Raw genomic sequence first — 112,678 nt, forward strand, 5'->3', positions numbered from 1 at the left:
CACACTCGCGATCCCCGCATCCCGGCAGGCACGGGCAACGCGGACAGCAATTTCACCGCGGTTCGCGATGAGCACCTTGCGCACGATGGCTCCCTTGGCTCATTTGGCTGGTTCGGCTTCCCCGACTCCGGCGGCTTCCCGGCTCCGACGCCCCGCGGCGGTCAGGGGCCGCGGGTCGGTCGGCCGCGCTCACGGCATCCAGCCGCCGCTCCGGCCGCCGCGCCGCCACTGGCCGGGGCCGCGGTCCGGGGCGGGGACTGTGCCCCGCCGCCACGATCGCCGCGAAGGCGACCGTCGCGCAGCGGGCTCGTCACCGATCGCGGCGCCCGCGCCCGCCCACACCGCGAGCAGCGCGGCCAGCTCCTCGGCGGTGGGCTCGCCCCGCACCACCCGGATGTCGGGGTCGCGCGCGCCGCTCACAGCGGGATGTTCCCGTGCTTGCGCGGCAGCCGCGTCACCCGTTTGTCGGCGAGCGCACGCAGCGCCTGGGCCACTTGCCCGCGGGTCTCGTGCGGCATGATCACCGCGTCCACGTAGCCGCGCTCGGCGGCGACGTACGGGTTGCACAGCGCCTGTTCGTACTCGGCGCGCAGCCGGTCGCGCTCGGCGGCCGGGTCCTCGGCCTGCTCGACGGCGCGGCGGTGCAGGACGGTGACCGCGCTCTCGCCGCCCATGACGGCGATCTCGGCGGTGGGCCAGGCGAGGTTGACGTCGGTGCCGAGGTGCTTGGAGCCCATGACGCCGTACCCGCCGCCGTACGCCTTGCGGGTGACGACCGTGACCATGGGGATGGTGGCCTCGGCGTAGGCGTAGATCAGCTTGGCGCCGCGCCGGATGATGCCGCCGCGTTCCTGTTCCAGGCCCGGCAGGAAGCCGGGGACGTCCACGAAGGTGAGGACGGGGATGTGGAAGGCGTCGCAGGTGCGGATGAAGCGGGCGGCCTTCTCGCTGGCGTCGATGTCGAGCGCCCCGGCCATGTGCGAGGGCTGGTTGGCGACCACGCCGACGCTGCGGCCCTCCACGCGGCCGAAGCCGCAGATGATGTTGCGCGCGAACAGTTCCTGCGTTTCGAGGAGCTCGCCGTCGTCGAGGACGGTGTGGATCACCTGGTGCATGTCGTAGGGCCGGTTGGCCTCGTCGGGGATCAGCTCGTCGAGCGCGAGGTCGGCGGCGGTGAACTCCTCCGCGCCGCGCACCTCGTAGTCGGGCGCGTCGTCCATGTTGTTCGACGGGAGGTAGCCGAGGAGCAGGCGGACGTACTCGAACGCCTCCTTCTCGTCGCGCGCGAGGTGGTGGGCGTTGCCCGAGACGGCGTTGTGGCTGTAGCCGCCGCCCAGTTCCTCGCGGTCGATCTGGTGGCCGGTCACCGTCTTCAGCACTTCGGGCCCGGTGACGAACATGTGGGAGATGCCCTCGACCATGACGATGAAGTCGGTGATCGCCGGGGCGTAGACGGCGCCGCCCGCGCAGGGGCCGGTCATCAGGGAGATCTGCGGGATGACACCGGACGCCTGGACGTGCCGCTTGACCAGTTCGGCGTAGAGCGCGAGGGAGACCACGCCCTCCTGGATGCGGGCGCCACCCGAGTCGTTGATGCCGATGATGGGGCAGCCGGTGCGCAGCGCCAGGTCCATCACCTTGAGGATCTTCTCGCCGTAGACCTCGCCGAGGCTGCCGCCGAAGACCGTGAAGTCCTGGGCGAACAGGCAGACCCGGCGGCCGTCGATCGTGGCGTATCCGGTGATCACGCCGTCGCCGAGCGGACGCTGGCGGTCCATGCCGAAGTCGTGGCAGCGGTGCCTGGCCATGGCGTCCAGCTCGACGAAGCTGCCCGGGTCGACCAGGGCGTCGATGCGTTCGCGGGCGGTGAGCTTGCCCTTGTCGTGCTGGCGCGCGACGGCCGGTGCGTCGGTCGCCAGCCGCGCCGACTCGGCCCGCCTGCGGGTGAGTTCGGACAGCCGCTCGGCGGTGGTTCCTCTTCCTGGGCTTGCGGACACGGTGTCTCCTCGGTGCGTCATGACCTGGCCGTGCGGGCGTCGCGGGGCCCGGACGTCAGCCGCTTCGTACGACGGCGTCGGCCAGCGATCCGTCCGTGTAGAGCTGTCGGCAGGCGCGGCGTCGCACCTTGCCGCTGGAGGTCTTGGGCAGAGTGCCGCGCCGCACCAGCAGTACGTCGTCCGCCTCCAGCCGATGATTGTCCCAGACCGCCTCGCGTACAAGCCTGTGCAGCCGTTCCGTACCGGTCTCGCGCAGGGTCCGCCCGTCGGCCTCCACGACGACGACCAGTTTCTCGGTGCTGCCGTCGTCCACGGAGAAGGCCGCCGCGCAGTTGGGGCGCAGGCCGGGGGCCGCGGTCTCGGCGGACAGTTCGATGTCCTGCGGGTAGTGGTTGCGGCCCGCGCGGATGACAAGGTCCTTGAGCCGCCCGTTGATGTACAGGGTGCCGTCGTGGAGGAAGCCGAGGTCGCCGGTGCGCAGGTATTCGTGGCTGTCGTCGGCGGCGGGGGCGGTGCGGGCCCAGAAGGTCTCCTTGCTCGCCTCCGGGCGGCCCCAGTAGCCGGCCGCCACGCAGGGCCCGTTGATCCAGATCTCGCCGACGCGGCCGTCGGGCAGCGGGTTCAGGGTCGCGGGGTCGACGATCCTGATCCGGGTCCCGGGCTCCGGCGCGCCGCAACCGACGATCGGCACGGCGCCGGGCGCGTCCGCGTCGAGCTGCCGGACCGCCCCGTCCCGCAGGGCGTCGTCGGAGACCCACAGGGCGGCGGGTTCCCGGTCGACGCGGTCGCCGGTGGCCTTCAGGGTGTTCTCGGCGAGGCCGTAGCCGGGGCACATCGCGCGCGGGTCGAAGCGCGCGGGGGCGAAGGCGGCGGCGAAGTTCTCGATGGTCCGCCAGCGCACCGGTTCCGCGCCGTTGCCCGCGACCTGCCAACTCGACAGGTCGAGGCCGGGGCCGATCCGGCCCTCCGCGGCGGCTGACACGCACAGGTCGTACGCGAAGCCGGGCGCGGCGGCGTGCGTGCCGCGGAACCGCGAGATCGCCTCCAGCCAGCGGGCCGGGCGGCGGATGAACGCCTCGGGTGTCATCAGATACGAGGTCGGGCCCGCCCACAGCGGCAGCACGATGCCGAACAGCATGCCCATGTCGTGGAAGAGCGGCAGCCAGGACACCACGGTGGCGCCGGGGCCGCAGGGCCACAGGTCGTCGGTCTCCCGCGCGTTGGCCATGAAGTTGGCGTGGGTGACCATCACGCCCTTGGGGTCGCCGGTCGACCCCGAGGTGTACTGGAGCAGCGCGGTGTCGCCAGGTCCCGGCAGGGTGCCACGCCACTGCTCCGGGTCCGCGCCCCCGGCGGCGTCCTCGGGCAGTTCGTCGGTGTGGATCAGCGTCAGGCCGGTCAGCTCCGGGCGGTCGGCGAACCGCTCCCGCAGCTCGCGTGCCACGGCGGCGGTGGTGAGGACGGCGTGGGTGTCCGCGTCGTCGGCGATGCCGCGCAGCCGCTGGAGTCCGCTGACCCGGCTGGGCACCTGGACGGGCGCCGCGGCGATGCCCGCGTACATGCAGCCGAGCAGGGCGCGGACGAAATCGAATCCTGAGGGGTAGAGCAGTACGGCGTTGCGGCCGGCGAGTCCCGCCGCGGTGAGCGCGGCGGCGTGCCGCCGCGCGTCGGCGTCGAGGGCGCCGTAGGTCAGCGGGTCCTCCGGCTCCTCGCCGTCGTGCAGGAAGACGAAGGCGGTGTCGTCCGGCCGCGTCGCGGCGCGCAGCCGCAGCGCGTCCACCAGGGTGCGCACCTCGGGCAGGGTGCGCAGGTCGAGCGGCGCGGAGGGGTGGGGGTACGGGGGCACGGCCTCGGCGACGGGCTGTCGCGTCAGGTCGATGCTCATGGTCAGCGCTCCTTGTCGAGCTGGGCGAGCCGTCCGCGGTAGAAGGTGAGCGGGCCGTCGTCCTCCAGCGTGCCGAGCGAGGTGACGGCGCCGACCACGATCCGGTGGTCACCGCCGTGGTACTCGTCGGCGACCTTGCACTCCAGGTAGCCGATGGCGTCGCGCAGGATGGGCGCGCCGGCGCTGCCGCTGAGGCAGTCCAGCCCGTCGAAGCGGGTCGGTCCCGGTGCGGCGAAGCCCATGGCGACCGGGCCCTGTGCCGCGCCGAGGATGCTCACGGCGAAGGTCCCGGTGGCGCGGACGGCGGCCAGCAGCCGGGAGTCGTGCCGCAGGCAGAACAGCACCAGGGGCGGTTCCAGCGAGACGGAGGTGAAGGAGTTGACGGTGGCGCCGACCCATTGCCCGTCGATCACGCTGGTGACGACGGTGATGCCGGTGGTGAAGTGCCCGCACACCTGGCGCATGGCGGACGGCTCCGGCGGCAGGGCCTGGGCGGGGAACCTCTTGGTTCCGGTGTCTGCTTCCATGTCCACGATCCCCAGGTGGGCGAGTCTGCGTCGAATGTCCTGTTCCTGGTCAGTCGTCATGGCCGAGGTCTTTTCCGCCGCCGCGCGCGCCGTAGGGCCGCACCAGGCGCAGCACTCCCGGTGGTGCTTCCTTGCGCGCCCACAGCAGGGTCCGCACCCGTTGCGGGGTGGTGAGGACGTACTCGCGGTCGGTGGGGTCGCCGAAGCCGTAGATGGGCGGCACCATCGGCTCGTTCCGCAGGCGGACGAAGATCCGGTCGGCGCTCTGGCGGGCGGTGGCGCGGCCTTCGGCGGTGTCGCGGCAGGCGGCGAGGGTGAAGTCGAGCAGCTCGCGGTATTCCGGCAGCGTCTCGTGGCAGACACCGGTGGCGGGGTCGGCGCGCAGCGAGGTGAGGGCGGCCTCGGCGGCGCCGGACGCCATCGTCTTGGCGCTCCGCTTGAGGGAGAGCGCATCGAACATGGTGCCCAGCAGCCAGACCCTGGCCGTCGCGCTCCACAGCGCGGGGTGCGAGCTGGCGGTCAACGCGGCGTCCACGAGGCGGTCCTGACGGTCCGCCATGCCGTGCTGCAATCGCTCCAGATAGCGGAAGCGGCCCGCCGACCAGTCGTCGTCCCTGGCCGCGGCGAGGATGTCGGAGGCCGCGGAGTAGACGAGTTGGGCGGAGGTGTAGAGGTCGCGACCCAGGACCGGGTCGCCGCCGAGCGCGGAGCCGTCGAGCAGCAGCATGCGGTCGCCCACGGTGCGCGAGGCGTGCCACTGGCCGGAGTCGGCCGTCCAGCAGAACATCGGCTGGGCGTCGGCGAGTTGGGCGGCGACGGCCGGGTGTCGGGCGGCGCGGGCGAGGATCTCCTCCCAGCCGTCGGTCCCCTGCCGGGGGAAGCGGGCGGCGTCCAGCGACAGGGTGACGGTGGCGAGCGCGGAGCCGGCCGGCGTACCCGAGCCGTTGCGGAAGTGGCCGACCTGTATCCAGCCGCCGTCGAAGACGTGGTGCAAGGTGCCCTGCGACCAGGGGTGCGAGCCCTTGAGGACCGGCGCGACCCGCTCGTACGGCCGTACGCCGACGGCGTGCGCGCCGATCACCCGCGTGCCGGTGCCCCCGGAGACCCGCTCGGCGCCGAGCGCGCGGGCCACGGCCGAGTCGGGGCCGCCGGTGTCGACCACGAAGCGGGTGCGTATCTCCTCGCCGGAGGTCAGGGTCAGGCGTACCCGGTCGTCCTCGGCGACGGCCTTGTCGACCCCGACCCGCTGCCGTACCCGGGCGCCGTATCCGACGGCGGCGGCGAGCATCCAGGCGTCCAGGTCGGGCCGGTAGAACCGGCTCTCGCCGTGCTCCGAGGGGATGTTGAACTGGAGGGAGTCGGCCCGCCGGTGCCCGGCGCCCTCGTGGTGGTGCACGAAGCCGAGGGTGCGCTGCACGCCGCAGTTGTACGACAGTTCGCGTCCGACCCGTCCCGCGTCGGCGAGCAGCGCGATCTCCGGCACCCGGAAGCGCTCGGCGATCACCTCGTAGAGGAACGAGGTGCACGGCAGCGTCATCTCACCCGGCTCGCTGCCGGACGTGTCGTGCTCGCCGAGCAGCAGGACGCGCAGGCCGTGCCGGGCGAGGATCACGGCCAGCGAGGTGGCCGTGATCCCGGTGCCCAGGACGGTGACGTCCGGGTCACGCCGGTCGTCTCCGATGTGGTCGGGGTCGGTTCTCATGGTGCCCATCACCTGTTCGGGTCGGATACGGATGGGTCAGCCGCCGTGCGCGACGCGTTCCATGGCGAAGCCGCGCATGGCGTGGGTCACCGTGCCCGCGATGTCGGCGGGTGCCTTGGTCCGGGCCCAGGCGACGGTGCGCGCCATGCGCGCGGGGGTCGCGTGGAAGAAATGGTTGCCCGGCTTGTCGAGGTTGAGCGGCGGCGGGATGAAGTCGGCGGCGGAGAGCTGCGCGAACAGCCGCCGGGTCGCCTCCTGCGGTGTGATGGTGCCGTTCTCCACCTGCTCGCTGACGGCGGTGGTGTGGCGCAGCAGTTCGTTGCAGCCGTCGTGGGTGGGGAAGGGCGAGCCGAGGTACTTGGAGTGCTCCATCTCGCGCAGCGGGCCGGTGTCGCCGCCGCGGCGCAGCCGGTCGTAGACGCCTTCGAGGTGGAAGGTGCCGAGCACGGTGGAGATCGCCCAGGTCCTGAAGACCGCGTTCCACATCTCGTAGTCGCGGAAGGCGATGAAGGAGCTGTTGACCAGGTCGTCGTTGGCGCTGAGCAGGCCCTGCTCCAACTGCTCGACGAAGGCGAAGCGTTCGCGGGAGAAGTCGTCGTCGCGGATCGCGTCGAGCAGCCGGTAGCCCAGGACGTTGACGACTTCGAGGGTGTTGGTCAGACCGCGGGAGTAGAGCGCGTCGATGAATCCGGCAGCGTGCGCGGTGATGCAGAAGCGGTCGCCGACGGTGCTGGTGGTCGAGTACTGCAACCGGCCGGTGGAGACCCACTCGCGGACCGGGCGGGCGTTCTTGAACTGCGGTGCGATGTCGGGGAACCTGCTGAGGAATTCGTCGAATTCCTGCTGCGGCGGGCCGTCGGGCCGCGGGTGGCGGCGCGGGTCAAGGGTGAGGCCGACGCTGCACAGCCGGTTGGTGCCGCCCTTGTTGTTGTCGAAGGGGATCACCCACAGCCAGCCGCCGTCGAAGACGTGGTGCAAGGTGCCCTGGTGCCACGGACTGGGGTTGCCGTACTGCGACGGGTTGCGCATGACGTCGTCGTACGGGGTGACGCCCACCATGTGCGTGAACAGCGAGCGCGAGTGGTGCTTGAAGCGGGTGGGCTGTTCGCGCAGGCCGAAGTGCTCGGCGACCGGCGAGCGGTGGCCGCTGGCGTCGACCACGTAGCGGGCCTGGAAGGTCTCGCCGCGGTCGGTGGTCAAGGTGACGCCCGAGCCGTCGATGTCGACGTCCTGGATCCGGGTCTGCTGCCGCAGGACCGCGCCGTAGGAGGCGGCGGTGTACGCCATGTAGGCGTCGATGTCCTGCCGGTAGAAGTGGTTCTCGGTGTGCAGCATCTTCGGGATGACGAACTGGTTGACCTCGTCGGGCCGTTGGGCCTGGCCCTCGCGCTGGTAGACGAAGCCGAAGTTGCGCTTGACGCCGCAGGCCCCGGTCACGTGCTTGCGTACGCTCTGGAAGCTGGCGAGGTGGGCGATCTCCGGCACGTCGTAGCGGGCGCTGACGACCTTCATCAGCACCGAGGTGTAGGGGATGGTGGACTCCCCGATGGCGAACCGCGGGTGGGTGCCGGCGTCCAGCAGCAGCACCTTGGCGCCGTTGCGGGCGAGTACGGCGCCCAGGATCGAACCGGCGATGCCTGCGCCGAGAATGGCTACGTCGTGGCGGGTGTTCATCTGCGACCTCCTGGGATACGGCGGTGTGTCCTGGGGCTTCGGCCGGTGCAGCCGGATCGGTGGGTCAGTGCTGACGGGCGACCTCGGCGGCGAGCAGCCGTGCCCAGTGGACGGCCGGTTCCTCGAAGAAGGGACGGGGTTCCAGGCGCAGGGCCAGGTCGGCGCGGTAGCGGGCGATGACCTGCGTCACCCCCAGCGAGTCCAGTCCCAGGTCGAGCAGGCTGATGTCGTCGGTGATCTCGGTGAGCGCGACGCCGAGGTGGTCGGCGAGGACCGTTCTGACGTAGCTGTCGAGCAGCGGTTCGCGCTGGTCGGCGGGCGCGTCCAGGACGGCCCGCAGATGTTCGGAGGGGCCCTGGTCCTGGCCGGGACCGGCGCTGTCGGCGCGGACCTCGGTCAGCAGCGGGCGGGCGCGGCGCGATTCCAGCAGCGGGCCGAGCGTCGTCCAGTCGGCGCCGGAGACCACGGCGTGCGCGGCGTCGGACGCGAGCAGCGGGCCCAGGTGCCGCAGCCCGGTCTCCGGGTCGATCGCCCGGAGCCCCAGGGCCTCCAGACGGGCCATCAGCTCGTCGCCGCCCAGGCCGCTCGCCACCCGCCAGGGGCCCCAGCTCACGCTGAGCGCGGTGGCGCCGGTGCCGCGCCGGTAGGCGGCGAGCGCGTCGAGGAAGCGGTTGGCCGAGGCGTACGCGCCCAGGTGCGCCGAACCCCACACGGAGGCGATGGACGACATCAGCAGGAAGAAGTCCAGTGGTGTGCCGTCCAGCAGCCGGTGCAGCGTCCAGGCTCCCTCGACCTTGGGCAGCAGCACGGCGTGCAGCGACTCGGGGTCGGCCTCCGCGATGTTCTGCGCCCCGGCCAGGCCCGCGGCGTGGATGACGCCGCGCAGCGGCTGCCCGCTGTCGGCGATGTCCGCGAGGACCGCCGCCATGCCCGCCTCGTCGCCCACATCGGCGGCGGCGACGGTCACCCGCGCGCCGTGGGTCTCCAGGGCGCGGATGGCGGCGACCCGCTCGGCGACGGGCGCGGGGAGCGCCGGGTCGTCCCAGCTCTCGCGCGGGGGCAGGCCCGCACGGCCGGTGAGGACCAGGTGCCGGACGCCGAGGCCGACCAGCCACTCAGCCAGCGTCAGCCCGAGGCCGCCGAGTCCGCCGGTGATCAAGTAGCTTCCGTCGCCGGTCACTTGGAGGCGCGGGGCGTCGCCGGGCGGGGGGCCGGAGCGGATCAGACGGGGGACGAGACGGGCGCCGCCGCGGTAGGCGACCTCGTCGTCCTCGTCCCCGAGGAGCAGTTCCTCGGCCAGTTCCGCGGCGCCGCTGTCGGCCGCGCCGCCTTGCGGGTCCAGGTCGACGGCCCCGCCCCACAGGTCGGCGTGTTCCAGGGAGACGACCTTGGCGAGGCCGGTCAGCAGCGATCCCGCCAGGCCCTCGGGGGCCTCCTCCTCGCCGGTGGCCTGCGCGCCGCGCGTGACCAGCCACAGCCGGGGCGGCCGGGCCCCGGCGGTGGCGGCTTCGGGGGCGGAGCCGGCGGGCGCCTGGGCGGCACCTTCGGCGAGCGCCTGGATCAGGTGCACCACGGTCTCGGGCCCCGTCACACGGGCCCGCGCCAGGTCCTCGACGGTGGTCTTGTCGCCGCCGGGCGCGTCGAGGGCCGCCAGGTGCACGATCCGGTCGACCGGGCCGATGTCGGCCAGCAGCGCCCGCAGCGCGGCGGGATCGCCCGCGGGGACGCTCCGGGCGCCCGGCAGCCCGGCCGGGCCGTCACCGATCCTGGCCAGCACGCACTCCCCGCCGAGCGAGGACAGCTCCGCCGCCAGCCGCTCACCGACCCCCGTGGTGTCGGTGAACAGCAGGGTGCGCCCGGCAGGATCCGCGGCGCGGCCCGCGCGCGGCGAGCGGCGCCACTCCACCGCGTACTGCGGGTAGTCCCCGGCTTCCGGGTCCGCGACCGCCCCGCCGGGTCCGGGCAGTACGGGAGAGGTGTCGTCGGCCAGCGGGAAGTTCAGCCGCAGCCGCTGGAAGGCGTACGTGGGCAGCGGCACGTGCCGGTCGGCGGTGGCCGCGTGCACCCGCGACCAGTCGACGGGTACGCCCCAGGCGTGCAGCGCGCCCAGGCTTCCCAGGACCTGCTCGGCCTCGGGCCGGCCGCGCCGCAGGGACGGCAGCCACAGCAGGTCGGGGTCGGGCAGGGCGCGGGCGGCCAGGCCGAGCAGGGTCCGGCCGGGGCCGATCTCCACGAAGGCGCCGACGCCGGTCTCGCGCAGTGCCAGCACGCCGTCGTGGAAGCGGACGGGCTGCCGGGCGTGCCGGGCCCAGTAGCCGGGGTCCGCGAGGGTGGCGCGGTCCAGCGGCCGGCCGGTGAGGTTGGAGATCAGCGGGACGCGCGGCTCACGGAAGGTGATCTTCGCCGCCGCCTCCTCCAGCGGGGCGAGGACCGGGTCGAGCAGCGGCGAGTGGAAGGCGTGCGAGACGGTCAGCGGTTTGGCGGTCACACCCTCGCGGGCCAGCTCCGCCCGGATCTCCGCGATGGCGTCGGCGGCGCCGGAAAGGACCGTGTCCTGGGGCCCGTTGACGGCGGCGACGGCGACCAGGTCGGCGCGGGAGCCGATGGCCCGCTCGGCGGCCTGGGCGTCCAGTTGCACGGCGAGCATCGCGCCGGGCGCGGTCACCGACTCCATCAGCCGGGCCCGCAGGGCGATCAGCCCAAGCGCGTCCTCCAGGTCCACCGCTCCGGCGACGCACGCCGCCGCGTATTCGCCGACGCTGTGGCCGATCACGGCGGCGGGGCGGACGCCCCAGGACGCCCACAGTTCGGCGAGCGCGAATTCGACGGCGAACAGCGCGGGTTGGGTGTAGCCGGTCCTGTCGAGCGAGCCGTCGGGCTCGACGGGGTGGACGACCTCCAGCAGCGGTCGGTCCAGGACCGGGTCGACGATCTCGGCGCAGCGCTCCAGAGCCCGCCGGAACACCGGCTCGGCCTCGTACAACTCCCGTCCCATGCCTGCGAACTGGGCGCCCTGGCCGGTGAACATGAAGGCGGTCTTCACGCGGTGCGCGGCCTGGGCGCGGCGGGGGGCGGGGCCGCCGTCGCCGGTCCCGAAGTCGTGCAGCCGGTCGGCGAGCGAGGCGGTGTCGCGGGCGGTGAAGGCGGCGCGGACCTGCTGCGGTGAGCGGCCGGCGGCGATGGTGCGGGCCACGGAGTCCAGCGGGGTCGCCGGGTTGGCGCGCAGGAAGTCGGCCCAGCGCAGGGAGAGTTCACGCAGCGCCGGTTCGCTGCGGGCCGACGCGACGAACACTTCCGCCTGCCGCCCCGGCTGCGGGTTCGGCTCGGGCTGCTCGGTGGTCATGGCGGGCGGTTCCTCGATGACGAGGTGGACATTGGTGCCGCTGGCGCCGAACGAACTGAGGCCCGCGGTGCGCGGCTGCCCGTCGGACGGCCACGGGGTGTGCTCGGCGGCGACCCGCAGGTGCAGCGCGTCCCAGTCGACGTTGGGGTTGGGCGTGCGGAAGTGCAGGCTCGCCGGGATCTCGCCGTGGCCGACGGCGAGCACGCTCTTGATCAGCCCGGCGATGCCCGCCGCCGCCTCCAGATGGCCGACGTTGGTCTTCACCGACCCGACGTAGACGGGGTGATCCGCCGAACGGCCGGCGCCGAGGACGGTCTCCAGGCTGCGCAGTTCGATGGGGTCACCGAGGGCGGTGCCGGTGCCGTGCGCCTCGACGTAGCCGATCCGGTCGGCGGTGACTCCCGCGTCGGCGAGGGCCGCGCGGATGACCTCCTGCTGCGCCTTGCCGCTGGGTACGGAGATGCCGCTGGCGTGGCCGTCGTGGTTGACGGCGCTGCCCCGGATGACGGCGAGCACGCGGTCGCCGTCGGCCACCGCGTCGCTGAGCCGCTTGAGCACCACCAGACCGCAGCCCTCGCCGCGTGCGTAGCCGTCGGCGGAGGCGTCGAACGCCTTGCAGCGGGCGTCGGGCGAGACCGCCCCGGCCTTGCTGACCAGCACGAAGCCGTACGGGGACAGGATCACGTTGACCCCGCCCGCCAGTGCCAGATCGGTCTCGCCCAGGCGAAGGGCCTGGCACGCCTGGTGGACGGCGACCAGTGAGGAGGAGCAGGCGGTGTCGACGACCTGCGCGGGTCCGCGCAGCCCGAAGGTGTGCGCGATGCGTCCGGCGATGAAGCTGTTCTCGCCGAGGAGTTGGTAGCCGTCGATCGCGGCCGGGTCGCCGTACTGCTGCCGCAGCCGTACGTAGTCGCTGGTGCTCGCGCCGATGTAGACGCCGGTGCGGGAGCCGTCCAGCGAGTCGTGCGGGATGCCGGCCCGCTCCAGCGCCTCCCACGCGACTTCGAGCGCGATTCGCTGCTGGGGGTCCATTCCGAGTGCTTCGCCCGGCGCGATCCCGAAGAGCTGTGCGTCGAAGGTGTCGGCGCTGTCCAGGAAGCCGCCTTCCACGACGTACGCCTTCGCGGGCGCCTCGGGGTCGGGGTCGTAGTACGGGTCGGTGTCCCAACGGTCGCGCGGGAAGGGGCCGATGGCGTCCACGCCGTCGCGCAGCAGGTCCCACATGCGCTCGGGCGAGTCGGCGCCGCCGGGGAAGCGGCAGCCGACGCCGATGACGGCCACCGGGCTGTGCAGCGCGGCCCGTTGGTCCTCGACCATCGTGCGCAGCCGCCCGATGGTCTCCAATGCCTGGGCGAGGCGGGACCGTTGGTCCGGTGCGCGCTCCGGCGTACGGTCCGATGCGCGGGGTCCGGCACCGTCGGTGGGCTGGTTCATCGCTTGTCTCCCTCGATGAGGGCGTTCACGGCGGCGACTTCGGCGTCCAGACGGGCGAAGAGGTCCGCGTCGTCGGGGTCGTCGTAGTCGTCTTCGTCGGTGAGGTCGCCGGTGACGGTGGCCTTGTCCGCGGCGCCTTCGGTGCTTTCGGCGCGTCCGGTGGTCGCGGCGTTTTCGGCGGGTCCGGTGTCTGCGGTACGGGTGACGCTGTCGGCCGCGGGCTGCGGCGCGTGAGACCGCTCGTCGCCCGATCCGCCAACCACCTCGGCGGCGAGGAATCCGGCCACGGCGTCGCCCGTCGGGTATTCGAAGGCGAGGGTCGCGGGGAGCGCGCTGCCGAAGCGGCGCTCCAGCCGTACCTTCATCTCCAGCGCCGTGATGGAGTTCAGGCCCAGCTCGAAGAAGCCCTGCCGGGGCTCCAGTTCGCCGGGTCCGTCCAGGCCGAGCACCACCGCCACCTCCTCCAGGACGCACTCCAGCAGCAGATCGCCGCGCGCCGCGTCGGGCAGTGAGCGCAGTTTGTCCAGCAGCGCGCCGGAGTCACCGGGCGCAGCCGCCGCCTCGGCGGCCAGGGCGTCGAAGAGCGGCCAGGGGCGGGCCTGTTGGTAGAGCGGCAGCAGCAGGCCCCAGTCGGCGTCGGCCGCGGCGGCGCCCGTCAGGCCCGCCGCGGTGATCCGGTCGAGCAGTTCCACGGCGATGCCGGGCGGGAGCGGGCGCATGCCGCTGCGCGTGAGCCGGTTGGCGCTGTCGCGGTCCAGCAGATCCACGTCGAGCCAGGGCGCCCAGGCGATCCCGCAGACCGGCAGGCCCAGGGCGCGCCGGTGCCCGGCGAGGGCGGTGAGCAGCGCGTCCACCGGGGCCTGCACGCCCGCCCCGATCGCCGCCCAGGCCGACGCCACGGTGCCCCACACCTGGAAGAGGTCCAGGTCGGTACGCGTGTCGAGCGCTGCTTGGTGCAGCAGCCACGCGCCGCGGGCGCGGTCCTCGACCGCCTCGGCGATCGCGGCGGCGGTCGGCTCCTGGTCGATCGGCAGATTCCAGCCGACGCCGAGCCAGACCACGCCCGCGACGGGGTGTCCGGCCGCGGCCTCGTCCTCGATCAGCCGGGTCGCCTGCTTGGCGTCCTCGACGCGGGGCACGACCAGCGTGCGGCCCGCGCCGCGCGCGGTCAGCCAGGCGGCCACCCGGTCGGGCAGCGGTCCTTCCGCGCCCGCCACCAGATAGCTGCGGTCGGCGGCCAGTTCGACCGGCTCGAACAGCGGCGGCGGGGCCGGGGCACGCAGCACCCGGGCGGTGAGCCTGCGTCCTGCGCGCAGCGCGATCTGGTCCTCGACGTCCTCGCCTCCGGCGCGGTCGGCGCCGTGGGCGAGCAGTTCGGCCGTGACGGCCGCCGCGTCCTCCTCCACGCCCGAGGTCAGCGGGTCCAGGTCGAGCGCGGCGCCCCAGGCGGTCGGGCGTTCCACGCCGGAGACGATCGCGGACTGCCGCAGCGGTGCCTGTGCGGCGGCGGGCAGCTCCAGCTCGTCCACCGCGACCGCGCCCCGCGTCACGTACAGCACGCGTGCGCCGCTGCCGACCGCCGCCGTCACGGAGGCGACCGCCGTCACCCCCGCGCACGCGTCGGCCACGGCGAGGGGGTCGGGCTCGTCCCGCTCCGGCAGGTCCAGCGCCCCGAGGTGCACGACGTCCCGGCAGCCGGGCCCGGTGCGCAACTCCCGCAGCGCGTCGGCGAGTCGCTGCCGTACGGCGTCGGGCTCGCCGTCGGCCGCCAGCAGGGTCGTGGGCCGCCCTTGTGCGGCCAGTGCCCGTGCCAGTTCTTCGGCGACGCCGCCGCGGTCGGCGAGGACGACGGTGACGGGCCCGGTCAGGGGCGCCCCCGCTCCGCCGGCCGTTGTGGACGGGTCGTCGTCGGTCCGCGAGCCGCCGAGGCCGTCCCGCTGGGCCGGGACATGGGCGCTCAAGCTGCGCTGCGGAGTTCCGGCGTCGAGCCGAGCCGGGGTCTCGGCCGGCCGCTGTTCGGACTGACGGACCGTCAGCGGGCGCTCCTGCCAGCCGAGTACGTACAGGCTGGTGGTGAGGCGCGCGGTCTCCTCCTGGTTGAGGACGCGGCCTCGCGGCGGGGCGAGGCGCAGGCCGGTGATCTCGGCGAGCGGCCGGCCCTCGGCGCTGGTGAGGCGGATGTCGGCGGTCGGGTCGCCCGCGGTCTTGGGGCGCAGGGCGGCGGTGACGAGGACCCGGTCGTCGGGGGCCGCGTACAGGGTGAGGCTGTCGAGGGAGGCGGGGAGCGGCGCCGGGTCGGCGGGGTCGGCGGACAGCAGGAACGTGGGCAGCCGCAGGGCGAGTTCGAGGAGGTCGGGGGCGAGGTGCCAGCGCATGGTGGCCGGGCGCAGCCGCAGTTCGAGTTCGATGCGGCCGTCGGCGGTCCGTGCCGATTCCGGGGTCGGCGCGCAGTCTCCGGTGGCGTGCCGTGCCACCCAGGCGCGCAGGGCCTCGTCGACCGGGCCGCGCGGGTGCGGCGGGGCCTCCGTGGCGGTGTCGGACGGCGCGCGTCCTGGCAGGGCGCGGCCCGAGGCGAGGCGGCGGGGGCGCGGCGCGGTGTCGGTGGCGGGCTCCCACAAGGTGAGCGCCAGGCCCGGCCGGTCGCCCGACGCGGCGCGTTCCAGGGTGAGTTGGGTGGTGACGGAGCCGTCGACCGGGACCAGTAGGGGGCGGTCGAGGGTGATGTCCTCAAGGCGGACGGGGCGGCCGGGGCCGAAGGCGGTCCGGGCCGCGGCGACGGCCAGCTCCAGCCAGGTGGCGCCGGGCACCCGCAGTGCGGCGCCCACAGCTTCGGCGCCGAGCCGGGTGGCGGTACGGGCGTCGAGGTCCGTCTCCACGACGCGGCCCGACGGGGTGCGGACGTCGCGGGTCAGCAGCGGGTGGGCGCCCTTGTTCGCGGGGGCGGCGTCGCGCTGGTCGACCCAGTACCGCTTGTGCTCCCACGGGTAGGTCGGCATCTCGGCGAGCGGGCCGTTCCCCGGGTGCAGCCGCGGCCAGTCCACGGCCTGGCCGCCGACGTGCAGGGCGCCGAGCCCGGTGAGCAGCGACTCCGGGCCGTCCTGGTCGCGCAGCAGCGACGGCACGAACAGTCCGTCGGTGCCCGCGGCCCGCAACTCCTGCTCGATGGGCACGAGTTGGATGGGGTGGGCGGACAGCTCCACGAAGGTGTCGTGTCCGTCCGCCGCCGCTGCCCGTACGGCGTCGGCGAACCGTACGGTCTGCCGCAGGTTCCGGCCCCAGTAGGCGGCGTCCAGGGGGGTATCGGCGGCGAGCGGGGCGCCGTCCACCGAGGAGTACATCGGCAGGCGCGGGGCGGCCGGGGCCAGGCCGGTCAGGGCGTGTACAAGCTGTTCGCGCAGCGGCTCGGCCCAGGGGCTGTGGGCCGGGCCGCCGGCGTTGACCGCACGGAAGAACACGTTGCGCGCGCGCATTCGGGCGCCCAGTTCCTCCAGTGCGGTCGTCTCTCCCGACACCACGGTCGACTGTCGGCTGTTGACCACGGCGACGCACAACCGGTCGCCGTACGGTGCCAGTTCGTCCTCGGTGCGGTCGGCGTCGAGGCCGACCACGGCCATGCCGCCCTGGCCGACCAGGGCCCGCAGCAGGTGCGTGCGGCGCACCATGATCTCCGCGGCCTGCGCAAGGTCGAGCGCGCCCGCGCACAGGGCGGCCGACACCTCGCCCATGCTGTGGCCGAGCACGGCGGCGGGCTCGACGCCCAGGGCGCGCCAGCTCGCCGTCAGGCCGTACTGGGTGGCGAACAGCATGATCTGCTGGTCGAGTTCGTTCGAAGGCTCGCGCGCGGATTCCAGCGCTTCGCGCACCGACCAGTCCAGGTGGCGGGCGAGCGCGGCGTCGCAGTCCGCGATCGCGTCCCGGAACACCGGGTCGGCGGCCAGCAGGGAGCGGCCCATGGCGGGCCAGTAGGAGCCGTGGCCGGAGAAGACGAAGACGGGGCCGCGTGCGCGTGCGGCGGCCTTGCCGAGGACGGTGCCGGGGACGCTGTCACCGTCGGCGACGGCGGTCAGTCGTTCGGCGAGCGCGGCGCGGTCGCGGCCCACGACGACCAGCCGGTGGTCGAGGTGGGAGCGGTGCACGGCCAGGGTCCGTGCCACGGCGGCCGGTTCCGCGCCGCGCTCGTCACGTATCGCGTCGCCGTCCGGCTCGGCGGTGAGCAGTGAGGGCAGGGCGGCGGCCCGGTCGCGCAGTGCGGCGGGGGACGCGGCGGACAGCGGCAGGACGTGGAGGCGGGCGGTCAGGGCCGCGCCGTCGTCGGCGTCGGAGGTGCCGGGGGCATCAGAGGCGTCGGAGGCGTCGGTCGCGGGGGCCTCGGCGAGCACGATGTGCGCGTTGGTGCCGCTGAAGCCGAAGGCGCTGACCCCGGCGACCCTGCGGCGCTCGCCGCGGGCCCACGGGCGGGCCTCCGTCGGGACGTCCAGGGGCAGTTCGTCCCAGGGGATGTCGGGGCTCGGCCGCGTGAAGTGCAGGTGCGCGGGCACCGTCTCGTGCCGCAGGGCCAGGACGGTCTTGATGAGTCCCGCGATGCCGGACGCGGCTTCCAGATGGCCGATGTTGGTCTTCACCGAGCCGACCAGGCAGGGCTGCTGGGCCGTCCGGCCGGCCAACGCGGCGCCGAGCGCCCGCAGTTCGATCGGGTCGCCGAGCGGGGTGCCGGTGCCGTGCGCCTCGACGTAGTCCATGTCGTCGGCGCCGACGCGGGCGTCGGCGAGTGCGGCGCGCAGCAGTGTCTCCTGCGCGGGACCGTTGGGGGCGGTGAAGCCGCTGCTGGCGCCGTCCTGGTTGACGGCGGAGCCGAGGATCAGCGCAAGGACCCGGTCGCCGTCGCGCCGGGCGGCGGACAGCGGCTTGAGGATGACGGCTCCGCAGCCCTCGCCCCGCGTGTAACCGTCGGCGGTGGCGTCGAAGGTCTTGCACCGGCCGTCGGCCGCGAGGGCCCCGGCGGCGTCGCTGGCCCGGTGGATGGTGGGGCCGAGGATGAGATTGACGCCCGCCGCGACCGCGAGGTCGCTCTCGCCCGAGCGCAGACTGGCCACCGCGAGGTGCACCGCGACCAGCGAGGACGAGCAGGCGGTGTCGACGGCCAGGCTCGGGCCGCGCATGCCGAGCAGGTACGACAGACGGCCGGCGGCGGCGCTGAAGGAGGTGCCGGTGCCGTAGAAGGCGTCCACGTTGTCGGGGTGGCTGCCCACGATCTGGGCGTAGTCGGTGGAGTTCATGCCGAGGAAGACCCCGGTGCGGGACTCGGCGAGGGAGGTCGGCGGGACGCCCGCGTGTTCCAGCGCCTCCCAGGCCACTTCGAGGAACATCCGCTGCTGCGGGTCCATCACCTTGGCCTCGCGCGGCGGGATCCGGAAGAACGGTGCGTCGAAGCCCGCCGGGTCGTCGTCCAGGAAGCCGCCCCACCACACGCGCGGGTCGTCGAAGCGGCCGTCGGGGGCGCGGCGTACGGCGTCGCGGCCCGCGGTCAGCAGCCGCCAGTAGGCGTCCGGGCCCTCGGCGCCGCCGGGGAAGCGGCAGCCGACGCCGATGACGGCGATCGGCTCGGGCGCGCCGGGTGTGCCGGTCGGCGCGGCCGGCGCGGCGGGCGTGTCGGTCGTACGGGACACGGCCGCCGTGTCGGTCGTACGGGATACGGCGGGCGCGGGCGCCGGGGCGTCGCCGAGCAGTCCGTCCAGGTAGTCGGCGAACCGCCGCACGGTGGGGTGGTCGAAGGCCGCGGTCTTCGGCAGCCGCAGCGGCACGGACCGTTCCAGCACCTTGCACAGCTCGACGGCGCCGAGGCTGTCCATGCCGAGGTCGGTGAAGCCGCGACCGCGCGCCACGGTGGTGCCGGAGGCCAGCCCCAGCACCTCCGCGGCGGCGTCCGCGACCAGGTCGGCGAGCTGGTCGCGGCTGGGGCGCGCCGGGGTCGCCGGAGCGGCGTCCGCCGGCGCGGGCAGGGCGGGCGGCGCCGTCTCGGACAGCGGCGCACCCGGAGTGCTCAGGCGCAGCCCCACGGTCTCGGCGACGAGCCGCCCGGCCTCGTCGTACAGCTTCAACTCACCGTGCAGTGCGCTCAGTTGCGGCAGCGTCTCGGCGTCGGAGTGCGCGTCGGGCGCGGGGATGTCGAACCACAGCTTGTCGCCCTGCCACGGGTAGCCGGGCAGGTCCGTGACGGACGTGGGTCCCGGATTGACCTCGGGCCAGCGGATGTCGACCCCGGCGGCGTAGAGCCTGGCCAGCGAGGTGCGCGCGGTGGCGACATCGTCGGTGTCGCGGCGCAGAGTGGGGACGACGAGCCCGTCGACGCCCCGGTCCTCCAGGCTCTGGACCACGGGCTGGGCGAGCACCGGGTGCGGGCCCAGCTCCACGAAGAGGCGGTGACCGGCGTCGAGGGCGCGGCCGAGCGCGGCGGAGAAGCGGACCGGCTGGCGGAGGTTGCGTCCCCAGTAGTCGGCCCCGAAGGGGCCATCGGCGCCCGGCTCGCAGGTGAGGTGGACCGGCACGCGCGGCTTCGCCGGTGTGATCTCGTCGAGCAGTGCGACGAGTTCGTCCCGGTAGGGCGCCATCTGCGCGCTGTGGAAAGCGTATTCGCCGGGCATCGCGCGGTAGCCGTGGCCGAGCTCGGCCAGTTCGGCGCCCAGGGCCTCGACGGCCTCGGTGCGTCCGGAGACGACGGTACTCGCGGGACCGTTGACGGCGGCCACGGTCACGTCGTCGCCGTATGCGGCGAGCAGCGGCAGCAGGTCGGCTTCGGGGAGGGCCACGGAGGCCATCCGGCCGCCGCCCTCGGCCCGTTGAAGGAGGCGTCCGCGGTGCACGATGACGCGTACGGCGTCGGTGAGGGTGAGGGCGCCCGCCACGTGGGCGGCGGCGATCTCGCCCATGCTGTGCCCGATGACGGCGGCGGGCTCCACGCCCCAGGAGCGCCAGAGTGCGGCGGCGGCCACCTGCACGGCGAAGACCACGGGCTGGGCGAATTCGGTCCGGGTCAGCCGGGAGTGCTCGGCGTCCGCGGTCAGTTCGCCGATCACCGACCAGCCCGCCTCCGCGGCGATCAGCTCGTCCACGCGGGTCAGTTCGGTCCGGAAGGCGTCCTCGTGGGCCAGCAGTTCGCGGCCCATGCCCGTCCACTGGCCGCCCTGCCCGGAGAAGACGAAGCAGACCTGCGGCAGGTCGTCGCCCGGGTCGCCCGGGTCGCCGAAGTCCCCGGCGTCCGTGCCGCCCCACTGCGCGCCGCCTCGCTCTTCCGCTGCCAGGTCCGGCACGGCGGAGTCGAGAGACGTCTCCAGCAACGCGCCGAGTTCCTGGGCGAGTTCGGCGGCGGTCCTGCCGGTGACGGCGATGCGGTGCTCGCGGTGTTGGGTGCGCCGGGTGCCCGCCGCCGTGACATACGCGGCCAGTTCGGCCTCCGGCTGGTCGAGCAGCCGGTCGCGGTGCGCACGGGCCAGCTCGCGCAGCGCGGCGCCGGAGCGCGCGGAGACCGGCAGGAGCAGCCGGGACGGCCGGTCCTGTACCGCCTCGGCGGGCGGGGCGACCGCGGGCGGCGCCTCGACGATCACATGGGCGTTGGTGCCGCTGAGCCCGAAGGCGCTGACGCCGGCCAGCCGCCGCCCGCCGCCGTCCGGCCACGCGGTGAGGTCCGTCGGCACCCGCACCGGCCAACGGTCCCAGCGGATACCGGGGTTGAGCCGGTCCAGGTGCAGATGCGGGGGGATCTCGCCGTGCTGTGCGGCCAGTGCCGCCTTGAGGAGACCGGCCGCGCCCGCCGCGCCGTCGGTGTGCCCGAAGTTGGTCTTCAACGAGCCGACCAGCAGCGGGTGTTCCGCGTCGCGTCCTTCGCCGAGAATCCGCGCGAGCGCGCTCATCTCGATGGGGTCGCCGAGCGGGGTGCCGGTGCCGTGCGCCTCGACGTAGCCGATCTCGTCGGGCCGTACGTCCGCGGCGGCCAGGGCGTCCCGCAGCAGCGACTGCTGGGCGGCGGCGCTGGGCACGGTCAGTCCCGCGCTGTGCCCGTCGTGGTTGACGGCGGAGCCGCGGATCACGGACAGCACGCGGTCGCCGTCGGCGAGCGCGTCGGTCAGCCGCTTGAGGACGAGCACCACGCAGCCGTCGCCGCGGACGATTCCGTCGGCCGCCGCGTCGAAGACCTTGCAGTGCCCGTCCTTGGCCATGGCGCCGACCTTGGACATGAACACCGTCAGCTCGGCGGAGAGCAGCAGATTGACGCCGCCGACCAGCGCGGTGTCGGACTCCCCCGTGAGCAGGCTCTGCCGCGCGAGGTGCACGGCGACCAGCGACGAGGAGCATGCGGTGCTCAGCGCCACGCTCGGGCCGTTGAGGCCGAGCAGGTACGACAGCCGGCCGGGGCCGAAGCTGGCCTCCTTGCCCGAGGCGTACCAGGGGTCGATACCGCGGACGCCCGCCTCGCGGGAGTGCCGCAGGAAGTAGTCGACGCTCAGGCCGCCGGAGAAGACGGAGGTACGGGTGCCGGCGAGGCTGCCGGGGACGATCCCGGCGTGTTCCAGCGCGTCCCAGGCGACCTCGATGAGCATCCGCTGCTGCGGGTCGATCTGCCGGGCCTCGCGAGGGGCGATACCGAAGAACTCCGCGTCGAAACGCGTCTCGTCCTCGATGAAACCGCCCCAGCGCGTGTACGTCCGGCCTGGCGCGTCGGGGTCCGGGTCGTAGTGCCGGGCGAGGTCGGAGCGGGACGGCGGGATCTCGGTGATCACGTCCGTGCCGTCCCGCAGCACCCGCCAGAATCCGGCCAGGTCCGCCACGCCGCCCGGGAAGCGGCAGCCGGCACCGATGATCGCCACCGCCTCCGGGGCCTGATCGGTCATCAGAACAGCGCCGCCGCTGAGGGCGCGGACAGGCTGCCCAGGTGCTTGTACCAGAGGTGGTCGGGATCGTTCTCGACCGTGGCGACGATCTTCCGCATCGCGGCGAGCGCACGCGGTTCGTCGTCGTCGTAGACGTCGCCCTGGAGCATCTTGAGGACGTCGAGCCGGTACCTGGGGTCCTGCACGAAGGCGGTGAACAGGATGTTCAGCCGGTAGTAGATGGAGATGAACTCGTACCAGTTGCTCACCCCGCGCCGCAGGGTCCGCTCGTACTCGGTGAAGCGGGACTTGCTGAAGTCCCCGGCCTCCGCCGCCGCGATGATGTCCTTGGTCGCGATGCGGGCGCTGTTGAGCGCGACGCTGACGCCACTGGAGAAGATCGGGTCCACAAAGCGCGCGGCGTCGCCGATCAGCACGAAGTTGTCGCCGGTGATCTCCTTCATGCCGTAGCTGTAGTCGCCCTCGGCCTTGAAGGGGCGTACGCGCTCGGAGTCCTCGAGCGCGGCGCGCAGTTCGGGGCGGCTTCCCACGCACTCCCAGAAGAAGCCCTCCAGGTCGTCCTTGGAGGCGGTGAAGTGCTTCTTCTGCGTGACGACGCCGACGCTGGTGATGGTGTCGGTGATCGGGATCTGCCAGACCCAGGTGTCGGTCAGCGGCAGGAAGTGGATGAAGATGTAGTCGGCCTTCTTCTTGTCGTGCGAGAGGGCCGTACGGTCCAGGCCGTCGAACCAGGTGTGCACCGCGTACTGGTTGAACACCGGGTCGGGAACCTTGAGTTTGAGCTGGCGGCCGAGCATCGTGCCGCGCCCGCTGGCGTCCACGACCATGCGGACGGTGACACCGGCGTCCTTGTCGCGGACGGGGTGGATCACCGGGTGCTCGCCGGAGAAGTCGACGCTGCCGATGCGGGTGTTCTCGAAGACCTTCGCGCCGCAGGAGGCGGCGTGCTGGAGCAGGAGCTGGTCGAACTTGCCCCGGTCCACGTGGTACGTGTGGGCCTGGAGCACGCCGGGCTGGTCGCGCTCGTCGAATTCGATCTCGGCGGCGCCGAGGCCGTGCGAGAGGCCGCCGAAGCCCATGGTGGGGATGCCGGCCGGTGCCGCGGACGTCCAGGCCGCGCCGAATTTGCGGGGGAATCCGGCCTGCTCGACGAGGTCGAGCGCGCCGATGTCGCGCAGTACGGGGGTCGTGGCGGGCACCAGTGACTCGCCGACGTGCTCGCGGGGGAAGGTCTCCCCCTCGAAGACCGCGACGGTGAGTCCGGCCCTGGTCAGGTATGAGGCCGCGGTGGAGCCTGCCGGGCCCCCACCGATGATCCCGATGTCATAGTCGACTGCGGACAAGACTGCTCCTCTTGAGTCGGATCGGACGGGCCCTGCCTCGGCACGGGCCGCGCTTGCGGTCGGGCGGTTCGCATCCGCGTCAAAGCGGCGGCGGCACAGCGGCGGCGGACAGAGCGTCAGGCCATGGCGGCGGGGTCGGTCTGGATCCGGACCACGAGCTTGCTGATGGCGTCCAGGCTCTTGAAGTTCCTGCCGACGATGTACTCGGGCGGCATGAACAGCCCGTACCTGTCGTGGATATGGGCGATCAGCTCGGTGGTGTTCAGCGACGTGAGGATTCCGAGCTGGAGCAGGAGGGAATCGGGCTCGATTCCCTCCTCGCCCTCGGGCAGGAATCGCGTTTCGATGAACTCCTTCAGCTCCGCGAGGACTTCGTCGTAGCCGAGCTGCGGATCAGAACTGTCGGACATGCGTAGCGACCTTCCGGAGTCCGGGGTTGACACGGCGGAACCCCCGACTCCACGAAGTCGCGGTCGGCTCGGCCAGGGCCCCAAACGTAGCTACGGGCGCCGCCGGAGGACTTCACCAGACCTGATGAATTACGCCCGCGCACACACGCCCCGAAGTGCGTACCTACGGGGGAGGCGCCGCTTCCGCTTCACGTGCGGGTCCTCATTAATGATGAGTACTCACGGCCGTGGCCCCGTGCCGCCGCAACGGCGAGGATCGAGGGACCATCCGGTGCGCCCGATCACAGGAGGTCCGCGGCCGTGCTGCTTCCCGCCCTACGGCCCCAGTTGCTGTGCCTGCCCCATGCCGGTGGCAGCGCGGTGATGTACCACGCGTGGCGGCCCGGCCTCGCCGAGGTGGCGCGGGTCCGCCCGGTCGATCTGCCGGGCCACGGCAGCCGCAGGCGCGAACCGCTCGCCCAGGACATCGGCACGCTGACCCGTACCCTCGCGGCCGAGCTGGCACCCGGTATCGAAGGACCCTACGCGGTGTTCGGGCACAGCTTCGGCGCCGTGGTCGCCTTCGAACTGACCCACCGGCTCTCGCAGTTGGTCGGCCCGCCCGCCGCCCTGATCGTCTCGGGACGCAATTCGCCCCGCACCCCGCACGCGCTGCCGCCACTGCACAACGCGCCTCCCGCACAACTCCTGAGCGGACTGCGGACGTTGGAGGGCGCGCTGCCCGCCGTCGAGGACAGTCCTGAGCTGCTCGACCTGTTCCTCCCGCCGCTCCGCGCCGACCTGCGGATGACGGAGACCTACCGCCGTCCCACCGAACTGCCGCCGCTGTCCTGCCCGGTGCATGTCTTCGCCGGCGACCTGGACCCGGTGGTGGACGCGCCGGGGCTGGCCGCTTGGGCGGCGGAGACCACCGGGCCGTGCCGAGTCACCACCGTGCGGGGCGGCCACATGATGCTCGCCAGCGCCGAACTGCGCTCCGCGCTCGCGGACCTGCTCACGGTCGGCGCGATGTGATCCGCGACCCCTGAGCGCGGAGCCCTCGGCCCCGAGCCCCAGCGCTGAGCCCTGAGCCCTGAGCCCTGAGCCCTGAGCGCAGCACCCCACCTTCCGTCTCTCCCTCCCTCCCGATGCAGGAGCCAGCGTGGACTTCAGTTGGAGCACCGAGCAGACCGCGCGGTACGAGGAGACCGTCCGCCGGGCCGCCGACGCGTTCCCCGCGGACCGTCCGCGGCGCCCCGGTGAACGGTCCGACTGGCGGGAACTCGGCCGGATCGGCGCCCTGGGCGCCTGCCTTCCCGCCGAGTACGGCGGGGACGGCCTCGGCGCGCTCGACACCGCGCGGGTCATCGAGGCCGTGGGCCGCGGTTGCCACGACACCGGGCTTGTCTTCGCGGCCAGCGCCCACCTCTTCGCCTGCGCCGTGCCGATCGCGGAGTTCGGCAGCGCGGACCTCAAGAAGCGTTTCCTGCCGGAGCTGGCGTCCGGCCGGATGATCGCGGGCAACGCCATGACGGAGCCGGAGTCCGGCTCCGACGTCTCGCGGCTGCGGGTGACGGCCACCGAAGTGCCGGGCGGATTCGTCCTGGACGGCGAGAAGAGCTTCGTCAGCAACGGCCCGGCCGCCGACGTCCTGGTCACGTACGCGACCAGCGACCCCGACTCGGGACACCTCGGCCAGACCGCCTTCGTCGTGCCGGCCGACGCCCCCGGGGTGCTGCGCGGTGAGCCCTTCGAGAAGATGGGCCTGTCCTCCTGCCTGGCGGGCACGGTGACCTTCCGTGAGTGCTTCGTCCCCGACGACCAGGTGCTGGGCGTCGAGGGGATGGGCGCGACGATCTTCCAGACGTCCATGGGCTGGGAGCGCGCCTGCCTCTTCGCCGGCTATCTGGGTCTGATGGACCGGCTGGTAGAGGATTGCGTCCGATTCGCCCGCGAGCGGCGGCAGTTCGGCCGTCGCATCTCCGGCTTCCAGGCGGTCTCGCACCGCATCGTGGACATGAAGCTGCGGCTGGAGAGCGCCAGACTCCTGCTCTACCGGGCCTGTTGGGAGATGGACCGCGGAGGCAGGGCGACCCTGCCGGTGGCGCTGTCGAAGCTCGCCGTCTCCGAGGCCGCGGTGCAGAGCGCGCTGGACGCCGTACGGATTCTCGGCGGTCGCGGATACCGGTCGGAGTCGGGTGTGGAGGCGGCGCTGCGGGACGCGGTGCCGAGCGTGCTGTTCTCCGGTACCTCGGAGATCCAGAAGGAGCTCGTCGCGAAGGAGCTGGGACTGTGAGGCTGCACGAATTCGTCACCGCCGCCGCCCGCAGGGCGCCGGATTCCCTCGCGGTCGACGCCGTCGACGGACGGCTGACGTACGGCGAACTGGACGCGCTCGCGGCGCGTTACGGCGCGGCACTGGCCGCGAGCGGGGTGCGGCCGGGCGACCGGGTCGTGCTCTGGAGCGCGAAGAGCCTGCACGTCGTGGCGCTGATGCAGGCGTGCCTGCGCGGCGGAGCGGTCTACGTACCGGTGGCGTCCTCGAACCCGCCGTCGCGGCTGGCGCGGATCGTCGCGGCCTGCGGTCCCGCGCTGGTGGTGACCGACGAGGACGGCGCGGACGCGGCGGCCGACGCGGGCTGGGACGCGGCGCCCTGCCGTACCTTCGCGGACCTGCTGGCGACGGGCGAGGGCCGGCCCGTACCGTCGCCGGTCGAGGGCTCGGAGCACGATCCGGCGTACATCCTGTTCACGTCGGGTTCGACCGGTGAGCCCAAGGGTGTGTGCCTGAGTCACCTCAACGCGCTGGCGTTCGTGCGGTGGGCCGCGGCCGATCTGCGGCTGGTCCCGTCGGACCGGCTCTCCAACCACGCGCCGTTCAATTTCGACCTGTCGGTCTTCGACCTCTACGCGGCGTTCCTGGCGGGCGCCAGCGTCCATCTGGTGCCCGAGGCGCTGGCCTACGCGCCGGCCCAGCTCGTCCGCTTCATGGACGAGCACGCGATCACCGTCTGGTACTCGGTGCCCTCGGCGCTCACCTTGATGATCACCAAGGGCGGGCTGCTGGACGGGCCGCCGCCGCGCGCGCTGCGGGCCTGTGTCTTCGCGGGCGAGGCGTTCCCGATCGCCCATGTGCGGCGGCTGCGCGCGGCCTGGCAGGACGTCAGGCTGCTCAACTGGTACGGCCCGACCGAGACGAATGTCTGTACGTCGTACGAGGTCTCCGCCGCCGATCTCGACCGCTCGGGCGCCCTGCCGATCGGCGCGGTCTGCTCGGGCGACACCCTGGAGCTGGGCCCCGAGGTCGCGGGCCAGGCGGGGCGGGAGCTGCTGGTCTCCGGCCCCACGGTGATGCTCGGGTACTGGGGCCATCCGCCGCAGAGCGGCCCGTACGCGACCGGCGACCTCGTGCGGTACGACGACGCGGGCATGCTGGAGTACCTGGGGCGCCGCGACCACATGGTGAAGATCCGCGGCAACCGGGTGGAGCTGGGCGAGATCGAGAGCGTCCTGAGCCTGCACCCGCAGGTCAGGGACGTGGCCGTGGTCGTGCTCGGGACCGGGCTCACGGCACGGCTGCACGCCGTGGTGGTCCCGGCCCCGGACAGCGCTCCGGGCCTGCTCGCGCTCAAGCGGTGGAGCGCCGAACGGCTCCCCACCTACATGCTCGTCGACAGCCTCAGCCTTTTCGACGAGATACCCCGAACCGGGAACGGCAAGAAAGACCGCTCCCAGGTCGCGAAAATGGTGTCACATACTGGTACCGACTAAAGATTCTAAATTGCCGCCGGCTCTGACAATTCCTTTTTCGTAGGCATATATAACGGCGTGTACTCGATTGCGCAGAGCCAGCTTGTCCAGCATGCGCTGAACGTGTGATTTCACGGTGCTCTCACTCAGAAAAAGTGCCTCTGATATTTCCGCGTTCGAATAGCCGCGGATGATGAGCTGGAGCACGTCGCGCTCACGCCGGGTTATTCCACTGGACACCAGATCGGTCTCCGATGTTTCCGCTCGCGGCGGTTCCGGCGTGATGGCCGCCGCGGCGGCGGCGGCAGTGGCGGCGCCGACGGTGGGAATCACCAGTCGGTAACCGGCGGCGACCATCCGGACGGCGGCGATGATCCGCTCCGGACTCGCCTGACTGTCGAGCACACCCCTGGCGCCGGCCGCCTGCCAGTGCTGAGCGCACTGCTCCAGGCTCTGGACCAGGGCTAATATCTTAGGGCAGCCGTCGGCGCCGCCGACGATGAGCTGCTGGATGGCATGCGGAACATCCGGCGCCATGTCCAGCGCGTCGATGATCACCACATGCGGAGACAACCTTGCCACGCAGGGCAGAGCGTGCCGAATATCGGCAACCTCGCCCACGACTTCCAGATCGGTTTCCCTGCTCAGCAGGACACTGAGTCCCACACGGGAAACCGCTCTGGAGTCGACGAGAAGAACTCTCGTGATTCCATCCTGAAGCATCGAGCCCCCGACCTTCAGCAAACAGCACGTTATTTCGACTCTAGCACGCACGCCTGACCAGCATCAACATGGAACATTTGAGCTCGTTATGATTGAAACTTAAATCTATAGCCCTTTCGGGCAATGCCCCGAGCCGCCGCACAGGTCACGGCGCGCCGATAAACTCCCCTCGCGGACAGGTCGCCCGTTTGCGTCCCAAAGAGGTTTCAAGCGGCCCTCGCGGGTAATTCTTCCGGGTTCGGCGAGGCGTGTCGAGCGCCCGACTGGCGGCCGGGCCGCGTCGGCGCCGGACCGGACCGGCGCCCGGTCCGCGCCCGCGGCTCCGACGGTGGCCGGCGCACGGCCGGCGGGTGGTTGGCGTTTCACCCCGCCGAGGCTACTCTCATAAATCACCGAACGGTGAATTTACGTGACAGGGCGGCGGTCATGGGAGAGGCGGTCACCGGACGGCCCGGCCGACGGCCGGGCCGCAGCGGCAGCAGGGAGGCGATCCTGCGGGCGGCGCGGCTGAAATTCGCCGAGTACGGCTACGAGCGGACGACGGTGCGCGGCATCGCCCGCGAAGCGAAGGTCGACGCGGCGCTCGTGCACCACTTCTTCCGGTCCAAGGAAGGGGTGTTCGCCGCCGCCGTCCACGAGGCGGTGCGCCCGATGGAGTTGCTGCCGGTGCTCGCCGGGGATCCCGCCACCTCGGGCGAGCGGCTGCTGACCACGGTCCTCGGACTGTGGGAGTCGGCCGAGCGGCACGACGCGCTGCTGGCGGTGATCCGGTCGGCGGTCTCGCACGAGACGGCCGCCGGGATCCTGCGGGAATTCCTCGGCCGCGAAGTGCTCGGCCCACTGGCCCAGGCACTGGCCGAGCCGCAACGCGCGCTGCGCTCGGCCCTGTTGGGCTCCCAGCTCATCGGTCTGGTCATGGCCCGCTACATCATCCGCGTCGAGCCGCTGGCATCCGCGAGCACACCGTCGCTGATCGCCGTGTACGCGCCGGTGATCCAGAACTCCCTCACCGGCGACCTGCCACTCCCCCGCACGGCCGACCGTCCGGGCGGCGCGGGCTGAGCCGCACCCGGCCCAGTCCTCCACCATTCGCCGCGCAGTACACCGGTTCGTGATTCACCATCGCCACGCAAAGCCTTTACGCGAGCTACGCGATCCGGGCCGGTGATTCGCCGTCACAATGGTGATTTAGCGTCATATCGAGTCGGCCCGGGGCCCGTTGGCCACGCATCGACCGCGCGCGAATCTTGGTGTAGCGTCTGCCGCCAAGCAGCGTGTCCTTCAGGGGAAAGGGCCCGAAGAGAAGCCTGCCCCGAACACCTTTGCCGCATTCATCGGCGAATGCACAAAATGGTAACGGGACAGCTCGACTCCGGGTATCGCCCCAGGTCTTCGCCCTGCGCGTGTCGCAGTCGCGTCGATACGAGGAGTCACAGGATATGGTCACGGTCGCGGCATTCGACAGCCGTAAGAAGGCCCCCGCGCTCAGCGGTGCTTCCCGTCTTCTGCTAGTGCTTTTCTCGGTATTGGTGCTTTTCACGGTGGGGTTGCTCCTGGCGCGCGGCACTTCCGCCGCCGCTCCCATCCCCGGTTCCCCACTGGACGCTTACGACAAGCAGGTCCCCTACGACATGGGCGTCCACAAGATCGCGAGACTCGCGGCTCTGATCGCGTATGTGCTGATGGTGGCCACCGTCGTCCTCGGTGTGCTGCTGCGGCTGAGATTCCTGCAGCACGCGGTCAACCGGGCCACCTTCTACGGCGCGCACATGACGCTGGCGCTCTCCGCGATGATCTTCGGTGTCGTGCACGGCGCGACCTTTCTCTACCAGCCGATCTGGCGGATCGGCGGCCGTGAGCTGACCGTGCCGTTCACCGGCGGTGTGCAGCGGCTCCCGGTGGGCTTCGGCATCCTCGGCACCGAACTGGCCATCGCCGTGGGCTGTTCGGTGTGGCTCCAGCGCAGACTGGGCTACCACCGCTGGCTGAGAACCCATCAGTTCGCCTATGTAGGCTTCGGGTTGATCTGGCTGCACGTCTTCCTGGTGCACCCGGAGCCGCGCCATCTGAATCTGGTGTCGGTCGGCATCGCCACCGGCGCGAGCACCGTGTTGCTGGCCTTCCTGATCCGCGCCTTCCCGTCCCGCTCCCGGCTCAGGCAGCGCACCTACGTCGGCAGGCCGGGAGCCGCCGAATGATCCAGCCGCCTCCCCCGGGCCGTGTCCCCCCGGCGCCCTGGCCACCGGGTCAGTCCCCCGCCGCCCGGCCCACCACACCGGTCGTCGTCCACCAGGGCCGGCCGCCCGCGCGCACCGCGCCGCCGCTCCCCCAAGCCCCCATCGCCGCCGAGTCGTTCGCGCCCGCCAGGCCCGTACTGGTGCCCGAGGCGGAGCCGGTACGGATCAGCGTCGACAACAACCGGTGCCACATCTACGGCATCTGCCAGCAGGAGGCGCCCGAGGTCTTCCGGATCGCCGAGAGCGGTTCGCTGCACTACACGCGCAGCGTGCCCGCCGACTACGCGGCCAAGGCCCGCCAGGCCGTGCGGTGTTGCCCGATGCAGGCCATCGCCATCCACGGCGGGCAGAGCCCCTCCGGCGGTCCCGCCGCGATCGGGCGGCGGGCGGCGCGTCCGCTGCGCAGCGGCTCCGCGGCGCGGGCGAGCCTGCGGCGGATCGTCGTCGCGGGCGCCGGACTCGCCGGGCTGAGCGCCGCGACCCGGCTCAGAGAGCGCGGTTTCGACGGGGAGTTGGTGATGGTCGGCGAGGAGCCGCACCGGCCGTACAGCCGTCCGCCGCTGTCCAAGCAGTATCTGTCGGGCCGGCTCGCCGAACAGCAGTTGCCCTTCCGGGCGGACGCGGCACTGGACGCGCACTGGCTGCTCGACACCCGGATGACGGGGCTGGACCTGGCGAAGTCCGCGATCGAACTGCGCGGCGGGGAGTATCTGCCGTTCGACGGGCTGGTGTTGGCGACCGGTGTGGACGCCAAGCGGCTCCCCGAGGCGCCGGTGTTCAGCGACCGGGTCCGTACCGTCCGCACGATCGAGGACGCGGCGGCGATACGGCGGGCGATGCACGCGGCGCGCGCCCGCCGGGTGGTGATCCTCGGCGGCGGCTTCATCGGCTGCGAACTCGCCTGCACCGCGCGGGAGAACGGGATGGACGTGACGCTCGTCGTCCACAGCGCGCCGCTGCTGCGCCGGGTGCTCGGCGCCAGGGTCGGCGCGGTGGTCGGCTCGCTCCAGCGCCGCGCGGGGGTCGACGTCCGCCTCGGCACGAAGATCACCGACTGGCAGGACCACGGCGACGGGCTGCGGCTGCGGCTCGACGACGGCGCGGTCCTCGACTGCGACTTCGTGGTGCTCGGACTCGGCGGCCAGCCCCGTACCGAGTGGCTGCGGGGCAGCGGTCTGGAGATCTCCGACGGCGTGCTCTGCGGGCCGACCTGCCACGCGGTGGACCAGTGGGGCAGGACCACGCCGCATGTGGTGGCGGCAGGGGACGTGGCCCGCTGGCCGAACCCGCGCTTCGACACCGAGCCGCGCCGGGTCGAACACCTCATCCACGCCGTGGAGATGGGGCAGCACGCCGCCGACTCGCTGCTGCGCGGCCCCGGACGCGCGGCGCGCTTCACTCCGGTGCCGCGCTTCTGGTCGGAACAGCACGGCATCCGGATCCAGGCGGTGGGCATCCCCGCGCTCGGCACGGACACCGAGGTCATGGCGGGCTCGATGCGCTCCGACCGCTTCCTCGTCCGCTACTCCCGGCAGACCGCGTACGGTCCGCAGATCGTGGCGGCCGTCGCCTTCGACATGCCGCTGGAACTCCTGCGCTACCGCGACCAGATCGGCCGCACCCTGGCCCATACGCCGCCCACCGGCGGAAGGGGACGCCGATGAGCCGTCGCGGCGTCAACCGCGGGAGTCGTTCCGGGCTGCTGCTGTCCGGCGGGATGCTGTCGTGGCTGCTCAGCGCCCCCGCCCGGCTGCACCTGCGCTGGCTGATGATCCTGATCGTGATGGCGGCGGCGCTGGCGGCGTACGGCAGGGTGCTGATCACCGCGGCGCCGATGCCGCCCAGCAAACCGCCGGGCGTCCGCTCGGGTTCCCCCGCGTCCCCCACCTACTCGATGCCGCCCGCGACCTCCAGCCCGCCGGACGTGCACTGAGCCGGCGCCGGCGCGGACCGCCCCCGCCGCCCCCGCCGTCCCCGTCAGGACGGCGGGTTGCCCGTCGTGCCCGCGTTGAAGGGGGTGACCACGAACTCGTTGTCGCAGTTGGTGATCTTCCCCGGGAAGACCAGCGACGCCCTGCTGCCCGGCGGGTAGATCCGCAGGCTCGTGGAGGTCGGCAGGCAGGTCCCCTGCTGGTTGACGGTGTGGATGGTGTCGCTCGCGGACTCGCCGGGCCGCAGCACCACGGGCCCGTGCGGGAGATTCTGGTACGTGGCGGGGGCGCCGATCTGCTTGCCGTTCGCGTCCAGCAGCGACAGGCCGGGGAAGCCGGTGACATGGCAGACCGTATCGCTGTGGTTGGTGAGCAGCAGGTAGCGGTAGAGGTTGCCCGCGCCCGCGTCGCCGTCGCCGAGGGAGGCGGTGAGCTGCGCGGCCGTGCACAGCGGCGTGGCGGCGGAGCCGGTGCCGGTGCTGGTCGGCGAGGTGGGCGGGATGGTCCCTGACGGCTCGGACGTGACGGTCGTACCGTCGCTCGGGCCCTTGGTGGGCGTGGTCTGCGTCGGGGTGGGCGCGGGCGGCGGTACGACGGGCGGGGTCGTCGGCCCGGGGGCCGTGGTGACGGGCCCGCTGCTGTTGGCCGGTGTGGGGACGACCTCCTGCGAGTCCTCCCGGTTCAGCGCGGCGGCCACGTAGAAGGCACCGGTGATGACGGCGGCGGCGAGCGTGCCGCCGACCATCGCGCGGGAGCGGCGGCGCCTGGCCGCGCGGCGGCGGATCAGCTCGAACGAGCCCGCGGGCGGCGGCAGATAGACCGCGGGCGGGCGCAGCAGCGGCTCCAGCGGGTCGAAGGGCTCCCCGCCGGGACCGTCGTCAGACAGTCCGGTCATGGTGTTCCCCCAGCCTGGCGCGGAGCAGTTCGCGAGCCGCGTGCAGGTCGGCCTTGACCGTGCCCTCGTTCCGGCCGAGCAGCGCGGCCACCTGCTGTACGGGCAGGTCCGCGTAGTAGTACAGCAGTGCCGGGTCGCGCAGTCGCTCCGGGAGGGACTGGACGAGCATGCGCACCGAGGGGTCGCTGCTGTCCTGCTGCTCCTTCACGGCTTCCTCCGTGGTGAATCGGCGCATGGCGCGGCGCTCGCGCTCCAGTCTGCGCCAGTGGTCCCTGACCAGGTTGGCCGCGGTCACATAGAGGTATCCGCTGGGCTCCTCGACCTTGGTCCAGCGCGCCCACAGCCGGGTGAAGGCCTCGGCCGCGATCTCGTGCGCGGTCCCGTCGTCGTCCACCAGACGGCGGCACCAGCCTGCCAGGCGCGGGTAGACGGCCTCGAACAGCTCGGCGGCCGCGCGCTCTTGGGACCGGATGGCCGCTCTCCTCACTCGTCGTCCTCGTGGTGATCGTCGTCTGCCCCGGTGGCGCCGGGGCAGACCTCCCGGGCCTCCCGGTGCCGCCCGCCCCGCGCCGGCCCCGGATCGGGGCCGGCGCCGGGGACGTACGCGCGGACCGGGTCCGGTGCGTACGCGCGGTCGGCGTCCGGACGGCGGACGGGTGCGGGGTCCGGTTCAGGTTCCCGCTCCCGACGACAGGGACGCGTAGACGATCACGTTGTCCTGATAGCCGCTCCCGGTGATCCGGGTGCCGCCACAGGTGATGAGACGCAGAGCGGGGTGGTCGACGTTCCCGTACACGCGGTCCGTCGGAAATCGCGCTTTGGCGACCGTCTGGACGGAGTCGACGGTGAAGGCGGCCGTGGCGCCGTCCTTGAGGCCGATCTCGATCCGGTCGCCGGCGGCGAGCTTGGACAGGTGGCGGAAGACGCCGTCGCCGTACTGTCCGACCGTGACGTGGCCGAGGATCACCGAGGGTCCGGTGACGCCGGGCGTCGGCGAGCCGCTATACCAGCCCGCGGGCGAGTGCGCCTCGATCGGCGGTACGGCCACGGTGCCGTCGGAGTTGAGCCCCAGTGACATCACCGGGGTGTCGACGCCGATGGCCGCGATCCGCAGCCGGACCGGGACCGAGCGGGCCAGCGGTACGGCCCCGGTGGTCGCCGGGGCCGTGCCGCCGGACGACGGCGTCGAGGTCGCGGACGCCGAGGCGGACGGTGTCCGCTCCGTCCCGCCCGGGGTGGCCCGAGCGGGCGGGTCGGACTGGCAGCCGCTCAGCAGCACCAGTACGGCGGCGGCGAGCACGCACCGGGCCCGTACCGGGACGGAACGGCTGAGGGAGGTGACGGTCGGCAACGGTCAGTCCTGTGCCCGGCCGTGCGACCTGCGGCGCATCCCGGTGACCAGACCGAGGGCGCCGACGGCCAGCACACCGGCGCCGGCCAGCGCGAGGGTGTCCTTGTCGTGGGTGCCCGAGGAGTGCGCCGTCTCGGCGAGGCCGGTGTCGGGGGCGCCGCTGGGTACGGCGGTGACCTGCGAGCCGGAGCCGGAGGACGTGGTGGTGGGCGTCGGCGTGGGCGCGGAGTTGGAGGGGTTGCCGCTGATGCCCGCGACGAGCGGGGTGACGGAGAACTGGTTGTCGCAGTTGGTGATCTTCCCCGCGAAGACCAGCGACGCCTTGTTCCCCGGCGGGTAGATCCGCAGGCTCGTGGAGGTCGGCAGGCAGGTGCCCTGGTGGTTGATGGTGTGGATGGTGTCGCTCACCTTGCCGCCGGGGCGCAGCACGACCGCCGCGTAGCCGTTGTGCTCGCGGGTGGCGGGCGCGCCTATCTGCTTGCCGCTCGCGTCGAGCAGCGACAGGCCGGGGAATCCGGTGAGGTGACAGGTGGTGCCGCTGTGGTTGGTCAGCACCAGGTAGCGGTAGAGGTTGCCCGCTCCGGCGTCCTCACCGCCGAGGGAGGCGGTGAGCTGGGAGGTGGCGCACATCGGAGTGCTCGATGTGTCGCTCGCGGGGGCGACGGCGGTCGCCGGGGACGCTCCGAGTACGGCGAAACTGGCCGCGGTCGAGAACGCGGCGGCGCCGACGGCGAGTGAACTCATGCGCATGTCCGGTCTTCCCTTCTCCCCCCGGCTGCCGCGCTCCGGAACGAGCGCCGGCCGGGCCGTAAGGGGATTCGCAGGGGAGAGACGACGCGGGGTGGGGCCGGGTTGTAAAGAGATTGCCAAATCAATCGAGCGGCGAGCGGCGGCACTTCACTCACCGGGTCTCCCGCGCCGCCTCCCGGCGGGTCCAACGGCGGGCCTGGCAGGATCGGTTGCCATGGGCGCGAATCAGTGGGGCACGCACGCGGTGACGCTCGCGGCCGGGGGCGTGACCAAGCGGTTCCCGGCCACGGCCCACGAGCGCGCCGTGCGCGAGTGGCGGGCGTTGACGCTGCTCGACCGGCACGCGCCGGGGCTGGCGCCGCGGCCGTACTCCTGCGACCTGGGCGACGCGGAGCCGGTGGTCTCGATGTCCCTGCTGCCCGGAGTGCCGCTCCGGGGCGCGCCGTTGGACGGCGAGCGGCTGACACGTCTCGCGGGGACGGTGAACGCGCTGCACAGTGCGCTGCCCGCCGACGTACTGGCGCAGGTGCCCGTACGGCCCGAAGGTCCGGCGGAACTCGGCGCGCGGCTGCGCGGTTGGGCGCCACGGGTGCGGGGACGGGTGGACGCGGCCGTGGGGGGCGCTGTCGACGCGGGGCTCGCCTGGCTGGATGCGTCGGGCCTGAACCGGACGGAACAGGCCGCCGTGCCCGCGGTCTTCGGCCCCGGTGACGGCAATCTCGCCAACTACCTCTGGGACGGCTCGCGTGTGCGGGTCGTGGACTTCGAGGACTCCGGCCGCAGCGACCGCGCCTATGAACTGGCGGAGATCACCGAGCATGTGGCGAGCTGGGTGGAACACCCGCTGGACGTCACGGCGTTCCTGTCCCACTTCGAGCTGACGGCGGCGGAGACCGTACGGCTGCGGGACTGCCGACGGCTGATCGCGCTGGTGTGGCTGTTTCTGCTGTCCTTCGAGGACCTGGCCTCGGGGGACCCGGCCGCCCGGCGCAATCCGCCGGGTACGGCGCGGCGGCAGGCGGGCCGTCTGCTGGCCCTGCTCGGCTGACCGGGCGCACGCCCTCGCGTGGACGGTCCGCCGATCGCGGTCTCACGGCCGCGGCCACTGCCGCCCTTCGCGGGACTCGATACTGCGGTTGAAGCGGGCGAGCATGTCGCTGAGGAGTTCCACGTCCCGCGGAGACCAGTCGGTCAGGACGCTGTCGATGCCCGCGATGTAGAACGCGCGGTCGGCCGCGAGCCGTTTGGCGCCCTCTTCGGTGATGCGGAGCTTGCGGGCGAGGCCGCCGTCGGGGTCGGGGACGCGCTCGGCGAGGTCGGCCCTCAGGAGTGCGGCGGTCTGCCGGTTGACCGTCGAGGTGTCGAGCGCGAAGGCGTCGGCGAGCTGTCCGATGGACATCGGGCCCTCCGAGTCGAGGCGCGCGAGCAGCAGATACGCGGACTTGTCCAGCCGCTCGGCCGAGCTGTCCCGGCGCGTCAGCACATGGTGGCGGGCCACCAGCATCAGTTCCCGCTCCAGCCGCTCCAGCACACCGCCTCCGCATGACGTATTGACGCACGACGTGGGACGTACGAACCCGGGGCGCGCGCCGTGACGTCCGTGCTCCCGCCTTCCGAGAGTACCCACGACCTGGGCAATGTGCATGACGCACATCCTATGTATCATGCACATCTCCCTGTTCGCGTCGTCCACGGCCGCGGCCCGACGACCCCCACCGAAGGCGACGACATGTCCGACTCAGCAAGCGGCACCGGCATACCGGCAGCCGGTCACACCGCCGGTGTCCACCGGCCCGCGAGTGGCGCGGTCGTCGCCGTGCTGGCCTTCGCGGGCATCGTGGTCGCCCTCATGCAGACGCTGGTCGTCCCGCTGCTGCCCGACCTGCCCGGCCTGCTGCACGCCTCGGCCTCCGACACCTCATGGGTGATCACCGCGACCCTGCTCGCCGGAGCGGTCGCCACCCCGGTCACCGGACGGCTCGGCGACATGTACGGCAAGCGCCGCGTCCTGCTGCTCAGCCTCGGTCTGCTGGTCGTCGGCTCGCTGGTCTGCGCCTTCACCTCGTCGCTGGTCCCGATGGTCGTGGGCCGGGCGCTCCAGGGCGGCGCGACGGGCGTCATCCCGCTGGGCATCAGCATCATGCGCGACGAACTGCCCGCGGAACGGCTCGGTTCCGCGATGGCGCTGATGAGCTCCTCGCTGGGCATCGGCGGCGCGCTCGGCCTGCCCAGCGCCGCGCTGATCGCGCAGCACGCCGACTGGCACGCGCTGTTCTACACCTCCGCGGGTCTCGGCGTGGCGGCGATGGCGCTGGTCCTGTTCCTCGTGCCGGAGTCCCCGGTGCGCACGCCGAGCCGGTTCGACGTGCCGGGCGCGATCGGGCTGTCCGTGGGCCTGGTCTGCCTGCTGCTGGCGATCTCCAAGGGCGGCGACTGGGGCTGGGCCTCGGGCACCACGCTGGGACTTCTGGCCGCGGCCGTCGTCGTACTCGTCGGCTGGGGCATGTTCGAACTGCGCACCACCGCGCCGCTGGTGGACCTGCGCACGACGGCCAGGCCGCAGGTGCTGCTCACCAACATCGCCTCCGTCATGGCCGGTTTCTCGCTCTTCGCGATGTCGCTGGTCCTCCCCCAGCTCCTCCAGCTCCCCGAGGAGACGGGATACGGGCTCGGCCGGTCCATGCTCGTGGCCGGTCTGTGCCTGGCCCCGTCCGGGCTGGTGATGATGGCCGTGTCGCCGCTGTCGGCGCGGATCTCGGCGGCCCGCGGCCCGCGCGTGTCCCTGATGATCGGCATGGCCGTGGTCGCCGTCGGCTACGGGCTCGGCCTGTTCCTCACCCACGCCGTGTGGCAGGTGGTGGTCGTCGCCTCCGTCATCGGCTGCGGGATCGCCCTCGCCTACGCGGCCATGCCCGCGCTCATCATGGGCGCGGTGCCGCTGGCGGAGACCGCCGCCGCCAACGGGCTCAACACCCTGATGCGGTCCATCGGCACCTCGTCGTCCAGCGCGGTCGTCGGCGTGATCCTCGCCCACATGACCACCTCGTACCACGGTGCGCCGCTGCCCTCGCTCAACGGCTTCCGCGTCGCCTTCGCCGTCGCCTGCGGCGCGGCCGTCGCGGCGCTGTTCATCGCCGCGTTCATCCCGGCGCGGCACGTGCGCGCCACGGGCGGCGGTACGGCGAAGGTCCCGGCACCGGCGCCGGCGGACGAGCCGGTCTGAGCGGTCCTCGGCCGTACCCGGTCCGGGGGTCTCAGAAGGTCTCACAAGCTCAACGTGAGGTTGACCTTCAGGGCAGGATCACCGCGCGGCCGTTGATCTTCCCGGCGTGCAGCCGCTCGTAGGCCAGCGGAGCGTCGTCCAGGGAGTACGTCTCGACGTGGACCTCGACCGCGCCGGAGCGGGCGAGGTCGAGCACCTCGATCAGCTCCGCGCGCGAGCCCCAGTAGGGGGCGCGGACGGCCGCGTCGTAGGCGATGGTCCCGAAGCCGACCGTGGCGCTGCCGCCGCCGATGCCGACGATCGTCACGTCGGACTCGACGGCGGCGCACGCGGTGGCGGTGGCGACCGTGGGGGCGGCGCCCACGAAGTCGAAGACGGCCTGGGCGCCGACGCCGTCGGTCAGCGCCCGGACCCGGTCGGCCGCGTCGGCGTCGGACAGGACGGTCTCGTGGGCACCGACCGCGCGCGCCAGCTCCAGCTTCTCGTCGCTGACGTCGAGGGCGATGACGCGGGCCGGGCTGAGCACGCGCAGCAGCTGCACGGCGACGTGGCCGAGGCCGCCGGTGCCGATGACGACGGCGGTGCTGCCGGGGACCAGCTTCGGCAGCGAGGTCTTGATCGCGTGGTACGGCGTGAGGCCCGCGTCGGTCAGCGGCACCGAGGCGACGGGGTCGAGGTCACCGAGCGGCACCAGGTGCCGGGGGTCGTCGACGATCATGTACTCGGCGATGGCGCCGGGCGCGCCGAGGCCGGGCGGGCGGATGCCCAGCTCCTCGGCGCGCAGGCAGTAGTTCTCCTTGCCCTGCGCGCACATCAGGCAGCCGCCGCAGCCCCACGGGCCGTAGACGGCGACCGACTCGCCCGGCTCCAGGCCGCCGACGCCCTCGCCGAGCGCGGCGACGGTGCCCGCGCCCTCGTGGCCGAGGGTGAGTGGCAGCGCGAAGGGCAGGGACTCGGCGGGCCAGCTCATGACGGCGATGTCGGAGTGGCACACCCCGGCCGCCGTGACCTTGAGCAGCACCTGGCCGGGGCCCGGCTCGGGGCGCGGGACGGTCACCACTTCGGGGGCGGCGCCCACGGTGCGGTACTGAACCGCCTTCATCTCGGCCTGCGGCTCCGCTGTCGTCCCGGCCTGAGTCGTGGCCGTCGTCCCCTGAGGGCTTGCTGATGTCGACATTCGGTGACCTCTCTCCGGCTCTCGCTCCCCCGTTTCGGCTCCCGGTCCCGCCGCCGGGACCCCGCTCCCCGCCCTTCGATCTTCCCCCGGTCCTGTCCACTCCGCTCAGCGAACGCGGAAGGCCCCCGGCGGGTCGCCGGGGGCCTTCGGGCCTACGAGGTCGCTGGTGGGGTGCTTACGCGACGGTGCCGGATGCGGAGATGACGACCTTGGCGGAGGGCGTGCCGCTGCGCGAGCCCTTGCCCTCGATCTGCTTGACCAGTTCCTCGCCCTCGACGACCTCGCCGAAGACGACGTGCTTGCCGTCGAGCCAGTCGGTGACCACGGTGGTGACGAAGAACTGCGAGCCGTTGGAGTTCGGCCCGGCGTTCGCCATCGACAGCAGGAACGGGCGGTCGTGCTTGAGCTTGAAGTTCTCGTCCGCGAACTTGTTGCCGTAGATGCTCTTGCCGCCGCGGCCGTCGCCGCTGGTGAAGTCGCCGCCCTGGAGCATGAAGGACGGGATGATCCGGTGGAACGCCGAGCCCGCGTAGCCGAAGCCGTGCTCGCCGGTGGCCAGCTCACGGAAGTTCCGCGCCGTCTCGGGCACGACGTCGTCGAAGAGACGGAAGACGATCCGACCGGCCGGAGCGCCGTCAATGGAGATGTCGAAGTACACGTTGTCCATGGGCACCATCCTTGCATCCCCAGCGGGCGACGCCGCGCCCAGAGCGGCCCAAGGCGGCAGATTCGCAGGTCACAGCCATGTCGGAGGTGCCCCAGCGGCTCCGGGGGCGTCGGGGCGCCTCGGAAGGCCGACCGGGTCGACCTCGTCGTCTTGCCCGTGGGACCGGTGGCAAACTGCGCGGGTCCGAACTGTGGCGGATGCGTTTCGGTCATGGCACGTCGGCAAGACGCCCCGTTGACGACAGACCCGGGAAAAACGTCCGCAGGTGTCACCGCGCACCGCGGCCGACCTCCCCGGACCGTCGCCGTCCGTTGCGACCCGATGTCGAGTTCCTGGAGACCAGATGGCCGCTGACAGGCCGCCGCCGGGTGGTGGGCAGCGTTCCACGCAAACGCCCCCCACCGGTATGCGAGCGCTTCGGGCCCCCTTCACGGCCGCCGCCGTACGCGCTCTGGTGCGGGAGACCGTGGCGGCCGACCCCGAGCCGTGCGATCCCAGAGCCATGGGCGACGCGGTGCTCGCCACCTCGGAACTCGCCACCAACGCCATCGTGCACGGCGGCGGTATCACCCACTGCCAGGCCCGCCTCGTACCGCTCGGCGTCGAGGTGAGCATCGACGACCTGAGCCCCGCGCTCCCCCGCCTCACCGAACGCCCGCCGGGCACCGAAGCCCCTTACGTGGGCGGCGGATTCGGCTGGCGTCTGATCCAGCAGCTCGCCCTGCGGGTGACCGTCACCCCGCACGACCCCGCACCCGACGGCACCCGGCGCGGCAAGCGGATCACCCTCGTCCTGCCGCTGTACTGAACCCGGCGCGCGCGGCGGCCTACGCGTCCGGCGCGGCGCGCACGAATCGCCGCAGATGCGCGCGGACGGCGCCGGGTGCCTCCAGCCACGGCTCGTGCCCGGCGCCCTCGATCCGGGTCAGCGGAAGGGCGAGCCGGAGCGCGAGCGCTTCGAGGGCCGCCACCGGGCGGGGATCGTCCGCCCCGGCGAGGAGTTCCGCCCGCTCGGGCAGGCACGTGCGCAGTTCGGCGATGTGATCGTCCAGCGGGTCCGCGCGGCCTTCCGCGCCGAGTTCGGCGTTCATGGCCCAGTTGACGGGGCGCCGCCGCAGAGCGTCCCGCGCCGCCCACCGCCGCCCCCGTACGAGGTCGGCGTGGTCGGTGAACCAGGACAACGTCAGCAGCTCGACCTCCTGCTCCTCCGTGCGGCGCGGCAACTCCGCCAGCTCGGCGCGCCGCCGGTCCTGCGCCGGCGACATACGGCGCGCCCGCTCGGCCCGGTACCCGGTGCGCCAGTCACCGACGAACGGCCCGCACATCAGCAGGGCCGCGGCCACCCGGTCGGAGTGCTCCAGGCAGAAACGGCTCGCCAGATCGGTGCCGTAGGAGTGCCCTACCAGCACGGCCTCGGGTACGCCCCACGCGTCGAGCAGTTCGGCGAGGTCGGCGACGTGCCGGGCGAGGGTGTGGCGGCCCTGCCACGGCGAGTGGCCGGTGCCGCGCTGGTCGTACCGGTACACCGGCGCCAGGTCCGCCGCCATGGCGGCCACCTCGCCCAGATAGTCCGGCAGCCCCGGACCGCCGTGGAGCATCACCACGGGCGTCCGCCGCGTGGTGTCCCCCAGCGCCGTCCACCGCAGCCGCGCCCCGTCCGTCATCGGCACCAGGCCCCGCGTCTCGATCAAGGTCACGACGCAGAAGCTATCGGTGTCCCTGACGGTTCACCGAAGGGTTGAAGAACGGCGGCGCCCGCCAAAGCCCTTGACCTTGACCGGAGGTGAAGGTCGACAGTGCCGGTGGAGACCAGCCGACGAGCGGAGCCCACGCGGCTCCGACGGGAACCGGACGAGACGAGAGGACCCACTCCATGGACGACGACGCCCTCGTGGCGGAGCAGATGGCGTACTACCGGGCGCGGGCGGGCGAGCGCGCCGAAGTGGTCGGTCAGCGTCCGTACCAGGGCCGGATTCCTCGTCGGCGTCGCGGAACCGCCGCCCGGCGCGGGCCCCGCACCGACGGCGTAATCGGCGTGACCGGAGGTCGGGCGGGCTTGAGACTGGCCGCATGACCGTAACGGATGCCAAGACCGACCTGCGCTTCTACCTCCAGTCCGCGCGCGACGCCCTGCTGTGGAAGCTGGAAGGCCTCTCGGAGTACGAAGTGCGCCGCCCGATGACGCCGACCGGCACGAATCTGCTGGGCCTGGTGAAGCATGTGGCCAGTGTGGAGTTCGGCTACCTCGGCGACACCTTCGGGCGGCCGTCGGGCGAGCCGTTGCCCTGGCTCGACGCGGGGGCCGAGGCGAACGCGGACATGTGGGCCGCCGCCGACGAGTCACGCGAGTACATCGTGGGCCTCTACCACCGGGCGTGGGCCCAGGCGGACGCGACGATCGACGCGCTGGCCCTGGACGCGACCGGCCGGGTGCCGTGGTGGCCCGACAGCCGGGACGAGGTGACGTTGCATCACGCCGTGGTGCGGGTGATCTCCGATACCCACCGGCACGCGGGGCACGCGGACATCCTGCGGGAACTCACCGACGGGGCCGTGGGCATGAACGAGAACAACGGCAGCCTGCCGCCGGGCGACGCGGCCTGGTGGGAGAACCACCGTGATCGCCTGGAGCGGGCGGCCCGGGAGGCCGACGCGTGAGGCCGTAGGACCGTCGTTCACCGACCGCCCGGCGTGACGGCACGCGCGCGGCCTCAGTCGGCCGCGACCGCCTCCGGCAGGTCCGCGGGGCGGTCGCGGATGCCCAGGCGCAGGTGCTCGACGTGGTAGAGGGCCTGGTCGAGCAGTTCGGCGACGTGGTTGTCGTAGAGGGCGTAGACGATCGAGCGTCCGTGGCGTTCGCCGGTGACCAGGCCGAGGTTGCGCAGCAGGCGCAGTTGGTGGGAACAGGCGGAGGCTTCCATGCCGACGGCGTCGGCGAGGTCGCCGACCGCGCAGGGGCCCTCCTGGAGCCGGGCCAGGATGTGCAGCCGCGAGGGCGTGGCGAGCGCCTGGAGGGTGGCGGCGACGTCGGCGGCGCCGACCGCGTCGAGACGCTCGCGCGGGGTGGCGGTGCCGGCGGCGTCGTTTCCATGGCCCATGCCCCCATCATACGGATGACAACTGAAGACCTGTTCAGATGTTCCTGTACGGTGGGGGCTGTCAGCTCGTCCGCCCGTGAAGGGTTGTTCTGTCATGCCTTCCGTCCTGGACCGGCGGCCCGCGCCGGTCACCGCGGGGCGTCCGCGACCGGCTCTTCCGCGCCGCCGCACGCGCGTCCTCGCACTGCCGGAGGCACGGTGGGCGTGCGCGGCGCTCGCCCTGTTCCTGCTCGCGCTTCCCCCGTACCTGCTGGGCGCCCCCGCCTGGTCATGGGGTCCGCTGTTCGCCGCCACCTACGTCACCGGCGGCTGGGAACCGGGTTGGCAGGGGCTGAAGGCGCTCAGGGACAGGACGCTGGACGTGGACCTGCTCATGGTCGTCGCGGCGCTCGGCGCCGCCGCGATCGGCCAGGTACTCGACGGGGCGCTGCTGATCGTCATCTTCGCCACCTCCGGCGCCCTGGAGGCCGTCGCGACCGCGCGGACCGCCGACTCCGTACGCGGGCTGCTCGACCTCGCACCCGCGACCGCGACCCGGCTCCTGCCGGAGGGCACGAACGGTGGTGTCGGTGGTGTCGGCACAGACGGCGCTGTCGTCACCGAGGAGAGCGTCGAGGCCGCGCGGCTGGCGGTCGGGGACGTCATCCTCGTCAGGCCCGGCGAGCGCGTCGGCGCCGACGGCGTGGTCCTGGACGGCGCCAGCGAGGTCGACCAGGCCACCATCACCGGCGAGCCGCTGCCGGTGGTGAAGCAGGCCGGGGACGAGGTGTTCGCCGGGACCGTCAACGGCACCGGGTCCCTGCGCGTACGCGTCGAGCGCGATCCGGCGGACTCGGTGATCGCCCGGATCGTGCGGATGGTCGAGGAGGCAGCCGAGACCAAGGCCCCCACCCAGTTGTTCATCGAGAAGGTCGAGCAGCGCTACTCGATCGGCATGGTCGTCGCCACGCTCGCCGTCTTCGCGCTCCCGCTGGCCTTCGGCGCGGCGCTCCAACCGGCCCTGCTCCGCGCGATGACGTTCATGATCGTGGCCTCGCCGTGCGCGGTCGTCCTGTCCACGATGCCGCCGCTGCTGTCCGCGATGGCCAACGCCGGTCGGCACGGGGTCCTCGTCAAGTCGGCCGTCGTGATGGAACGCCTCGGGCAGACCGACACCGTCGCGCTGGACAAGACCGGCACGCTCACCGAGGGGACGCCCCGCGTCACCGACATCCGGCCGCTGCCCGGCAGTGGCCTCGAAGCGGACGCTCTGCTCCGGCTCGCCGCGTCGGCCGAGCACCCGAGCGAACACCCGCTGGCCCGCGCGGTGGTGGACGCGGCCCGCGAGCGCGGCCTTCCGCTGTCCGCCGCCGACGGCTTCGCCTCCGCCCCGGGCCAGGGCGTCACGGCCACCGTCGACGGCCGCACGGTCCAGGTCGGCTCCCCCGCCCGCCTCCTCGGGACCGGCGAGGCGGTGCGGGATGGGGTGCGCGAGGCAGTGCGGGAGGTGGAGGCCGCCGGGCGTACGGCCGTGGCGGTGCTGCGCGACGGTACGCCGCTGGGAGTGCTGGGCATCGCGGACCGACTGCGCCCGGACGCCGCCGCCACCGTCGCCGCCCTCGCCCGTATGACGACCGACCTCCCCCCGATCCTGCTGACCGGCGACAACGTACGGGCCGCCCGGCAGTTGGCCGCCGAGGTCGGCATCACCGACGTACGCGCCGGCCTGCTGCCGCAGGACAAGGCAGCGGCCGTACGCGCGTGGGAGGCGCGCGGTCGCAAGGTGCTGGTCGTCGGCGACGGCGTCAACGACGCGCCCGCGCTGGCCGCCGCACACACCGGCGTCGCCATGGGCAGGGCCGGGTCCGACCTCGCGCTGGAGACCGCCGACGCCGTGGTGATCCGCGACGAGTTGGCCACGGTCCCGGCCGTCGTGAAGCTCTCGCGCGCCGCCCACCGTCTGGTGATCCAGAATCTGACGATCGCCGCGGTGTTCATCGCCGCCCTGGCCGTCTGGGACCTGACCGCCACTCTCCCGCTCCCGCTCGGGGTCGCGGGTCACGAGGGCTCCACTCTCGTCGTCGCCCTCAACGGCCTCCGGCTGCTGCGCGACACCGCCTGGGCCCGGCCGTGAGGCGGACCGGTCTCGGCGCGCCTGCTCTGCCGACAGCGGGTGTGTTAGCGTCGCTCGCTCACTTTCACAGAGCGATCAGCGCGGGGGCGTCATGAAGCTTCTCCTTACCGACTCCGGTGTCAAGAACGCCAGCATTCTGGCGGCGCTCCTCGATCTCCTGGGCAAACCGATCGCCGAGGCCAATGCCCTGTGCATTCCCACCGCGGGGTACGGGGGCCCGTACGGGGATCCGGGCGGGCCGTGGCGTTTCATCAGCGGACAGTCCCTTCACCCGATGACCGCGCTGGGATGGAAGTCGGTCGGCGTCCTGGAGCTCACGGCGCTGCCCGGCATCGACAAGGAGCGGTGGGTCTCCTGGGTCCGGGAGGCGGACGTCCTGCTGGTGAACGGCGGCGACGCGCTGTACCTGTCTCACTGGATGCGGGAGTCCGGCCTGGCCGACCTGCTCCCCTCACTGCACGACACGGTCTATGTGGGGCTCAGCGCCGGGAGCATGGTGCTGACTCCCCGCGTCGGGGAGCACTTCGTCGCCTGGCAGCCGCCCACCGGTGACGACCGCGCCCTGGGAGTCGTCGACTTCTCCCTTTTCCCGCACCTCGACAGTCCGGGCTGCCCCGAGAACACCATGGCCGAGGCGGAACGGTGGGCCGCCTCGATCAAGGCACCGGCGTACGCCATCGACAACCAGACCGCCATCAAGGTGACCGACGACGGCGTCGAAATCGTCTCCGAAGGGAACTGGAAGCTGTTCAACGCGGCGCCGTGACCTGGGCGACCGTGAGCCACGATCTTGCCCTGGAGGTGTCCGTGGGCGCCCCGTACGCGTCACCGTCCACGCGGGCTCGGCGATGCGGCCGCACAGGAGCGGGCCGTCAGCGGATCAGCAGCAGCATCGCCGCGATCGTCGGAGGCGGGCCGGCGTCGTACGGGTCACTTGGACTCCAGGTGTCCCAGCGGGTGGGCGGCGGCGAGGACGGAGCGGGCCGTCTCCCAGTCGGTGTGGTCGTCGCCGGTGATGTGGCGCAGGTAGGCGAGGGTGACCTGCTGGACGAGGGCGACGCGGCCGGGTTCCTCGTCGGTGGTCTCGGCCGACCGGTAGCCGGAGATGCCGCCGAGGAAGTGCTCGCCGCCGCGGACGGTGAGCAGGCTCTTGTCGCCTCGGCTGAGCGTGTAGGGGTCGGTGGTCCACGCCGGACCCCGGGTCGAGAGGGGGAGGTCGTCCTTGTCGCCCGCGACGACGAGTCCGGGGGCGGTGATGTGGGAGAAGTCCTGGTCACGGAGCCAGGGAAGGTGCTCGTGGGCGAAGGGGGTGAGTTCCGCACCGCCCTTGCCCGCGGTGGCGAGCTGGAGGCTGGCCGTGACCCGGGGGTCGGACAGGTCTTCGGCGAGGCCGGTCCGCGGGTCCTTGACGCGCAGCCCCACCAGGATGCCCGCGGTCTGACCGCCGAAGGAGTGTCCCGCCGCGACGACACGGCTGTGGTCGGCCCGGCCCGCCAGGCCCGGCACGGACGCCTCCAGCGTTCCGAGTTCGTCCAGGACGCGCTTCATGTCCTGGACGCGGTAGCGCCACAGGTCGGGCGTACGGGGGTCGTCGCCGGCGAGGCCGAAGCGCTTGGAGTCCAGATGGGTGGCCTGGACGGTCACGAAGCCGTGCGCGGCCCAGTGGTCGACCAGCGGCGCGTAGCCGTCCAGGTCGGAACCGAAGCCGTGCGCGAACAGCACGATCGGCAGACGGGTGCCGGTGACCGGGGCGGAGATCCGTACGCGCAGGTCCGCGCCTCGGTGCGGCGCGGGCAGGACGAGCGGCTTGACCGAGACGGTCGGGGTGGGCGCGGGGCCGGTGAGGCCGGTCGCCGAATACATGGTCATGCGTGTCTCTTTCGGAGGTGCGGACGTGCGGACGTGCGGAGGTGCGGGCGTGCGGGCGTGCGGGCGTGCGGGCGTGCGGGCGTGCGGTGGCTCGGGAAGCGGGGCTCTCCGGAAGGAAGTTCCGGGAGAAGGGCGCATTGGTTACGCTAAAACCTGACGTTGACGTCAAAGGCAAGTAGCTGTGACGCGGATCGCAGGGACGTGGAGTGGGACATGCGCATTGGGGAACTGGCTCGTCGTACGGGCGTCAGCACCAGGGCGCTGCGGTATTACGAGGAGCAGGACCTGCTGGTCTCCGAGCGCAGCGACAGCGGCCAGCGCCACTACGCGGAGGCCGCGGTCGACCGGATCAATCTGATCCGGGAGCTGTACGCGGCCGGTCTGTCCAGTAAGACCATCGCCGCGCTCACGCCCTGCGTCATCGACGGCCGGGCCACGCCCGAGCTTCTGGATCGCCTCACGGTCGAGCGTGATCAGATCGATCGGCACATCGCGGATCTGACACACACCCGCGACCGGCTCGACTCGGTCATCGCCGGCGCCTCCGTGAACCTGCGCACCGGCGTGTCCTGCCGACAGGACACGCCAGGCTAACGGTGTCGCGCCGGTCTCGCGGTGGCACTCTTGATCACCCCATCGCCCGCCAGCCGACAAGCGGCCTGGTGCGATTCCACGGTGCGACGGTGACACCCACGCGTCACGCGGACGACCGCGCAGAGTGCCTGCGCCGCCACCCAGGGTGCCGCCACGTTCGCGCAATGTCGCTGTCGTAATTCCCCTGCATGGTTGGTGACTGGTCCGGCGCGAAGATCGCCGCGCTCTCGCTCGCCCTGGCACTGATGGTGAACCGGCTGCGGTACGCGCAGGCATTCTTCCGTTCGGTGTTCTTCCTGCCGGCCGCCTGCTCCTACGTGGTGGCGGCACTGATCTGGAAGCTGTCGATCTTCAACGGCGTGCGGTTCGGCCTGGCGAACACCGTACTGGGCTGGTTCGGCGCCGACCAGACGGCGTGGCTGTCCACCACCCACCCGCCGTGGTACTGGCTGGTGATCGTGACCGTACGGCTGTGGTTGCGGGCCGGGTTCTACATGGTCCTCTTCCTCGCCGGACTCCAGCGCATCCCCGCGCAGTTGTACGAGGCGGCGGCGGTGGACGGCGCGCGGCCCGGCTGGCAGGTCTTCCGCCACATCACCTTGCCCCAACTGCGGGCCACATCCGTGGCGGTGGCGCTGCTGCTGGTCATCAACGCCTTCCAGGCGTTCGACGAGACGCTGCGCGGCCTGATCATCCCGACGATCTTCTCGGCGTCCGCCTGCTTCATCTTCCGGCAGTACTTCCTGGGCTTTCCCGGTGAGTTGGAGGACGCGGCGAAGGTCGACGGTCTCGGCTACTGGCGCACCTACTGGCGGATCGTGGTGCCCAACTCCCGGCCGGTCTTCGCGGCCGTGTCCGCGATCGTCTTCATCGGCGCCTGGAACGCCTTCCTGTGGCCTCTGGTCGTCGGCCAGGACACGTCGTCCTGGACGGTGCAGGTGGCGCTGTCCACCTTCACCACCGCCCAAGTGGTCAACATCCACGAGCTGTTCGTCGCGGCGGCGGTGTCGAGCCTGCCCCTGCTGCTGGTCTTCCTGCTCTTCCAGCGGCACATCGTGGCGGGCATCGAACGCTCCGGCATCGACGACTGAGCCCCCGCCGGGGAGTCGCGGCGGTACGCCAGCGAGCCGGTCAGCGGACGCCGCGGACCGCGGCCAGGCCGCGGTCGTAGAGGTCGAGGATGTCACCCTCGCCGTCGCCCTCGATCCACGTGGCGGTGGCGGCGTCGAAGCAGCCGAAGGCCGTCGCGAGGACGGCGCGGACCTGTACTCGGTCGGCGCCCGAGGGTGCCAGCCTGGCTTCGAGGAGCGGGAGCAGTTCCTCCTGGCAGCGCACGCGCTTTCCGAGGTAGGCGGCGCGCAGCGAGTCGGTGCGGTGGATCAGGCGGAAGCGCTCCAGTGCCTGTTCGGGACCGGTGTGGACGGAGAGCGCGGCCTTGAGGGCGACGCGCAGGGTCTCCCAGGCGTCGGCGTCGGCGGGCTGCTCGCGAACGGTCTCCGTCAGGAGGGTGACGAACTGCTCCTGGCTGCCGCCGATGAGGTCTTCCTTGGTGCCGAAGTAGCGGAAGAGGGTGCGCTGCGAGACACCGGCCTCGCGGGCGATCTGCGCGATGGTCGTCTCGTCGTACCCCTGCCGTGTGAACAGCCGCAGGGCGGTGTCGAGGATCTCCCGGGCCGCGAGCTGCCGCGTCCGGTCCCACAACGTGGGCACGGTCGGCCCGTCGCCCGATGTTCCCTGCGTCATGACATCAGCTTAGCGCGGCCTGCCATTATGGCATTCGCACGAGATTTGGCAGTCGCTGCCAATCGGGCGTACGGTGACGATCAGTGGGGCCGTCCACGCGCCCCACGCGTCGACAAGGAGAGCGACCGTGGCAGCGAAGACAGCACTCGTCACCGGCGGCACCAGCGGGATCGGCAAGGCCACCGCGGAACTGCTCCACGCGCGCGGCTACCGCGTCATGGTCACCGGCCTCGGCAGCGTCGACAGCTCCGGCCTGCCGCACGACGTGGTCGCCGTCAGGGCCGACGCCGGTTCGCTCACCGACATCGATCAGGCGGTGGAGCGGGCGCGTCGGCACCTGGGCTCCCTCGACCTGCTCCACCTCAACGCGGGCATCTCCCGTCCTGGACCGATCGAGTCCACCGACGAGGCCGCCTTCGATGCCCTGTTCGACATCAACGTCAAGGGGAACTTCTTCACCCTGCGCAAGGCGCTCCCGCTGCTGAACGAGGGCGCGTCCGTGGTGTTCACCATCGGCGCGGGCGAGGGGCTCGGCGCGGCCATGACCGCCGCCAAGGGAGCGCTGCTGCCTCTGATGCGCTCGCTCGCCATCGAACTGGCCCCGCGCCGTATCCGGGTCAACGCGGTGAGCCCCGGCCTGATCGACACTCCCGCGTACGGCAAGCTGGGCATCGGCCGGGAGACGGTCGCCGCGTGGGGCGAGGACGTTCCCCTCGGCCGGGTCGGAGCTCCCGCCGATGTCGCCGAGGCGGTCGCCTTCCTCGCCTCGGACGCCGCCGGTTACATCACGGGCGACAATCTGATCGTCTCCGGCGGCATGGGGATCCACGCCCGCTCCGCCTAGGGCCTGTCCGCCGCCGCGGGCCCATCGGTTTGCGACTGGTTCCGACTGCTTGCGATCAGTTTCTGACCTGGGATCGGGCTCCACCGGCGCGCGTCGACGGGGGCGCACTCGGGTTCGCCCTGATCCGCTCTTTCCTCTCCCCCGTGACGCTGGACATACTTGTCATATGTCGACACACCACGACGCGCATAGGGACCCGGTCGTCGGCGACCTCCCGCGCATTGTCACCCCGCACGGCGACCTCGACGCGGACACGCTGGGGCCGTTGCGGCAGGAGCTGACCGAGGCGGCCGAGGCCGGCCGGGTGCTGGTGCTCGACGCCAGCGGGATCACCTTCGCCGATTCCAGCTTCCTCAATCTGCTGCTGAGCATCCACCAGCACGGTGACCTGCGAGTCGCCGCCGTGCCGCCGCAGTTGGCGCGGCTGCTCCGTATCGTCGGCGTGGACCGCGTCCTCAAGGTGTACTCCACGGCGGAGGAGGCGCTGCGGGCGACGGCGTGAGCCACCGGGTCCGGATCAGCGGGTGACGGTGAGCCCGGCGCACTCCCAGTGCAGCAGGCTCGTGCGCGCGTCGGGCGGGGTGTGCCCGTACGCGCCCGCGGACACGCTGATGTTCACCACCGGCCAGGCGCGCCAGGCGGGGCCGACGCCGTGGCCGTCACGGAAGACGACCTCGTCGTCGATGGACCAGCAGACGTCGTCGGCGTCGAAGCGGACCCGGAGTGCGAACGGGCGGCCCGGCGCGATCACGTCGGCCGCCTCGAACCCGCCGGGGCGTACGTGGTTGGACAGTTCGAGCAGCCGCGGGTTGGTGGGGTGGTACTCGAAGAGGTCGATCTCGCCGTGGCCCGGCTGGGGGCGGCCCGCGTCGCTGTCGCGGCCCCAGGTCCAGATCGCGGGCCAGGCGCCCTGCGGGGCGTGCACCACGCAGGTGGCGGTGAGTTCGTCGCCCGGCAGCAGCTCGAAGCCGCCGGGGGCGTACTCGGTCGACACCAGGTCGGTGTGCCAGAGGCCGCCCGCCGCCCGCCGGGCGCGGAAGACGCCACCGGCGGTGGGGGCGTAGGCGGGGTCGATCTGGTCGAGTTTGTTGTCGCCGGGATTGCGGCCGCTCTCCGGATAGGCGGAGGTGCGCCCCGCCGCCCAGGCCGCGCGGTCGGTGAAGGGCGCGTCGAAGACCACGCGCCGGGGGCGCCGGGGCGGCGGCGGACCGTGGGGCGGGGCCTGCGGCGGGTCATGAGGGGTCGGTTGCTGAGGGGGCGGCTGAGCCGCGTTCTGGCCGGTGGTCACGGTGCTCCTGGTGGCTCGGCGAGATCCGGCCGAGAGTTCAGGCGGGCAGCTCGCTCCGTACCCAGTGAAGATCACCGCGCGGCTCGCGAACAGGAGCGTGCGGAAGCGCGGGCGGCGCGTAGCGCCTCAGCCCACGCCCCCTGACCGGGTCAGGCGCTCACGCTCCGAGGGCGACGCGCACCTTGATCCGCTTGCCCACCGGCTCGCGCCGGACGTCGAAGCCCTCGCAGACCGCGAGGATGATCTCCAGGCCGTGCTGGCCGATCCTGCCGGGCTCCGCCGCGCGCGCGAGCGGCATCGACGAGTCGGTGTCCCACACGGTGATCACCAGATCCGCGCCCTGGATCTCCAGGTTCAGCGCGCAGGGACCCGGGGCGAATTTGCACGCGTTGGTCACCAGTTCGCTCACCACGAGTTGCGCGTCGGCGACGACGACTGCGGGGATCGGCCGGGCGCGCCCGCCCGTCACACCGGCCAGGAAGTCGGCGGTGAAGGCGCGGGCCGCCGCGATCGATCCGGTCTCGCCGTCGTACGCGGCTCCCGCCCAGATGTCCTGCCCGGCCTGCTGATGCGGGCCGTTCACGGCCACCGCGCTGGAACGCATGTTCTTGCCCCTGTCCGGTTGTCCGGCACAACCGTCAGGGCTTCTGCCCCACCCCAGTCGCTTCACACCCATCTTTTTTTCGGTTTCTCCTTCTGGGCCGGACGCGGGCCTCGGACGGGCGGCGCGTTCGGGCTACGAGCGGGTGGTGAGCGGGCCGTGAACGGATGTCGCCCGGAGACGGCCGCCCGGCAGGACGGCCGCCGCGCGGCCCGGTGGGCGTCACAGCTCCAGGTCGTTCTCGATCCGCTTCAACTGGTGCCGGGCCATCGCCAGGTTGGCGCGCGACTTGTCCAGCGCCAGGTACAGGAAGAGGCCGTTCTTGCCCCGGCCCTTGAGCAGCCGGATCAGGTGGTACTGCGAGCCCAGGGTGATGAGGATGTCCTCGATCTCGTCCTTGAGGCCGAGCAGTTCCATGGTGCGCGCCTTGGCACGGACCACGTCGGTGTTGCCGGCCGCCGCGACGTTGAGGTCGAGTTCCTTGCCCCCGCCGAGGGTGCCCAGCGCCATTCCGCTGGTGTAGTCGACGAGTGCGACGCCTATGACGCCGTCGACCGAGGTCATCGCGTCCTTGAGGGCGGTTTCGGTGTTGGCCATGATGGCTGGGCTTCCTTCCGGTCGGTTCATGTGCGGTGCTGACGTGGATGCGGTGGATGCGGTGGATGCGGTGGATACGGTCGATGCCGTTGCCGCGTCGGGGGCGGCGGGCCCGCGGTGGCGGGCGCCGCCGGTCCGGGTGGGTCGGGTGGTCATGGTGTGGGGGCGTCCTCCCGTGGCTCGGGGTCGCCGTCGACCAGGTGCGCGATGTGCGCGCCGGAGCGGCGGGCCTCCATGTGCAGCCGGCCCACGTTGACCTGCGGTCCGGCCAGGACGGTGAGCACGCAGGCGGTGCCTGCGGCGTAGATGGCGACGTAGCCCTGCTCGCCGCGGACCAGCAGTTCCCGGAAGGGGCCGTGGGACGCGGTGTCGGTCAGCCGAAGGCCGACGCCCAGCGCGGCGGCGGTGAGGGCCGCCACTCCCTCGGCCTCCACGGTGTCCGCCTCCTGGGCGAGCACCATGCCGTCGACGCCCGCGGCGAGCGCGCCCGTCGCGTGCGGCAGCCGGGCCCGCAGCCGCCGCAGTTCCTCGCGTATCTCGGCCTCCTGCGCCATCAGATTCCTTCTCTCCTCTCTCCTTCCGACCTTCTTGTCGGCGCGTTGTCGCACGACGCGCCTCATGTCTGTGCGGTCCCGGTCCTGCGGGCGGGAGTGCGCTTCACGGTCGTGCCTCCAAGGCGTCGAGGACCCTGCGGAGCGTGCCGACGTCGGGAGGTCCCGGCAGGTACCCGGCGCGGTCCGCGGTGGCCGGTGCGGCCGCGGCTTCCTGTGCCCGTCCCGGTGGCCGGCCCTGCCCTGGTGGCGGTGCCGCGCGCCGCGGGGTCTCGCAGTGGCCGGCGGCGGCCAGCCGCCGTACGTCGACCAGCGCGTGGAAGGTGGGTCTGCCGAGCACGGTGGCGATGGCGGACGGGGTGCGTAACCCGTCCGCGAGGTCCAGCAGGGCCCGCTGCCGACGCGGTACGGGCGGCAGGCACGCGGCCCTGCGGCGTACGACGGGGGCGGTGTCGAGCTGCGGATACGGCCACAGGGCGTCGAGGAGTCCGCGGCGGCGGCGCGTCTCGCGCTCCACCTCGGCCACCCGCACCGGGCGCACGGGGCCGAACCAGTGGACGACGCCGTGCCGGAAGCGGGTGGGGCCGCTGCCCGCCGCGAGGACGAAGAAGGCGGCGTCGTAGAGCGCGCCGAGGTGGCTGATCTCCAGTTCCGCGGCGGAGATCCTGCGGTGTTCCAGGAGGTGGCGGGCGGTCCGGCAGCGGGCTCCGGCGGCGTCCACCGCCTCCTGCCACACCTCGACGGGCAGGCGGCCACCGGCGGTCAGCAGGACGTCGATGCCGGGGGTCGCCGGGCTCTCGGCGTGCACCACGACACCGTCCGCGAGGTAGAGCGCCCCGCTGTCCCGGAGCAGCGCGCCGGTCGCGCCCTCCTCGGCCAGGCGCAGCAGCATGGGTGACAGCGGCCCGGTCATGCCAGCACCAGCCGTTCGGCGAGGTCGCGTACGCGCATCATGGCGAGGGCGAGGTTGGCGTGCTCGCGGTCGAGCCACAGGTGCAGGAACACCCCGCCGTCGAAGGGTGCTTCGACGAAACGCAGCAGGTGGTAGCCGGTGCGGGTGACGACGATGACGTCCTCGACCGGCAGTCCCTTGGCGGTGTCTGCGGGTCCTGAGCGAGCGGCGGGTCCCGCGGTCCCGCCGCGCGGTAAGCCGCGGGGTTCCGCCGGTTCGAACGCCGAGTGCTCCACGGCCATGCGCGCGAATTCCGCGGTCTCGGCCGCCGCCGTCTCGGGGTCACCGCCCGGCGCGTCTCCGGCCTGTCCGAGGGAGAGCCCGCTGATCCACTCCACGAGAGCCGCGCCCCGGGCTCCCGGCAGCGTCATGGCCTCGCGCAGGCACTCGTCTATCCCGGACACCCGACTCCCCTGCGTGAGGCCCCTGTTGGCCCGCCGACGGATCGGCAGTGACCGTCACGTTACGCACGGTGGCACTCGCGCGAAGGACTTCTGGCAATTTCCAGCGGTACATGACCGCACTGGGCATAAAATGCTCCCCCTCCGCCCGGCCGTCCGCGCTGGCCGCCGTCCCCGGAGCGCCACCGGCCCCTCGCGTATCGCACGCGAGGGGCCGGGCCGGTTGCGCTCAGGGGCGTCCGGCCAGGTCGGGCCGGGTCGGAGGAGGTCAGTCCGGGTCAGGTGTTCCAGACCTGGAATTCGGAGATCTGCCCGGCGGGCCAGCCGGAGTTGGCGGTGACCGTCACCCGGAAGTACCGCGCGGTGGCCGCGGTGAAGGTGAGGGTGACCGTGTTGTTGGAGGCGGGGTCGAAGGAGTAGGAGGCCGAGGGCTTGAGGGTGGTGAACGTGCTGCCGTCGGTGCTGCCCGACAGGGACAGCGTCTGGTTGCGGGCGCCCCAGCCCGCGGGGAGCTGCAGGACGATCTTGCTCGCGCTCTGCGCGGATCCGAGGTCGACCTGGACCCACTGCGGGAAGGCGTTGTTGGCGCTCTCCCAGTAGCTGTTCTGGCTGCCGTCGGTGACGTTGGAGGACCCGTAGACGTCGGAGTGGCTGGACTCGCTCGTGGCCTTGCCCGCCGCCAGGTTGGTGCTCACCGTGCCGCTGCCGGTGCCGGTCAGGGCCACGGTGGTGGGGCTGTTGGAGGCGTTGCCGCTGATCGTCAGGGTGCCGGTGCGGGTGCCGGAGGCGGTGGGGGTGAACTTCACCGCGACCGAGCAACTGGCGTTGGCCGCGAGCGACGTGCCGCAGGTGTTGGTCTGCGAGAAGTCCCCGGAGGCGGTGACCGAGCTGATCGACGCGGCGGCCGTACCGGTGTTGGTCACCGTCACGTTCTGCGCGCCGCTGGTGGTGCCGGGCGCCTGGGAGGCGAAGGTGAGCGAGGTCGGAGTGACGGACAAGGTCGCGGACGACGGGTTGGTGCCGCCGCTCGGGTAGACCTGGAGGCCGGACAACTGGGCCGCGCTCCAGCCCGAGTTGGCGGTGACGTTGATCCGTACGTAGCGGGCGGTGGCCGAGGGGAAGGTGAGGGTCACCGTGTTGTTGTTGGCGCTCGGGTCGAAGGTCTGCGCGGCGGACGGCGACAGGGTGCTGAACGAGGTGCCGTCCGTGGAGCCCTGTACGGACAGGGTCTCGGTACGGGTCGCCCACGCCGTGGACGGCGGGAGTCGCAAGGTCACCTTGCCGACGGCGTAGTTCTGCCCGAGGTCGACCTGGACCCACTGCGGGAAGGCGCCGTTGGCGCTCTCCCAGTACGTGGACGCGTCCGCGTCGGTGACATTGCCCGCGACGAAGGTGCCGTTGGCGGAACTCGCCGTGGCCGGGCGGCCTGCGGCGATGTCGGTGCTGCTGTCGATTCCGGCGCCGCTGAGCGCGACCGTGGTCGGGCTGTTGTTGGCGTTGCTGGTCAGTGTCAGCGTGCCGTTACGGGTGCCGCCGGCCGTCGGCTTGAAGGTGACGGTCACCGCGCAGGACGAACCGACCGCGAGCGACGAGCAGTTGTTGGTCTGGGTGAAGTCGCCGGTCGCCGCGACGGCCGAGACGGTGGCCGTGGTGGTGCCGGAGTTGGTGACGGTGACGGTCTGCGGAGCGGCCGTCGCGCCGACGACCGTACCGCCGAAGGACAGGCTCGCCGGGTTGGTGCCCAGGATCGGGCCGGGCGCGGTGCCGGTGCCGGACAGGGCGACGGTGCTGGTGTTGCCGCCCGCGCCGACGGTCAGTGTCCCGGCACGCGCGCCGGTCGCCGTCGGCGCGAATTTCACGCTGACGGTGCAGGAGCCGTTGGCCGGGATGGAGGTGCCGCAGGTGTTGGTCTGCGAGAAGTCGCCGCTGGCGGTGATGGCGGAGACGGAGGCGGCCGAGCCGGTCGGGTTGGTGACCGTCGCGGTCTGGGCGGCGCTGGTCGAACCGGTCGCGACCGAGCCGAAGTTGAGCGCGCTCGGGCTGGCGGTCACGCCTTCCGCCGGGTAGGGCGGGAAGACGGGGGTGGGGAAGCCGCCGCAGAAGGGGGTACCGCTGATGCCGGAGTTGCCGCCGCCGTCGGTGACGGTGAAGTTGTTGCCCTCGCAGCTATAGATCGGTGAGCTGGCGCCGATGCCGGTGGCCGTGACGTTGGTGAACTTCGCGGCGCCGCCGGTCTGTTCCTGGAGGGCGAAGGTGCCGGCGCCCGCGATGGTCACGTTGTTGAGGCTGACCCCGCTGACGGTGCCCTCGACCCACTGCACCGCTTCGTAGGGGCTCTGCTGGATCAGCGCGTTGGTCACGTTGATCGGGCCGGTGATGGCGCCCTGGCTGCCGTCGAACCACAGCGCGCCGACGCCGAACTGCCAGTTCGGGTCGAGACTGCCCGCCCTGACCAGGGTGTTGTTGGAGATCGTGGTGGTGCCGACCGGGGTGGAGGTGAAGCGCTGCCCGACGTGGATGCCGCCGCCCTGGGCGAGTCCGGTGTCCCGTACGAGGTTGCCGCTGACGGTGTTGTCGTGGCCGCCGTAGATCGCGATGGCGTTGGCCAGGATCTGCGTCTCCACGGTGTTGTTGGAGATGGTGTCGTTGGCGTCGGCGCCGAGCGCGGCGTCGGCCCAGGTGGCGATGCCGTCGTCGCCGGTGTTGCGGATCTCGCTGTTGGTGACGGTCGAATTGGTCACTCCGCCGTGGAAGTTGACGCCGTCGGCGGTGGTGTCACGGATCCGCAGACCGCTGAGGGTCAACTTGTCCATCGGCCCGTCCATCCAGGCGCCGACCTTCAGGTGGTCGATCCAGAGGCTGGAGACGGTGGAGTTGCTCATCGCGCCGCCGATGCCGTTGACCTGGTCGCAGTCGTTGCGCTCGCCGACCTGGCCGAAGATCGCGAAGTTGGAGAGGTGGACGTTGCCGCTCACCCCGCGGTTGCCGCCGACTCCGCAACTGTCGGGCTCGCCGAGCCCGTAGAAGCCGGGCGCCGCGCCGGTCACCGTCGAGTACCACATGCCCGCGCCGGTGACGGTGACGTTGTTGACCGTGATGTGCCGGGGGATCTTGAAGGTGCCCGGCGGGATCCACACCGTGCCGCCGGGGCCCGCCGCGTTGATCGCCGCGTTGAAGGCGGCCGTGCTGTCGGCGGCGCCGGTCGCGTCGGCGCCCTGGCTGGTCACCGAGACCGAGCCGGACGGCTGCGGGAGGGCGGCGCCGACCTGCTCGAAGTCGGCGAAGTCGATGGTGGTGGCGGCGCTGGAGCCACTGGTCTGGAGGGTGAAGGTGGTGCCGGCCGGATACGTCTGCGGGAGCAGCCGGTGGACCTCGTCGTAGAAGTGGTGCGGGTTGCTGCCCGGTGTGTTGGTGAACGGGTAGCTGCCGTAGTACCAGCTATAGGCGTTGGTGAGGGTGAAGTCGGGCTGTGCGGCGCCGTTGATGGCGAACGACAGCGGGGCGGTGTAGACCGAGCCGCCCGAGCCGTCGGGGATGCTGTAGCGGAAGTCGATCGAGTTGGTGGCGACCGGGGTGGTGAAGGTGACGTACTTGCCGCTGCCCGAGAGGGTCACCGCCTTGCGGTACGACGCCTCGTCGGCGAGCTGTCCCGCGGCGAAACTCGGGCCGATGGCCGTGCCGTTGGTGGCGGAGTTCTCCGCCTGCACCTCGACGTAGGGAAGGCTCGCGCCGCTGCCGCCGGTGGCTGCGGCGGCCGATGCCGGTGGGGCCGCGAGGGCGATGACGCCCGCGGCGGCGATCAGCGCGGTGGTGCCTCCCACGGCGATGGTGCGCCTCAGGGATCTGATGGGCTGGAACAACGTCTGCTCCTTTTCGACACGGTATGCCGGACCTGCGCCGTGCGGACAGCCGTACGAGGGCATGGGGAAGCGAGGTGGCGCGGAGCTGGGCCGCCGACGCCGGAGCGGGCCTGGGACACGGCCCGTCGCGGTGGCGGTGAAGGGGGATGGCGACTGGGGCGTTGCGCTGAAGCGGTCGGCGGGTGGGGGGTGACGGCGCAAGGGGAACCGTAATGTCGTGGACACGGCAGCGCAATATACGAACTTATCTTTGCTCAATCTCTACTTTCTCTCGCAAGATCCAATGTTGCCTGTCCGTGGATTCAGGAGACGGTTGCCGCTCGTCCCGTGTGCCATCCGATCGACGGGCACCTCGTTCACCTTCTACAACGTGTAGTAGATTCGCGGGCAGCCCCCGGCCGGGGCCGTCCGCCGAGGTCACCGCGGGGCGCGGGTCCGGCATGCCCGGCTCCCGCTGCCCACGCCCGCCCGCAAGGAGGCCGATCACCGTGACTCCTCATTCCGACCGGCGGATCGTCGCCCGCACCGTCCTGCGCACGGGCGCGGTGGCCGCGTCCGCGCTGGCCGCCGCGTACGCCGGGCCCGCGCTGTCGACCTTCGGGCCGCTGCGCAACCGGCTCATGCCGCGGCTGTCGGGACGCGGACGGCCCGACAGTGTGGCGCTCACCTTCGACGACGGCCCCGACCACCTGTCCACCCCGCACTTCCTGCGACTGCTCGACGCCCGCCGCGTGCGGGCCACCTTCTTCCTGCTCGGCTCGATGGCCGTCCGCTCCCCCGGCCTCGTCACGGAGATGTACGAGGCGGGCCACGAGGTCGCGATCCACGGCTGGACCCACCGGCCCGCGCTGCTGCGCGGCCCCTGGACCACGTACGAGGACCTGGCCCGCGCCCGCGACCTCGTCGGCGGCCTCACCGGCAGCGCGCCGACCCTCTACCGGCCGCCGTACGGCGTCATGACCGCCGGTACGCATCTGGCCTGCCGCCGCCTCGGGCTCACGCCGGTGCTGTGGACCGCCTGGGGCGAGGACTGGCGCGGGCGCGCGACGCCCCGGTCCGTCCTCGACACCGTCACCCGCGACCTGCGCGGCGGCGGCACCGTCCTGCTCCACGACTCCGACTGCGCCTCGGCCACCGGGTCGTGGCGCAACACGCTCGGGGCGCTCCCCCGCCTTCTCGACTTCTGTCAGGAACGCGGCCTGACGGTCGGCCCGTTGCGCGATCACGGGGGTCTCGCGGTGGCCGGCTGGTCGGGCGGCCGGGGCCGGGGCGGCCAGGTCGTGCCGTAGTACCGTGAGGATTTCTACGAAGGAGCGGGAAGCGTGGCCGAGCAGGAAGGCCCGGCCGCCGGGCGACGCGCGCCGGGCGAGCTGGAGAGCGAAGTCCTCGCGGCGCTGTGGGCCGTCGGTGAGCCGGCCGGGGCGGGCGCCGTACGCGAGCAGGTCGCGGGCGAGCCCGCCTACACCACCGTCCTGACGATTCTCACCCGCCTCCACGACAAGGGCCTGGTCACCCGCGAGCGCGCCGGACGCGGCTACCTCTACTCCCCCGTACGCGACGAGGCGGGCCACGCGGCGGCCGGCATGCGCGACCTGCTGGAAGCCGGCGGCGACCGCGCGACCGTCCTGGCCCGCTTCGTCTCCGAACTGCCCGCGGAGGACGAGAAGTTGCTGGAGAGGTTGCTGCGCGATCACGCCGCGGAGCAGGCCACTGGCACCGCTCTCGACACCCGCCCGGCGCGGCGCCCGCGCGGCCGCCGATCCTGACGACGTCGGGCACAGGCGTGCGTGCCAGGGGCGAAGGAGCCGAAGGGGTTGTTCGTGAGCCGCAGGACAGGCCCCTAGGGCCTGTTGTGTGGGTCTGGGTGGGGAAGGAGCGGTGTCCGGTGCGTGCGGATGCAAGGCGGAGGAGGGAGGCGACGCGGAGCGTCGTCGACCGACGACAACGCGGCAGACGTGCGTGCCGGGCGCCGGGACGCCGCGGACACACCGCACTCAAAGGCCAACCACCCGTCAGCCGCGTCCCCAACCTCACAGGGCAATACACCTAGCCCGGTGGGAGTGTCACCTGGAAGCGGGCTCCGCGCGGTGCGGGGACCAGGGTGATGTCGCCGCCTGCCGCGCGGGCGAGGCGGCGGGCCAGGGGGAGGCCGAGCCCGGCGCCGTCGTGGGCGTCCGCCTCCGAGCCGAAGCGGCGGCCCGCCTCGAAAACGGCCTCGGCGTGTTCGGCGGGGACGCCGGGGCCGTCGTCGGCGACGAACACCCGCGCGCCGTCGGGGAGTCGGACGCATTCGAGGGTGATCGCGCGGGCGGCGTAGCGGCGGGCGTTGTCGAGCAGCGGGGCGAGGACGCGTTCGAGGAGTTCGGGGGTGACGCCGACGTCCACCGGCTCGCCGGACGCCGTGACCGGGGGCGCCTCGGGGTGTTCGGCGCGGCTGCGGTCGGCGACCGCGCGGGCGACGTCGAGGGCGGCGCAGCGGCCCGCCGCCGCCGCGGACGGCTGCCGGGCCTCGCTGAGCAATGTCCGGCAGATCTGCGCCATCTGTGTGGCCGCGGCGGCGATGGCCCGGTGGGAGGAGCGGGACTGGTCCGCGGTGCGGGGGCGGGCGGTGAGCCAGTCCGTCTCCGCGGTGATCCGGGCCAGCGGATTGCGCAGTTCGTGGGAGAGCTCGGCGGTGAGCTGCTGTTCGTGCCGCAGGACGGCCGCCTGGCGGTCGAGGAGCTGGTCCAGATTGGCGGCCAGCGCGGCCAGTTCTGTGGGCCTGGCCTCCCGCGCGCCGAAGCGCTGCGCCGCGCCGTACCGGCTCCAGCGGGACGCCTGGTCGCTCATGGTGCTGACCGGGCGCAGGGCGCGGCCGATCACCATGCGGGTGACCAGGTAGACGCCGCCGACCAGCAGCAGGGCGAGGCCGAGCGAACCGGCCAGCGCCGAACGGGCGGTGAGCAGATACGGCTCCAGGCTCGCGGCGGCCACGACGGTGGCGACCTGAACTCCCCCGCTGCTCAGCGGCATCGCGTACAGCCGGGTCGAGCGCGGGGTGGAGGTGTCGGCGAATCGGGTCCCCTTGCCCGCGAGGGCGTCCGCGCCGCGCTGGAGCGGTTCCGGAGCGGCGGGGCGTTCGACGACGTGGCCGCCGCGGTAGATCCAGATGCCGCTGTCGAGCGCGCCGTCGTCGCCCGGTTCGCGGACGGCGATGGTCCCGTCGGCGCGGATGTCGACGGTCGCGGCGACGGCTGCGGCGCGGGTGCGCAGCAGGTCGTCGGCCTGGCGGCGCAGTATCTCGTGCAGCGCGACGTTGAACGCGGCAGTGAGCAGCGCCACCCACAGCACGGTGGTGACGAGGGCGAGCAGCGCCAGTCGGCCGCGCAGGGTCGCGGGCAGCGTGCCGGACAGACCCCGGCGGCGCGGACGCCCCGCGCGCGGCGGCTGCTCGGCGCGGCTCGGGCGTGCCGCCCGGCCCGGACGTCGCAGGCGGGCGGGCGGCCTCACGCGAACCGGTATCCGATGCCGCGCACGGTGTCGATGCCGCGTGTGCTGCCCGTCTCGCGGAGCTTGCGGCGCAGCCGCGACACGTACTGGTCGAGGGTGTTGTCACTGACCTGGGCGCCGTGCGGCCACGCCGCCCGTACCAGGCTGTGCCGTCGTACGGCGGCGCCGGGCGCGGCCATCAGGCAGGCCAGGATGCGGAATTCGGTGGGGGTCAGGGGTACGGCCGCGCCGCCGTCTGCGGACAGCGCGTGCGTGACGGGGTCCAGGCGCAGTCCCTCGACCTCGCGGGCCGCCACGCGGTTGCCGCGGCGGAGCGCCGCGTGCAGGCGGGCGGTCAGCTCGGCCAGGTGGAAGGGCTTGGCGAGGTAGTCGTCGCCACCGGAGGAGAAGCCCGACAGCCGGTCGTGCAGGGCGTCGTGCGCGGTGAGGAAGAGCACGGCGGCCTCGATGCCGACGGCGCGCATGGCCTGGCAGACGTCCCGCCCGTCGGAGTCGGGCAGGCCGACGTCGAGGACGACCGCGTCCACGCGCGGGCCGACCGTACGCAGCGCGCTCGCGCCGTCGGCGGCGGTCAGCACTTCGAAGTCCTCTTCGCGCAGGCCGCGGGCGAGGACGTCGCGCAGTCCGTGGTCGTCCTCGACGATCAGGACGCAGTGGGCGGTCATGGGCCCAGTATCGACGACCGGGCACGTCGGGGAAGGGCGGGGCGGCCGGAGGCGGGGCGGTGCTCAGGTTGTGTTCAGGCGCCGCGTGCCAGCCTGCGCGGCATGACAACGACCATGGAACGCTCGGGCTCCGCGCCCGGGGTGCGCACGATGCTCAACAAGGTGCCGGAAGTCACCGTCTACTTCTGGCTGATCAAGGTCTTGTGCACCACGGTCGGCGAGACCGCGGCGGACTATCTCAACACCAATCTCCACATGGGCCTGACGAACACGACGTACGTGATGTCGGTGCTGCTGGTGGCGGCCCTGGTGGCGCAGTTCCGGGTACGGCGGTACGTGCCGGGCGTGTACTGGCTCGCGGTGGTGCTGATCAGCGTGGTGGGCACCTTGGTCACGGACAATCTGACCGACAACCTCGGGGTGGCGCTGACCACCACGACCGCGGTCTTCGCGGTCGTCCTGGCGGCGACCTTCGCGCTCTGGTTCGCCGTCGAGCGGACGCTGTCGATCCACAGCATCCGCACCCCGCGCCGTGAGGCTTTCTACTGGCTGGCGATCCTGTTCACCTTCGCCCTGGGCACGGCGGCGGGCGACCTGGTCGCGGAGCGGATGAACCTCGGCTACTGGCTCTCCGCGCTCGCCTTCGGCGCGGTCATCGCGGTGGTCGCGCTGGCGCACTTCCGGCTGCGGCTGAACGCCGTGCTCGCGTTCTGGCTGGCGTACATCCTGACCCGGCCGCTGGGCGCGTCCCTGGGCGACTACCTCTCGCAGCCGCGAGCGGACGGCGGTCTCGGCCTCGGCACGGTGGGCACCAGCGCGCTGTTCCTGGCCACGATCCTGGCGCTGGTCGTCTATCTGACCCGGACCCGCAAGGACCAGCGGCCCGCACCGCACACGCCGCTGGACGAGCACACCCAGCAGGACCAGCGGGCGGCGGAAACCGCCTGATGACGTACGCGGCTGCCACCGTCCTGTCTGCGCTGATACGCGGCCCGCGCCGGTCACCGGCGTCCCCCGGTCCCCCGTGCCGTATCGCAGCAGACAGGAACGACAGCCCGTGCGTGCCCCCTTCGTCCCCCGCGCCCTCACGGGCGTCCAAAGGTCCCTGACCTGGCTGATGGCGTTGGCCTACGCCGTCGCGACGGTCGCTCCCGCCGCCGGTCTGTGGCTGCGGCACCTGCGGTGGAGCGTGCCGCGCGGGGCCGGCGTACCGGCCGCCGCGCTGTCGCCGCCCTCGGCGCTGCTGGCGTTCGTGCTGTTCACGGCGGCCCTTCAGGTGCCGGTGCGGCGGCTGCCCGCGCTGGCCAGGCGCCCGGGGGCGCTGATGACCGGTACAGCGGTGAACGCGGCCGTGCCGCTGCTCGTCCTGCCCTTGCTGGCGGGACTGTTGCGGTTCTCGCCCGACACCGACGGCGGCAGCGGGCTGCTGACCGGGATCGCGCTCGTCGGCGCCATGCCGGTGGCCGGGGGCGCGACGGTCTGGGGCGGCCGGGCGGGCGGCAACCACGCGCTGGTGGTCGGCATCGTGCTCGCCTCCACGCTGCTCAGCCCGTTGACCACCCCGCTGACGCTCTCCATGGCCGCCGTCTTCGCGCACGGCCACTACGCCCACGATCTGGGGCGGATGGCCGGTTCGAGCAGCGGCGTCTTCGCGCTGGCCGGGGTCGTCGCGCCGTGCCTGGCCGGGCTGTTGGCGCAGCGGATGACGTCGCGGGAGCGGCGGGACCGCGCGCTTCCCGGTCTGAAACTGGCCGCCCTGCTGGCGTCACTGCTGTTGACGTACGCCAACGCGTGCGGTGCGCTGGGCGGTCAACTGCGGCACCCGCAGGTGGCGTTCATCGCCGCGTCGGTCGGTGTCGCGGCGCTGGCGTGCCTCGCGGCGCTGGCCGTCGGCTGGGGTCTGGCGCGCGGTATGCGCAGTGACCGGGCCGACACGGTCGCGATCACGCTGGCGTCGGGGATGAACAACAGCAGCGCGAGCGCGGTGCTCGCGGCGACTCATCTCCCGGCGCATCCGCAGGTGTTGATGCCGGTGCTGGCGTACAGCATCGTCCAGAAATTCGGCGCGGGGGCCGTGGACAGCTTCCTCGGCCCCCGCGCCGCCGCCGGATCCCGGCGGCGGCGCGCGCGACCGCGCGCCACGTCCGGCGCTACGCGCCTGCGTTCGCGGGCACGTCGCGGTGACTGACCGCCAGGAAGCCCACCAGTGCGGCGATCAGGACGGTGAGCACCAGGCTGACCGGTCCCGTGCCCCAGCCGAGGCCGCCGCGGTGGAGGGGTACGCCCATCCAGTCGGCGAAGGACGCGCCGAGCGGGCGGGTGAGGATGTACGCCCACCAGAAGGCGGCCACCGCGTTGAGCCCGAGGAAGCGGCCCGCGAGCGCCGGTACGGTGATCAGGACGGCGAAGACGACGCCGGAGGAGAAGTAGCCCAGGTGCAGGCTGCCCGCGGTGAGGTCGCCGGCCGCGGTGCCGAGCGCGAAGGTGGTCAGGACGGTCGCCCAGTAGAACGCCTCGCGGCGCGGGGTGCGGACGCTGTGGATGGACAGCGTTCCCTCGCTGGCGTACCAGGCGGTGAGCACGGCGGCGAGGATCAGCGAGAAGGCCACCGTGGAGACCGCGTACGGTACTCCGGCCACCACGTGCACGACGTCGGCGGCCATGGTGCCGAAGACGCTGACCATGACGATCGCCGACCAGTAGATCCACGGCGAGTAGCGCGGCGCGCGGAACTGGGCGACCAGCAGCGCCACGAGGCCGATCAGGCCGAGGCCGCCCGCGACCACCGGGCCGAGCGCGCGGGCCAGGAAGTCCGAGGTCGTCTCGCCCATGCCGGTGGTGAGCACTTTGGTCAGCCAGAACCAGGCGGTCACCTCCGGCACCTTGCTCAGAGCGCCGCCGGCCGCGAGGCCGCTCCGCCCCGTCCGCCGGTGCCGTACCGGACCGGCCCCCGCCGACTCGTACGGCACCGCTCCGACCGTCCGCGCACGCGCGGACCGCTGCTCCACAGGTTGTTCCACAGGACCGCAACTCTCCCGGCGCGCAGGCCGATTCCGCTCTCCGCACAGCACGGCCCCGAGCCCGCGCCGACCAGGGCGGCGAGCCCCGACAGGCCGACGACTACACGACTGTAGACGAATGACATGCGGGCGAATCGGACAGCCGGGCGGTCCGCGCCGATCCTTTGCCGACCCCTTACCGGGACCCCCGACGGACAGCGCCCACGGCGGTCGCCGCGGTTCCCGGAGACCGGCCGGGCGAGGCGGTCAGCGCAGCGTGGCCACGAAGCTGCGGCCGTACGCGTGCCGGGTGGTCACCTCGACGCGGGTGCCGCCGGGCACACGGGAGACGCGCACGCCGTCGTCGGCGGTGACCGCGCGCAGCGGACGCCCCTGGAGGACGAGCGTGATCCGGTCGCGCTCCGTGGTGGGGTCGGCGACGGCGAGGGAGATCACACCGTGCCGGTCCTCGCGCAGCAGGACGGACGCGGGCCCTTCGACGGAGAGCCGCTCGGCGTGGTGCGCGCCCGCGGTGAAGGTGTTGACGGCGAGCAGGCCCAGGTCGCGGTGGCGTATCGCCTGCGCCGCCGTGGAGTTGGCGACCACCGACAGCGGGCCGCGGGCGTACGACCGCAGGCGCGCCTCGGTGGCGTGCGGGACCAGGGCGTACGCCATGGAGACCGGCGCCGCTCCGGCGGCCTGCTCGACGCGGACGGCGAAGACCTGCTTGGTCACGGTGGTGTCGGGGTTGGAGGTACGGACGACGCGGCGGCTGCGGGCGACGGTGTCCAGCGCGACGGTGGTGCGCGGTCCGGGCCGCCCGTGTCCCCGGTCCGGTTGTCGCCGGTCCTCGAAGCCGTCGAGGAAGACGTACCCCACAGCCGTGCCCTGGCCCGCGTCGGCGTAGCGCAGCCAGGCCAGCGGCGCGGTGCCGGTGCCGGACCACGCGGCGCCGTCACGCAGCCGCCCGGTGACGGCGACCGGGCCCGCCGGGTCGGCGATCCGGGTGTCGAGCGTCGTGGTCACCGCGCGGCCCGCGCCGTCGCCGACTCCGGCGGCGAGGACGACGATCTCGTCGTCGAGCATGAACCAGGACTTCGTGGCGTCCGCGTTGCGGTAGACGACGAAGTCGTCCGGCAGGAGCCCGGCCCGCTCTGCCGCATAGGCGGCGTCGTCGGACTGCACGAAGGCGGCCGTCCCGTACGCGCCGAGGGTGGCGCCGCCGGAGAGGGCGTTGGTGGCGCGCGGGAAGTAGACGTAGGTGTTCTGCGACTCGGAGGAGGCGGTGAAGCCCTGGTCCGGGTTGTCGTACCAAGCGGTGCCGTACAGCTCGGGCACACTGCGCCGGGCCTCGACGGGGGCGGTGACGCCCGCGAGGCCGTAGGGCGACACGGCGGTGAGGTAGTCGATGCCGTAGGCGCGGGTCTGGTCCTGGCCGGTGAGATAGAGGTAGTGGGCGCCGTCGCCCTGGAACCACGGCAGCAGATTCTCGCCGCTCATGTACTCGTACTTGCTGATCCTGGCCGAACTGCGGGCCAGAGCGAAGGCGTAGCCGGGGCGGCGGTGGACGGTCCTGTCCATGGAGTTGAGGGCCGCGTGGTGCGCGGCCGGGACGAGGTCACCGGCCGGCGCCGAGGTGTCGGCGAGGATGTCGGCGTAGCGGACGACGGTCGTCGGGGAGACGAAGGTGACCGGGTCGAGGGCGGCCCGCGAGGTCTGCCGTACGTAGCGGACGTAGCCGGCCAGCGCCGCCGCGTCGTTCGCGGTGGCGTAGGCGCAGATGCCGGTGACGGCCTCGACGACGGTGGCGACGTCCGCGTATCCGGTGGTGGTCCTGGAGATCGCGCGGCCCTTGACGATCTCGGTCATCCACCCCTCGAAGATCAGCGGGGCGAAGCCCTCGGCGATCCAGCCCTGCACGACGCCGATCAGGTCGTCGCCCTGCACATGGCTGGTGCCGTCGAGCATCCGGACGGTCTGCACGACGCGGCTCAGCAGCCCGGTGCCGTACGAGCCGGTGTAGGCGACGGAGGCGTGCTGGATGAAGGAGCCGTCCGCGTAGAAGCCGTCGGTGACGCCGTGCCGTAGACCGTACGGGTCGATCGTGGCGAAGACCGTCAACTGGTCGGCGACGGCCTTGGACGTGCGGGCGTCGTCGCCGAGGACCGCGCCTTGCAGGATGCGGTTGGTGGTGATGTCGGCGAGGTTGGCGCCGGTGTGGAAGCGCGAGTCGAGGTCGACGTCGCCGTCCTTGCCGTTGCGCAGATAGGCGTCCATGGCGGCCACGAACGCGGCCGTGAGGTCGGGGCGGTAGGCGGCGAGGGCGTCCTGGAGGAGCAGCAGCGTCTTGGTGACGTGGGTGGAGATGCCGATCTCCCAGTTGAACCAGTTGCCGTAATAGCCCTTCGCCTGGTCGCCGTAATAGCCGTCGTAGAGGAAAGCCAGGCCGTCGATGACGCGCCGCTGCACGGCCACGTCGTCGCGCAGCCCGGAGCCCGGACCGCCGGGCGCGCCGGGTACGCGGGTCGCGAGCGCCGTCTCGTACAGGTACTGGAACGACGTCGTCAGGTTGGTGTCGCTGGTGCCGAGCGTCAGGCCGCCGAAGAGCTGATTCGCTCCTGCCGTGCCCAGCGCGGCCAGCCTGGCGCGGGCGGTCGACTCGATCGCGGTGAGCTTCGCGGAGACCTCGGGGCGGGCGTTGGACTCGGCGGTACCGGCGAAGACCGCCACCGTGTTGGCGATGAGCGCCGCCTGGTCCGCGCTCGCGCTGTGCGCGCCGCCCGCCGGGGCGGGGCCGTCCGCGGCTCGCGCGCGCAAGGGTGCGACCAGGGCCGTCAGGCTCGCCGCCGGGACCGAGGACAGCAGGACACGACGGGATATCGGCACGGCGGCGGCTCCAGGGAAACGGGGACGGAAAGCGCTTGCTGCATTGAAGCAACGCGGGCCACGCCTGTCACTACCCTTGCACGGCGTCCGCGCCGGGCCACGGGGGGAGGGACCGGTTCCGCACCTCGGGCCGTCCGCCGCCGACGGCATTGCGGCGGCGCTCCCCCGCGGCCACAGTGGGCACATGACTGACGCGGCGGCCCCGGACCCGACAACGATGCTGGCCACGGCCCTGCAGGAGGCCCGTGCCGGGCTCGCGGAGGGCGGCATCCCGATCGGCGCGGCCCTCTTCGGCCAGGACGGTCACCTGCTGGGCCGCGGGCACAACCGCCGGGTGCAGGACGGCGACCCGTCGGCGCACGGCGAGACCTCGGCCTTCCGGGCCGCCGGACGACTGCGCGGATACGGGCGCACGACGATGGTGACGACGCTGTCCCCGTGCTGGTACTGCTCGGGGCTGATCCGGCAGTTCGGCATCGGCCATGTGGTGATCGGCGAGGCGCGCACCTTCTCCGGCGGCCACGACTGGCTCGCGGAGCACGGCGTACGGATCACGCTGCTGGACGACCCCGACTGCGTCGCGCTCATGCGGGACTTCATCGCGGCGCGGCCCGAGCTCTGGTACGAGGACATCGGGGAGTGACGGCCGACCGGTCGCGCCTCCCCGAGGCAGCGGTACGGCGCGCCTGCGGCGGGAAATGCGCTTGCGGCGCCGTGACCAGGTGTTCCTAGACTGGGCGGTATGCCCGCCGTCGAGGTCTCCGCCGTCGATCTGCACCGCATCGCGTCCTTCCGCGCCGCCTTCCAGCGGCGGCAGGCCCGGCGCGTCGTCGAGTTCCCCGGCGGCGCGGCGGTCCTCAACAGCGCGTACGCCGCCTCCCACGAGCACAATCAGCTCGTCGTGGAGGGACCGGTGGCGGTGGACGACCTGCCCGCGTTCGCCGACGCCGTACTCGGCCATCTGCCGCACCGCCGGATCTCGGTGCTGGACGACGAGTTCGGCGTGCTGTGCGCGCCGACGCTGCTCGCGGCCGGTTACGAGCACGAGACGGAACTGGTGATGCGGCACTCGGGTCCCGCGCCCGCGCCGGACCCGGCCGCCGAGACCGTCACGCCGCGGGCCCTGCGGTCCGCTGTGCTGCGCCAGACGCGGCAGTGGCTGCCGAAGGCCGACGACGAGGTGCTGCGCCAGCTCACCGACCGCCGCGCCGCCCGGCTGCGGGGCGCGGAGCAGGTGCGTTTCCTGGCGGTCAGGGACGAGCAGGGGGCGGTCGGCGCGTGGACCGACCTCTACCTCGACCCGGCGGAGGGCATCGCGCAGATCGAGGAGGTCGTCACCGCGACCACGCACCAGCGGCGTGGCTACGCGGACGTCAATCTCGCCACCGCCGTGCACCTGGCGGCCGGGTGCCCGCTGCTGTTCCTGATCGCGGACGCGGACGACTGGCCGCGCACCTGGTACGCGCGGCGGGGCTTCACCCCGATCGGCCGCTCACACGTCTTCACCCGCGCCGCGTGAACCGCACGAGCCGCCTGAGCCGGGTGAACCGCCTGAGCCGGACGAGCCGGGTGCGCTGCCCGAGCCGCCCGAACCGGGTGCGCCCGCGCGGGAGCGTACGAGCACGGCGGCGATGTCGTCGTCGAGCTGTCCGTCGCTGAAGCGCAGCAGCTCGGCGCGGAGCTGGTCGAGCAGTTCCCTGGGTTCCACAGGCGGTCTGCCGTTCACCCATCGGCGCAGCGAGAAGAATGCGCCCGTGTCGTCGCGGGTCTCGATGACGCCGTCGGTGTAGAGCAGCAGCCGGTCGTCGCGGACCAGCGGGACGGTGTCCATGCGGTAGTCGGATCCGATCAGCACGGCCATGTTCAGGGGCGGTGACGGGGCGCTCGGGTCGAGGGACGTGGCCTGGTCGCCGCGCAGCAGCAGCGGCGGCGGGTGGCCACAGTTGAGGAGGACGGCGGGGCCGCCGTCTGCCGGGATCTCGACGAACAGGGCGGTGGCGAAGCGCTCGGGCGCGTCGCCGCCGGGGATCGACGCGCTGTAGCGGACCACGCTGCTGTCCAGCCTGCGCGCGACCGCCGCGAGGTCGGGTTCGTCGTGGGCGGCGTCGCGGAAACTGTTGGCGATCGCCCCGGCCGCGCCCGCCGCGTTCAGCCCTTTGCCGCGGACGTCGCCGATGAGCAGGCGTACGCCGTGCGGGGTGTCGGCCGCCGCGTAGAAGTCGCCGCCGATCCGGGCCTCCGCGGCGGCGGCCACGTACAGCGTCTCGACGTCCACGTTCCCGACACGGGGCGGCACCGGCCGCAGGACGACCGCCTGTGCGGTGTCGGCCACCGATCTGACCTGGGTGAGGGTCAGCTCGCGGTGCAGGCGGCTGTGCGCCGCGTATCCGGCCGCGGCGGTGACCACGACGATCGCCCCGGCCGTGAACAGCATGTTCGGGGAGTCGATGATGAGCGAGTCAGCGACCACCACGGCGGTCGCCACCACGCCCAGCGCGACGGTCGGGCGCACCGGCCACATGGAGGCGGCGAGCGCGGGAGCGGCGGGCAGCAGGCGGCTGATCGCGAAGTCGGTCGGAGTGGCCAACGCCACGACCATGATCACCACGGTCAGCAGGAGCGGGGTCAGGAGGACGGGATCCCATCGGACGTCCGGCCACCAGGAGCGCCAGCGGGATCGGATCGTCTTCACACCATCGAGCATAACGGGGCATATCAGACGCTACGTCTTCCCGGTCAGGCGGGTCGGCCGCTTCCTGCCGCGTACGCGACGGCACGTGAACCGCGCCGCGTGGCCAGTCCGCGGGGTCTCCCCCGACCGACCGACCGTACGTATGTACGTCCGGCCGCCGGATGCGATGAGTCCGCCCTACGGGGTCCACTCGTCGGCGAGCAGCCCGAGCACCACCTCGTCGAGGAAGGAGCCGTACGCCCAGGCCGCCCGCCGCAGCGTTCCCTCGACGCGGAATCCGGCGCGCGTGGCGGCGGTGATCATCCCGGTGTTGTCGGCGAGGGTTTCGAGCTGGATCCGGTGCAGACCGCGCACGACGAAGCCGTAGTGGCACAGCGCGCGCACGACGTCGGTGCCGAGGCCGCGACCGCGGTAGGCGGGGCGCAGACCGATCCCGAGGTGGGCGAGCCGGTTGTGGGTGTCGATCCCCCACATCGAGGCCGCGCCCGCCAGCTCCCGCGTCCGGGTCTCCACCACGGAGAAGACGACCACCTCCGGGGGAAGGCCGTTCACCGCGTACGGTGAGTCCGCCGTGTCCGGCGATATGGGGCGCCAGGGGCGGGAGTCGGAGCGGGACCTACCCACCACGTCGTCCTGCAACTCGGCGTGGAGCACCGGCACATCGCTCTCGAATCTGGCCCTGAGCTGGATTTTCTCGCCTTCTATCACCCGGCATTGCTATACCGGCCGGATGCGTCGGTCAACCGAATTCGAGGCCGGCGCCCGCCCCCCGTACCCGTGCTGAAAGAGGTCTCCCCCGTGAAGGACGAACACGAATTCCTCGCCGCCGCGGACATCCCGTGGGCCCCGGCGGAAGGCTCGCCGGGCGTCAGCGAGCGCGTGCTGTCCGCCGACCCGGCCGCCGACGGCGCGGAGCTGACCCGGCTCGCACGCTGGGAGCCAGGGCTCGACACGTCCGCCGCCGGGGTGATCAGGCACGCCTACTACGAGGAGGTCTATCTCCTGGAGGGCGAACTGGAGGATCTGACCCTGGGGAAGACCTTCACCAGCGGACACTTCGCGTCCCGCCCTCCCGGCATGCCGCACGGCCCGTACCGCACGGGCCCCGGCTGTCTGATGCTGGAGATCCGCTACCGCCCGAGCTGACCGGCCGTCCCCGGGAGCCGGGCGGATGGCGCGACGGTGGCATGCTGGACGGTGTGTCCACCATCCCCGCCGACGCGGAGCCGATCGTGGCCGAGGCGCCGCCCGGCGCCGCGGCCGAGCCGCTGATGACGCAGTGGTGGCTGGACCTGGCCTTCGTGCACTGGCCGGTGGAGCCGGAGCCGGTGGCGCCGCTGCTGCCGCCGGGCGTACGGCCCGACACCCTGCACGGCGTCACGTACGTGGGTCTGGTCGCCTTCCGCATGCACCGGGTCGGCTGGTTCCGGCTGCCCGGTGTGCCGTACCTGGGCACCTTCCCCGAGACGAATGTGCGGCTGTACTCGGTGGACGAGCGGGGGCGGCGCGGTGTGGTGTTCCGGTCGCTGGACGCGTCCCGGCTGATACCTGTCGTCGTGGGCCGGGGTGTCTTCCGGCTGCCCTATCTGTGGTCGCGGATGTCGGTGCGCCGGGACGCCGACACCATCACGTACACCAGTTCCCGCCGCTGGCCGGGGCCGCGCGGCGCGCGGGCCTCGCTGAGCGTACGGATCGGCGAGCCGGTCGCGGAGCCCACGGAACTCGAACACTTCCTCACCGCCCGCTGGGGCATGCACAACGCCTTCTTCGGGCGGCCGGTGTATCTGCCCAACGCCCATCCGCGCTGGCCGCTGCACCACGCCGAGCTGCTGTCCCTGGACGAGGACGTGGTGACGGCGGCCGGTCTCGCCCGGCCGCTGGGGGACCCGGTCAGCGTGCTGTACTCCCCCGGGGTCCCGGTCCGCTTCGGCCTGCCGAACAAGCCCGCGGGCATCCCGACCCCGTAGCGCGGATCCCCTGCCCTCACGGACTCTCGTCACCGGTCATCACAACCGGTCATCACCGCCGGGCTTTACGGTCGCTCATTCCCGCCGGCCTTTACGGTCGGCCGCGCCAGGCCACGGCCGGTTCCCGGAGCGTGCCGGCCGCGGCCGTCTCGGGGGCGCTGCAGTACGGCAGGCCGTCCAGCGCGTGGTCGGCGCAGAAGCGGGTGACGAGGTCGGCGAAGTCCGCGATCCGCTCGACCGGCGCGAGGTGGTCGGTCTCGTCGATGGTCAGGAAGGTGGCGGCGCGCAGCACCGCGGCGACCTCGCGGCCCATCTCCGGGGTGCACAGCGTGTCGTACTCGCCGGTGACGACCAGGCTGGGCACCGCGGGGACGGGCTCGGGCCGGTACCACTCGTGCCGCATCAGCCGCTTGTTGTGCTCGGCGGACTTCCGCAACTGCTCGGCGTCCTGACCGATCAGACCGCCGTACACCAGGCGGGCGACGGCCGCGTGCTTGCGTACCCGGCCGGTGCCGGGCGGGGACATGAAGCGGTCGGTGAGCTCGCGGGCGATCCGGTCGGTCTCGCCGCGGTCGATCATGCCGTCCCAGCGTTCCATGGCCGCCGCGTAGTCCGGCGGGATCCGGGTCGTCATGCCGACGAAGAACAGCCGCTCGACCCGCGCGGGGTAGTGCTGGGCGAAGCGCAGGCCGACGGCGCCGCCGAAGCAGGCCGCGACGAGGTTGACGGCGGGCACCACCAGCTCGTCCAGCAGATGCCGGACGACGGCGGCCAGGAAGTCGATGCCGTAGAACGCCGGGAGGAAGTCGGCGGCGCCGTAGCCCGGCAGGTCGACGGTGATCACGTCGGCCGCGGTGCCGATCCGCTGCTCGTGCCGCATCCACGAGTGCCGGTCCTGGGAGGAGCCGCCGAGGATCAGCAGGGGGGCGTCGACCGGCCGTTGGTGGTGCCTGATCCGGCAGGTGTACCGGAAGCCCTCGTACTCCAGAAGCCACTCACTGATCCGGGCGAATGGCCGCGCCGTGGCGCCGTCGCTCTGGGCGGGCACCGGGCCGGGCAGGCACGCGGTCGGCTCCTCGCGGGCGGCGGTGGCGAAGGACAAGGGGACTCCTGGGTTCGATGGCGGGCATCGACTCCTGCCTAACAGGGCGAACCGCCTCCGTGCGGGTCCGTGACCCGTTCGAGGGCGGTTCGCCGTGCCGCCTGCGCCGGTGGATTCGACATTCGTACACCTGGGGTACGAATGCCTCCCCCAATGGGCTCCCCCGGTCCGAACGCCCGTCGGCCGGCCGGTCAGCCGGGTCAAGGCGCCGTGCGCACCTCGATGAGCATCGCGTGCTCCGGGTCGAGCGTCGGCATGGGGATTCCCGCCGTGGCCAGGACCGCGCCGGGCAGCGGCAGCCAGCCCTCGATGGCGCGGGCCAGCCACGGCGGTGCGGTCGTCTGGTGGAAGGAGGGCAGGCCGATCTCGGTGCGGACGCGGACCTGGTAGGCGGTGGCGGGGTCGAGGCCCGGCAGCCGGACGCGTCCCGACTGGCCCTCGGGCGAGGTGGCGATCCGGGCCCACGCGTACAGCGCGGCCGAGCCGTCGGCGGCGACGACGCCGTGCAGCAGGACGGCGCCGCCCGCGAGGTCGGCGCGGACCACCCGTCCCGAGTGCAGCAGCGGGCGCTGCTCCCGGTAGAGCGCGGACCAGCGGGTGAGCCGGGCCAGTTCCTCGGGGGCGCAGCGGCTGAGGTCCTGTTCGATGCCCGCGTGGCCGAACAGGGCGGTGGCCATCCGGAAGGTGTCGGTGCCGGGACGGCTCGTGGTGTGGCTGGGCGTGGGGCCGACGTGCGCGCCGAAGAGTTCCGGCGGCAGCAGCTGGCCGGTCCAGCGCTGGATGGTCTGCCGTTCCACCGGGTCGTTGCAGTCCGAGGCCCACACCCGGTCGGTACGGGCGAGGATGCCGAGGTCGATCCGGCCGCCGCCGCTGGCGCAGCTCTCGATCTCCAGACCCGGGTGGCGGGCCTTGAGCGCGTCGATCAGCCGGTACAGCGCGAGGACCTGGGCGCGGCTGCCGGGCCGGTCGACGCCGCCGGGGCCGCGCTCGACCGCCTCGTGCAGCTCGCGGTTGTGGTCCCACTTCAGGTAGCCGATCCCGTACCGGCCGACGAGGGTGTCGAGCGAGGTGAGCAGATACTGCCAGGCGTCCTCGTTGGCGAGGTCGAGCGTGTACTGGTGCCGTGAGCTGGGTCCGAGACCCGCGGAGGGGCCGAGGATCCAGCCCGGGTGCTCGCGGGCGAGGTCGGAGTCGAGGTTGACCATCTCCGGCTCGACCCACAGGCCGAATTCCATGCCGAGGGAGCGGACGTGGTCGGCCAGCGGGGTCAGGCCGTCGGGCCAGACGGTCGCGTCCACCGTCCAGTCGCCGAGGCCCGCGGTGTCGTCGCGGCGCCCCTTGAACCAGCCGTCGTCCAGGACGAAGCGTTCGACGCCGACCTCGGCGGCCCGGTCGACCAGCCGCAGCAGCCGGTCCAGGTCGTGGTCGAAGTAGACCGCCTCCCAGCTGTTGAGGATCAGCGGGCGCGGGGTGGCCGGGTGGGTGGGGCGGGCGCGCAGCAGGGTGTGGAAGCGGTCGGCGAGCCCGTCGAGGCCAGCGTCGGACCAGGCGAACCAGCAGACCGGGGAGGTGTACGACTCCCCCGGTGCCAGCCGCACCTCGCCCGCGCGCAGCAGTTCGCCGCCGCCGAGCACCACGGCGTGGTCGCTGCCCGCGCCTTCCGGCAGCCGCTCGACGAGATACCGCTGGTCGCCGCTCCACCCGACGTGCAGGCCCCACACCTCGCCGTCCCGGAAGCCGAAGCCGGGCACGCCGACGGTCAGCAGGTAGGGCGAGTCGACGCCGGGCTTGCCGCGCCGGACCTCGCGGACGTAAGAGCCGTAGTGCAGCGGGCGGCGCTGCGGGGAGCGTTCCCTGCTCCACTTGCCGGTGAAGTCCAGTACCTCACCGGCGCGTTCGGGCAGCGGCAGCAGCAGGCCGAGCGCGGACAGGTCGTACGGCGCCGGGTCCGTGCCGGAGTCCGCCGACTGCCCCGCGGTCAGCTCGGCGTGCACCCCGAGCACGCCCGACGGCTCCAGGCGGTAGGTGACGGTGACGGCCAGGTCGCTGACCTCGTCCCGCAGGTGGATCACCAACTCACCGCCGCCGCCGGGCACTTCGCGCTGCTCGGCACCGGTCAGGGACGGCCGCGGGGTGGTCGCGGTGCCCGCCCGGTGGCCCTGCTGGGCGGGGCTGCCGGACCAGCCGTCTGCCTCGGTGGGCCAGACGGTGAACCGGCGCGGGACGTCGAGGGAGTTGTTGAGCACCGCGCCCTCGGCGGTCAGGCTCAGCGCGACGAGGTCCGCGTCCGAGAGATCGCCGAGGTCGGCGCCCCAGTGCAGGACTCTGGGCACCGGCTCGCCGAGTTCCACGACGAGGGCGGCGCCTGCCGCGCGCAGGGTCACGATCCGCGCGGGGATGGTGGTCATGAATGAGTCCTTTCCGCAGGTCCGGTGACCATCATCGTCATCGGGCACAAGGGCGCTGCCGGTGGGGTGCGGCAGCCGTGGCGGCTGCCGCACCTCACCGCGGGACGGCGACCGGGGTCAGACGGTGACGCGGTCGACGTCCGAGGCGTAGTCGGCCGGGTTGCCGAAGGTGACGGTGTGGTCGCCCGCCTTCAGGTGGACCGGAACGGTCACGGACCGCGCCACGCCCCAGTTGTTGTCGTTGCCGCCGGGCAGCGGGAGCTGGAACGACGAGCCGCCGGCGGTGACCACGGCGGTGCGGCCGGAGGACCCGTCCGCGTAGCCGAGCGTGAGCAGGTAAGTGCCGTCCTTCGGCGCTGTCACGTGGTTGATGGCGACCGAACTGTCCCCGCCGAGGTTGCCGATTTCCTTTCCGCCGGAGCAGGCGGGGCAGTCGGTGATGCTCGCGTTGCCGGTGAGGGTGTTGGCGGGGGCTTCCGCTTCGTAGGTGACGCGTCCGCCGGGGGCGGGGGTGGTGACCGGAACCTGTTTGCCGGGCGCGGAGTGGCGTCCCTTGGCGTCGTGGGCGGTGACGGTGAAGGTGTAGCCGGTGGCGGGAGTGAGGCCGGTGACGGTGGCGGAGGTGCGGCCGGTCGATCCGGAGCTGACGATGACCGAAGCCGTACGGCTGGCGCACGCCGGGGACGAGCCGGTCCGCGCCGTGTTCTCCCGCGCCGGGCACGCGCTCGGCCTCACCATCGCCTCGGTCGCCAACCTCATCGGCCCCGAGCGGATCATCATCTCCGGCGAGGGCGTGGCGACCTACGACCTGTTCGCCGACCAGATCCGCGAGACCTTCGCCGCCCAGGCGTTCGGCGCCGCCGCCGAGTGCGATCTGCTGCTGCGCCCGCTGCCGTTCGAGGAGTGGGCGCGCGGCGGCGCGGCCGTGGCGGCGCAGCACCTGTTCGCGCCGGTCAAGTAGCCGGTCGGGTTACGGGCCGGGGAACCGGGCGAGCAGCGGTTCGGGGAAGGGATCGGGCAGCGGGCGGGGCGGCCGGTCACGTAGCGGACCGGCGGTAGCGCCACTACGGCCGCGGGCGGCCCTGTTCGGCAAAGTCTTCCGAGGCGGCCCGCCGACTGTCACACTCGCTGGTGTGCCCGACTTCGACGTGTTGGTGATCGGTTCAGGTCCTGGTGGTCAGAAGGCGGCCATCGCGGCGGCCAAGCTCGGACGGCGGGCGGCGGTGGTGGACCGCGCGGACTCGCTGGGCGGGGTGTCGATCCACACCGGCACGATCCCGTCCAAGACGCTGCGGGAGGCGGTGCTCTACCTCACCGGCCTCAACCAGCGGGATCTGTACGGCCAGAGCTACCGGCTCAAGGAGGACATCACCGTCGCGGACCTGACCGCGAGGACGCAGCATGTGGTCGGCCGCGAGGTCGATGTGATCCGCAGTCAGCTCTCCAGGAACCAGGTCGCGCTGCTCTCCGGCACCGGGCGCTTCGTCGACCAGCACACCGTCGCGGTGCGCGACGCGGTCGGCCAGGACCGGCTGGTGACGGCCGAGCACATCGTGATCGCCACCGGCACCCGGCCCGCGCGCCCGGCGAGCGTCGAGTTCGACGACCGTACGGTGCTGGACTCCGACAGCGTCCTCAGCATGGAGCGGGTGCCGCGGTCCATGGTGATCGTCGGCGCCGGGGTCATCGGCATGGAGTACGCGTCGATGTTCGCCGCCCTCGGCAGCAAGATCACCGTGGTGGAGCAGCGCGAGGGAATGCTGGACTTCTGCGACGCCGAGATCGTCGAGGCGCTCAAGTACCACCTGCGGGATCTCGCGGTCACCTTCCGCTTCGGCGAGACGGTCGCGGCGGTCTCGCGGCACGAGCGCGGCACCCTGACCGTGCTGGAGAGCGGCAAGAAGATCGCCGCGGACGCGGTGATGTACTCGGCGGGGCGGCAGGGGCTGACCGACGAGCTGGACCTCGACAAGGCCGGTCTCCAAGCCGACAAGCGCGGCCGCATATCGGTGGACGAGCACTTCCGCACCGCGGTCCCGCACATCTACGCCGTCGGTGACGTCATCGGCTTCCCCGCGCTGGCCGCGACCTCGATGGAGCAGGGCCGGACCGCCGCGTACCACGCCTGCGGCGAACCGGTGCACGCGATGCGGGACGGCCAGCCGATCGGCATCTACACCATTCCCGAGGTCAGCTTCATCGGCCGCACCGAGGACCAGCTCACCGACGAACTGGTGCCGTTCGAGGTCGGTGTCTCCCGCTACCGCGAGCTGGCCCGCGGCCAGATCATCGGTGACGCGCACGGCATGCTGAAGCTGCTGGTCTCGCCGGAGGACCGCAAGCTGCTCGGCGTGCACTGCTTCGGCACCGGCGCCACCGAGCTGATCCACATCGGCCACGCCGTGATGGGCTGCGGCGGCACCGTCGACTACCTCGTGGACGCCGTTTTCAATTACCCGACGCTCGCCGAGTCCTACAAGGTCGCGGCGCTCGACGTCACCAACAAGATCCGGCAGATCGACCGGCTGGGGGACTGAGCCGCGCGGGTGCTGTGTCGCCGATGAGTTTTCGGCGGGCGGCCGGTCATAAAGGTGAACGGCGGCGCTCGGGCGCCGACGACAGCCTGACGCGAGGAGACCGCGATGCCCCGGATCACCCCCAACCTCTGGTTCGACACCGAGAGCCAGGAAGCCGCCGAGTTCTACGTCTCGGTCTTCCCGAACTCGCGGATCACCGACACCACCTACTACGGCGAGGCCGGTCCGCGCGAGGCGGGCACCGTACTGACCGTGGCGTTCGAGCTGGACGGCCAGCCGTACATCGCGATCAACGGCGGCCCCGAGTTCCCCTTCACCGAGGCCGTCTCGCTGCTGATCACCTGTGAGGACCAGGCCGAGGTCGACCACTACTGGGCCCGGCTCACCGAGGGCGGCGGCTCCGAGGGCCCGTGCGGGTGGCTCAAGGACAAGTACGGGCTGTCCTGGCAGGTCGTCCCCACCGGCATGGTGGCGATGCTGAACGACCCCGACGCGGAGCGCGGCCAGCGCGCGATGAAGGCAATGCTCGGCATGAAGAAGATCGACCTGGCGGCGCTCAAGGCCGCCGCCGACGGCACCGGAGCCTGAGGGACGCCGACGGGAAGACATACGACGCGCCGCTAGGAAGTGCCGTCCGACGCGGGACGGGCACGGGGGTGGCGGCGCAGGAAGTCCTCCACGAGACGGTCGGTGAAGTCCCGGTCGACCGGGTTTCCGGTCACCAGGACGCGGTGGTAGATCGGCCCCACGAGCCGGTCGACCTCGGCCGTCAGGTCGAGACCCGCGGGGAGTTCGCCGCGGCCCACCGCGTTCTCCAGCGGGAGCCGGTCGCGGCGGCGCTCCTCGTCGAGATAGCGGGCGCGCAGCACGGACGCGAACTCCGGGTCGTGCTGCGCGCCCGCTGCAGGGCCCGGAAGACCGCGCCAGCGTCGGACCGGTGAGGAAGCCGGCCAGCAGGCTCAGGTGCTCGCGGAGATCGGCGCCGAGATCGCCGTGGTCGGCCGGGGCGAGGGCTTCGGCGGCGTCCTGGAGGAAGGCGTCCAGAAGGACGTCGGTCTTGGTGTTCCAGCGGCGGTAGATGGTCTGTTTGGCGACCCCGGCCCGCGCCGCGATGCCCTCGACGGTGACACCGGCGAAGCCCTTCTCGACCAGGAGGTCGTCGGCGGCTTCAACAACGACGGCACGCAGGCGGCGGGCGCGGACGCCGTCCACACCCTGACGGTCGCCCCGGTCTCCGGCTCCTTCGCCGGGCAGGTCGCGCAGCGCCGGTGGACGGTGGCCTTCTCCAACGCCACCGCGCCGAAGTCCGTGACCGTGGACGGCGCCCCGGTGGCCAGGAGCGCCTGGTCGTGGGACGCCGCCGCCAGGAAGGTGACCGTCACCGTCCCGCAGAGGTCCGTGCGTCAGCAGGTCACCGTCAGCTATCGGTGACGCCGCCCGGGGACGCCGCCGAGGCCCACCGCGCCTCGGCGGCGTCCAGCAGTTGTGCGATACGGATGGGGTCCGGTAGCGGGCCGTGATCGCCGGGGACCCGCAAGGCCGCGCCCGCGGTGACATGGCCGAGGCGGAGCGCGCGGACGGGCGGCTCGCCGCGGAGCAGCCCGGTGAGGAATCCGGCGGCGAAGGCGTCGCCCGCGCCGACGGGTTCCACGACCTCGACGGCGCGGGCGGGCACGGTGTGCGCCGTCGCGCCGTCGAAGGCGGTCGCGGCGCGGGCGCCGTCCTTGACCACCAGCACGCGCGGGCCCGGCAGCAGGGCGCGTACGTCGGCGGCGTCGGCGATGTGCGCGCCCCACAGCGCCTGGGCCTCGTCCAGGCCGACGAAGGTGATGTCCGCGCGGTCGGCGAAGTCGCGCAGGACACCGGGCGCCGCGCCGTCCGGCCAGAGCGCGGGCCGGTGGTTGACGTCGAAGCTGACCGGCAGCGGGCCGCGCAGCGCCGCGTCCACCAGGTCGCGGCAGGAGTCCGACAGCGCCGCCGTGACGCCGGTCAGGTGCAGCAGCCCCGCGGTGCGTACGGCCTCGGCCGCCAGCGATTGCGGCCCGAGCGCGGACGCGGCCGACCCCCGCCGGTAGTAGTGCACGCGGGTGCCCTGCCCGCCGGGGCTCTTCACCATCACCCCGGTCGGCCGCCCCGAGTCGGTCCGGACGCCTCCGACGTCCACCCCGCACGCCGCGATCTCGGCCACGATCCGCCGCCCGAACGGATCGTCACCGACCGCCGACACCCACCGGGCCTCCACCCCGTGGTCGGCCAGATACATCGCCGCGTTCGACTCCGCCCCGGCGACCTCCACCCGCAACCGCCGTGCCTCCGCGAGCGTTTCACCGGCCTCCGGCACCATCGCGACCATGGTCTCCCCGACGCAGGCGACGGGGCCGCCGATCTCGATCACGGCAGTCTCCTCGCGGGGGTACGGCGCGGGCCCCGTCCGGTCATGGCGAGTGACGGCGCCGGGCGCTGCCCCCGGCTCCTCGTACGCCCGGTCATCGTGCGGCCCGCGTGCTCGGCGCGTCCGTCTCCGCGACGACGGCGAGGAAGTCCCTGGCCCGCGCGCGGAGCGCGGTCCGGCTGCCGCCGCTCGCCGCGTCGCCGATGAGGGGCGAGCCGACGCCGACCGCGAGGGCTCCGGCGGCGAAGTAGGCGCGGGCGGCCGGGATGTCGACGCCGCCGACGGGCACGAAGGGCAGGTCGGGGAAGGGGCCGCGCAGGGCGCGGAGGTAGCCCGGGCCGCCCGCGTGCTCGGCGGGGAAGAGCTTGAGCGCGGTGGCGCCGAGCCGCCGCGCGGTGACGATGTCGGTGGGCGTCATCACTCCGGCCAGCACGGGCAGGCCCAACTCCCGTGCGGCGCTGACGCCTTCGCCGACCGCGGGCGTGACGACGAAGTCGGCCCCGGCACGGTGCGCGTCCTTGGCGTCCTGCTCGGTGAGGACGGTGCCCGCGCCGAGCGGCGCGTCGGGGCCGAGGGCGGCGCGGGCCGCGGCGATGACGCCGAGCGCGTTCCGGCCGCTGAGCGAGACCTCGACCAGCGCGACACCCTCCTCGACCAGGGTCAGTACGGTGTGCAGCGACGCGTCCTCGTCGTCGCCGCGCACGATGGCGACGAGACGGTGGGCGCGCAGCGCGGTGAGCAGGTCCACGGGTGATGTTCCTTTCCTGTTGCGGTGATCGGACGGCGTGGGTCCAGGGCAGTCGGTCCGGTCGCGGCCCGTCGAGGGTTCAGCGGTTCGGGGCGGACGATCCGGTCGCGGTCAACCGGTCCGGTCGCGGTGAGCCGGACGCGGTCAGCCGATCCCGTCGAGGGTTCGGCGGTTCGAGGCGGACGGTCCCGTCGCGGTCAACGGGTCCCGTCGCCGTGCGCCGGTCGCGGTCAGCCGATCCCGTCGAGGGTTCGGCGGTTCGAGGCGGACGCGGCGGTGGCGGCGGAAGCGCCGGCGGCCGTGACCGTGAGCCGCCAGCGGACCTCGCCGCTCGCGGGCACGCGGGCCGCGTCCCCCTCCCCCGCCGTCGCCAGGTCGAAGACCCGCCCGAGCATCGGCTCCACGCCGATCGAGCGGTACGGCGCGCCCTCGGGGAAGCCGCCCAGATTCCGCCACAGGGCGATGGACGCGGGCTGACCGGACACGTCGAGCGCGAACCGCAGCCGGTCGGACCCGTCGTGCACGGTCGCCGTCGCGGCGTCGACGACCGCGCCGCTCGCCGTACCGTCGTCGGGCCCGAGCAGGTCGAAGCGGGCACGCGTCCCGTCGCCCGTGCCCCCGGCGGACGGCCAGGTGAACGGCTCGCGTCGCGCACCCCCGTCCGGGTAGTGCAGGGCCTGTGCGCCGGGCGGCAGTTCGATCCGGCCGTCCCGCGACACGTCGAGCAGTGCGTGGGCGGCCCACAGGAAGCGGTAGCCGGGCGCGGCGGTAAGCCGGTAGTCGACCACCGCGCCGCCACCGGGGCCGCCACCGATCCGCCGGGTGAGCCGGAAGTCGGGGTGGTCGACCCGGTCCGCGCCATCCGCGCCGTCCCCGCCGTTCTCGCGCCGCCAGGGGCGCGACCACACGTCGCCGTGGTCGGGGACGCCCCGGACGGTGGGCAGGCACTCCTCCAGGCCGCCCGCGTCGGCGAAGGCGTCACCGGGCGCGACGCCCGCGCGGCGCGGCTCGTCCCGGTGCCAGAGCCATTCACGGTCCCCGGCCCGCAGCGACGTCCAACGGCCGCCGTGCGCCAGGTCGGTGACGATCCGTACGGGAAGCGCCGCCGCGGTCAGCGCTGTCACCATTCCGCGAACGACCCGTCGGCGTGCCGCCACACCGGATTGCGCCAGGCGTGCCCGCCGCGGTCGGCGGCGCGTACCGCCGCCTCGTCCACGGTGATCCCGAGCCCCGGCAGCCCGGTGCGCAGCGCCTGGCCGTCCACGAAGCGGAACGGCTCGGTGTCCACCAGATACGACAGCAGGTCGGCGTCCTTGTTGTAGTGGATGCCGCGGCTCTGCTCCTGGATGAGGAAGTTCGGCGTGCAGAAGGCGACTTGGAGGCTGGCGGCGAGCGAGATCGGCCCCAGCGGGCAGTGCGGGGCGAGTTGGGCGCCGTACGTCTCGGCGAGCGACGCGATCCGCGTCACCTCGGTGATGCCCCCGGCGTGCGAGAGGTCAGGCTGCGCCACGGCTATGCCCGCGGTGAGCGCGGGCAGGAACTCCGCACGCCCGTACAGGCGTTCACCGGTCGCTATCGGCACTTCGGTGGAGGCCACCAGGCCGCCGAGCAGATGTCCCAGCTCCGGCAGCAGCGGCTCCTCGGCGAACAGCGGGTGCAGCGGGGCGATTTCACGCAGGACGCGCCGGGCGCCGGCGGCCGTGAAGCGGCCGTGGAAGTCGACGGCGACATCGCGTCCGGGGCCGAGCGCCTGGCGCGCGGCGGCCACCCGCTCCACGACGGCGGCGGTCTCGGCGGGCGTGGTGAGCGCCGACGTGCGGCCGGCCGCGTTCATCTTGACGGCGGTGAAGCCCGCCTCGACCTGCGCGCCGACGTCCTCCGCGAGCCGCGCGGGCTCGTCGCCGCCGACCCAGGCGTAGACCCGGACCGCGTCCCTGACCGGACCGCCGAGCAGGCCGTACACGGGAGCGCCGTACGTCTTGCCCGCGATGTCCCACAGCGCGTGGTCGAGACCGGCGACGGCGCTGGAGAGCACCGGGCCGCCGCGGTAGAAGCCGCCCTTGGTGAGCACCTGCCAGTGGTCCTGGATCCGCAGCGGGTCCTGGCCGATCAGATACTCGGCCAGCACGTCGACGGCGGCGCGCACCACCTCGGCCCGCCCCTCGACCACTGGTTCGCCCCAGCCGACGACGCCCTCGTCCGTCTCGATCCGGCAGAACAGCCACCGGGGCGGTACGAGGAAGGTCTCGACGCGCACTATCTTCACTTCGCCGCCTCTGAAGCCGTGGAGGTCTGGGATTCCTTGGATGCCCGCGCCGTTTCGGATGCCCGCGCCGTTTCGGATGCCCGGGATGTCCCGGACCCGCCGGACACCTCCACCGCCTCGGCGCCCGAGCCGTGCACCAGGTCCAGGTCGCGGACGGCCTGGTCGAGCAGGGCCCGCATGGCGCGCTCGGCGGCGTCCGGGTCCCGGTCGCGTACCGCGTCGAGGACGGCCCGGTGGCTGGGCACCGGGTCCTGGCCGTGCGGGGAGCTGTGCACGATCTCGTCGCGGTGCGCGAGACCGGACTCGATCACCATCTCCATCCGCTCCAGCAGTTCGTTGTGGGTGGCGGCGAGCAGAGCGCGGTGGAAGGCGAGGTCGGCCTCGACCGCGTGCGCGGCGCCGCCCTCGTCCTCACCCATCGCGGTGAGCGCGGCGTCCAGCGCGACCAGGTCGCCGTCGGTACGGCGCACCGCCGCCAGCCGTACGGCGGCCGGTTCGACGATCCCGCGGACCTCGCCGAGGCTGCGCAGCAGCCCCAGGTCGGCCCCGGTGCTGGTGCCGCCCGCGAACTGCCAGCGCAGCACGTCGGCGTCCAGCAGATTCCAGTCGGCGCGGGCTCTGACGAAGGTGCCGCGTTTCTGCCGCGCGTCGACCATCCCCTTGGCCGCCAGCACCTTCAGCGATTCGCGCAGCGCGGTGAGACTGACGTCCAACTCGCTCTGCAACGCCACGAGATCGAGTGTCGCCCCTTCGGGGATCTCGCCGCTGAGCACCCGGCGCGCGAGAGTCTCCACGGTCTGCCCGTGCACTCCGCGGCGCGCGTATGGCGTCATGTCGTTCTGCCTTTCTCCAGGTCGGGTGGGGTACCCCGGGTGAGGTACGGCGATGGTGGTGGGCGGCGGTCAGGCCGAGGCCTTGGTGACACTCCAGCCGCCGTCCACCAGCAGGCTCGAACCGGTGATGTACGAGGCGTCGTCCGAGGCGAGGAAGGCGATGGCCGCGGCGACCTCCTCCGGGCGGCCGAAGCGGCGCGCCGCGGTCTCCGCGACGCTGCGGGCCCGGTCCTCCTCGGGCACCCGGTCCCAGGCCGCGGTGAGGATCGGACCGGGGAGCACCGCGTTGACCCGGACCTCGGGCCCGTACTCGACGGCCAGTTGGCCGCTCAGCGACAGCAGCGCGCCCTTGGCCGCCGCGTAGGCGGGGTGGCCGGGGATGCCCTTGTGCGCGTGGACGGAGGAGGTGAGGACGGCGGCGCCGCGGGCGGTGCGCAGGTCGGGCAGCAGCGCCCGGAAGCCGAGGAAGCCGCCGGTGAGGTTGACCGCGAGCTGTCGCTCCCAGGAGGCGACGGACATCTCGTGGGCCGGGGCCACGTCGACGGTGTAGGCGTTGGAGACCAGGGCCGCCACGGGGCCGTAGGCGTGCGCCACCGCGACGATCCGCTGCCAGTCCTCGGGGTCGGACACGTCCGCCCGTACGGACACCGCCCGGCCGCCCTGCTCGCGGATGCCCGCGGCGACGCCCTCGGCGCGGTCGGCCGCGATGTCGGCGAGGACCACGGCGGCGCCCTCGGCCGCGAGCCGTTCTGCGGTGGCCGCGCCGATCCCGGAAGCGGCTCCGGTGACCACGGCCACCTTGTCGGCGAAGCGGAGTGCTGCGTTCATGTGCTGGTCCTGCTCCTCGGTACGGTGGGGCTGGTCGGTGCGGCCGGGCTGGTCGGTGCGGCCGGATCTGTCTGGGCCTCCCGCGACTTTAGTGACGCCCGGAGCCGTAGGCGGCCTCCTGCCGCGCCAGCACGACGAGTTCGGCGTCGTGTCGACCGGTCCAGCCGAACGGCAGGCCGCTGTGGAGCAGATACGCCCCGCTGTACACCGTCCCGTCCGCCGTGTCGGTGTAGCGGGCGGCGGGGTCCAGGCCGCGCAGCCGCAGCCGGGAGGCGCGTCCGGGGATTAGCGGCGCGCCGTCGAGCCGTCCGGTGCTCCACGCGGTGACCACGACCCGCGCGCCGCCGCGCTCCTCGTACTGGACACCGCAGGTCGGATCGGCGGGGCCGTTCAGCAGCCGGGCCGTGCCGTGGTGGACGACATCGCGGATCTCCTTGTAGCGGGCGATCCAGCCCGCCGCCTCGGTGCGCTGCTCCGGCGTCCAGGCGCGGATGTCGGCGCCGATGCCGAGCACGCCCGCGATGGCGAGGACGAAGCGGAAGGCCAGGGAGCGGGGCCGCGGGTCGAAGACGCCGGGCGCGTCGGTGACCCAGGAGCTCATGGTGTGCGGGGCGTGCGCGTGCAGATAGCCGTACTGGATGGCGAGCCGGTCGAGCGGCGCGGTGTTGTCGCTGGGCCAGACCACGTCGGTACGGGCCAGCGTGGCGTGCTCGATCCGGGCGCCGCCGCCCGCGCAGCCCTCGACGGTGACGTGCGGGTGGTGGGCGCGCAGGTGGTCAAGGACCCGCAGGTATCCGGCGACGTGGTCGGCGTCGAGGTCCTGGCCCGCGGCCGGTCCCGTGTCGGGCCTGCCGCGCTCGGTGGGTGGGCGGTTCATGTCCCACTTGAGGTAACTGACGGCGTGTTCGCCGAGCAGCCGGTCCAAGGTGGCGATCACAAAGTCCTGCACGTCCACCCGGCCGAGGTCGAGCAGCAGTTGCTGGCGGACGAGGGTCGCCGGGCGGCCGTCGATCCGGTACACCCACTCGGGGTGCTTGGCGTACAGCTCGGACCGCGGGCTGATCGCCTCGGGTTCGACCCACAGGCCGAAGTCCATGCCGGTGGCGCGGACCCGCTCGACGAAGCCGTCGAATCCCTCGGGGAAGTTGGCCGGGTCCGGCGTCCAGTCGCCCAGTCCCCCGGTCTCGTCCTGCCGCCCGCGGAACCAGCCGTCGTCCACGACGAAGAGTTCGACGCCCATGTCGGCGGCGACGGCGGCCAGTTCGAGCTGCGCGTCGGCCTCGACGTCGAAGCCGGTGGCCTCCCAGGAGTTGTACTGCACCTTGCGGGTACGGTGCAGCCGCTCGCCGCTGAGCTCGCGCTCGTACGCGTGCCAGATCCGCGTCAGTCCGTCGAGCCCTTCCGGGCTGAAGGCGCAGGCGACGCGCGGGGTGGTGAGCGTGGCGCCGGGCGCGAGGCGGACGGACTCCTCGTGCGGCAGCCGTCCGGCGCGTACGCGGACGATCCCGCCGGGTTCCGCGTCCGCGGTGATGTGCCAGTTGCCCGACCACTCCAACGCGATGCCGTAGGTGGGGGTGTCGCCCTCCTGCGGGGCGGCGGCGTCCTGGACCGCGAGCCAGGGGGCGTAGGCGTGGCCCGGCACTCCCTGGGTGGAGGCCATCTCGAACCGACCCCTGACGAGGTCGAGTTGGGTGCGCTGGAACTCCTGCGACCACTGACCCGTGAGGTAGGTGAGCCGGGCGCCCTCGCCGTCGGTGACGGGGACGCTGATCGCGGCGGAGTCCAGGCGTTCCAGACGCAGTTCGTCCGGTCCCGTGCAGGTCAGCTCGGTCCAGCGCAGCAGTACGTCGGTGCCGGGCACGGTCTCGTAGCGCAGCGCGACCCGCAGTCCGAGGTGGTCGTCGGTGAAGTCCAGGCGCAGCGACCGGTCGTCGTCCTGCGTGGCGCGCTCGAAGGTCCACCACACGCCGCGTTCGCCGTCGGGGCGGCGCACGACGAGGTCGGCGCCGCCGAAGGGACGCATGCCCTGGGGCAGGTATTCGGCCGGGGCGGCGTCGGCGGGGGTGATGTAGTGGGTGCGGCGCGACCAGTCCAGCGGGGACGGGCCGGTCTCGGCGCCGTGCGGGCCCCAGGCGGCGACCTCGGCCCACCGCCCGTCGCCGCCGAGGCGGACGGCGTAGGTGGTGGTGTCGGTGCGCAGCAGCCACAGTGCGGTCGACGGCGTTGCGGACGGGGTCACTTGACTGCTCCCAGGTTGAGTCCGGCCACGAAGTGCCGCTGGAATCGCAGGAAGACGATGACGGTCGGGGCGGCGGCGATCACGGAGCCGGCCGCGATGACGTTCCACATGGAGACGTACTGGCCCTGGAGGCCGATCAGCGACGCGGTGATCGGCATCTTGCTGTCGGTGCGCAGCACGGTGATGGCCCACAGCAGGTCGTTGAAGATCCAGGTGAACGACAGGGCGGTGAGCGCGGCGAGCGCGGGCCTGGCGAGCGGCAGGATGATCCGCGTGTAGATCTGCCAGGGACCCGCTCCGTCGATGACGGCGGCCTGCTGGATCTCCGGCGGGATGGACCGCATGAAGCCGTGCAGCACGAAGACGTAGAAGCCGACGCCGAAGCCGACCTGGACGCCGATGAGGGCGTACAGCGAGTCGTAGAAGCCCAGTTGCTCGCTGAGCTTGGAGACCGGGATCAGCAGGATCTGCGGCGGCAGCAGATTGCCGCTGAGCATCACCAACAGCAGCACCCGGCGCAGCGGCACGTCGTAGCGGCTGAGCGCGAAGGCGGCCATCGAGGCGAGCAGCAGCGAGATCAGCACGGTGGGGACGGACACCAGCATGCTGTTGATCAGCGCGCGCTGCTGTCCGCCGTCGACCCACGCCTGGCGGAAGCCGTCGAGGGTGAAGGAGTGCGGCAGGCCGCCGAGGCCGTTGGCGGCGATGTCGTCGAAGGAGCGGGTGCTGGTGACCAGTACGACGACGATGGGGATCAGCCAGATCAGCGACAGCAGTCCCGCACCGGTGTGGAAGGCGGCGGTCCCCCAGGCCCGGCGCCGGTCGGGCCGACGGCTCCCGCCGCGCGCGGCCTTCGTACCGGCAGCGGCACCTGCGTCCTCGCCGGTACGGTCCGCGGTCGGCGCCGCGTCGGCGCCCGCGTGCGTGACGGTCATGAGTCGGCCTCCTTGAAGGCGCGCACCAGGTACGACGCGATCACGCCGAACGCCAGCACGAAGATCACGACGGCGAGCGCGGAACCGTAGCCGAGCCGCAGGGACTGGAAGGCGGTGGAGTACATGTATGTGCTGAGCAGTTCGGAGGAGTGGTACGGGCCGCCGCGGGTGAGCGCCCACACCACGTCGAAGGAGCGCAGCGAGTCGATGATGATGACCGACAGCACGACCGCGTTGACGCTGCTGAGCTGCGGCAGCGTGATGTGCCGGAACTGCTGCCAGCGGGAGGCGCCGTCGACCTTGGCGGCCTCGTAGAGCATCGGGTCGATGCCCTTGAGCCCGGCCAGGTAGAGCACCATCACGTAGCCGATCTGCCGCCACAGGGCGGGCACGATCACGGCGTAGAACGCGGTGTCCTGGTCGGCGAGCCAGGGGTGGGTGAGGCTGCCGAGTCCGAGGCCGGACAAGGTGTGGTTGATCAGGCCGTCCGGCTGGTACATCGCCTGCCAGACCAGGGCGGTCGCGGTCAGCGAGAACACCACGGGCAGGAAGAGCGCGGCCCGGTAGAAGCCGACCCCGCGCCGCTCCTGCTGGAGCAGCAGGGCCGCGCCGAGGCCGAGCGCGGCGGACAGGCCGCCGAAGAGCACCAGCCACAGCACGGTGTCGAGCACGGCGGTGTGGAAGACGCTGTCGTGCAGCATCTCCCGGTAGTTGCCGAGGCCGATGAACCGCGGCGCCGAGACCCCGTCCCACTTGGTCAGCGAGAGGTAGAAGCCCTGGAGGGCGGGCCAGAAGACCCAGAAGCCCTCCGCGAGCAGCGGGACCAGGACGAAGGCGAGGACGACCGGCGGGACCCGGGTCGCCTGCTTGCGCTTCTTCGGCTTCCCCGGCTTCTTGCCCGGGTCCGCGCGGGTCGCGGTGAGCACCGCCATCTCACTGGCTCCAGATCTTCTGCGCGTCCCGCTGCCAGGTGGTGAGGATCGAGTCGATCTCCTTGGGCTTGGCCAGGAACTTCGTCAGCGCGGTGTCGGCGGTCGGCTGGAGGGCGTCGCTGGAGTCGCGGTTGAAGAACTGCGTGACCTCGGCGGCGCTCTCGATCAGCGCGCGGCCCTTCTTCACCAGCGGGGTGCCGCTGTCCTTGGCCTTGGGGTTGGTCGGCAGCGCGGTGCCGGAGGAGCCCTTGATGTAGGTCTCCTGCGCCGGGGCGGTGGCCAGATACCGCATGAAGTCCTTGACCTCGTCCCGGTGGCCGGTGCGGGCGCTGGCGAAGTAGCCGTCGGTGGGGCCCTCCTCGGCCATCGGGATCTTGGCGTCGATCACCGGGAAGCGGAAGAAGTCGATGTCGTCCAGTTCGCCCTTCGGGGCGGAGTCGGCGAAGAAGGTGCCGATCAGCATCATCCCGGTGCGGCCCTGGAGCAGCGCCGTGGTGGCGTCCTGGAAGGCGAGCGCGGTGCCGTTGGGGTCGAAGTACGGCAGCGCCTCGGCCCACTTGTCGAAGACCTTGCGGACCTCGGGGTCGTCGAAGCGGTGCTTCCCCGCGAGCAGGTCGCGGTGGTACTGGGCGCCGTTGATACGGATGTTGAGGTAGTCGAACCAGGACGACGCGACCCACGCGGTGCCGCCGCCCGCGCCGAGGCCGATCGGCGCGACGCCCTTGGACTTCAGCGTCTCGCACAGGGCCATGAACTCGTCCCAGGTCTTGGGCTCCTGGACGCCCCACTTCGCGAAGTTCGACTTCCGGTAGAACACGCCCCACCAGTAGTACGTGGCGGGCACGAACACCTTCTGGCCCGACGAGGAGGTGCACAGCGTCCGGAGCGCCTTGGAGTAGCCGGACAGCTCCGGCTCGGCCCAGATGTCGCCGACGTCGAGCAGCAGATTCCTCTTGGCGTACGAGTCGGCGACCGAGCCGGGGTACCAGGTGAGCAGGTCCGGCGGGTTGCCGGAGGTGAGGTACGTCGGGAGCTGGGTGCGGAAGGTCTCAGAGGCGACCGTGTTCAGCTTGGCCTTGCCGTCGCCCTGCTTGTTGTACGCGGCCACGAGGTCCTGCATCGCGGCCTTCGCCTGCGGGGACGACAGGTTGGACTGAAGGGTGACCGGGCCCTTGCCCGACTGGCTCTTGGCACCGGACGAGCCGGAGGTGACGCAGCTACTCATCATCGCCGCGGCGCCGACGGCGCCGGCACCGGCGAGGAACCGGCGGCGGCTGGGTTGCGAGGTGTTCATGGGACTCCCTTACGCCCACGGAACGGGGCCCGGCCCCCTGACGACCGGGCCCTCGTTCGGCTGGTACAGACTGTCGTGACGGCGGAGCGCCGTCAAGATTAATTCCTAATTTATTTACTTACGCATGTCCGTGGCCCGTGCGCGATCCCGCACCGGACGCCGTACCCGACCCGTCAGAGCGTGCTCTGGCGGACGACTCCGCCCACCCCGCGGAAGACCACGAGCACGCTTCCGTCCGCCGCGGCCGTGGCCCCGGCCGACCCGTCGAGCGCCCCGCTCACGAACGCCGTGCGCGGGTACCACCCCGACCAGGTGTCGCTCGTGGCGTCGTACCCGCGCTGCCAGAGCGTGTAGTCCGAGGCCCGCGCGAGCAGTTGGACGGTGCCGCCCGCCGTGACCAGCGTGGGCGCGGCACTGATGGTGCCGCCCAGCGACGACCAGCCCGACCAGGCGCCCGAGGTGTCGCGCACCCGCGTCCACACCGCGTCGTCCGCGGCCCGTACCGCCACATGGATCCGGCCCGCGGAGTCGGTGACGGCCGACGGCCGTCCGTACAGCGCCAGTCCGTCCGGCGCGCCGATCGAGGTCCAGCCGGTGCGCGGGCCGCGGCTGCGGACCGTGCCGTCGCTCCCGGTGGCGAACAGCGTCCAGCGGTCGGGGCCGTCGAAGGCGACGGTCGGCGCGTCCGCGAGCCGCCCGCCCAGGCTCTGCCAGCCGCCCCAGCGGCCGTGATCGTAGGTCCGCCGGTACGCGGCGCCGTCCGTGCCGCGCACGAACACGTCGATCCGGCCGCCCGCGCTGCCGTACGCGGCGGGGTCGCCGAGGAACCGGTCGCGGGTGGGGCCGCCGAGGTCGGTGGTGCGCGCCGGCCAATGACCGTCCCGGCCGGTGCGCGCCCGCAGTTCGCCGCCGTCGCCACGGGTGAACGCGGTCAGCGTGGCGCCGTCGCGCACCAGCGCGGGGCTCGCCGTGGACCGGCCGCCGAGCGTGACGCCGGGCGCGTCGTCGCGCCCGGTGAGCTTCAGGAAGGCGGTGCCGTGGGCCGGGACGGTGACGGTGTACGAGCCGGTGCGCGTGCCCCGGTCGGCGCGCGCCCGCAGGTCGCGTACGGCCACGTTGCCGGTCAGCCCGGCGGCGGCGAAGTCGACCGTGCGCGCGGCGGGCCGGTCCGAGCGGTTGAGCAGGACGACCGCGCGGCGGCCCGCGCCCTGGAGGACCTTGCTGTAGACGTCGCCGGTCGCGTCGGTGGCCACCCGTACGCCCTGGATCGCGAGCGGGTCCTGGTCGACGGCGACGATCTCCGGATTGCGCAGCGTGTCGAGCATCGCCTTGGGCAGGGTGCGCGGGTCGGAGCCGATGACCAGCGGGGAGGCCATCTCCGCCCACATCACGAGCTGCGTGGTGGACTCCTCCTGCGTCAGCTCGTACGAACCGTCGGGCATCTTCCGCATCGGGATCAGGTAGTCGGGGTCGTTGTAGTGGCCGGGGCCCTGCGCCTCGGGGTGCCAGGCGTTGGCGTCCATGTTGCGCAGCACATTGGGCCACTCGTTCGCGGTCGGCGTGCCGTAGGCGATGTCGGTGCCGCTGCGCCAGGAGTCGGCGGTGGTCGGCCCGTACACGTACGCGTTGTGCGCGTCCTGCGCCGGGGTGTGCGGCAGGCCCCAGTCGTCGGTGAGCGGATTGCACAGGTTGAGGATCATCGGACGGCCGGATGTCGCGACGGCGTCGCTGAACTCCTTGAAGGCCGGGCCGGGATCGAGTTTTTCCGCGATGCCGCACAGGAAGTCGACCTTGACCGCGTCGATCTTCCAGGCGGCGAACTGGTCGGCGTCCTGCCGGTAGTGGCCGCGGCTGCCGAGCCCGCAGTTCGCCGGGTCGTAGTCGCCCGCGTCGGTGTAGATGCCGGCCTTGAGTCCGCGCTGGTGCAGATAGGTCACCAACGCCGGTATCCCGGAGGGGAATCGGTCCCGGTTGGCGGTCAGGCGTCCGGCGCTGTCGCGGGGCGTGTCGGCCTGCCAGCCGCCGTCGAGCCACACGATGTCGTAGCCGCTGTCGCGCAGACCGCTGCTGACCAGGTGGTCGGCGACGCTCCTGACCTGGGCCTCGGTGGGGGCGCCCAGGCCGTAGTAGGTGTTCCAGCCCATGTACGGCGTCGGCGCGAGGCCGCTGTCGTAGAAGGCGGGGGCGCCGTCGGCGGCGATACGCGCCGGGGCGTCGGCATGCGCCGCCCCCGGCGCCGCGACCGCGAGCAGTGCGCCCGCTCCAGCCGTCGCCACGGCGCGCCGGGCACGCGCCGTCCCTGAACGATGCGAAGTCATGAAGGGTCTCCCGAGAGTTGGGGATACGCGGACGGCCGCCTCCCGGAACACCGGGGACCGCCGCCACGACGAAGACTGTGGCGGCGGTCCCGAACCCTGTCAACGATAATTCCTAATTAACTTAAATTTGCAGCTCCGGGTCGCTGTCCTGGCCGCTTCCCCGGCCGCCGTCGCGCCCCCGCGGAGCGGGCGCCGTCCAGTTGCCGAGGAGCTGGAGCGCCTGGGCGCTCGGCGAGCCCGGCTCGACGGTGTAGACGCACAGCGTCTGGTCCTGATCGCCGGGCGGTTGCAGCGACTCGTAGGAGAACTCCAGGTCCCCCGCGACGGGATGGCGGTAGCGCTTGATCCCGTGCGTGCGGCGCAGCACCCGGTGGTCGTTCCACCAGGTGGTGAACTCCGGTGAGCGCAGGGTGAGTTCACCGACCAGGTCGGCGAGCTGGCGGTCGTTCGGGTAGCGGCCGGCCTCCAGCCGGAGCATGGCGACGGTCTCGGCGGCGAGCTGCTCCCAGTCCACGACGCGCTCGCGCGCCTCGGGGTCCAGCAGGTAGTAGCGGGCCATGTTCCGGCGGGTCGCGGGCAGCGCGTCGAAGTCGACCAGCAGCGCGCGGGCCAGCCGGTTGGACGCCAGCACGTCGGTGCGGCGGCCGAGGACGAAGGCGGGCACGTGCTCCAGCGTCTGGAGCAGCAGATGGAGCCCCGGCCGTACCCGCTGCGGTCCGCTCGGCGCGTGCCGGGACCCGGCGGGCCTGCGGGTCAGCAGGTCGGTCAGGTGCTCGCGCTCGGCGGTGTCGAGCCGCAGCGCGCGGGCGAGCGCGTCGAGCACCTCGGGCGACGGGTTCCCGCCGCGCCCCTGTTCGAGCCGGGTGTAGTACTCGGTGCTCACCCCGGCCAGCCGGGCCACCTCGTCGCGGCGCAGCCCCGGCACCCGGCGGACCCGGCCGTCGGCGGGCAGTCCCGCCTCGTCGGGGGTGATACGGGCCCGGCGCGAGCGCAGGAAGTCGGCGGTGTCGGTGCTGCGGTCCATACCCCCAGTGTGGCGGGCGGCGCGCGGGCCGCGCGCGTCGTGACTGGCCCTGTCAGTACCTGCCTCGCCGGTGCGGGTCAGGCCGTTGCCTGCCTGGTCAGGGCACTTTTCGGCGCTCCACGGCGGCTGCCCGGGTGGTGTGCTGGACGGCAGGCGGACCGAGGGTCGGCCGCCGGATCACACCGAACACGAAAGGTGGACAGCCATGTCCGCGTACGACATCAGCAAGCCCCTCACCGGCCGGGTGGCGGTCGTCACCGGCGCCTCCAGCGGTCTCGGCGAGGCGTCCGCGGAGCACCTGGCGGAACTCGGCGCGAAGGTCGCGGTGCTCGCCCGCCGCACCGACCGGCTGGAGGACCTGGTCGCCCGGATCACCAAGAACGGCGGCGCCGCGCTGGCCCTGCCGGTCGACGTCACCAACCCGGAAGCCCTGCTGGCCGCCGCCGACCGGGTCGCGGCCGAACTGGGCGGCGCCGACCTTCTGTTCAACAACGCGGGCGTGATGCTGCCCTCGCCGATCGAGGAGCTGCGCACCCACCTGTGGCAGCGGCAGATCGACCTCAACGTCAAGGGCCTGATGAACGCGATCGGCGCCTTCACCCCGCAGTTGATCGCCGCCGCGGCCGAGCGCGGCGTCGCCGACCTGATCAACACCTCGTCCATCGGCGCGCGGAACATCTTCCCGACCTTCGCCGTCTACTGCGGGACGAAGGCGTTCGTGACGCATCTGTCCACGAATCTGCGGGTCGAACTCGGCCCGAAGAACGTGCGCGTCACCTCCCTGGAGCCGGGCATCGTCGGCACCGAACTCCAGACCCACGTCACGGACGCGGGCGCGTTGGAGTGGCTGGACGGCGCCCGGCAGTCGATGGAGTTCCTGGAGGCCGGGGACATCGCCAGGACCGTCGGATTCATCGCGACGCTGCCGCCGCGGGTCAACATCCAGCAGGTCACCGTCATGCCGACGGGCCAGCCGAGCTGACCCGTCGGCAGCGCCGGTCAGTGGCCGGAGGTCGCCTTCAGGCCGACCACGGCGACCAGCAGCAGCGAGACGAAGAAGATCCGGGCGGCGGTCGTGGGCTCGCCGAGCACCGCCATGCCGACCACGGCCGCACCGGCCGCGCCGATGCCGACCCAGACGCCGTACGCCGTACCGATCGGCAGCGTCTTCGCCGCCCGGGAGAGCATCAGCATGCTCGCCACGATGCCCGCGCCGGTCAGCAGACTCGGGACGGGACGGGTGAAGCCGTCGGTGTACTTCATTCCGATCGACCAGGCCACTTCGAGCAGACCTGCGACAACAACAAGGACCCATGCCATGAGGGCACCTCCGTGGGTTTCGTGCTTACGGGGGTGCGCCGTCTTTGCAGGGTCCCGGTACGACGCGCTCGTCGGGTACTCATCCGACCATAGCAAAGTCCGGCAATACGGCCACCGGCCGAGGTGCGGACGGGCCGCCGATTCCGGGACAGTCCCGGAGTCGCACACCGTATGCGTACGGCGTATACCTTGATCCTCGACGGCACCGTTCGCGGGTGTATACGCAGTACGCTGCGTAGTGGCAGCGGCGAGGAATCCGGTGTCGCTCAGGCTGTCGACCAGGAGGTGGCGGGACCCGTGGCGGCTCACAAGCGCTTGAACAGGGACGAGCTGATTTCCACCGCGCTCGCCGTGGCCGACAGCGAAGGCCTTGAAGCCGTCACCATCCGGCGGGTCGCCCAGCAGCACGACGTGACGCCGATGGCGCTGTACCGGCACTTCCCGGACAAGGACGGGCTGTTCGACGCGGTCACCGAGCGGCTGCTGACCGACGTCCGGGTCCCGGAGCCGGACGAGCGGCCGTGGCACGAGCAGATGAACGACCTGCTGAGCGGTTTCCTCGCGGCGCTGCGCCCGCACCCCAACGCCGCCGGTCTGGTGATCACCCGGATCTTCGCCTCCGAGCCCGGTCTCGTCGTCACCGAACGCACCCTCGCGCTGCTCTCCGCGGCCGGTCTGCCGGTCGAGCAGGGCGCGCAGACCGCCGGTCAGGCGCTGTGCTCCCTGGTGACCCTGGTCATCACCGAGCCCGGCCGCAGCAATCCGGCCCTGGACCCCGAGTCCCGAGAGGAGGCCGTCAGCGCGAAGAAGGCGAGCCTGCTCGACCTCTCCCCCGACCGCTACCCGCACGTCGTGGCCGCCGCCGACGCGCTCTTGTCGTGCGCGAGCAACGACGCGTACTACCGGCGCGGTGTCGACATGATCGTCGCGGGCATGCGCGGCACGGCGCAGGACGCCCTCGCGGCCGAGGCCGCCACCGGCTGACCCCGGCGCACTCTCAGGACTCGGTGCTGGAAACCGTTACCAGGGGACGACGCCGGCGTCCTCGAAGAACCCGCCGGTCGGGCCGTCGTCGGGCAGGGTGGCGAGGCGGATGGGGGTGGCCGCGCCCTGTTGGGGGGTGCGGGGGCCGAGGAAACCGGTGAAGTCGGTCGCGACCAGGCCGGGACAGGCCGCGTTGATCAGGATGTTCGTCCCGGCGAACTGCCGGGCGTAATGCACGGTGACGGCGTTGAGGAACGTCTTCGTCGGCGAGTAGGCCGCCATGACCGGGCCGATCTCGATGTCCGGGTCCGCCTGCCGGGTCAGGGAGGCGACGCTGCTGGAGACGTTGACGACGCGCGGCGACGCGGAGCGCCGCAGAAGTGGCAGCATCGCGTTGGTCACGCGGATGACGCCGAGGACGTTGGTCTCCACCACCGTGCGGACCAGGTCGAGGTCGAGCGTCGTCGGGTCCTGCGTCCACCCCGGCCCCGTCGGTCCTGAGATACCGGCGTTGTTGACCAGGGCGTCCAGGCGGCCCTCCCGCCGCTCGACGAGTTCCGCGGCGTCCGTGACGCTGCGGTCGCCGGTCACGTCCAGCGGCACCCCGAAGGCGTCCACCCCGGCGGCGCGCAGCTTGTCGACGGCAACTTCGAGGCGGCCCTCGTCACGCGCTCCCACGCCCACCCGGTAGCCGAGGGCGCCGAGGCCGCTCGCGATCTCGTAGCCGATCCCCTTGTTCGCGCCGGTCACCAGCGCGATCTTCGTTTCGCTCATACCGTCGATACTCGCCCGCCGCCGGGCCGCGCATCCAACACCGATACGGTGCTCTGTCATACCCGGCAGGTATCACACGTACGCTGGGGTCATGGACACCTTGGAGATCCGCGAGCTTCGGTACTTCACGGCGGTCGCCGAGGAACTGCACTTCGGCCGCGCCGCCGAGCGCCTCGGCATGGCCCAGCCACCGCTGTCCCGCGCGATCCAGCAGCTCGAACGGCGGCTCGGCGTCACGCTGCTGATCCGCGACCGCCGCGGGGTTGTTCTGACCGGCGCCGGTCAGGTGCTGCTGCACGAGGGCCGCACGGCCCTGGACGCGACGGCCGCCGCCGCGCGCCGTACCCGCCGGGCCGGTGACGCCGACCGCGCGGGCGGGGCCCGCGACCGTCTGGTCCTGGCGGTGAAGGCCGCCGCGTCGCACGAGCTGCTGCACAAGCTCCTGGACGCCTACGCGGCCGAGCCGGACGCCGCCGAGATCGAGGTGCTGCCGAGCGGCACGTGCGAGCAGGGCGAGATGCTGCGCGACGGCCGCGCCGACGTGGCGCTCATGCACAAGCCGTTCAACTCCCTCGCCGGATTCGACAGCGAGGAACTGATGACCGAGGGCCAGATCGCCATCCTGCCCGCAGGGCACCCCTTGGCCACGCGCAAGGCCCTGTCGCTGGCCGACGTCAGCGACCTCCCCGATCTCCCGCTCGCCCGCTGGGCCCTCGACGGAACGTATCCCCCAGGCCCTGGCCCCGAGATCCACGACCAGACGCAACTGGCCCAGCTCATCGCCCTCGGGCGCACCATGGCCGTCTTCCCCGACTCCGCCCGCGCCTGGTTGTGGGCCGAGCACACCGCCGTCCCGCTCAGCGACGCTCCGCCTGTCGTCACCCACATCGCCTGGCCCGCCCACAGCCGCTCCCTCCCCCTCGCCGCCCTGGTCCGCACGGCCACCCGGCTGTGAGTCGGCGGCCCTGGCGACCGGCAACCGGTCGGGGCGCGGGTGTCAGGCCCGTTCGGGGAGCGCCGCTCCGACCGCGGTGAGCCAGGCGTCGGCGAGCAGGGCGTGACCGTCCGGGGTCAGGTGGATGCCGTCGTCGGTCCACTTGCGGGGACCGGCGTCGGCGGCGGCCCGCGTCATCAGGGCGTCGGCGGGGACGAGGGTGGCGGAGAAGTCGGCGGCCAGTCGCCGTACCACCGCCAGCTTGCCGTCCAGGTCGTCCCGGAACGCCAGTTGGTCCTCGCTGACGGGCATCACGAACGGCTCGATCAGCACCAGCGCGCTGCCCCGGTCGGCGGCCTGGCCGAGGACGGTGCGGTAGTGGTCCTCGTACTCCTCGTCGGAGGTGGCGTCGTCGCTGTCGAAGCGGCGCCACACCTCGTTGATCCCGACCAGGACGGACACCACGTCGGCGCCGACCGCCAGGCAGTCCCGGTCCCAGCGGCCCCGCAGGTCGACCGCGCGGTCGCCGCTGATGCCGCGGTTGACGAAGCGGACCCCCGAGCCGGGGTGCTCGGCCGCGTACCGCTCGGCCACCATGGCCGCGTAGCCGTCGCCGAGGGAGTCGGGCGCGTCCAGGTCACGGCCGCAGTCGGTGATGCTGTCGCCGATGAAGAGCACGACGCCGTCGTCCGGGACGAGATTCGGGCGGACCTGCGGGCTCAGAGGGGACGTCATGATCGGGCCTTTCCCGTGCCGACACGCGTTTCGCTGTTCGTACCACCGTCCGGATCGCCCACTGTACGGTCCCCGACCTGCCTGTTCGCGACCGGCCACCCGTCAACCGGAGGTCCGCTCAGCCGGATTCCGTCCGCACCCGCCGGTACCAACGGCGATCGACGGCGGGTTCGACGCACAGCACGGCGGCGCCGGCCGCGCCGCGACGTGGTCGGCGGGGCGCGGAAACGTAACGGGGCTGTACCGGGCTTCCGGCCGCGGTGTTCGACGTCGGAGCCGTATGCCAATATGCGCAGCATGCCTTCCGTGGACCGCTATCTCACCGATGACGAAGAACTCATATACGTCACCCGGCAGCACTGGACTCAACTCGTCGGCGAGTTCGTGGTGTTGTGTGTGACATGGGCGGCGGCGGGCGCGCTGCTGTGGGTGCTGCCCTCCGGCAAGAGCTGGACGAACGCCGCCACGTACGTCGTGCTCGGTGTGGCCGCGCTCGTGTCGCTGTGGTTCTGGCTGATCCCGCTCATGAAGTGGCGCGGCACCCTCTACATCCTGACCACCAAGCGGGTCCACATGCGGGTCGGCTTCGTGAACAAGACCGGCCGCAGCATCCCGCTGGCCCGGATCAACGACATCTCGTTCGCCGCCTCCCTGTGGGAGCGGATCATCCGGTGCGGCACGCTCAAGATCGAGTCGGCCTCCGAGCAGGGCCTGCTGACCCTGAAGCACATTCCCGACCCCGAGGGTCTGAAGAGGACCATCTACGAGGCGATGGACGGCGACCAGGAGCACCACTACGGCGCCGAGGAGCGGACCTCGCGTCCTCGCTGACGGGAGGGCGCCAGGACGGCAGGAGACGCCGACCGGGAACGCAAGGGCCCCTGGGCGGCGGTGACACCGGCCAGGGGCCCTTGCGCGATCGATCCGGCTCGGACCGTCAGCCGTCGTTCTCCGACGACGGGATGTACGCGCCCGGTACGTCGTTCGGCGCGAAGATCCTGGCCTCGCCGGGGTACGGCTTGGTCCAGTTGTGCGTCTGGTACCAGGTGAGGTGGTTCATCTGGGCCGGGTTGGCGTAGTCGGGCACGGCGTTGGGGCCGGTCAGGCGCTGCTGGGACTTCCAGGTGTCCCACTGATCCGCGAGCCGCTTCTCGGCCGCCGGGACCGCCGCCGCCGGTACCGCCGCCGCGTCGGGGTTCTGCGCCGCCGGGGTGTCGACGCCGCAGGAGGGCGGGGTGGACAGACCGTCGGTGAGCGAAGTGCGATTGGCCAGCGCGTTGAAGGGCGCGAGGTCGGGCTTCTTGGTGAAGGCCGCGGTCATCGGGCTGGCCGCCGTGTCCTTCTGGTTCATCGGGTGGACCCCGAGGATCTGCTCGATGGTGCGGATCATCGTGATCTGCGAGTAGTAGTGGTTGTCGACGACGCCGTGCTGGGCGTACGGGCTGATGATCTGGATCGGGGCGCGGTGGCCGTCGATGTGGTCGAGACCGGCCTGGGAGTCGTCCTCGACCACGAAGATCGCGGAGTCCTTCCAGTACCTGCTGTGCGAGATCTCGTCGACCATCTTGCCGACCGCGAGGTCGTTGTCGGCGACCTGTGCGGCCGGGCTCGCGGGACCGCCGGTGTGGTCGCTGGAGAGCCAGAACATGTTCAGGTTCGCCGGACCGTTCTTCTCGAAGTCCTGCTTCCAGATCTGGTACCGGTAGACGTCGGGGACGCTGGTGTCGAACTTCGGGAAGCCCGGCACGGACACGGCGTTGAGCGACGGGATCGGCGAGGAGGAGTCCAGCGGGTAGGCGGTGTCCTTCCCGGTGGCGTCCATGGTCTTGGCGTCGCAGTACAGGTTCTGCCAGCTCGCGTCGGCGGGTTTGGTCAGGAACTGCTGGAACTCGCCGAAGTCCCGCACCGACTTGCCCGCCGCCTGCGCGCCGGTCCACAGGAACCCGCTTCGCTGGTGGCCGAGCGCGTCGTCCTCGGTGTCGTAACTGCGCAGGTACTCACCGGCGGAGGACTCGGTGTACTCCGGATTGTCCGCCTGCATCAGCCAGTTGTGGCCCTCGGCGGAGTTGGTGCCGATGTCGTACGTGTTGTCGTACAGCCCGAACTGGCGCGCCAGAGCGTGCTGGTTGGGTGTCACGTTCTCGCCGAACTGGGTCAGCGACGGGTCGCCGTCGCCCTGCGGGAGGTCACCGAGGACCTGGTCGTAGGTCCGGTTCTCCTTGACGATCAGGAAGACGTGCTTGATCGTCGAGGGGTCGCCGAGCCGCGCGGGGACCGGCACCGGCTTCGCGTGGCCCTTGGACGTGGCCTCCTTGAGCGAGCCGTTGGTCCAGCCGTTCTGGCGGAAGACCTTGACCGTCTGGGACGCGATGACACGGTCGTTCGGCAGCGTGAAGTGCTGCACGCTCGACGTGGTGTCGTGGGTGCCGTGCCCGGCGGCGGTGGTGGGCCGACGGGCGTCCACGCCACGGGTGTTGGAGACGACCACCTGCTTGCCGACGGTGGCGATCTCGGCGGGGAAGTAGTCCGTCGGGAGCAGTCCGACGTAACTGACCGGCTCCTGCGGGGTCGTATAGCGGTAGACGGCGACGGCGTTGGCGCGGCCGAGCGTCACCAGGAGGTGCCCGTCGTCGGTGAGGGTCACGGCGTCGGGCTCGTAGCCCACCGACGCCTCGGGCCACGGCCGGGTGGCGATGGTCTGGACGACCTTGTCGTTGGCCGTCCTGATCACCGACACGTCGTTGGTCGCGGTGTTGGTGACGAACACCGCTCCCTTCTTGGCGTAGATCGCGGTCGGGTGCAGACCGACGGTGATGCTGGCCGGCGCGGCGTCGGGCTTGGCCAGGTTGATGACGCTGACCGTGCCGGTCGTGGTGGCGGCGGTCACCGGGTCGGCGGCCACCTGGGTGTTGTACGAGTTGATGGTGGTCTCGCCGGGACGCGCCGGACGCCCGCCCTCGTTGCTGACGTACAGCTTGTCGCCGACCTGGACGATGCCGCGCGGGGCGTTGCCGACGGCCCAGCTCCGCTGGACGGATCCGGTCGCGGCGTTGATGGCGACCACGCGGTTCTGGCCGTTGACCACGCTGTACACGGTGGCGCTGTCGGGCGAGAAGACCGCGGCGCTCGCCAGCGCGTGCCGGGGACCGTCGGCGGGGATCTTGACGGCCGTCGGGTGGGCGAGACTGCCGTCCGCGTTCACGGTGAACTTGGTGTATCCGTCGGTCTGGCCCAGCCACAACTGCGAGCCGTCGGGCGAGTACGCGGGGCCTTCCTGTCCCACGTCATTGCCGCTGATGCGCAGGTCGGCCGCGGCGGAGTTGCCGATGAGCTGCTGCACCTTCCAGCTCTTCAGGTCCACGACGGACAGCGCCATCCCGCCGTCGGTGACCGCGGCCGCCAGGTGGGTGCCGTCCGGGCTGACGGTGGACGACATGATCTTGCCGTTGTTGACGACGAGGCGGTCGCCGTACGGGGCGATGTACTGGTCGCTGGAGATGACCTGGCCCTGGTCGGTGGTCTGCCCGACCTGCTGCGTGCCGAACTGGTGCGTCTGGGCGAACGCGGTGCCGGTGGCGGCGAGGGCGAGGGCGCTGACGCCCGACGTCACCAGGACCGCCCGGCGTCCGACGCGTTTGCCGAAAATGCTGAACTCCGGTTTCTCGGTACGCCTTCGGCGGCGAGTTACCTGCATGGAGTCATCCCTTCGAGGAGTGGAGCAGTTCGACGTTGCCGTCGAACTGCCAGAGCGGGTTCGGCGCGTCCCCGACCGGGGTGCGCACGAGGAAGTAGCCGTTGACTTCCTTCGGCCCGTCGCCGTCGGCCACGAACCGCCCGTCCGCGGTGACGTCGAGCTGGTAGACAGCCGTCCCCGCGGCCGTGACGTCGGGGAGATGCCAGGTGACGACGCAGCGCCAGTCGTTGCCCGGACCCTCGGCGGCGACCTGGCCCCCGCCCTTGGTGCACGCCGCGGTGACGCGCAGGTGCTCCTCCGTCACGTCGGGGCGGTTCAGGTCGCCGGCCTGGACGCGGTAGAGGTGGGCGAACGCGGTGGCCACCGACCGCTGGATCTTGTCCTGGTCGATTCCGGAGCCCGTCGACGGGGTCGCCACGGCGATGACCGCGAAGGTCGCGGCCAACAGGCCGGTCAGCGGCAGGAGTCCGGCGGCGACGGCACGGCGCCCCGAGCCGTCGGAGGTGAGGTTGGTGAAATCGCGGCGCAGGAAGAGCAGACACGCGAGTCCCGTCGCGACCACGGCCCACACCGCGCTCACCGCGATGCCGATCAGCAGCGGTTCGAGCTGTCCCGGACTGGTGAACAGACCGTTCCACGAGAGGAAGGCGTAGCCGGGCAGGGCCAGGCGCAGGGCGACGGGCAGCGGCAGCATCTGGGCGAGCTGCATCGCGAGCGCGACGAGCGCGGGCAGGAGCAGTCCCATCGGGGACCGTCCCAGCGCGATCGACCCGAGAAGTCCGATCGCGGCCAGGGCGAGGGTCGGCGCGACGACACAGGCCCAGGCGAGGAGGACGTCACGTGCGGCGTCGGAAGGCGCCAGCAGGTGGCCGTCGAGGCCGACCAGCGGATGGTTGCCGACCGACAGCAACCCGCCGACCACGCCGGAGGCGGCCAGCCCGGCAACGAGCAGCAGGATGACGGTGACGCTGGCCAGTGCCTTCGCGGCGAAGATCCGCCCGGGCGACCTGACCGCCACCAGCAGGTGCCGCCAGGTGCCGAGCCGGTCCTCGGAGGCGAAGACGTCCCCGGCGACCAGCGAGGTCAGCAGCGGGAGCGCCCAGGTGCCGGAGAAGCCGAGCACCACCAGCGGTCCGGCCCACCCCGTGGCATGCATCCAGCGGCCGAAGAGGGTGTCGGAGGGGAGCGTGCTCTGCCGGCTCACCGCGGCGACGAAGAGGGCGGGCGCGATCCAGCAGGCGAGCACCAGCAGGCGGATGCGCCACTGCGACACCAGCTTGACCAGTTCGAAGCGGTAGGCGCGGGCCACCGAGACGCGGCGGACTTCGGCCTCGTCGTCATGGCCGTCATGTGCGTCGGCCAGGCGGTCGGTCGCGGACACGGGCGCGGTCATCGGGCCGCCTCCTGCTCGGTGAGGGCGAGGAACGCGGCTTCGAGGGGCGATTGCACCGGGCCCAACTCTCGTACGGCGACGCCGTCGCGGACGATCCGCGCCACCAGTTCGTCCAGGGCCGGCGCCGGCGCGCGGACGACGAGGACGTCGGCGCCGCGCCATGTTGCGGCCTCGTCCACGACACGGACACCGGCCGTGTCATGGGCCAGCCGGCTGGCGGCCCGCTGGTCCGATGTCAGCAGCCGGTAGTCGAGTTCGCGGCTCTCGGCGGCCAGCTTGCCCAGCGGGCCGCAGAAGACGGTCCTTCCGGTGGCGAGGATGGTAACGTCGGAGCACAGCGCTTCGAGGTCGTCCATGCGGTGGCTGGAGAGCACGACGGCGGTGCCGTCGGCGGCGAGCCGGGTGAGGACACCGTGGACGTGCTTCTTCCCCGCCGGGTCGAGGCCGTTGGACGGCTCGTCGAGGACGAGGAGGCGGGGTTTGGTGAGCAGGGCCGCGGCGAGTCCGAGGCGCTGCCGCATGCCGAGGGAGAACCCGCGCGCCTTGTCGTCGGCGACGTCGGTGAGGCCGACCTGGTCGAGTACGTCGTCGATCCCCGCCGTCCGCGCGTCGCGTCCGCGCAGGGCGGCCAGTGCGGCGAGATTCTGCCGGGCGGTGAGCGAGGGGTACAGCCCCGGCCCGTCCACGAATCCGGCCACCCCCTCGGGAGCGGCGAGCAGCCGGCCGATCGGCGTGCACAGGATGTCGAGGTGCCCGGCGTCGGCGACGGCCAGGCCCAGGAGCAGGCCCAACAACGTTGTCTTGCCTGCGCCGTTCGGTCCGACCAGGCCGTGGATCCGCCCCTGCGCGACGTCCAGATCCACGCCGTCGAGGGCGACGACGTCACCGAAGCACTTGGTGATCCCACGAGCCCGGACAGCAAGGAGAGTGTCCATGAGTCCCTTCTTTCACAACCCTCAGGGACCCTAGGGACAGCACAATGCGCCGTCATGGACTACGAGTTGAACGCTGGGAGAACGACAGGAGACCCGCTCGCGGTGCACGCGTGCCCCGCCCCGCCGCGCGCCGCCGCGCCGATGACCGCGACGGCGCCTTACGCGACGCCCCCGGCAGCGCACAGGTCACATGAGCCTGCGTCAGTCTCCTTACGCACAGCGCACTTCGTGACCGATCCGGCACAACAGCCGTGATCCTTCATGCATATGACAAGCGCTCACATCGGAGTCGACCCCCGGAAAGAAGCGGTCCTCGCGGCATCTGTTGGCCTGTACATCAATGTAGATCATAAGACTTCACAAGAAGGCCCGCTGGCCGGTCGTGGTGGCCGTCGTCGCCGCGGCGGCGACGGCGATCGGCCTCGTGGGGAGGCGATGGCGGCGGCGGGCCCGCCGCCGCGGCCAGCACCGGTCAGCGGTACAGCGCCGCGTGCCCCGCCGCGGACGCGGTGACCCCCGCCCTGGACACCAACCTGATCGCCAACCCCGGCGCCGAGGACTACACCCCGGTCACCGACCTGGGCGCGGGACGGCGACCCGCAGTACGTGCCCGGCTGCTGGATCGCCGCCTCCCCCGTGGACGCGCGGGGCGCCGTCCTGGAGTCGTACGCGTCCGCCGCGCCCGGCCAGACCGGCAGCCGTACGTTCTACGGCGGCTACGACTACTACCATTCGCCGCAGATCTCGATCGTGAACGTCACGAACCACCGCCACCCAGATGATCGACGTCGGCGCGCTCGACACCGGCGGCAAGCCGTTCAAGCTCTCCGGCGACCTCGGCGGCTACGCGAACCGGGCCGACTACGCGCAGGTCGTCGCCGCGTTCCAGAACGCCAAGGGCGACACGCTCGGCAAGGGCGTCATCGGCCGGGTCACCGCCGCACAGCGCGGCAACGTCTCCAGCCTGGTCCACCAGGCCTGGTACGGCTCCGTCCCGGCCGGGACGGTGAGGGTCGTCGTCACGATCGCCACGGTCGGCGTCAGCAGCGCCGCCGACAACATGAGTCTGACCATCGGGTCGAGCGCGGAGCCCTCGGGTCCGGTCCTCCGGACGATGCCGTACGCGTCGGTGGGCGACGTCACCGGCACCCATGTGGACCCGGGCACCGGCGCCGTACTGCCCAACGCCACCGCGGGCTCCCTGTACCACCCGGGCGGCCTGTCCGTCGGCGGCGGCTCCGGGCACGCCTCGGCCGACGGCGCCAGTGCGGCCGCGGAGCTGCGCGGCGCCGACGACAGCTCCGTGTACGTCTCGAACACCGGGGACAACGTGGTGGCGGAGCTGCGCGGCGGCGACACCTCGATCGTCGCCGGTTCCTTCGAGGGCTACGGAGAAGGGCGACCGCGGCAAGGCTGACACGGCGACGCTGTACCAGCCCGCCGGGACCGCCGTGGACTCCGGCGGCGATCTCTTCATCGCGGACAGCGGCGACAACGTGATCCGCGAGGTCACCCCGACGGCCGTGTCCAGTTCGCGGGAACCGGCGTCGCGGGCCACCGGCTCGCGCTGACCGCCCGCTCGCTCCAGCTCGACAGCCCGACTGCGGTGGCGGTCGACGTGGCGAGGAACGTGTTCACCTGCGACACCCACAGCAACCGGGTGCCCAAGGTCTCCCGGCGCGGGCTCGTCACCCAGGTGGTCGGCAGCGGCGCGGCCGGGTACTCCGGCGACGGGCGGACCGCGCTCACCGCCCGGCTCAACCAGCCGCACGGCCTGGCCCTGGACGCGAAGAACAACCTCTACATCGCGGACTCGGCCAACAACGTGATCCGCCGGGGCGACGCGCGGACCGGGACCATCACGACCGTGGCGGGCGACCATACTGCCGACAAGGCGGACGACGGCCTCGGCGCGTTCTTTGGCGACGGCGGCGCGGCGACCTCCGCGCGGCTCAACGACCCGCAGGGAGTGGCCCTGGACGGCGCGGGAAACCTCTACGTCGCCGACACCTTCAACAACGCGATCCGCCGGGTCACCCCGGCCGGGGTCATCACGACGGTGGTGAACGCCTCGGCCGCGTCGGGGCGGGGAGAGCAGCGGCGCGGCGCCGTCCGCCTCGAAGCCCGACACCCCGTACGCGGTCGCGGTCGACCGGTCCACGGACCTGCTGTACATCGCCGACACACGCAACAGCGCGGTCGCCCAGGTGCTCGGTGTCGCCCGGTCCGGTGACGCGGCGGAGCCGAAGGCTCCGCGCGGTCACGGCGCCGCCCCGCGCGGTCCCGCCCCACAGAAGTCCTGACCGGGTCCCACGAGACGGAGAGAAGACAGACGATGAGCAACACCGCTTCAGGCCGCTCGGGGATCTCCCGGCGCCGCTTCGTCGCCGGCGCCGCCGCACTGGCGGGTGCCGCCGGAGTGGCGGGCGTGCTGCCCGAGAACCTCGCGCGGGCCGCGACCGCAGGGCCGGCCAAGGGGGACCTGTCCCAGATCAAGCACGTCGTGTACGTGATGATGGAGAACCGGTCGTTCGACCACTACTTCGGCACCTTTCCCGGTGCCCGCGGCTTCAACGACAAGACGGCGATCAAGCTGCCGAACGGCGACTCGGTCTTCCGGCAGCCCGATCCGGCCAACCCCGACGGGTATCTCGAACCGTTCCACATGTCCACGCTCAGCACCGGCGCCGCCGCGATCCCGTCGCTCTCCCACGACTGGCGCGACCAGCACGCCTCGTGGAACCAGGGCGCGATGGACGGCTGGCTGTCCGCGCACCTCGCCTCGGACGGCGAGGTCAACGGCTCGTACACGATGGGCTACTTCACCCGCGAGGACATCCCGTTCCACTGGGCGCTCGCCGAGTCCTTCACGCTGCTGGACAACTACCACTGCTCCGTCCTGGGCCCGACCGACCCGAACCGGCTGGTGTGGATGTCCGGCACCAACGACCCGGAGGGCAAATTCGGCGGGCCCGTGCTGGAGACGGTCACGCCGAACCCGATGACCCACCCGTCGGCGGCGGAGATCCTGTACGACGCGGGGTACAGCGTCAAGACGTACTTCTCCGCCGCGACCAGCGGTTTCAACGTCTTCGCCTGGTTCGCCAGCTTCCGGAACAAGGCGACCCTGCCCGTCGCCCTCCACAACGCCGTCATGACCGGCGGCACGCTCTACGGCGACGGCACACCGGGCCGGGTCGGCGATCCCACCCACCCGTCCCCGGCGTCCGACCCGGCGCTCGGTTTCGAGGAGGACTGCGCCAACGGCGTCCTCGCGGACGTGTCCTGGCTCTACATGCCGAGCGAGGCCGACGAGCACCCGCCGAATCTCCCGGCGGCCGGCGCGCAGTATCTGGCGTCCAAGCTGGAGGCGCTGGCCTCCAACGAGGAGCTGTGGAACTCGACCGTCTTCGTCCTGAACTACGACGAGAACGACGGCTTCTTCGACCACGTCCCGCCGCCCGTCCCCAACCCCCGTACGTACCCGGAGGAGTTCGTCCACCTGGCGTCACCGAAGGGCACTCCGGGCGGGGGGCTGCCGGTCGGCGCGGGCTTCCGCGTGCCGTGCGTCATCGTCTCCCCCTGGACCGTGGGCGGCCGGATCTTCTCCGAGGTCTCCGACCACACCTCGGGGCTTCGGTTCATCGAGACCATCACCGCGGCGGGCGGCCTGTCCGGCCACGGTCCGGTGACCTTCACCCCGATCAGCAAGTGGCGCCGCCGCACCTTCGGCGACTTCACCGGCGCCCTCCGCCTCCAGGACCGCAAACCCGCCCCGACCAGCCCGGAATTCGCCCCCGCCACGACGGCCGCCCACCTCGCCGCCCAGACCGCGGCCTCCACCCAGCCCATGCCCGCGCGACCGGGCGCCACCCAGTCCTTCCCTCCCCCACGCTGACCCGCCCGGTGCGGCGGGTCTACGTCGGGCTGTGTACGGGCCGCTCGCCCGCGGCCGTGTCCGGTGTCCCGGCGAGGGAGATGGCGATGGCCGTCTCCTCCTCCGGGACGACGAACACCGGGTCGCCGTGGGCGAGTCCGGTCTTCTCGCGGTACATGCGCGAGCGCAGGAGGGTGTCGCCGAAGCGGACGTGGTAGTCCCAGCAGTCGCCGGGGTGCCCGCCGTGCTGCCGGCCTCCGGACAGGGCCGGTGCCGGGCGGTCGGCGTATTCGGCCAGGCCCACCATCTCCAGCGCCTCCATGGCGCGCCGCCCGGCCTCGGCCTTGGGCATCCTGGTCGGCGGTCGCAGGAGCCGGTTCGACCTTCGGGGTGACGCCGGCCGCGTCGCCCGCGATGGTCGGCGGTCGCAGGAGCCGGTTCGACCTTCGGGGTGACGCCGGCCGCGTCGCCCGCGCAGGCCGTCAGCGCCCAGGCCAGCAGCAGGGCGCCCGCTATCGCCAGGAGGCCGGGGAGGGGGCCGGGGGGCGCGATCGAACACACCGGGAGAACATCCGCGCACCGGGAGGCGGGAAGAGCTCAATACCGGGGCACACGGAGTCGATAGGGCCCGGAGGCCGAACTCACGGGGAAGCACGAGCCGGGCCCCGACCAGGGCCTATTGGTCATACCTTAATCAGCTACTATAGGGTCGTCCACGCCTATGGAAGGAACCCTTATGGCCGCTCGCCGTCCGACAGCGAGGACCGAGGACGGTCAGTCCGGCCGGCTCCTCAGCCCCGTGAACGACCGACGGATCTCCGCGCTGATCGTCGACCAGGTGCGCTCGCTCATCCATGAGGGCAAGTTGACGCCGGGCGACCGGCTCCCTCCGGAACGCGAGATGTGCGAGCGGTTCGGGGTCAGCCGGGTGACCGTGCGCGAGGCGCTGCGGGTGCTCGAGGCGGGCGGACTGGTCGAGATCCGGGTGGGCGCGCGCGGCGGGGCGTTCGTCACCACGCCGACCAGCGACCGGATCGGGGCGAGCATCACCGATCTGCTCACGCTCTCCTCGGTGTCGGCGGCCGATGTGACCCAGGTCCGGCTGGTCCTGGAGGTCGGCATCATGCCGCTGCTGTGCGCGAACGCGGACGACGAGGACATCGCCGCGCTCCAGGCGATCTGCGACCGGCAGGAGGAGGCGGTCGCGGGCGGCGACTACGACGTGTCGCTGTCCGCCGAATTCCATACGCGGTTGGCGGCGAGCACGCACAACACCGCGTTCGAGATGCTGATCCACTCCTTCCACGGGCCGCAGTTGATATCGCCGGCGACCGTGCAGCGGACGGCGCCCGAGAGGGGCAAGCGCGGCATGGAGGAGCACCGGGCGATCATCGCGGCCATCCAGGCGGACGACGTGGAGACCGGGCAGCGGATCATGCGTGAGCACCTGAGCAGGACCGCGGAGCGGCTCTGTCTGGACGAACCCAAGGCGGCGGGGCGGCGCAAGAAGCAGTAGGCGGCTGGCTTCCGGCACGCGTTGCCGAGCCCCCTTCGACGTGGAGATCCGCGTCGAAGGGGGCTCCGGCGTTCCCGGCCCCGGTCCCTCCGCTCAGCTCTGCGGCACCCGGCCCATGAACAGGCAGGCGTAGAACGCCTTCCAGCCGATGTCCAGACCCTCCACCCCCGCCACGCGGTAGCCGTCCAGGTGGACCTCGGCACGCTTTGGTCCGCCGGACGGGTGGCGCGTGCGGGCGACGCCCCGCCCGCCCAGGTCGGCGGCATCGGAGCGCGGGCGGCGGGCGGCGGGCGCAGCAGTCGCGGGCGGGCGGGACCGGCGTGCCGGCGGGTTGCCGGTTGGAAAGACGATCAGCGTCGAGGAAGCGACTCTCCCGGGAGGCTGTCGGGCCGACCCCGCCCGACACCATGCTGCTGCACCTCTGCCGCTATTGCAACTCTTGCGCAATAAGGTCATAGGGTGGGTCGCGGCACGTATTCACACTCTGTCGAAAGGGGCCGTGCCTGATGGGCACCTACGCGCTTCCTGACATGCCGTACGACTACTCCGCTCTGGAACCGGCCATCACCGGCGAAATCCTGGAGCTGCACCACGCCAAGCACCACGCCGCCTACGTCAAGGGCGCCAACGACACGCTGGAGCAGATCGCCGAGGCCCGCGAGAAGGAGCAACTCGCCCCGGCCCGGCTCGTGGGCCTGGAGAAGACCTTCGCCTTCAACCTCTCCGGCCACGTCCTGCACTCGATCTTCTGGGAGAATCTGTCCCCCGACGGCGGCGACCGCCCCGACGGCGCGCTGGCCACCGCCATCGAGGAGCACCTCGGCGGATTCGAGGCGTTCAAGAAGCACCTCACCGCCGCCACCGCGTCCGTCCAGGGCTCCGGCTGGGGCGTCCTGGCCTGGGAACCGCTCGGCAAGCGGCTGATCGTGGAACAGGTCTACGACCACCACGGCAACGTCGGCCACGGCGCCACCCCGCTGCTGGTCTTCGACGCCTGGGAGCACGCCTACTACCTCCAGTACAAGAACGTCCGCCCCGACTACGTCACCAAGCTCTGGGACCTCGTCAACTGGACCGACGTCAGCGACCGCTACGCCAAGGCCACCGGCGCCTGACCCTCGTAGCAAGCCGCACACCGGACGCCGTACGCCGCAGGGGCACCGCCGACCACGGCGGTGCCCCCGGCCGCTCCCCTGTCACTCCCCCACCGTTCCCGCGCGGACAGGAACTGCCGCGTGCGGTCCCGTCGTCTCCCCTGACGCGTCGCGACGGACGCGGCCGACGGACGGCAACAGGGGGGCGGCACGGTGGAGTTCACCAGGCTCGCGCGGCGGTCGTCCGGACCGTGGGCGTGGTCCGGAGCATGACGCTGGTCCAGAGCATGGCGCTGGTTCAGAGCGTGACGGCGGCTCAGGCCGTGACGGTGGCTCAGAGCGTGGCGGACGCGTCGCCGATCGCCTGGTCGAGGACGGCCAGGCCCAGGGAGAGTTCGTCCTCGGTGGCGGTCAGGGGCGGGGCGATGCGGAAGACCCCGCCCATGCCGGGGAGTTGGACGATGTTCATGTGCA

At 72.5% G+C, this 112,678-nt stretch carries 98 protein-coding genes and 2 pseudogenes (1 of these 100 cut by a window edge); 39 read left to right on the forward strand and 61 right to left on the reverse strand.

Going from position 1 to position 112,678, the window contains the following annotated elements:
• The 11 genes from ACFZBB_RS21840 to ACFZBB_RS21890 all read right to left on the reverse strand — a co-directional run.
• The coding region (locus ACFZBB_RS21840) for a biotin carboxylase N-terminal domain-containing protein (RefSeq protein WP_355335748.1) at window positions 1-84 on the reverse strand (84 nt) is incomplete at its 3' end.
• A gap of 105 nt (window positions 85-189) precedes the next feature.
• Window positions 190-420, reverse strand: a complete 231-nt coding sequence (locus ACFZBB_RS21845) for an acyl-CoA carboxylase epsilon subunit (protein WP_391124768.1) — start codon at window positions 418-420, stop codon at window positions 190-192.
• Window positions 417-2,018, reverse strand: a complete 1,602-nt coding sequence (locus ACFZBB_RS21850; protein ID WP_391124770.1) for a carboxyl transferase domain-containing protein — start codon at window positions 2,016-2,018, stop codon at window positions 417-419. The genes ACFZBB_RS21845 and ACFZBB_RS21850 overlap by 4 nt, the downstream gene beginning before the upstream one ends.
• Before the next feature lie 34 nt (window positions 2,019-2,052).
• Window positions 2,053-3,882 carry an AMP-binding protein gene (locus tag ACFZBB_RS21855; protein ID WP_391124773.1) on the reverse strand — a complete coding sequence of 610 codons (1,830 nt, stop codon included), beginning with the start codon at window positions 3,880-3,882 and terminating at the stop codon, window positions 2,053-2,055.
• Between the two features lie 2 nt (window positions 3,883-3,884).
• Window positions 3,885-4,469, reverse strand: a complete 585-nt coding sequence (locus ACFZBB_RS21860; protein ID WP_391124776.1) for a flavin reductase — start codon at window positions 4,467-4,469, stop codon at window positions 3,885-3,887.
• The gene (locus tag ACFZBB_RS21865; RefSeq protein WP_391124779.1) at window positions 4,459-6,111 is read right to left on the reverse strand and encodes an NAD(P)/FAD-dependent oxidoreductase; all 1,653 of its coding nucleotides are present in this window, start codon (window positions 6,109-6,111) and stop codon (window positions 4,459-4,461) included. The genes ACFZBB_RS21860 and ACFZBB_RS21865 overlap by 11 nt, the downstream gene beginning before the upstream one ends.
• Before the next feature lie 36 nt (window positions 6,112-6,147).
• The gene (locus ACFZBB_RS21870; RefSeq protein ID WP_355334782.1) at window positions 6,148-7,785 is read right to left on the reverse strand and encodes an FAD-dependent oxidoreductase; all 1,638 of its coding nucleotides are present in this window, start codon (window positions 7,783-7,785) and stop codon (window positions 6,148-6,150) included.
• 64 nt (window positions 7,786-7,849) lie between these two features.
• The gene (locus tag ACFZBB_RS21875; protein WP_391124782.1) at window positions 7,850-12,562 is read right to left on the reverse strand and encodes a beta-ketoacyl synthase N-terminal-like domain-containing protein; all 4,713 of its coding nucleotides are present in this window, start codon (window positions 12,560-12,562) and stop codon (window positions 7,850-7,852) included.
• Complete coding sequence (locus ACFZBB_RS21880; protein ID WP_391124785.1) at window positions 12,559-21,447, reverse strand: beta-ketoacyl synthase N-terminal-like domain-containing protein; 8,889 nt, start codon at window positions 21,445-21,447, stop codon at window positions 12,559-12,561. The genes ACFZBB_RS21875 and ACFZBB_RS21880 overlap by 4 nt, the downstream gene beginning before the upstream one ends.
• Entirely contained in the window at window positions 21,447-22,790 is a 1,344-nt protein-coding gene (locus tag ACFZBB_RS21885; protein WP_391124788.1) for a tryptophan 7-halogenase, read from the reverse strand. The genes ACFZBB_RS21880 and ACFZBB_RS21885 overlap by 1 nt, the downstream gene beginning before the upstream one ends.
• 116 nt (window positions 22,791-22,906) lie before the next feature.
• A complete protein-coding gene (locus ACFZBB_RS21890; RefSeq protein ID WP_391124791.1) occupies window positions 22,907-23,200 on the reverse strand; it encodes an acyl carrier protein in 294 nt (97 codons plus the stop codon).
• A 300-nt stretch (window positions 23,201-23,500) separates the two neighbouring features.
• On the opposite strand from ACFZBB_RS21890, the gene ACFZBB_RS21895 reads away from it, so the two are divergent.
• From ACFZBB_RS21895 to ACFZBB_RS21905, 3 genes are all read left to right on the forward strand, one after another.
• Window positions 23,501-24,214 carry an alpha/beta fold hydrolase gene (locus tag ACFZBB_RS21895; protein WP_355334797.1) on the forward strand — a complete coding sequence of 238 codons (714 nt, stop codon included), beginning with the start codon at window positions 23,501-23,503 and terminating at the stop codon, window positions 24,212-24,214.
• Window positions 24,215-24,341: 127 nt separating this feature from the next.
• Complete coding sequence (locus ACFZBB_RS21900; RefSeq protein ID WP_391124793.1) at window positions 24,342-25,475, forward strand: acyl-CoA dehydrogenase family protein; 1,134 nt, start codon at window positions 24,342-24,344, stop codon at window positions 25,473-25,475.
• The gene (locus tag ACFZBB_RS21905; RefSeq protein ID WP_391124796.1) at window positions 25,472-26,950 is read left to right on the forward strand and encodes an AMP-binding protein; all 1,479 of its coding nucleotides are present in this window, start codon (window positions 25,472-25,474) and stop codon (window positions 26,948-26,950) included. The genes ACFZBB_RS21900 and ACFZBB_RS21905 overlap by 4 nt, the downstream gene beginning before the upstream one ends.
• On the opposite strand, the gene ACFZBB_RS21910 is transcribed toward ACFZBB_RS21905, so the two are convergent.
• A complete protein-coding gene (locus ACFZBB_RS21910; RefSeq protein WP_391124799.1) occupies window positions 26,930-27,595 on the reverse strand; it encodes a LuxR C-terminal-related transcriptional regulator in 666 nt (221 codons plus the stop codon). The two genes, ACFZBB_RS21905 and ACFZBB_RS21910, sit on opposite strands and share 21 nt — an antisense overlap.
• 483 nt (window positions 27,596-28,078) lie before the next feature.
• Between ACFZBB_RS21910 and ACFZBB_RS21915 the strand changes: the two genes are divergently transcribed.
• The 4 genes from ACFZBB_RS21915 to ACFZBB_RS21930 all read left to right on the forward strand — a co-directional run bounded on the left by ACFZBB_RS21915 (window position 28,079) and on the right by ACFZBB_RS21930 (window position 31,822).
• The gene (locus ACFZBB_RS21915; protein ID WP_355334808.1) at window positions 28,079-28,714 is read left to right on the forward strand and encodes a TetR family transcriptional regulator; all 636 of its coding nucleotides are present in this window, start codon (window positions 28,079-28,081) and stop codon (window positions 28,712-28,714) included.
• Between the two features lie 479 nt (window positions 28,715-29,193).
• Complete coding sequence (locus ACFZBB_RS21920) at window positions 29,194-29,850, forward strand: ferric reductase-like transmembrane domain-containing protein (protein WP_391124802.1); 657 nt, start codon at window positions 29,194-29,196, stop codon at window positions 29,848-29,850.
• Window positions 29,847-31,553: an FAD-dependent oxidoreductase gene (locus ACFZBB_RS21925; RefSeq protein WP_391124805.1), complete on the forward strand. Its 1,707-nt coding sequence runs from the start codon at window positions 29,847-29,849 to the stop codon at window positions 31,551-31,553. Before ACFZBB_RS21920 ends, ACFZBB_RS21925 begins: the two co-directional genes overlap by 4 nt.
• A complete protein-coding gene (locus ACFZBB_RS21930) occupies window positions 31,550-31,822 on the forward strand; it encodes a hypothetical protein (RefSeq protein ID WP_391124808.1) in 273 nt (90 codons plus the stop codon). The genes ACFZBB_RS21925 and ACFZBB_RS21930 overlap by 4 nt, the downstream gene beginning before the upstream one ends.
• 44 nt (window positions 31,823-31,866) lie before the next feature.
• Here ACFZBB_RS21930 and ACFZBB_RS21935 read toward each other — a convergent pair whose 3' ends face one another.
• The 4 genes from ACFZBB_RS21935 to ACFZBB_RS21950 all read right to left on the reverse strand — a co-directional run bounded on the left by ACFZBB_RS21935 (window position 31,867) and on the right by ACFZBB_RS21950 (window position 34,816).
• Entirely contained in the window at window positions 31,867-32,715 is an 849-nt protein-coding gene (locus tag ACFZBB_RS21935; protein ID WP_391124810.1) for a DUF4232 domain-containing protein, read from the reverse strand.
• The gene (locus tag ACFZBB_RS21940; protein WP_391124813.1) at window positions 32,699-33,202 is read right to left on the reverse strand and encodes a sigma-70 family RNA polymerase sigma factor; all 504 of its coding nucleotides are present in this window, start codon (window positions 33,200-33,202) and stop codon (window positions 32,699-32,701) included. The genes ACFZBB_RS21935 and ACFZBB_RS21940 overlap by 17 nt, the downstream gene beginning before the upstream one ends.
• A gap of 183 nt (window positions 33,203-33,385) precedes the next feature.
• On the reverse strand, window positions 33,386-34,066 hold the full coding sequence (locus tag ACFZBB_RS21945; RefSeq protein WP_391124816.1) for a class F sortase: 681 nt from the start codon (window positions 34,064-34,066) through the stop codon (window positions 33,386-33,388).
• A gap of 3 nt (window positions 34,067-34,069) precedes the next feature.
• Entirely contained in the window at window positions 34,070-34,816 is a 747-nt protein-coding gene (locus tag ACFZBB_RS21950; RefSeq protein ID WP_391124818.1) for a DUF4232 domain-containing protein, read from the reverse strand.
• A 214-nt stretch (window positions 34,817-35,030) separates the two neighbouring features.
• On the opposite strand from ACFZBB_RS21950, the gene ACFZBB_RS21955 reads away from it, so the two are divergent.
• Window positions 35,031-35,864: a phosphotransferase gene (locus tag ACFZBB_RS21955; RefSeq protein WP_391124820.1), complete on the forward strand. Its 834-nt coding sequence runs from the start codon at window positions 35,031-35,033 to the stop codon at window positions 35,862-35,864.
• Window positions 35,865-35,906: 42 nt separating this feature from the next.
• Here the strand turns inward: ACFZBB_RS21955 and ACFZBB_RS21960 are convergent, their stop codons facing one another.
• Window positions 35,907-36,320: a MarR family transcriptional regulator gene (locus tag ACFZBB_RS21960; RefSeq protein ID WP_391125630.1), complete on the reverse strand. Its 414-nt coding sequence runs from the start codon at window positions 36,318-36,320 to the stop codon at window positions 35,907-35,909.
• Between the two features lie 225 nt (window positions 36,321-36,545).
• Between ACFZBB_RS21960 and ACFZBB_RS21965 the strand changes: the two genes are divergently transcribed.
• Window positions 36,546-38,039, forward strand: a complete 1,494-nt coding sequence (locus ACFZBB_RS21965; protein ID WP_391124823.1) for an MFS transporter — start codon at window positions 36,546-36,548, stop codon at window positions 38,037-38,039.
• 67 nt (window positions 38,040-38,106) lie between these two features.
• Here ACFZBB_RS21965 and ACFZBB_RS21970 read toward each other — a convergent pair whose 3' ends face one another.
• Both ACFZBB_RS21970 and ACFZBB_RS21975 read right to left on the reverse strand, forming a co-directional pair.
• Complete coding sequence (locus tag ACFZBB_RS21970; RefSeq protein ID WP_391125633.1) at window positions 38,107-39,141, reverse strand: alcohol dehydrogenase catalytic domain-containing protein; 1,035 nt, start codon at window positions 39,139-39,141, stop codon at window positions 38,107-38,109.
• A 250-nt stretch (window positions 39,142-39,391) separates the two neighbouring features.
• Window positions 39,392-39,883, reverse strand: a complete 492-nt coding sequence (locus tag ACFZBB_RS21975; protein ID WP_355334835.1) for a peptidylprolyl isomerase — start codon at window positions 39,881-39,883, stop codon at window positions 39,392-39,394.
• 406 nt (window positions 39,884-40,289) lie between these two features.
• Here ACFZBB_RS21975 and ACFZBB_RS21980 point away from each other — a divergent pair, with 406 nt between their 5' ends.
• Entirely contained in the window at window positions 40,290-40,691 is a 402-nt protein-coding gene (locus tag ACFZBB_RS21980) for an ATP-binding protein (protein WP_391124826.1), read from the forward strand.
• A 19-nt stretch (window positions 40,692-40,710) separates the two neighbouring features.
• Here the strand turns inward: ACFZBB_RS21980 and ACFZBB_RS21985 are convergent, their stop codons facing one another.
• Window positions 40,711-41,580, reverse strand: a complete 870-nt coding sequence (locus ACFZBB_RS21985; RefSeq protein WP_391124829.1) for an alpha/beta fold hydrolase — start codon at window positions 41,578-41,580, stop codon at window positions 40,711-40,713.
• A 176-nt stretch (window positions 41,581-41,756) separates the two neighbouring features.
• Here ACFZBB_RS21985 and ACFZBB_RS21990 point away from each other — a divergent pair, with 176 nt between their 5' ends.
• Window positions 41,757-41,957 (forward strand): hypothetical protein, encoded by a 201-nt coding sequence (locus tag ACFZBB_RS21990; RefSeq protein ID WP_391124832.1) that lies wholly within the window; start codon window positions 41,757-41,759, stop codon window positions 41,955-41,957.
• Complete coding sequence (locus ACFZBB_RS21995; RefSeq protein ID WP_391124835.1) at window positions 41,954-42,541, forward strand: DUF664 domain-containing protein; 588 nt, start codon at window positions 41,954-41,956, stop codon at window positions 42,539-42,541. The genes ACFZBB_RS21990 and ACFZBB_RS21995 overlap by 4 nt, the downstream gene beginning before the upstream one ends.
• Window positions 42,542-42,594: 53 nt before the next feature.
• Here ACFZBB_RS21995 and ACFZBB_RS22000 read toward each other — a convergent pair whose 3' ends face one another.
• On the reverse strand, window positions 42,595-42,981 hold the full coding sequence (locus tag ACFZBB_RS22000; protein WP_391124838.1) for a metalloregulator ArsR/SmtB family transcription factor: 387 nt from the start codon (window positions 42,979-42,981) through the stop codon (window positions 42,595-42,597).
• A gap of 94 nt (window positions 42,982-43,075) precedes the next feature.
• On the opposite strand from ACFZBB_RS22000, the gene ACFZBB_RS22005 reads away from it, so the two are divergent.
• Together ACFZBB_RS22005 and ACFZBB_RS22010 are read left to right on the forward strand one after the other, a co-directional pair.
• The gene (locus ACFZBB_RS22005; protein WP_391124840.1) at window positions 43,076-45,094 is read left to right on the forward strand and encodes a heavy metal translocating P-type ATPase; all 2,019 of its coding nucleotides are present in this window, start codon (window positions 43,076-43,078) and stop codon (window positions 45,092-45,094) included.
• 91 nt (window positions 45,095-45,185) lie between these two features.
• Window positions 45,186-45,860 (forward strand): Type 1 glutamine amidotransferase-like domain-containing protein, encoded by a 675-nt coding sequence (locus tag ACFZBB_RS22010; protein ID WP_391124842.1) that lies wholly within the window; start codon window positions 45,186-45,188, stop codon window positions 45,858-45,860.
• A gap of 164 nt (window positions 45,861-46,024) precedes the next feature.
• Here the strand turns inward: ACFZBB_RS22010 and ACFZBB_RS22015 are convergent, their stop codons facing one another.
• Window positions 46,025-46,963, reverse strand: a complete 939-nt coding sequence (locus ACFZBB_RS22015) for an alpha/beta hydrolase family protein (RefSeq protein WP_391124844.1) — start codon at window positions 46,961-46,963, stop codon at window positions 46,025-46,027.
• Window positions 46,964-47,176: 213 nt separating this feature from the next.
• On the opposite strand from ACFZBB_RS22015, the gene ACFZBB_RS22020 reads away from it, so the two are divergent.
• Together ACFZBB_RS22020 and ACFZBB_RS22025 are read left to right on the forward strand one after the other, a co-directional pair.
• On the forward strand, window positions 47,177-47,557 hold the full coding sequence (locus ACFZBB_RS22020) for a MerR family transcriptional regulator (protein WP_391124846.1): 381 nt from the start codon (window positions 47,177-47,179) through the stop codon (window positions 47,555-47,557).
• Window positions 47,558-47,745: 188 nt separating this feature from the next.
• Entirely contained in the window at window positions 47,746-48,648 is a 903-nt protein-coding gene (locus ACFZBB_RS22025) for an ABC transporter permease subunit (RefSeq protein WP_391124848.1), read from the forward strand.
• A gap of 40 nt (window positions 48,649-48,688) precedes the next feature.
• Here ACFZBB_RS22025 and ACFZBB_RS22030 read toward each other — a convergent pair whose 3' ends face one another.
• Window positions 48,689-49,300 (reverse strand): TetR family transcriptional regulator, encoded by a 612-nt coding sequence (locus tag ACFZBB_RS22030; RefSeq protein WP_391124851.1) that lies wholly within the window; start codon window positions 49,298-49,300, stop codon window positions 48,689-48,691.
• A 127-nt stretch (window positions 49,301-49,427) separates the two neighbouring features.
• Here ACFZBB_RS22030 and ACFZBB_RS22035 point away from each other — a divergent pair, with 127 nt between their 5' ends.
• Together ACFZBB_RS22035 and ACFZBB_RS22040 are read left to right on the forward strand one after the other, a co-directional pair.
• The gene (locus ACFZBB_RS22035) at window positions 49,428-50,144 is read left to right on the forward strand and encodes an SDR family oxidoreductase (protein ID WP_391124854.1); all 717 of its coding nucleotides are present in this window, start codon (window positions 49,428-49,430) and stop codon (window positions 50,142-50,144) included.
• Window positions 50,145-50,310: 166 nt separating this feature from the next.
• Window positions 50,311-50,646 carry an STAS domain-containing protein gene (locus ACFZBB_RS22040; protein ID WP_355334871.1) on the forward strand — a complete coding sequence of 112 codons (336 nt, stop codon included), beginning with the start codon at window positions 50,311-50,313 and terminating at the stop codon, window positions 50,644-50,646.
• A gap of 15 nt (window positions 50,647-50,661) precedes the next feature.
• Here the strand turns inward: ACFZBB_RS22040 and ACFZBB_RS22045 are convergent, their stop codons facing one another.
• From ACFZBB_RS22045 to ACFZBB_RS22075, 7 genes are all read right to left on the reverse strand, one after another.
• Window positions 50,662-51,432 carry a beta-glucanase gene (locus ACFZBB_RS22045; protein ID WP_391124856.1) on the reverse strand — a complete coding sequence of 257 codons (771 nt, stop codon included), beginning with the start codon at window positions 51,430-51,432 and terminating at the stop codon, window positions 50,662-50,664.
• 157 nt (window positions 51,433-51,589) lie between these two features.
• A complete protein-coding gene (locus ACFZBB_RS22050; RefSeq protein ID WP_391124859.1) occupies window positions 51,590-52,036 on the reverse strand; it encodes an ATP-binding protein in 447 nt (148 codons plus the stop codon).
• Window positions 52,037-52,255: 219 nt separating this feature from the next.
• Window positions 52,256-52,630 (reverse strand): hypothetical protein, encoded by a 375-nt coding sequence (locus tag ACFZBB_RS22055; protein ID WP_391124862.1) that lies wholly within the window; start codon window positions 52,628-52,630, stop codon window positions 52,256-52,258.
• Window positions 52,631-52,782: 152 nt separating this feature from the next.
• On the reverse strand, window positions 52,783-53,184 hold the full coding sequence (locus tag ACFZBB_RS22060; protein WP_391047738.1) for a roadblock/LC7 domain-containing protein: 402 nt from the start codon (window positions 53,182-53,184) through the stop codon (window positions 52,783-52,785).
• A gap of 103 nt (window positions 53,185-53,287) precedes the next feature.
• A complete protein-coding gene (locus ACFZBB_RS22065; protein ID WP_391124865.1) occupies window positions 53,288-54,094 on the reverse strand; it encodes a transcriptional regulator in 807 nt (268 codons plus the stop codon).
• A complete protein-coding gene (locus tag ACFZBB_RS22070; RefSeq protein WP_391124868.1) occupies window positions 54,091-54,537 on the reverse strand; it encodes a hypothetical protein in 447 nt (148 codons plus the stop codon). The genes ACFZBB_RS22065 and ACFZBB_RS22070 overlap by 4 nt, the downstream gene beginning before the upstream one ends.
• Before the next feature lie 275 nt (window positions 54,538-54,812).
• Complete coding sequence (locus ACFZBB_RS22075) at window positions 54,813-58,394, reverse strand: choice-of-anchor D domain-containing protein (protein ID WP_391124871.1); 3,582 nt, start codon at window positions 58,392-58,394, stop codon at window positions 54,813-54,815.
• Between the two features lie 512 nt (window positions 58,395-58,906).
• Between ACFZBB_RS22075 and ACFZBB_RS22080 the strand changes: the two genes are divergently transcribed.
• Both ACFZBB_RS22080 and ACFZBB_RS22085 read left to right on the forward strand, forming a co-directional pair.
• Window positions 58,907-59,683: a polysaccharide deacetylase family protein gene (locus tag ACFZBB_RS22080; protein WP_391125635.1), complete on the forward strand. Its 777-nt coding sequence runs from the start codon at window positions 58,907-58,909 to the stop codon at window positions 59,681-59,683.
• Between the two features lie 33 nt (window positions 59,684-59,716).
• Entirely contained in the window at window positions 59,717-60,160 is a 444-nt protein-coding gene (locus tag ACFZBB_RS22085) for a BlaI/MecI/CopY family transcriptional regulator (protein WP_391124875.1), read from the forward strand.
• Between the two features lie 280 nt (window positions 60,161-60,440).
• On the opposite strand, the gene ACFZBB_RS22090 is transcribed toward ACFZBB_RS22085, so the two are convergent.
• Together ACFZBB_RS22090 and ACFZBB_RS22095 are read right to left on the reverse strand one after the other, a co-directional pair.
• Entirely contained in the window at window positions 60,441-61,883 is a 1,443-nt protein-coding gene (locus ACFZBB_RS22090; protein ID WP_391124876.1) for an ATP-binding protein, read from the reverse strand.
• The gene (locus ACFZBB_RS22095; protein ID WP_391124879.1) at window positions 61,880-62,548 is read right to left on the reverse strand and encodes a winged helix-turn-helix domain-containing protein; all 669 of its coding nucleotides are present in this window, start codon (window positions 62,546-62,548) and stop codon (window positions 61,880-61,882) included. Before ACFZBB_RS22095 ends, ACFZBB_RS22090 begins: the two co-directional genes overlap by 4 nt.
• Window positions 62,549-62,650: 102 nt before the next feature.
• Between ACFZBB_RS22095 and ACFZBB_RS22100 the strand changes: the two genes are divergently transcribed.
• Both ACFZBB_RS22100 and ACFZBB_RS22105 read left to right on the forward strand, forming a co-directional pair.
• Window positions 62,651-63,496 carry a hypothetical protein gene (locus tag ACFZBB_RS22100; protein WP_391124882.1) on the forward strand — a complete coding sequence of 282 codons (846 nt, stop codon included), beginning with the start codon at window positions 62,651-62,653 and terminating at the stop codon, window positions 63,494-63,496.
• 109 nt (window positions 63,497-63,605) lie between these two features.
• Complete coding sequence (locus ACFZBB_RS22105; protein WP_391124885.1) at window positions 63,606-64,736, forward strand: bile acid:sodium symporter family protein; 1,131 nt, start codon at window positions 63,606-63,608, stop codon at window positions 64,734-64,736.
• On the opposite strand, the gene ACFZBB_RS22110 is transcribed toward ACFZBB_RS22105, so the two are convergent.
• Window positions 64,699-65,439 (reverse strand): hypothetical protein, encoded by a 741-nt coding sequence (locus ACFZBB_RS22110; RefSeq protein ID WP_391125638.1) that lies wholly within the window; start codon window positions 65,437-65,439, stop codon window positions 64,699-64,701. The two genes, ACFZBB_RS22105 and ACFZBB_RS22110, sit on opposite strands and share 38 nt — an antisense overlap.
• 375 nt (window positions 65,440-65,814) lie before the next feature.
• Window positions 65,815-68,433, reverse strand: coding sequence for a polysaccharide lyase family 8 super-sandwich domain-containing protein (locus tag ACFZBB_RS22115; protein WP_391124888.1), 2,619 nt, complete (start codon window positions 68,431-68,433; stop codon window positions 65,815-65,817).
• 184 nt (window positions 68,434-68,617) lie between these two features.
• On the opposite strand from ACFZBB_RS22115, the gene ACFZBB_RS22120 reads away from it, so the two are divergent.
• Together ACFZBB_RS22120 and ACFZBB_RS22125 are read left to right on the forward strand one after the other, a co-directional pair.
• On the forward strand, window positions 68,618-69,076 hold the full coding sequence (locus tag ACFZBB_RS22120) for a deaminase (protein ID WP_391124891.1): 459 nt from the start codon (window positions 68,618-68,620) through the stop codon (window positions 69,074-69,076).
• A gap of 99 nt (window positions 69,077-69,175) precedes the next feature.
• Window positions 69,176-69,952, forward strand: coding sequence for a GNAT family N-acetyltransferase (locus ACFZBB_RS22125; RefSeq protein WP_391124894.1), 777 nt, complete (start codon window positions 69,176-69,178; stop codon window positions 69,950-69,952).
• On the opposite strand, the gene ACFZBB_RS22130 is transcribed toward ACFZBB_RS22125, so the two are convergent.
• Both ACFZBB_RS22130 and ACFZBB_RS22135 read right to left on the reverse strand, forming a co-directional pair.
• Complete coding sequence (locus tag ACFZBB_RS22130) at window positions 69,926-71,125, reverse strand: SpoIIE family protein phosphatase (protein ID WP_391124896.1); 1,200 nt, start codon at window positions 71,123-71,125, stop codon at window positions 69,926-69,928. The genes ACFZBB_RS22125 and ACFZBB_RS22130 overlap by 27 nt on opposite strands.
• Window positions 71,126-71,302: 177 nt before the next feature.
• Entirely contained in the window at window positions 71,303-71,833 is a 531-nt protein-coding gene (locus tag ACFZBB_RS22135; RefSeq protein WP_391124900.1) for a GNAT family N-acetyltransferase, read from the reverse strand.
• 90 nt (window positions 71,834-71,923) lie between these two features.
• Here ACFZBB_RS22135 and ACFZBB_RS22140 point away from each other — a divergent pair, with 90 nt between their 5' ends.
• Together ACFZBB_RS22140 and ACFZBB_RS22145 are read left to right on the forward strand one after the other, a co-directional pair.
• A complete protein-coding gene (locus ACFZBB_RS22140) occupies window positions 71,924-72,271 on the forward strand; it encodes a cupin domain-containing protein (RefSeq protein WP_391124903.1) in 348 nt (115 codons plus the stop codon).
• A 41-nt stretch (window positions 72,272-72,312) separates the two neighbouring features.
• Complete coding sequence (locus ACFZBB_RS22145; protein ID WP_391124906.1) at window positions 72,313-73,092, forward strand: DUF2071 domain-containing protein; 780 nt, start codon at window positions 72,313-72,315, stop codon at window positions 73,090-73,092.
• 91 nt (window positions 73,093-73,183) lie between these two features.
• Here the strand turns inward: ACFZBB_RS22145 and ACFZBB_RS22150 are convergent, their stop codons facing one another.
• From ACFZBB_RS22150 to ACFZBB_RS22160, 3 genes are all read right to left on the reverse strand, one after another.
• Complete coding sequence (locus ACFZBB_RS22150) at window positions 73,184-74,194, reverse strand: alpha/beta fold hydrolase (protein WP_391124909.1); 1,011 nt, start codon at window positions 74,192-74,194, stop codon at window positions 73,184-73,186.
• A gap of 200 nt (window positions 74,195-74,394) precedes the next feature.
• Entirely contained in the window at window positions 74,395-76,602 is a 2,208-nt protein-coding gene (locus tag ACFZBB_RS22155; protein ID WP_391124912.1) for an alpha-galactosidase, read from the reverse strand.
• A 117-nt stretch (window positions 76,603-76,719) separates the two neighbouring features.
• Entirely contained in the window at window positions 76,720-77,340 is a 621-nt protein-coding gene (locus ACFZBB_RS22160) for a fibronectin type III domain-containing protein (protein ID WP_391124915.1), read from the reverse strand.
• Here ACFZBB_RS22160 and ACFZBB_RS22165 point away from each other — a divergent pair.
• From ACFZBB_RS22165 to ACFZBB_RS22175, 3 genes and pseudogenes are all read left to right on the forward strand, one after another.
• A pseudogene (locus tag ACFZBB_RS22165) lies at window positions 77,237-77,563 on the forward strand (ROK family protein); the annotation flags it as partial. The gene ACFZBB_RS22160 and the pseudogene ACFZBB_RS22165 sit on opposite strands and share 104 nt — an antisense overlap.
• A 172-nt stretch (window positions 77,564-77,735) precedes the next feature.
• Entirely contained in the window at window positions 77,736-79,139 is a 1,404-nt protein-coding gene (sthA, locus tag ACFZBB_RS22170) for a Si-specific NAD(P)(+) transhydrogenase (protein WP_355334926.1), read from the forward strand.
• 105 nt (window positions 79,140-79,244) lie between these two features.
• Window positions 79,245-79,727: a VOC family protein gene (locus ACFZBB_RS22175; protein ID WP_355334929.1), complete on the forward strand. Its 483-nt coding sequence runs from the start codon at window positions 79,245-79,247 to the stop codon at window positions 79,725-79,727.
• Window positions 79,728-79,759: 32 nt separating this feature from the next.
• Here the strand turns inward: ACFZBB_RS22175 and ACFZBB_RS22180 are convergent, their stop codons facing one another.
• From ACFZBB_RS22180 to ACFZBB_RS22245, 14 genes and pseudogenes are all read right to left on the reverse strand, one after another.
• Window positions 79,760-80,008 carry a TetR/AcrR family transcriptional regulator C-terminal ligand-binding domain-containing protein gene (locus ACFZBB_RS22180; protein WP_391124919.1) on the reverse strand — a complete coding sequence of 83 codons (249 nt, stop codon included), beginning with the start codon at window positions 80,006-80,008 and terminating at the stop codon, window positions 79,760-79,762.
• A gap of 232 nt (window positions 80,009-80,240) precedes the next feature.
• A pseudogene (locus tag ACFZBB_RS22185) lies at window positions 80,241-80,351 on the reverse strand (hypothetical protein); the annotation flags it as partial.
• Window positions 80,352-80,556: 205 nt separating this feature from the next.
• Window positions 80,557-81,492, reverse strand: a complete 936-nt coding sequence (locus tag ACFZBB_RS22190; protein WP_391125642.1) for a PfkB family carbohydrate kinase — start codon at window positions 81,490-81,492, stop codon at window positions 80,557-80,559.
• 133 nt (window positions 81,493-81,625) lie between these two features.
• On the reverse strand, window positions 81,626-82,279 hold the full coding sequence (locus ACFZBB_RS22195) for a bifunctional 4-hydroxy-2-oxoglutarate aldolase/2-dehydro-3-deoxy-phosphogluconate aldolase (RefSeq protein ID WP_391124922.1): 654 nt from the start codon (window positions 82,277-82,279) through the stop codon (window positions 81,626-81,628).
• A 230-nt stretch (window positions 82,280-82,509) separates the two neighbouring features.
• Entirely contained in the window at window positions 82,510-83,406 is an 897-nt protein-coding gene (locus ACFZBB_RS22200; RefSeq protein WP_391124925.1) for a hypothetical protein, read from the reverse strand.
• A complete protein-coding gene (gene dgoD, locus ACFZBB_RS22205; protein WP_391124927.1) occupies window positions 83,400-84,545 on the reverse strand; it encodes a galactonate dehydratase in 1,146 nt (381 codons plus the stop codon). Before dgoD ends, ACFZBB_RS22200 begins: the two co-directional genes overlap by 7 nt.
• Window positions 84,542-85,378, reverse strand: a complete 837-nt coding sequence (locus ACFZBB_RS22210; RefSeq protein WP_391124930.1) for an FCD domain-containing protein — start codon at window positions 85,376-85,378, stop codon at window positions 84,542-84,544. Before ACFZBB_RS22210 ends, dgoD begins: the two co-directional genes overlap by 4 nt.
• A 69-nt stretch (window positions 85,379-85,447) precedes the next feature.
• Complete coding sequence (locus tag ACFZBB_RS22215) at window positions 85,448-86,206, reverse strand: SDR family oxidoreductase (protein WP_391124933.1); 759 nt, start codon at window positions 86,204-86,206, stop codon at window positions 85,448-85,450.
• Between the two features lie 88 nt (window positions 86,207-86,294).
• Window positions 86,295-88,445 (reverse strand): alpha-galactosidase, encoded by a 2,151-nt coding sequence (locus ACFZBB_RS22220; RefSeq protein ID WP_391124936.1) that lies wholly within the window; start codon window positions 88,443-88,445, stop codon window positions 86,295-86,297.
• Window positions 88,442-89,380 carry an ABC transporter permease subunit gene (locus tag ACFZBB_RS22225; protein WP_391124939.1) on the reverse strand — a complete coding sequence of 313 codons (939 nt, stop codon included), beginning with the start codon at window positions 89,378-89,380 and terminating at the stop codon, window positions 88,442-88,444. Before ACFZBB_RS22225 ends, ACFZBB_RS22220 begins: the two co-directional genes overlap by 4 nt.
• The gene (locus ACFZBB_RS22230) at window positions 89,377-90,312 is read right to left on the reverse strand and encodes an ABC transporter permease subunit (protein ID WP_391124942.1); all 936 of its coding nucleotides are present in this window, start codon (window positions 90,310-90,312) and stop codon (window positions 89,377-89,379) included. Before ACFZBB_RS22230 ends, ACFZBB_RS22225 begins: the two co-directional genes overlap by 4 nt.
• Before the next feature lies 1 nt (window position 90,313).
• Window positions 90,314-91,606 (reverse strand): extracellular solute-binding protein, encoded by a 1,293-nt coding sequence (locus tag ACFZBB_RS22235; RefSeq protein ID WP_391124945.1) that lies wholly within the window; start codon window positions 91,604-91,606, stop codon window positions 90,314-90,316.
• 173 nt (window positions 91,607-91,779) lie between these two features.
• A complete protein-coding gene (locus ACFZBB_RS22240) occupies window positions 91,780-93,924 on the reverse strand; it encodes a glycoside hydrolase family 27 protein (protein ID WP_391124948.1) in 2,145 nt (714 codons plus the stop codon).
• A 121-nt stretch (window positions 93,925-94,045) separates the two neighbouring features.
• Window positions 94,046-94,948 (reverse strand): helix-turn-helix domain-containing protein, encoded by a 903-nt coding sequence (locus ACFZBB_RS22245; RefSeq protein ID WP_391124951.1) that lies wholly within the window; start codon window positions 94,946-94,948, stop codon window positions 94,046-94,048.
• Between the two features lie 205 nt (window positions 94,949-95,153).
• On the opposite strand from ACFZBB_RS22245, the gene ACFZBB_RS22250 reads away from it, so the two are divergent.
• Complete coding sequence (locus tag ACFZBB_RS22250; protein ID WP_391124954.1) at window positions 95,154-95,930, forward strand: SDR family NAD(P)-dependent oxidoreductase; 777 nt, start codon at window positions 95,154-95,156, stop codon at window positions 95,928-95,930.
• A 17-nt stretch (window positions 95,931-95,947) separates the two neighbouring features.
• Here the strand turns inward: ACFZBB_RS22250 and ACFZBB_RS22255 are convergent, their stop codons facing one another.
• Window positions 95,948-96,268: an SMR family transporter gene (locus ACFZBB_RS22255; RefSeq protein ID WP_391124957.1), complete on the reverse strand. Its 321-nt coding sequence runs from the start codon at window positions 96,266-96,268 to the stop codon at window positions 95,948-95,950.
• A 171-nt stretch (window positions 96,269-96,439) separates the two neighbouring features.
• Here ACFZBB_RS22255 and ACFZBB_RS22260 point away from each other — a divergent pair, with 171 nt between their 5' ends.
• Window positions 96,440-97,252 carry a TetR family transcriptional regulator gene (locus ACFZBB_RS22260; RefSeq protein WP_391124960.1) on the forward strand — a complete coding sequence of 271 codons (813 nt, stop codon included), beginning with the start codon at window positions 96,440-96,442 and terminating at the stop codon, window positions 97,250-97,252.
• Window positions 97,253-97,288: 36 nt separating this feature from the next.
• On the opposite strand, the gene ACFZBB_RS22265 is transcribed toward ACFZBB_RS22260, so the two are convergent.
• Window positions 97,289-98,026, reverse strand: coding sequence for an SDR family NAD(P)-dependent oxidoreductase (locus tag ACFZBB_RS22265; RefSeq protein WP_391124963.1), 738 nt, complete (start codon window positions 98,024-98,026; stop codon window positions 97,289-97,291).
• A 91-nt stretch (window positions 98,027-98,117) separates the two neighbouring features.
• On the opposite strand from ACFZBB_RS22265, the gene ACFZBB_RS22270 reads away from it, so the two are divergent.
• The gene (locus ACFZBB_RS22270; protein ID WP_391124966.1) at window positions 98,118-98,981 is read left to right on the forward strand and encodes a LysR family transcriptional regulator; all 864 of its coding nucleotides are present in this window, start codon (window positions 98,118-98,120) and stop codon (window positions 98,979-98,981) included.
• A gap of 42 nt (window positions 98,982-99,023) precedes the next feature.
• On the opposite strand, the gene ACFZBB_RS22275 is transcribed toward ACFZBB_RS22270, so the two are convergent.
• Complete coding sequence (locus tag ACFZBB_RS22275; protein ID WP_391124969.1) at window positions 99,024-99,695, reverse strand: GDSL-type esterase/lipase family protein; 672 nt, start codon at window positions 99,693-99,695, stop codon at window positions 99,024-99,026.
• Between the two features lie 297 nt (window positions 99,696-99,992).
• Here ACFZBB_RS22275 and ACFZBB_RS22280 point away from each other — a divergent pair, with 297 nt between their 5' ends.
• Window positions 99,993-100,526: a PH domain-containing protein gene (locus ACFZBB_RS22280; RefSeq protein WP_391124972.1), complete on the forward strand. Its 534-nt coding sequence runs from the start codon at window positions 99,993-99,995 to the stop codon at window positions 100,524-100,526.
• A gap of 106 nt (window positions 100,527-100,632) precedes the next feature.
• Here ACFZBB_RS22280 and ACFZBB_RS22285 read toward each other — a convergent pair whose 3' ends face one another.
• From ACFZBB_RS22285 to ACFZBB_RS22295, 3 genes are read right to left on the reverse strand one after another with little or no spacing between them, the layout of a single operon-like run.
• Window positions 100,633-103,389, reverse strand: coding sequence for an alkaline phosphatase family protein (locus ACFZBB_RS22285; RefSeq protein ID WP_391124975.1), 2,757 nt, complete (start codon window positions 103,387-103,389; stop codon window positions 100,633-100,635).
• Window positions 103,390-103,393: 4 nt separating this feature from the next.
• On the reverse strand, window positions 103,394-104,782 hold the full coding sequence (locus ACFZBB_RS22290; protein ID WP_391124978.1) for an ABC transporter permease: 1,389 nt from the start codon (window positions 104,780-104,782) through the stop codon (window positions 103,394-103,396).
• Window positions 104,779-105,717, reverse strand: coding sequence for an ATP-binding cassette domain-containing protein (locus ACFZBB_RS22295; RefSeq protein ID WP_391124981.1), 939 nt, complete (start codon window positions 105,715-105,717; stop codon window positions 104,779-104,781). Before ACFZBB_RS22295 ends, ACFZBB_RS22290 begins: the two co-directional genes overlap by 4 nt.
• 778 nt (window positions 105,718-106,495) lie before the next feature.
• Between ACFZBB_RS22295 and ACFZBB_RS22300 the strand changes: the two genes are divergently transcribed.
• The 4 genes from ACFZBB_RS22300 to ACFZBB_RS22315 all read left to right on the forward strand — a co-directional run bounded on the left by ACFZBB_RS22300 (window position 106,496) and on the right by ACFZBB_RS22315 (window position 109,615).
• A complete protein-coding gene (locus tag ACFZBB_RS22300; protein WP_391124984.1) occupies window positions 106,496-107,134 on the forward strand; it encodes a hypothetical protein in 639 nt (212 codons plus the stop codon).
• Window positions 107,135-107,144: 10 nt separating this feature from the next.
• Window positions 107,145-107,288 (forward strand): hypothetical protein, encoded by a 144-nt coding sequence (locus ACFZBB_RS22305; RefSeq protein WP_391125645.1) that lies wholly within the window; start codon window positions 107,145-107,147, stop codon window positions 107,286-107,288.
• 47 nt (window positions 107,289-107,335) lie between these two features.
• A complete protein-coding gene (locus ACFZBB_RS22310; protein WP_391124986.1) occupies window positions 107,336-107,950 on the forward strand; it encodes a hypothetical protein in 615 nt (204 codons plus the stop codon).
• A gap of 102 nt (window positions 107,951-108,052) precedes the next feature.
• The gene (locus ACFZBB_RS22315; protein ID WP_391124989.1) at window positions 108,053-109,615 is read left to right on the forward strand and encodes an alkaline phosphatase family protein; all 1,563 of its coding nucleotides are present in this window, start codon (window positions 108,053-108,055) and stop codon (window positions 109,613-109,615) included.
• 19 nt (window positions 109,616-109,634) lie between these two features.
• On the opposite strand, the gene ACFZBB_RS22320 is transcribed toward ACFZBB_RS22315, so the two are convergent.
• Window positions 109,635-109,946 carry a hypothetical protein gene (locus tag ACFZBB_RS22320; RefSeq protein WP_391124992.1) on the reverse strand — a complete coding sequence of 104 codons (312 nt, stop codon included), beginning with the start codon at window positions 109,944-109,946 and terminating at the stop codon, window positions 109,635-109,637.
• Between the two features lie 447 nt (window positions 109,947-110,393).
• Here ACFZBB_RS22320 and ACFZBB_RS22325 point away from each other — a divergent pair, with 447 nt between their 5' ends.
• Together ACFZBB_RS22325 and ACFZBB_RS22330 are read left to right on the forward strand one after the other, a co-directional pair.
• Window positions 110,394-111,110, forward strand: a complete 717-nt coding sequence (locus ACFZBB_RS22325; RefSeq protein ID WP_391124995.1) for an FCD domain-containing protein — start codon at window positions 110,394-110,396, stop codon at window positions 111,108-111,110.
• A gap of 506 nt (window positions 111,111-111,616) precedes the next feature.
• Complete coding sequence (locus ACFZBB_RS22330; RefSeq protein WP_391124998.1) at window positions 111,617-112,225, forward strand: Fe-Mn family superoxide dismutase; 609 nt, start codon at window positions 111,617-111,619, stop codon at window positions 112,223-112,225.
• 313 nt (window positions 112,226-112,538) lie between these two features.
• Here the strand turns inward: ACFZBB_RS22330 and ACFZBB_RS22335 are convergent, their stop codons facing one another.
• Window positions 112,539-112,678, reverse strand: the 3' end of a protein-coding gene (locus ACFZBB_RS22335; RefSeq protein WP_391125001.1) for an aminotransferase class III-fold pyridoxal phosphate-dependent enzyme. Its footprint extends 1,291 nt past the window's final position; only the last 140 of its 1,431 coding nucleotides appear in the window; its start codon lies beyond the right edge, outside the window — the gene reads right to left on this strand; its stop codon occupies window positions 112,539-112,541.

The organism is Streptomyces sp. NPDC008139, from assembly GCF_042957025.1.
In the GTDB taxonomy this organism is placed as follows: Bacteria; Actinomycetota; Actinomycetes; order Streptomycetales; family Streptomycetaceae; genus Actinacidiphila.

Excerpts from the sequence above, each read along its gene's own strand:
- ACFZBB_RS21935 (WP_391124810.1), bottom strand. The coding sequence starts at position 32,715 with ATGACCGGACTGTCTGACGACGGTCCCGGCGGGGAGCCCTTCGACCCG.
- ACFZBB_RS22095 (WP_391124879.1), bottom strand. The coding sequence starts at position 62,548 with ATGACCGCCCACTGCGTCCTGATCGTCGAGGACGACCACGGACTGCGC.
- ACFZBB_RS22190 (WP_391125642.1), bottom strand. The coding sequence starts at position 81,492 with ATGGTCGCGATGGTGCCGGAGGCCGGTGAAACGCTCGCGGAGGCACGG.
- ACFZBB_RS21865 (WP_391124779.1), bottom strand. The coding sequence starts at position 6,111 with ATGAGAACCGACCCCGACCACATCGGAGACGACCGGCGTGACCCGGAC.
- ACFZBB_RS22275 (WP_391124969.1), bottom strand. The coding sequence starts at position 99,695 with ATGACGTCCCCTCTGAGCCCGCAGGTCCGCCCGAATCTCGTCCCGGAC.
- ACFZBB_RS21990 (WP_391124832.1), top strand. The coding sequence starts at position 41,757 with ATGGACGACGACGCCCTCGTGGCGGAGCAGATGGCGTACTACCGGGCG.
- ACFZBB_RS21970 (WP_391125633.1), bottom strand. The coding sequence starts at position 39,141 with ATGAAGGCGGTTCAGTACCGCACCGTGGGCGCCGCCCCCGAAGTGGTG.
- ACFZBB_RS21925 (WP_391124805.1), top strand. The coding sequence starts at position 29,847 with ATGATCCAGCCGCCTCCCCCGGGCCGTGTCCCCCCGGCGCCCTGGCCA.
- ACFZBB_RS22300 (WP_391124984.1), top strand. The coding sequence starts at position 106,496 with ATGATCGACGTCGGCGCGCTCGACACCGGCGGCAAGCCGTTCAAGCTC.
- ACFZBB_RS22295 (WP_391124981.1), bottom strand. The coding sequence starts at position 105,717 with ATGGACACTCTCCTTGCTGTCCGGGCTCGTGGGATCACCAAGTGCTTC.
- ACFZBB_RS22215 (WP_391124933.1), bottom strand. The coding sequence starts at position 86,206 with ATGAACGCAGCACTCCGCTTCGCCGACAAGGTGGCCGTGGTCACCGGA.
- ACFZBB_RS22280 (WP_391124972.1), top strand. The coding sequence starts at position 99,993 with ATGCCTTCCGTGGACCGCTATCTCACCGATGACGAAGAACTCATATAC.
- ACFZBB_RS22055 (WP_391124862.1), bottom strand. The coding sequence starts at position 52,630 with ATGGCCAACACCGAAACCGCCCTCAAGGACGCGATGACCTCGGTCGAC.
- ACFZBB_RS22010 (WP_391124842.1), top strand. The coding sequence starts at position 45,186 with ATGAAGCTTCTCCTTACCGACTCCGGTGTCAAGAACGCCAGCATTCTG.
- ACFZBB_RS22265 (WP_391124963.1), bottom strand. The coding sequence starts at position 98,026 with ATGAGCGAAACGAAGATCGCGCTGGTGACCGGCGCGAACAAGGGGATC.
- ACFZBB_RS22065 (WP_391124865.1), bottom strand. The coding sequence starts at position 54,094 with ATGACCGGGCCGCTGTCACCCATGCTGCTGCGCCTGGCCGAGGAGGGC.
- ACFZBB_RS22320 (WP_391124992.1), bottom strand. The coding sequence starts at position 109,946 with ATGCCCAAGGCCGAGGCCGGGCGGCGCGCCATGGAGGCGCTGGAGATG.
- ACFZBB_RS22125 (WP_391124894.1), top strand. The coding sequence starts at position 69,176 with ATGCCCGCCGTCGAGGTCTCCGCCGTCGATCTGCACCGCATCGCGTCC.
- ACFZBB_RS21875 (WP_391124782.1), bottom strand. The coding sequence starts at position 12,562 with ATGAACCAGCCCACCGACGGTGCCGGACCCCGCGCATCGGACCGTACG.
- ACFZBB_RS21955 (WP_391124820.1), top strand. The coding sequence starts at position 35,031 with ATGGGCGCGAATCAGTGGGGCACGCACGCGGTGACGCTCGCGGCCGGG.
- ACFZBB_RS21965 (WP_391124823.1), top strand. The coding sequence starts at position 36,546 with ATGTCCGACTCAGCAAGCGGCACCGGCATACCGGCAGCCGGTCACACC.
- ACFZBB_RS22175 (WP_355334929.1), top strand. The coding sequence starts at position 79,245 with ATGCCCCGGATCACCCCCAACCTCTGGTTCGACACCGAGAGCCAGGAA.
- ACFZBB_RS21890 (WP_391124791.1), bottom strand. The coding sequence starts at position 23,200 with ATGTCCGACAGTTCTGATCCGCAGCTCGGCTACGACGAAGTCCTCGCG.
- ACFZBB_RS22315 (WP_391124989.1), top strand. The coding sequence starts at position 108,053 with ATGAGCAACACCGCTTCAGGCCGCTCGGGGATCTCCCGGCGCCGCTTC.
- ACFZBB_RS22030 (WP_391124851.1), bottom strand. The coding sequence starts at position 49,300 with ATGACGCAGGGAACATCGGGCGACGGGCCGACCGTGCCCACGTTGTGG.
- ACFZBB_RS22100 (WP_391124882.1), top strand. The coding sequence starts at position 62,651 with ATGACAACGACCATGGAACGCTCGGGCTCCGCGCCCGGGGTGCGCACG.
- ACFZBB_RS22020 (WP_391124846.1), top strand. The coding sequence starts at position 47,177 with ATGCGCATTGGGGAACTGGCTCGTCGTACGGGCGTCAGCACCAGGGCG.
- ACFZBB_RS22230 (WP_391124942.1), bottom strand. The coding sequence starts at position 90,312 with ATGGCGGTGCTCACCGCGACCCGCGCGGACCCGGGCAAGAAGCCGGGG.
- ACFZBB_RS22200 (WP_391124925.1), bottom strand. The coding sequence starts at position 83,406 with ATGGTGACAGCGCTGACCGCGGCGGCGCTTCCCGTACGGATCGTCACC.
- ACFZBB_RS22155 (WP_391124912.1), bottom strand. The coding sequence starts at position 76,602 with ATGACCACCATCCCCGCGCGGATCGTGACCCTGCGCGCGGCAGGCGCC.
- ACFZBB_RS22005 (WP_391124840.1), top strand. The coding sequence starts at position 43,076 with ATGCCTTCCGTCCTGGACCGGCGGCCCGCGCCGGTCACCGCGGGGCGT.
- ACFZBB_RS21855 (WP_391124773.1), bottom strand. The coding sequence starts at position 3,882 with ATGAGCATCGACCTGACGCGACAGCCCGTCGCCGAGGCCGTGCCCCCG.
- ACFZBB_RS22000 (WP_391124838.1), bottom strand. The coding sequence starts at position 42,981 with ATGGGCCATGGAAACGACGCCGCCGGCACCGCCACCCCGCGCGAGCGT.
- ACFZBB_RS22255 (WP_391124957.1), bottom strand. The coding sequence starts at position 96,268 with ATGGCATGGGTCCTTGTTGTTGTCGCAGGTCTGCTCGAAGTGGCCTGG.
- ACFZBB_RS22050 (WP_391124859.1), bottom strand. The coding sequence starts at position 52,036 with ATGCGTTCCAGCGCGGTGGCCGTGAACGGCCCGCATCAGCAGGCCGGG.
- ACFZBB_RS22245 (WP_391124951.1), bottom strand. The coding sequence starts at position 94,948 with ATGGACCGCAGCACCGACACCGCCGACTTCCTGCGCTCGCGCCGGGCC.
- ACFZBB_RS21930 (WP_391124808.1), top strand. The coding sequence starts at position 31,550 with ATGAGCCGTCGCGGCGTCAACCGCGGGAGTCGTTCCGGGCTGCTGCTG.
- ACFZBB_RS21915 (WP_355334808.1), top strand. The coding sequence starts at position 28,079 with ATGGGAGAGGCGGTCACCGGACGGCCCGGCCGACGGCCGGGCCGCAGC.
- ACFZBB_RS21880 (WP_391124785.1), bottom strand. The coding sequence starts at position 21,447 with ATGACCGATCAGGCCCCGGAGGCGGTGGCGATCATCGGTGCCGGCTGC.
- ACFZBB_RS22060 (WP_391047738.1), bottom strand. The coding sequence starts at position 53,184 with ATGGCGCAGGAGGCCGAGATACGCGAGGAACTGCGGCGGCTGCGGGCC.
- ACFZBB_RS21860 (WP_391124776.1), bottom strand. The coding sequence starts at position 4,469 with ATGACGACTGACCAGGAACAGGACATTCGACGCAGACTCGCCCACCTG.
- ACFZBB_RS22330 (WP_391124998.1), top strand. The coding sequence starts at position 111,617 with ATGGGCACCTACGCGCTTCCTGACATGCCGTACGACTACTCCGCTCTG.
- ACFZBB_RS21950 (WP_391124818.1), bottom strand. The coding sequence starts at position 34,816 with ATGCGCATGAGTTCACTCGCCGTCGGCGCCGCCGCGTTCTCGACCGCG.
- ACFZBB_RS22235 (WP_391124945.1), bottom strand. The coding sequence starts at position 91,606 with ATGAACACCTCGCAACCCAGCCGCCGCCGGTTCCTCGCCGGTGCCGGC.
- ACFZBB_RS22285 (WP_391124975.1), bottom strand. The coding sequence starts at position 103,389 with ATGCAGGTAACTCGCCGCCGAAGGCGTACCGAGAAACCGGAGTTCAGC.
- ACFZBB_RS22240 (WP_391124948.1), bottom strand. The coding sequence starts at position 93,924 with ATGACTTCGCATCGTTCAGGGACGGCGCGTGCCCGGCGCGCCGTGGCG.
- ACFZBB_RS22120 (WP_391124891.1), top strand. The coding sequence starts at position 68,618 with ATGACTGACGCGGCGGCCCCGGACCCGACAACGATGCTGGCCACGGCC.
- ACFZBB_RS22015 (WP_391124844.1), bottom strand. The coding sequence starts at position 46,963 with ATGACCATGTATTCGGCGACCGGCCTCACCGGCCCCGCGCCCACCCCG.
- ACFZBB_RS22040 (WP_355334871.1), top strand. The coding sequence starts at position 50,311 with ATGTCGACACACCACGACGCGCATAGGGACCCGGTCGTCGGCGACCTC.
- ACFZBB_RS22250 (WP_391124954.1), top strand. The coding sequence starts at position 95,154 with ATGTCCGCGTACGACATCAGCAAGCCCCTCACCGGCCGGGTGGCGGTC.
- ACFZBB_RS21960 (WP_391125630.1), bottom strand. The coding sequence starts at position 36,320 with ATGCTGGTGGCCCGCCACCATGTGCTGACGCGCCGGGACAGCTCGGCC.
- ACFZBB_RS21975 (WP_355334835.1), bottom strand. The coding sequence starts at position 39,883 with ATGGACAACGTGTACTTCGACATCTCCATTGACGGCGCTCCGGCCGGT.
- ACFZBB_RS22145 (WP_391124906.1), top strand. The coding sequence starts at position 72,313 with ATGCTGGACGGTGTGTCCACCATCCCCGCCGACGCGGAGCCGATCGTG.
- ACFZBB_RS22260 (WP_391124960.1), top strand. The coding sequence starts at position 96,440 with ATGCGTACGGCGTATACCTTGATCCTCGACGGCACCGTTCGCGGGTGT.
- ACFZBB_RS21980 (WP_391124826.1), top strand. The coding sequence starts at position 40,290 with ATGCGAGCGCTTCGGGCCCCCTTCACGGCCGCCGCCGTACGCGCTCTG.
- ACFZBB_RS22270 (WP_391124966.1), top strand. The coding sequence starts at position 98,118 with ATGGACACCTTGGAGATCCGCGAGCTTCGGTACTTCACGGCGGTCGCC.
- ACFZBB_RS22160 (WP_391124915.1), bottom strand. The coding sequence starts at position 77,340 with ATGGTGAGGCCGAGCGCGTGCCCGGCGCGGGAGAACACGGCGCGGACC.
- ACFZBB_RS22210 (WP_391124930.1), bottom strand. The coding sequence starts at position 85,378 with ATGACGCCATACGCGCGCCGCGGAGTGCACGGGCAGACCGTGGAGACT.
- ACFZBB_RS21870 (WP_355334782.1), bottom strand. The coding sequence starts at position 7,785 with ATGAACACCCGCCACGACGTAGCCATTCTCGGCGCAGGCATCGCCGGT.
- ACFZBB_RS22025 (WP_391124848.1), top strand. The coding sequence starts at position 47,746 with ATGGTTGGTGACTGGTCCGGCGCGAAGATCGCCGCGCTCTCGCTCGCC.
- ACFZBB_RS22290 (WP_391124978.1), bottom strand. The coding sequence starts at position 104,782 with ATGACCGCGCCCGTGTCCGCGACCGACCGCCTGGCCGACGCACATGAC.
- ACFZBB_RS22225 (WP_391124939.1), bottom strand. The coding sequence starts at position 89,380 with ATGACCGTCACGCACGCGGGCGCCGACGCGGCGCCGACCGCGGACCGT.
- ACFZBB_RS21995 (WP_391124835.1), top strand. The coding sequence starts at position 41,954 with ATGACCGTAACGGATGCCAAGACCGACCTGCGCTTCTACCTCCAGTCC.
- ACFZBB_RS21850 (WP_391124770.1), bottom strand. The coding sequence starts at position 2,018 with ATGACGCACCGAGGAGACACCGTGTCCGCAAGCCCAGGAAGAGGAACC.